The organism is Streptomyces sp. CCM_MD2014 (genome assembly GCF_000772045.1).
In the GTDB taxonomy this organism is placed as follows: domain Bacteria; phylum Actinomycetota; class Actinomycetes; order Streptomycetales; family Streptomycetaceae; genus Streptomyces; species Streptomyces salinarius.
In genome coordinates, this window is the sequence record NZ_CP009754.1 from 4506819 (window position 1) to 4617965 (window position 111147).

Consider the following 111147-nt stretch of genomic DNA (forward strand, 5'->3'; position numbering starts at 1 on the left):
CTGCTGGCTGGGCTGCGGGCCGCTGATGGCCGCGCGCCGGACCGAGGAGCTGCTGCGGGCCGCGCTGGGCGTGCCGGACCGCATCCCCTACGTCCACAAGCGCGCCGTGCGGGCCGCGTTGCCCGCCTCGGAGGCGGACCGGGCGGCCGAGATCGCCGGGTTGCACGCGAGGGCGGTCGCGCTGGGCGGCTGGCCGGAGGCGCTGACGCCGGAGCCGTTCCGGGCCGTGGACCACGCGCGGATCTTCGGGATCGACGGGGCGGAGCGCGGGCCGGCCGCCGTGGCGGAGGTGACCGAGCTGGTGGCGGGCGGCGCGATCGGGGGCGGGCTGGTGGCGGCCGCCGGGCCGGATCTGCATCTGGCGACGGAGCGCGGGGTCGTCGTCCTCGACACCCGGCTGATGACGGGGTGGGAGCTGGTGGCCGCCGGGGGCGAGCCCTGCTCGGTGCCCGTGCGGGAGCTGAAGGGGGCGGCGGGGGTGCAGGACGGCCTGTTCTGACCACCCCGCGTCCCCGGGCCGGATGCCTCGGCTCCCGCCGCCCTCGTCGGCCCCTTGTTCCCGGGAGCGCGGGGCGCGATCGTGGCCCCATGAGTGATCACGAAGCCGGGCGGGTCCGCCGGTTCTGGGAGGAGCTCGGTCTGCCCGGGCTGGTCGACGTGCACACGCACTTCATGCCCGAGCGCGTGCTGCGCAAGGTCTGGGCCTACTTCGACGCCCTCGGGCCGCTGACCGGCGGCGTCGAGTGGCCGATCACCTACCGGCAGGAGGAGGACGAACGCGCCGATCTCCTGCGCGCGTTCAGGGTGCGGGCCTTCACCGCCATGCTCTACCCGCACAAGCCGGGCATGGCCGAGTGGCTCAACGACTGGGCGGTGGACTTCGCCCGCCGCACCCCCGACTGCCTGCACACCTCCACCCTCTTCCCCGAGCCGGGCGTCGAGGCGTACGTCCGCCGGGCCGTCGAGGCGGGGGCGCGGATCTTCAAGGCGCACGTGCAGGTGGGGGCGTACGACCCGGCCGACCCGCTGCTCGACCCGGCGTGGGGCGTGCTCGCCGAGGCGGGCGTCCCGGTCGTCGTCCACTGCGGTTCGGGGCCGGCGCCCGGCAAGCACACCGGACCCGAGCCGATCGCCCGCGTCCTGGCCCGCCACCCCCGGCTGCGGCTGGTGGTCGCCCACATGGGCATGCCCGAGTACGAGGACTTCTTGGACCTCGCCGAGCGGTACGGCCAGGTGCGGCTGGACACGACCATGGCGTTCACCGACTTCAGCGAGCGGCTCGCGCCCTTCCCGCGCCGCGCGCTGCCCCGGCTGGCGGACCTCGGCGACCGCGTCCTGCTCGGCACCGACTTCCCCAACATCCCGTATCCCTATCTGCACCAGCTGCACGCCCTGGAGCGGCTGGGTCTGGGGGAGGCGTGGCTGCGCGGGGTGTGCCACGACAACGCGGCCCGGCTGTTCGGGCTGCCGGGCGATGGCTGAGGGGCCCGCGGGTTTCTCAGAGAAATCACAGCTTGGGGAAAGAACCCTCTCAGAGCGTCCCGACAGGCTGTCCGCCATGACCACGACCTCGCCCCAGGGGCGCACCGAACTGCTGAGGCCGGACGGGAGCCCCGTCCGGGTGCTTGTAGTGGACGACGAGCAGTCCATCACCGAGCTGCTGTCCATGGCCCTGCGCTACGAGGGCTGGCAGATCCGCAGCGCGGGCGACGGCCACGGCGCCGTCCGGGCCGCACGCGACTTCCGGCCCGACGCCGTCGTACTGGACATGATGCTGCCCGACATGGACGGCCTGAGCGTGCTGGGGCGGCTGCGCCGCGACCTGCCGGACGTGCCGGTGCTGTTCCTGACCGCCAAGGACGCCGTCGAGGACCGTATCGCCGGGCTGACCGCGGGCGGGGACGACTACGTCACCAAGCCGTTCAGCCTGGAGGAGGTCGTCGCCCGGCTGCGCGGACTGATCCGCCGCTCCGGCGCCGCCGACCGGCGTTCCGACTCCGTCCTCGTCGTCGGCGACCTCACCCTCGACGAGGACAGTCACGAGGTCACCCGGGGCGGCGACGGCATCCACCTCACCGCCACCGAGTTCGAGCTGCTGCGGTTCCTGATGCGCAACCCGCGGCGGGTGCTGAGCAAGGCGCAGATCCTGGACCGGGTGTGGTCGTACGACTTCGGCGGGCAGGCCAACGTCGTCGAGCTGTACATCTCCTACCTGCGCCGGAAGATCGACGCGGGGCGCGAGCCGATGATCCACACCCGGCGGGGTGCCGGATACCTGATCAAGCCCGCGGCATGACCCGGCGGCGACGACCGCGGCCGCGGACCCTGCGGACGCGGCTCGTCGTCGCGTCCGTGGCGCTGATCGCGGTGGTGTGCGCGGTGATCGGCACGGTGACGACCCTCGCGCTGCGCTCGCACCTGTACGAGCAGTTGGACGGGCAGGTGCGCGAGGTCGCGGCCCGGGTCTCCGGCTTCGGGCCGCCGGGTGAACCGGGGGGCGGGGGCGGGCTCAAGCAGCGGATGGACCTCGACGAGTTCGTCCGGCACGGCGGTCCGCAGCCGCGCGACACGATCGTCGCCGAGACGCGGGACGGTGCCGTCGTCGACGCCAAGTACGGCAAGAAGGACGACGAGAGCACGGACCCCAGCAGGACGACCCCGGTCTCCCTCGACGAGGACCAGCGCACCGCGCTCGCCTCCGTCCCCCGGGACGGCGAGGCGCACACCGTCGAGATCCCCGGCCTCGGTGACTACCGCGTCGAGTACCACGACGGCTACTACGCGGGCCTGCCCACCGACGAGGCCGACGGCACCGTCAGCACCCTGGTCCTCGTGGAGGCCAGCGTCACCGCCGCCGGTCTCGTCGCCGCCTCCCTCGCCGGGGCCGTCATCGTCGGCGTCGCCACCCGCCCCCTGCGCCGGGTCGCCGCCACCGCGGGCCGGGTCTCCGAACTGCCCCTGCACGCGGGCGAGGTGAACCTCGACGAACGGGTCCCGGAGTCCGAGTGCGACCCGCACACCGAGGTGGGGCGGGTCGGCTCCGCGCTCAACCGGATGCTGAACCACGTCCACGGAGCCCTGCACGCACGCCAGCAGAGCGAGACGCGGGTACGGCAGTTCGTCGCCGACGCCAGCCACGAACTGCGCACCCCCCTCGCCTCCATCCGCGGCTACGCCGAACTCACCCGCCGGGGAGGCGAACGGGTCGGCCCCGACACCCGGCACGCGCTGGGCCGCATCGAGTCCGAGGCCGGCCGCATGACCCTGCTCGTCGAGGACCTGCTGCTGCTCGCCCGCCTGGACGCCGGACGCCCGCTGGAGTTCGGCCGGACCGACCTCGTACCGCTCGTCGTGGACACCGTCAGCGACGCCCGCGCCGCCGGGCTCGACCACACCTGGCGGCTCGACCTGCCCGACGAACCGGCCCTCGTGTCGGCGGACCCCGCCCGGCTCCAGCAGGTGCTGGTCAACCTGCTGGGCAACGCCCGCAGCCACACCCCGCCGGGCACGACCGTCACCGCGCGCGTGCGGGGCGCCGGGGAGTGGCTGTGCGTGGACGTGGAGGACGACGGGCCGGGCATCCCGGCGGCCTTGCTGCCGCACGTCTTCGAGCGGTTCGCCCGCGGCGACTCGGCGCGCTCCCGCGCGACCGGTTCGACCGGCCTCGGGCTCGCCATCGTGCAGGCCGTGACGGCCGCGCACGGCGGCGGTGTGACGGTCGACAGCGCGCCGGGCCGGACGGTCTTCACCGTGTACCTGCCCGCGGTCGGGGACCGGGCGGACGCGTCCGCGCACTCACAGGCACGGCACAGTCTCACCACACGGGTACGACAGGGGAGTTGAGAAGTGTCGGTCCCATGCGAACCGACTCTTCTCCCGGCTCCCTGCCGGCGCGGGAGCACCTCCCGGCCGCAGGAGCCGGTACGCCTGTCCTGGACGTAGTGGTCCCCGTCTACAACGAGGAGAAGGACCTCGGGCCGTGCGTGCGCAGACTGCACGAGCACCTCACCCGGACGTTCCCCTACGCCTTCCGCATCACGGTCGCCGACAACGCCTCCACGGACGGCACCCCGCAGGTCGCGGCCGGTCTGGCGGCGGACCTCCCGGCGGTCAGGTCCGTCCGGCTGGAGCAGAAGGGGCGCGGCCGGGCGCTGCGGACCGTCTGGTCGGCGTCGGACGCCCCGGTCCTGGCCTACATGGACGTGGACCTCTCCACCGACCTGAACGCGCTGCTGCCGCTGGTCGCCCCGCTGATCTCCGGTCACTCGGACCTCGCGATCGGCTCCCGGCTCGCCCGCAGCTCCCGGGTGGTGCGCGGCGCCAAGCGGGAGTTCATCTCCCGCACCTACAACCTCATCCTGCGCGGCTCCCTCCAGGCCCGCTTCTCCGACGCCCAGTGCGGTTTCAAGGCGATCCGCCGGGACGTGGCCCAGGTGCTGCTGCCGCTGGTGGAGGACACCGGCTGGTTCTTCGACACCGAGATGCTGGTGCTCGCCGAGCGCGCCGGGTGCCGCATCCACGAGGTGCCGGTCGACTGGATCGACGACCCGGACTCCACCGTGCACATCGTGCGCACGGCGACCGAGGACCTCAAGGGCGTGTGGCGGGTCGGCAAGGCCCTGGCCACCGGTTCGCTGCCGCTGGACCGGCTGGGCCGCCCCTTCGGCGACGACCCGCGCGACCGCGAACTGAACGGCGTACCGCAGGGGCTGGCCCGGCAGCTCGTGGGCTTCTGCGTCGTCGGCGCCCTGTCCACCCTCTTCTACCTCCTCCTCTACAGCGGTTTCCGCCACTTCGCCGGCTCCCAGTTCGCCAACGCGCTCGCTCTGCTGGTCTCGGCCGTCGCCAACACCGCCGCCAACCGGAGGCTGACCTTCGGGGTACGGGGCCGGGGAGGCGCCGTGCGGCACCAGGCGCAGGGGCTGGTGGTCTTCGGCATCGGCCTGGCGCTGACCAGCGGCTCGCTGGCCGCCCTGAGCGCGGCGAGCGCCGACCCGGACCACTCCACCGAGCTGGCGGTACTGATCGCCGCCAACCTCGCGGCCACCGTGCTGCGCTTCCTGCTCTTCCGCGCCTGGGTCTTCCCGGACGCGGAGCCAACGGCCCCGGCGGGGAAGCCGCTGCTGCCGGAGCCAGGCCCGCAGGAGTCCCGCCTGTCGGAGTCCCGCTCTCCGGAGTCCCGCATGCCGGAGTCACGCCTGCCTGAATCCCGGCTTCCGGAGACCCACCGCCCGGAACCTCACCTTCCGGACCCGTACCGGACCTGGAGCGACGCCACCGTGCGGCTCCAGCCGGTACGCCACGCCGACACCGACCACTCCAGGGACGCCCGATGACGACGCACTACGGCCCGGCCGTGCACACCCCCGCCGACAACGACGGGGGACCCCCCTCCGAGGCGCCGGCGCCGCCCGGCCACCACCGGCCCCGGCGGTCCCGCTTCGGCCGGCCGTGGCGCGGCCGCCCCGAGGACCCGCGCTGGGTGCGCCCCGCCTTCCTCGCCCTCCTGACGGCCACCGCCCTGCTCTACCTGTACAACCTCGACGCGTCCGGCTGGGCCAACTCCTTCTACTCGGCGGCCGTGCAGGCGGGCAGCCAGTCCTGGAAGGCGTTCTTCTTCGGCTCGCTCGACGCCGGCAACGCCATCACCGTCGACAAGCCCCCGGCCGCGCTGTGGCCGATGGCGCTGGCGGTACGGATCCTCGGGCTCTCCTCCTGGTCGATCCTCGTCCCCGAGGTGCTGATGGGGGTGGGCACGGTCGCCGTCGTCTACGCGGCCGTGCGCCGCCGGTTCAGCCCCGCGGCCGGACTGATCGCGGGCGCCGTGCTCGCGCTCACGCCCGTCGCCGCGCTGATGTTCCGCTTCAACAACCCGGACGCGCTCCTCGCCCTGCTGATGTCCCTCGCCTGCTACCTCGTCGTACGGGCGCTGGAGGACGGCCGGTCCAAGTGGCTGGTGTGGGCGGGTGTCGCGATCGGCTTCGCGTTCCTGGCGAAGACCCTCCAGGCCTTCCTGATCCTGCCCGCGCTCGCCCTCGTGTACGGCGTCTGTGCACCGGTGCGGCTGAGGAGGCGCCTCGGCCAACTCGCCCTGGCGACCGCCGCGATCGTCGTCTCCGGGGGCTGGTGGGTCGCGGTCGTGGAGCTGTGGCCGGCGTCGTCCCGGCCGTACGTCGGCGGCTCGCAGAACAACAGCTTCCTGGAGCTGACCTTCGGCTACAACGGCCTGGGCCGGCTCAACGGCGAGGAGACCGGCAGCGTCGGCGGCGGCGGTGGTCCCGGCGGCGGTGGCGGCGGGCAGTGGGGCGAGACCGGCTGGGACCGGATGTTCAACTCCGAGATCGGCGGCCAGATCTCCTGGCTGCTCCCGGCCGCGCTGATCCTGCTCGTCGCGGGGCTGCTCGCCACGCGCCGCGCCGCCCGCACGGACGCCGTACGCGCGTCCTTCCTGGTGTGGGGCGGCTCGCTGCTGACGACCGCGGCCGTCTTCAGCTACATGGCCGGCATCTTCCACCAGTACTACACGGTGGCCCTCGCGCCGTACCTGGCGGCGGTCGTCGGCATGGGCGCGGCGACGCTGTGGGAGCGACGGGGACGGATCTGGGCGTCGCTGGCGCTCGCCGCCGCCGTCACGGCGAGCGCGGCCTGGGGATACGTCCTGCTGGGCCGCACACCGGAGTACCTGCCCTGGCTGCGGATGCCCGTCCTGGCCGGCGGCCTGGTCGCCGCACTCGGGCTCGTCTTCGCCGGCCGGCTGGGGCGGCGGACGGCGCTCGCGGCGGCGGGCCTCGGCCTCGTGGCGTCGCTGGCCGCGCCCACCGCGTACACGCTGAGCACCGTCCGGGAGGGACACAGCGGCTCCATCGTCACGGCCGGCCCGTCCGGCGCGAGCATGCGGGGCGGCGGGCCCGGGGGCGGAGGCTTCCCGGGCGGCGGGAATGCGCCGGGCCGGGGGCAGGGCCAGGGGCAGAGCCAGGGTGGGCCCGGGGGCGGCGGCTTCCCCGGTGGCGGCACCGCCCCGGGCACCGGGGGGAACAACCAGAACGGCCAGGCACCGAACGGACAGATGCCGAACGGTCAGAGCAACCAGAACGGCCCGGCCGGCGAAGGCGGCCGGATGGGCGGCGCGGGCGGCGGCATGGGCGGACTGCTCAACGGCGCCGAAGTCGGCTCCGAGGCGAAGAAGCTGCTGGCGGCCGACGCCGACTCCTACACGTGGGTCGCCGCGGCGGTCGGCTCCCAGAACGCCGCGAGCTACCAGCTCGGCACCGGCGAGCCGGTGATGGCGATCGGCGGCTTCAACGGCACGGACCCGTCACCGACCCTGGCGCAGTTCAAGGAGTACGTGGCGGACGGCAGGATCCACTACTTCATCGCCGGCGGCGGGACGGGCGGCGGCATGGGCGGCGACTCCGGCTCCGCCTCGCGGATCACCTCGTGGGTCGAGGCCACCTTCAAGGAGGTCACGGTCGGCTCGGCCACCTTCTACGACCTCACCGCGCCGACGGACTGACCGCCCGGCGCCCGCCCGAGAAGGTGTTGTACAGCGTATAGTGAACGCTATACGCTGTACAACATGACGACGTCCCCGCAGGAATCCTCCAGGGCACGGGAGACCGCGCCCCCGGTCCGGGGCCACCCGCAGCGCTGGCTGATCCTCGGTGTCATCAGCCTCGCCCAGCTGACGGTGGTCCTGGACAACACCGTGCTGAACGTGGCCATCCCCTCGCTCACCGACGAGCTGGGGGCGGCCACGTCGGACATCCAGTGGATGATCAACGCCTACTCGCTCGTCCAGTCCGGGCTGCTGCTCACCGCGGGCAGCGCGGCCGACCGGTACGGCCGCAAGAAGATGCTCGCCGCCGGTCTCGCCCTGTTCGGGCTCGGCTCGCTGGCCGCCGGACTGGCCGACACCACCGGCCAGTTGATCGCGGCGCGGGCCGGCATGGGCGTCGGCGGGGCACTGCTGCTGACCACCACGCTCGCCGTGGTCATGCAGATCTTCGCGCCCGCCGAGCACGCGAAGGCGATCGGCATCTGGAGCGCGGTCAGCGCGCTCGGCTTCGCGTGCGGACCGCTGATCGGCGGCTTCGTCCTCGACCACTTCTGGTGGGGTGCGATCTTCCTGATCAACCTGCCGGTGGTGGCCCTCGGCCTGGTCGCGGTCGTGACCCTGGTCCCCGAGTCGAAGAACCGGCAGGGCGACCGCCCCGACCTGCCGGGCGCCGTCCTCTCCACGGTCGGCATGGCCGCGTTGGTCTACGCGATCATCTCCGGCCCCGAGCACGGCTGGGCGTCGGGCAGGGTCCTGGCCACGGCCGCCGTCGCCGTGGGGGTGCTCGCGCTCTTCGCCTGCTGGGAGAGCCGCGTTCCGTATCCGATGCTCGACCTCGGCTTCTTCCGCGACCAGCGGTTCACCGGCGCCGTGGCCGGTCTCGTGCTGATCACCTTCGGCATGGGCGGCGCGCTCTTCCTGCTCACCCAGCACCTGCAGTTCGTCCTCGGGTACGGCCCGCTGGAGGCCGGGCTGCGGACGGCGCCGCTGGCCCTGACGGTGGTCCTGCTGAACTTCTCCGGCGTGGCGGCGAAGTGGCTGGCCGGGCTGGGCACGCCGGTCGCGGTGCTGCTGAGCATGGTGCTGATGTCGGCGGGCCTGGTGGCCATCGCCACGCTGACCGGGCTGGGCTACGCCGGCACACTGCTGGGGCTGCTGCTGATCGGCGTGGGGTGCGCGCTCGGCAACCCGGCCATGGCCCACGCGCTGATGAGCGCGATCCCGCCGGCCAAGGCGGGGGTCGGCGCGGGCGTCAACGGCACGCTGGCGGAGTTCGGCAACGGGCTGGGCGTGGCCGTCCTCGGGGCGGTGCTGAACTCCCGGTTCGCGGCGCTGACGCCCGTCGCGGCGACGTCGCTTCCCGCGGCGCTGGCCTCGGCGGAGGGGGAGGGCGAGCGGGGGCGCGTCCTGGACGCGTTCTCCTCCGGGATGGAGAGCAGTCAGTCGGTGGGGGCGGTGGCGGTGTTGCTGGGCGGGGTGGTGGCGGCGGTGTTGCTGCGGAGGGCGGAGCGGGCCGGCGCCTAAGAGCCCGGGCGGTGGGGCAGGTGTGCGGCTGGGGCGCCGTTGTGGCCGGTGGCGCCCGCGCGGCGGAGCAGCAGGTTGTCACGCCCCGCGCCCCCTCAAGGGACGCCTAGCATGACCGGTGATGGTGAGAGCGAGGTAGGTGCGCATGGCGAAGGCAGGGCGGCAGGGGCCCCGGGCCAGTGTGTGGCTGAACGGGGAGGGCCGGCGCGGTGGGCGTCGCGGGGGGCAGCCCTCCGGGCTCGACCGGGACCGGATCACCCGGGTCACCGTCCGGCTGCTGGACGCCGAGGGCCTGACGGGGTTCTCCATGCGCCGCCTGGCCGCCGAGCTGAACGTCACCGCGATGTCCGTCTACTGGTACGTCGACACCAAGGACGAGCTGCTCGAACTCGCCCTGGACGCCGTCTTCGGCGAGCTGCGCCACCCGGACCCGGACGCCGGCCTCGACTGGCGCGAGGAACTGCGCGCCCTGGCCCGGGAGAACCGGGCCCTGCTGGTGCGCCACCCCTGGCTGTCCCGGCTGGTCGGCACCTACCTCAACATCGGGCCGCACTCGCTGGCCTTCTCCCGGTCGGTGCAGAACGTGGTGCGCCGCAGCGGGCTGCCCGCCCACCGTCTCACCGGCGCCATCTCCGCCGTCTTCCAGTTCGTCTACGGCTACGGCACCATCGAAAGCCGCTTCCTCGCCCGGGTGGCGGACACCGGGCTGAGCCCGGACGAGTACTTCCAGGACTCCATGCGCGCGGTGACCGAGGTGCCGGACAGCGCGGGCACCATCGAGGACGCCCGGGACATCATGGCGGCCCGGGGCGGCGACACCGTCGCGGAGATGCTGGACCGGGACTTCGAGTTCGCCCTCGACCTGCTCGTCGCGGGCATCGACGCGATGGTCGGACGGGACTGACCCGGAGCCGCCCGCACGTCGCGGCCGCACACCCCCGGCCGGCGGGGCCCTCAGCCGTCCGCCGCCAGCCGCGCCGGGAAGCCGCCCGTCGCCACCGGTCCCCACTTCTCCGGCCGCACCCGGATGATGGACTTGCCCTGCTTGACCATGGCCTGCCGGTACTCGTCCCAGTCGGGGTGCTCGCCGGAGATGTTGCGGAAGTACTCCACCAGCGGCTCCACGGAGTCCGGGGAGTCGATGACCTCCGCGGTGCCGTCGATCTGGACCCAGGGGCCGTTCCAGTCGTCGCTGAGCACGATGAGACTGACCCGCGGGTCACGGCGCGCGTTGCGGGTCTTGGCCCGTTCGGGGTACGTCGAGACGACGATCCGGCCCGCGTCGTCGACCCCGCAGGTCAGCGGGGACCCCTGCGGGCTGCCGTCGGCCCGCCGGGTCAGCAGGATCGCCCGGTGCCGGGGGCGTACGAAGTCCAGCAACTCGTCCAGGGAGACACGGGTGTTCGTCGCGATGTTCGGTGCCATGCCGTCAGCCTAGGCCGCACGGCCGCCACCCGCCGCCCCGCCGTCCCGTCACCCGCCCTCCCGTGCCCCGTGCTCCCGCCGCCCCTTCCCCGCCCTACCGCAGTCCGCTGCCCGCCGTTCCGCTCTCCGCGCGCAGCGCTTCCGCGAGGTTGTCGTGGACCGGCACGTCACGGCGCAGGCCGGAGAGTTCGAGGACGCGGCTCGCCACGCTTCCCGGGGCGGCCACCACGCGCAACGAGGCGTGGCCGGGCAGCCCGCGGCGTACGGCGGAGAGGAGGCGGACGCCCTGGGAGTCCATGAAACGGGTGCCGGACAGGTCCAGGACGAGCAGGCGCAGGCCGTCGGAGCGCTGCTCCACGACGGTCATGATCAGGGGCAGCAGCCCGGAGGCGTTGCAGAAGTCGATCTCGCTGGGCAGTGCGAGCACGGCGCAGCCGGGTGGATCGCACGGCTCGCACGGTTCACAGGGCTGGGGATGGAAGGTCACAGCACTCACCTGACAGACGTCCGTCGGGCTTCCGGCCGGGCCGCTTCCTGACCCGCCCCCCATTCCACCACGCGACGCGGCGGCGCGGAAGGCGCGGGAGGCCGTCCGGCCACTCGCCCGCCCCGTCCGTCGGCCGAGCGTCACCGGCACGCAACCAAGCAGCTAAAGTGCTGTTCGTCCTGTGCTCGCAGTCGGGAATGTGCTGCGGAGCTCTCCTGCGCACGGCCGTGAGGCCGCGCACGCTGAAGAGGTTCGTGGTGGCTGCGTCCGAATTTACTGATTTGCCGCGTTTTCCGGTCGGCTTCGAGCTGGCCGACGCCCTGACGGCGGCGGCCCGGGACCTGCACGGGACGAGCACCCCCGCGGACACCCTGCACACGGCCGTCGACCTGGCGGTGCGCCTGCTGCCCGACGCCGAGCACGCGGGCATCTCGGAGATCCAGCGCGGCGGCCGCCTGCGCACCCTCGCCTGGACGGACGAGACCGTACGGTTCGCCGCCGAGCCTCGGCAGGGCGGCCAGGGCGGCCAGGGCGGCCACACCCCGCACCCGGACTGGGAGCGCCTGTGGACGACGCCCGTGGTGCGCACGGACGACAGCGAGGCGGACGGCGGCGGCAACGCCCTGTCCGGGCTCGGCCTGCGCTCGGCACTGTCCCTGCGGTTGCGCGCGGACCGGCGCCGGCTGACCGTGCTGACGGCGTACGCCCGCAAGCCGCAGGCCTTCGACGAGGACGCCACCCGCATCGGGCGGCTGTTCACCGCGCACGTCTCCCTCGCCCTGGACTCGGCGACCGTGCGCGAGCAGCTCACCGAGGCGATGCGCACCCGGGACCTGATCGGCCAGGCCACCGGCATCCTGATGGAGCGTCTGAACATCGACGCGGCCGGTGCCTTCGAGTCGCTGGTGAAGGCGTCGCAGCGGGAGAACGTGAAACTGCGCGACCTGGCCCGCCGCATCGTCGACGCCCACTCCGCGCCGGGCGGCCGAGGCGTGACCGAGCGATGACGGGACATCCGTACGGTCATGACCTCGCAGACGACGGACCCGGACCCCCGCACGGGCTCCGGCTCGAGCCCGGACCCTGGCTCGAGCCCTCGCACGGAGACGCTTGAGCACGCCCTCGCGCGCACCCAGGGCCTGGACACGCTGCTGCGCGACCTGACCGACCGCGCGGTCCAGCGGGTGCCCGGCGCCGACGCCTGCTCCGTCACGGTGCGCCGCGCCGACCGGCTGATGACGCTGGCGGGCAGCACCGGCCTGCCCGGCGGCCTGGACCTGCGCCAGTACGAGAACGGCTCGGGCCCCTGCGTGGACGCCGCCGAGTCGGGCGAGGCCCAGTACTCCCCGGACCTGGCCGCAGAGACCCGCTGGCCCCCGTACACGCAGTACGCACTGGCCACCGGAGTGCGCTGTGTGCTGGCGCTGCCGCTGGCCGTCGAGGGCGAGACGGGCGCCGCGCTCAATCTCTACGGCGTCGAGCCCGGCTCCCTGGCCCCCGGACGGGACGCGGCCCGCGCCTTCGCGGAGCGGGCCGCGGACGCGGTGAACGAGGCCCTGCGCATCGAGCGGGAGCGGGCCTCGGCGTCGGACGTGCGCACCGCCCTGCTCTCCCGCAGCGTCATAGACCAGGCGGTCGGCATGCTCATGGCCCGGGAGCGCATCGACGCCCACCGGGCCATGGAGCGGCTGCGCCGGGTCTCACAGGACCGGAACGTCAAGCTCCGCGACCTGTGCGCCCAGGTGGTGGCCCGGGCGTCCGGCGGTGCCTCACACCGTCGGCAGTGACTCCCCCTGGACCGCCTGGATGTCCAGCTCGACCCTGAGGGTGGTGCCGATGGCGGCGATGCCGGCCTGCACGACCTGGTTGTAGTTCATGGCGAAGTCCTCGCGGTGCAGCTCGGTCGTCGCACGGAAGGCCGCCCGGGTGCCGCCCCAGGGGTCGGCGCCGGTGCCGAGGTAGGCCAGGTCCAGGTCGACCTCGCGGACGACCCCGTGCAGGCCCAGCTCGCCGTGGACGGTCCAGCGGTCGGGCCCGGCCTCGCTCACGCCCGTGGAGCGGTAGGTGATCTCCGGGAACCGCTCGACGTCCAGGAAGTCGGCCGAACGCAGATGGGTGTCGCGCATGCCGTTGCCCGTGTCGATGGAGGCCGCCTGGATCACCGCCTCCACCCGTGACTTGGTGACGTCGTCCGGCGCGATCTCGACGGTCGCGGCGAAGTCGGTGAACCGCCCGCGCACGCTGGAGATGCCCAGGTGCTGGGCGACGGCGGCCACGCCGGAGTGCGCCGGGTCGACCGTCCACGGTCCCGGCGGCGGCAGCTCGGTGCCGCCCTGGCGGGCCAGCGTGACCGTGCCGACCTCGGCCCGGCCGCTCGCGGTGACGATGGCGCTGGAGGCCGCGGGCGCGTAGCCGACCGCGGTGACGATCACGGTGTACGCCCCCGGCGCCAGCGGGGTGGTGTCCCGCACGGTGCCCTCGGTGTCCGCCTCGGCGCGCAGTACCTGGACGCCGGTCATGTCGGTCACCGTGACGACCGCGTGCGACACGGCCCATCCGTCCCGCGTTCGGATCCTCGCGGTCAGTCCCATCCCGTTTTCTCCCTGCAAAGGCTCAGAAAGTGGTCGTAAAGAAGCCGGCCCGTGGGGGCGGGCGCACCTCCGCTCGGAGCGCGCACGCCACCACGGGCCGGGGCCCTGCTACTCGCCGGGGTGGGCGAGCTCGATGTCGTGGCCGTCGGCACCGGGGCCGGCGACCGTCAGGGCGGTGGCCACCGGTGGGTAGCCGGTCGCGATGACGGTGTACTCACCGGCGTCCAGGTCGGTGAAGGCGTACGCCCCGTCCGCACCGGTGGTGGCCGTGCCGATCACGTTGCCCGCCGCGTCGACCAGGGTGACCCGGGCGTCGGCCAGCGGACCGTGCGGGGCCCGCACCACTCCCTGGACCTGGGCACCGGCCTGGAGGTCGACCTCGACCCGGGTGACTCCGGTGCCGCCGACCTCGAGGGGCAGCGCGCGCGGCCGGTAGCCCGCGGCGTTGACCGCGACGGTCACCGTGCCCGGTACCAGCTCGGTGAAGGCGAACTCGCCCGCCTCGCCGGTGGTGGCGCTGGCCAGCAGGTCGCCGCGCACGTCGGTGACGATCACCATGGCGTCCTTGACCGGCAGCCCGCTCTCCACGGCCCGCACCAGGCCGGTGAGCCCGCTGGTGCCGCTGAGCAGGATGTCGTAGGCGACCGGCTCGTCGTTGACGACGATGGTGGAGGCCTGCGGCTGGAACCCGTCGGCGGAGGCGATCAGCACGTACGACCCGGCGCCCGGCGCGTCGACGGCGTAGGAGCCGTCGGCCTGGGCGACGGACCGGCCGAGCTGGCGGCCGGCCAGCGAGATCAGCGTGACCGCGGCCTGCGGGACCGGCGCGGACTCGGCGCCGCGGACGAAACCGCGCACCGCGATGCCGCCGGAGACGGGGGCCTGGGGCTCACCGGAACCGGTCGCCGAGGCGACGGCGGCGAGCCGCTGGGTGGCCGCCGGTCCGGCTGCCGGGGAGACCGCGGTGTCCGAGACGGCCGAGGCGGCCGGGTCACCGGACTGCGTGGCCGACACGGCCGCCATCGCACCGGCGGGAACCGGCTCGTCGGCGACGCGGACGGCCTCCGCGGGGGCGCCCGCCACCGGCGGGGCCGACTCGGCCGAGGACTCCGCCGCCTGGGCGAGGGCGCCCTTGGTGCGCAACGGCACCTCCTTGATGAACAGCGTCACCAGGAAGCCGAGCAGGGCGATCGGCGCGACGTACAGGAAGATGTCGGCGATGCCGTGCCCGTAGGCGCTCTCCAGCCAGGTGCGGATGGGCGCGGGGAGCAGGTCCATGTCCGGGATCTGGCCCGAGCCCAGGGCCTTGCCGGCCGCCATCTGGTCCTCGGGCTTGAGCTGCCCGATGCTGTCGGTGGCGTAGTGGCTGATCCGGGTCGACATGATGGAGCCGAGGACCGAGACGCCCACCGCGCCGCCGAGGGACCGGAAGAAGGTGACCGTGGAGGACGCGGAGCCCAGGTCGCCCGGGTCCACCTGGTTCTGCGTGCAGAGCACCAGGTTCTGCATCATCATGCCGACGCCGAGGCCCATCAGCGCCATGAAGATGCCGATGTGCCAGTACGGGGTGTCGTAGCGCATGGTGCTGAGCAGGCCCAGGCCCGCGGTCAGCAGCACGCCGCCGGACAGCAGCCAGCGCTTCCACTTGCCGGTCTTGGTGATGATGATGCCGGAGACCGTGGACGAGACGAACAGGCCGCCGATCATCGGGATCGTCATGACGCCCGACATGGTCGGGGACTTGTCCCGGGCCAGCTGGAAGTACTGGCTGAAGTAGACGGTGCCGGCGAACATCGCGATACCGACGAACAGCGAGGCCAGCGAGGCCAGGGTGATGGTGCGGTTCCTGAACAGCCGCAGCGGGATGATCGGCTCGCTCGCCTTGCTCTCGACGAGCAGGAAGAGCAGCGTCAGCACGATCGCGCCGCCGACCATGACGCCGGTCTGCCAGGACATCCAGGAGTACTTGTCGTCGGCGAAGGTCACCCAGATGAGCAGCAGGCAGACGGCCGCGGTGACGAAGAAGGCGCCGGCCCAGTCGACCTTGACCTTCCGCTTGACCACGGGCAGGTGCAGCGTCTTCTGCAGCACGACCAGCGCGAGGATCGCGAAGGGCACGCCGACGTAGAGGCACCAGCGCCAGCCGAGCCAGCTGGTGTCGGTGATGACGCCGCCGAGCAGCGGGCCGCCGACGGTGGCGACGGCGAAGGTGGCGCCGAGGTAGCCGGAGTAGCGCCCGCGCTCACGCGGGGCGATCATCGCGGCCATGATGATCTGCGCCAGGGCGGACAGACCGCCGGCGCCCAGGCCCTGGATGGCCCGCGCGGTGATCAGCATCGCGGGGTTCTGCGCCAGACCGGCCACGACGGAGCCGATGACGAAGACGATCAGGGCTATCTGGACCAGGGCCTTCTTGCTGAACAGGTCCGCGAGCTTGCCCCACAGGGGGGTGGACGCCGTCATCGTCAGCAGTGAGGCGGTGACGACCCAGGTGTAGGCGCTCTGGCCGCCACCGAGGTCCCCGATGATCTCGGGCAGGGCGTTGGTGACGATGGTCGAGGACAGGATCGCGCAGAACATGCCGAGCAGCAGCCCGGACAGTGCCTCCATGATCTGCCGGTGCGTCATCGGAGCGTCTCCGTCGGAGCCTCCCCCGTGCTTGGCATGAGCCCGCACACCGGCCGGTGTGGTCGTTGCCATGGACTTCCTTTACTTGATGGTGATCGCGGGTGTACGGGTGGACGTTTCGTCCCCGGACAGTGCGGGAGGCCGGGCCGCGGGGGCCCGGCAGTCGTCGAAGCTGGCCCTGAGGCGGGCCATGAGCCGGGAGAGCTGACCGACCTCGTCGTCGGACCAGTCGCTCAGCCGGTGGGAGAGCAGCTGGGTGGTCCGCTCGGCGATCTCGTCGAGCTGGTCCTGCCCCGCGGGCGTCAGGCGCAGAATGCGCGAGCGCTTGTCCGCGGGGTCGGGGAAGCGCTCGATCCAGCCCCGCTCGGCGACGTGGGCGACGTGGCGGCTGGTCACCGACATGTCCACGGCGAGCAGCTCCGCGAGCTTGCTCATGCGCATGTCCCCGTGACGGCCGAGCAGTGTCAGTACGGCGACGGACCCGCCGGGACAGTCGGACGGCAGCAGCCGTCCCATCTCCCGCTTCACGGCGCCGAAGGCGCTGAACTGGCGGATCAGCTCCTCGTACTGCGCCTTCCCGGCCATGCGCACCTCCCGATTCGTTGCTTAGGGCAACCATAAGTTCCGTTAGTTGCTACAGGCAAACAAAAACGGGGGGTGCGGCATAAAAAGTTGGCAAAGGCAAGTATTGCGATAGTAAACGCGCAGGTGATAAGGGGTGGGCCGGGTCAAGAGGGCTCGGCGGCCCCGCACTTGGGCCGCACCCGCGGATTCGCTAGTGTCTCGGCCCATGGCTAACACCCAGGGCCCCCAGGGCACCAACGACCCCGCAGGCAGCACCCAGATGTTCCGCGCGTTCGTCGACGACGCCCCGCAGAGCCGGCAGGCTGCCCCCGCCACTTCGTCCGGGCCCCGCGTCGGCCTGATCGTCGGCATCCTGGCCGCCGTGGTCGTCGTCGCGGCCGTGGCCTGGCTGGCGCTCGGCTAGGACGGGCACCGGGCCGCAGCGCGCGGTACCGGCACATACGAAGGCGACCGCCGCGGCACCCCCGAGGTGCCACGGCGGTCGCCGTGCTGTCGATACGGGTTCTCCCGCGGCGCGGGCTCAGTCGGAGATGAGGCCCTCGCGCAGCTGCGACAGGGTCCGGGTGAGCAGCCGGGAGACGTGCATCTGCGAGATGCCGACCTCCTCGCCGATCTGCGACTGGGTCATGTTGGCGAAGAAGCGCAGCATGATGATCCGCCGCTCCCGGGGCGGCAGCTTGGCCAGCAGCGGCTTGAGGGACTCGCGGTACTCCACGCCCTCCAGCGCCGTGTCCTCGTAGCCCAGGCGGTCCGCCAGCGAGCCCTCGCCGCCGTCGTCCTCCGGGGCCGGGGAGTCCAGCGAGGAGGCGGTGTAGGCGTTGCCCACGGCCAGTCCGTCGACGACGTCCTCCTCGGACACGCCGAGGACGGCGGCCAGCTCGCCCACGGTCGGGGAGCGGTCCAGCTTCTGGGACAGCTCGTCGCTGGCCTTGGTCAGGGCCAGGCGCAGCTCCTGGAGGCGGCGCGGGACGCGCACCGACCACGAGGTGTCGCGGAAGAACCGCTTGATCTCGCCGACGACGGTCGGCATGGCGAACGTCGGGAACTCGACCCCCCGCTCGCAGTCGAAGCGGTCGATCGCCTTGATCAGGCCGATGGTGCCGACCTGGACGATGTCCTCCATCGGCTCGTTGCGGGAGCGGAAGCGCGCGGCGGCGTAGCGCACCAGCGGGAGGTTGAGCTCGATCAGGGTGTCCCGGACGTAGGCACGCTCGGGGCTGTCCTCGTCGAGGGCGGCGAGCCGCAGGAACAGGGAGCGGGACAGGGTGCGGGTGTCGATGGCCTCCGTGGCCGGAAGCGCCTGGGCCGGCACGGCGTCGAGGTCCGGCACGGCTTCACCGGCCCGGTCGCCGTCGACGGAGTCGATCGTGCCGACGGAGTCGATGGGGCCGACGGGCTCGACGGGGCCGAGCGCCTCGATCGAGTCGGGCGCGGTCTCGCTCTCCGCGAGCGCGAGCACCTTCGAGCTGCCCTGTTCTGCGGACATGCCACCCCCTTTGGGTCGCGGGACGGTCGCGGCACGCGCTCCCACGCCGGGAACGCAGCCTTCACCTGAATACCGGAGCCGGAGCTCCGGCAAACGCGTCTCCGGCAGAATGTCACATGTCGGCAACGCGCTGTAGTGACATGTCGACATCCGAGACGCGAATACCCCCTGGAAACAGGGGGTCTGATGGGCTTTCAGCCCGATTCCGTCCGCAACGGCCCTGGTGAGTGATTCGCTCTCGCCGGTGACCCCTCGCTCGCGCTTTCGACTCCGCCGGAGTCTTGGCCGAGCTTACGCGTCGATCCGGTTCGCCGACCTCAACCGCTGGAAACTACGCGCCAGTAGCCGCGAGACGTGCATCTGGGAGACGCCGAGTTCCGCGCTGATCTGGGACTGGGTGAGGTTGCTGTAGTAGCGCAGCAGCAGGATCCGCTGCTCGCGCTCGGGGAGTTGGACGAGCAGGTGACGCACCAGGTCACGGTGCTCCACCCCGTCCAGCGCCGGGTCCTCGTAGCCGAGCCGGTCGAGGAGTCCGGGCAGCCCGTCGCCCTCCTGGGCGGCCTCCAGCGAGGTGGCGTGGTACGACCGTCCCGCCTCGATGCAGGACAGCACCTCCTCCTCGGTGATGCGCAGCCGTTCGGCGATCTCGGCGGTGGTCGGGGAGCGCCCGAACGCGGTGGTCAGGTCCTCGGTGGCGCTGTTGACCTGCACCCACAACTCGTGCAGCCGGCGCGGTACGTGCACCGTGCGGACGTTGTCGCGGAAGTACCGCTTGATCTCGCCGACGACGGTCGGCATGGCGAAGGTCGGGAACTGCACGCCCCGCTCCGGGTCGAAGCGGTCGATGGCGTTGATGAGGCCGATGGTGCCGACCTGGACGACGTCCTCCATCGGCTCGTTGCGGGAGCGGAAGCGGGCGGCGGCGTAGCGCACCAGCGGGAGGTTGGCCTCGATGAGCGCCGCGCGTACCCGGTGGTGCTCCGGCGTGCCCGGGGTGAGGTCCTTCAGCTCGCCGAAGAGCACCTGGGTCAGCGCCCGGGTGTCGGCGCCCCGGCTGCGCTGCGGCGCGGGTGCCTCCTGGGCCTGGGCGGGCGGTGCGGGCGGTGCTTGAGGCGCAGTACTGGCCGGCACGGTCAACTCCACCTCGTGATCTGTCAACTCTTCCGTAACTCATCCGTCAAAAGCGGTCATAGCATCACAAGACATGTCCACTGTGTGCAAGCACCGCATAACGTCGTGTTGAGTGAACGCAGAACGGCCCCGCACCGGGCTGGTGCGGGGCCGGAGAGGCCGAGGGGCCCGAGGCCGTCCTAGAACTCGTAGTCGGCGATCACCCAGGTGGCGAACTCCCGCCACAGTGCGACGCCCGCCTGGTGCGCCGGGTGTTCGAGGTAACGCTTCAGCGCGTCGGCGTCGTCCACGGCCGAGTTGATGGCGAAGTCGTAGGCGATGGGCCGGTCGCTGATGTTCCAGGCGCACTCCCAGAAGCGGAGCTCCTCGATCTGGCCGCCGAGCGCCCGGAAGGCCTCGACGCCCTCCACGACGCGCGGGTCGTCGCGCTCGACGCCGTCGTTCAGCTTGAACAGCACAAGGTGGCGGATCATCACTTTCCTCCGTTGGCGGCCCAGGTCATGAAGTCGCCCACGGCGCCCGCCGCGTCCGAGATGCCCTGGAAACCTATCTGCACGTAGTCGGCTGCCTTGGCCGGATCAGTGATGATCACGTACAGCACGAAGACCACGACCACATAGACGGCGATCTTCTTCGAGTTCACCGCCACCGCGGCCTCCCCTGTCCCTTCGACCCACGCCTTTCGGTCGCTCATGATCGCACGAAGGGTCCCGTCTTTCGACGGGACCCTTCAGAAGCGGTAGCGGAGGGATTTGAACCCTCGGTGACTTGCGCCACACTCGCTTTCGAGGCGAGCTCCTTCGGCCGCTCGGACACGCTACCGAGACAGACCTTACAGCACGGAGCGGCATGCTCTGAAATCGGTATTGCGGCCGACGAACGGCCGTACACACGGCCGTACGGGTGGCCGTCCCGGACGCGGTCCCGGACCCCGTCCCGGACCGCGTCCGGACCGGGTCAGGGGTCGCGGAAGAAGTCCGTGAGGAGCCGGGAGCAGTCGTCCGCGAGCACGCCCCCGATCACCTCGGGACGGTGGTTGAGCCGCCGGTCGCGCACCAGGTCCCACAGGGATCCGGCGGCGCCCGCCTTGTCGTCGCGGGCGCCGTAGACCACGCGGTCCACGCGGGACTGCACGAGGGCGCCCGCGCACATCGTGCACGGCTCCAGGGTGACGACGAGCGTGCAGCCGACCAGCCGCCACTCGCCGAGTTCCACCGCTGCCCGCCGGATCGCGAGTACCTCGGCGTGGGCCGTGGGATCCCCGGTGGCCTCGCGTTCGTTGTGCCCGGCGGAGAGCACGGTGCGGCCGTCCGGCGCCAGTACGACGGCGCCCACGGGCACGTCCCCGTCCTCCGCGGCCCGCCCGGCCTCGGCCAGGGCGAGCCGCATCGCGGCCCGCCACCGGTCGCGCACCGGATCGTGCGGCACCGCCCCGGGGCCTTCCTCGGCCGGCGCGGTCAGCGGACGGTCTCCAGGACGTCGGAGGCACCCAGGGCCTCGGCGATCTCCCCGACCGCGTCCCCGGACATCGAGCGCAGTTCCTTCTCGCTCATGCCGAGGTCGTCGAGGATCTCGGCGTCGCCGACCGGCCCGTGCGGCACGGCCTCGCCCGAGCCGACGGCCCCGTCGGAGCCGTCGCCGCCGTCCTCGTCGTCGTCGGACTCGCCGTCCTCCGTGCCGTCGAGGTCGAGGGCGTCGAGGTCGTCGGCGCCGTCACCCGGTTCGCGGCCGAGCAGTTCGTCGGTGAGGAGGATCTCGCCGTAGCTGCTGCGGGCGGCTGCGGCGGCGTCCGAGACGTAGATACGGGGATCCTCCTCGCCGTCCACCCGGACGACTCCGAACCACGCGTCCTCCTGCTCGATCAGCACGAGCACCGTGTCCTCGTCGGGAGAGGCCTCCCGGGCCAGGTCGGCAAGATCCGACAGGGTTTCCACATCGTCGAGCTCTGTGTCGCTCGCTTCCCACCCGTCTTCGGTGCGCGCGAGCAGTGCGGCGAAGTACACCGTGACTCTCCCACTGGTCCTAGGGGTGCCGGTTGGGGATCCCCCCGGCGGAGGCTGCGGGCGGGGGAGCGGTTCTCCGAGCCCCACCCACTCGGAATCGTGGCAGAAACAAGGCACTCAGGGGACGTCTTCGGCGCCCTGTGTCCGGCTGTTTTGACCTGCGTTCCGGAAGTGCGTACCCGGGCAGCCGGCCAGCAGCGCTCTCGTCGCCGCCACGTGCGGATCGTACGCGGATTCTCGCGGTCCCCGCGTCCGTCCGTCACGACCAACGTCGGCGCGGCGCACGATCTTCCCCGGCCGGCTCAGGAAGTTCGCCGTGCGGCGAAGGGGGCCCGGGGGCTACCAGCGGAAGGTGCGCATGCGCATCGCGTGCCGCAGCCGGGCGGTCTTGGCGCGGCGCGGCTGCACGCGGTCCCGCAACTGGCGGGCCTCCGCCAGATCGCGCAGGAACTGGGCCCGGCGCCGACGCCGTTCGGCCTCCCGCTCCGCCTCGGTTTCCCGCGGCGGCCCGCCGTCCGGCTGCCGCCCCGGCGCCGCACCCGGCTCCGTCCCGTGCCCCGTCCCCCGGTCCGCTCCGGGGGACGGCGTGTCGTGGAAGTCCCGGTCAGGCACAGTCTCACCACCCAGCGTCCGTCCCTCCCACCTTCCCCCGGTCGGGCGGTTTGACGCCCGCGAACGAGTGGAGCCGCGTCGCGGGCCTTGCTCCCGCCCGCGGGGACGCCGCCCCCACGGAGCCCGGTTACTGTGGTGGACATGCGTCTCCACGTCGTCGACCACCCCCTGGTCGCCCACAAGCTCACCACGCTGCGCGACCAGCGCACCGACTCCGCGACCTTCCGCCGTCTCGCCGACGAGCTGGTCACCCTGCTCGCCTACGAGGCCACGCGCGACGTGCGCACCGAACAGGTCGACATCCACACGCCGGTGGAGAAGACCACCGGCGTCAAGCTCTCCCACCCGCGCCCGCTGGTCGTGCCGATCCTGCGGGCCGGTCTCGGCATGCTCGACGGCATGGTCCGGCTGCTGCCGACCGCCGAGGTGGGCTTCCTGGGCATGGTGCGCAACGAGGAGACGCTCCAGGCCTCCACCTACGCCACGCGCATGCCGGACGACCTGTCCGGCCGCCAGGTGTACGTCCTGGACCCGATGCTGGCCACCGGCGGCACCCTGGTCGCGTCCATCCGGGAGCTGATCAAGCGCGGCGCCGACGACGTGACGGCGGTGGTGCTGCTGGCCGCCCCCGAGGGCGTCGAACTCATGGAGCGCGAGCTGGCCGGCACTCCGGTGACGGTCGTGACGGCCTCGGTCGACGAGCGCCTGAACGAGCAGGGGTACATCGTCCCGGGCCTCGGCGACGCGGGCGACCGCATGTACGGAGCGGCCGAGTAGTACCTCGTACCGCCGCTCAGCAGCTCTTCTTCTCCGCGGCGGGCGTCGGCCGCGGCGCGGTCAGCTCGGCCAGCGCCGCGTCGGCGTCCGCGGGCTTCGCCAGCCCCTTGAAACCGTTGCCGATGATCAGGTCGACGGCGGCGCCCTTGCGGGCCGCGTCGGTGCGGCGCTCGGCGCCGGGGAGCTGGGTCCCGAGCACGGGCAGCACGGTCTTCGCCGAGGCGGCCGGGCCGAGCAGGACGCCCGTGCCGGCGACCTTCTTGTCGTACTCCTTGGGCGCGTTGCTGACGTCGCCCACACGGAAGCCGCGCTTCTTCAGCTCGTCGGCGGTCTTCTGCGCCAGGCCGCTGCGGGTCGTCGCGTTGAGCACGTTGACGGTGACCTGACCGGGCTTCGGCAGCACCACGGCGGCGGGCGAGGCGCTCGCCTTCGCGGGGGTGGCACAGCCCGCGGCACCGGCCGCCGAGGCCTTGTCGCCGCCGGTGAAGACGTCGATGAGCTGGAGCGTGCCCCAGCCGAGCACGCCGAGAACGGTGACGCAGGCGACGGCGGCGACCGCGATCCGGCCGCGTCGCCGGGCCGGGCGCATCCGCGGGTACCTGTCCCCCGTGATCTTGTACTGGCCACCCATGCCGGGAGGAGTCAGCATGCTCATGGGCGCAGCGTAGTGCGCGGGAGCGACGATGCCTATTAGATGATCAGTCGACGTTCCGCAGTCGGGTGGCAAGGCAACCCGAAAGGGTCAAGCGCGGGGCCCGCCGGGCCCGGTCAGTCGAGTTCGAGAACGCGGGCGTGCAGCACCTGTCGCTGCTGCAGCGCGGCCCGCACCGCGCGGTGCAGTCCGTCCTCCAGATACAGATCGCCCTGCCACTTCACGACGTGCGCGAAGAGGTCGCCGTAGAAGGTGGAGTCCTCGGCCAGGAGCGTTTCCAGGTCGAGTTGCCCCTTGGTCGTCACGAGCTGATCGAGGCGGACCGGGCGCGGAGCGACGTCCGCCCACTGCCGGGTGCTTTCCCGGCCGTGGTCGGGGTACGGCCGGCCGTTTCCGATGCGCTTGAAGATCACACGGAAAGCCTACCGGCCCGGGCGTTGCGGGCGCAGCCATGGCGCCGGAGTGCGGAGCCGGAAAAGACGCCGCAAAGGGGACCAAACACCGACGGGGCCGCGAGATCGGCGGCGCGGTGTCTCCCCCGGGGCGGCGGAGACGGGACGGGACCCGCCTCCGCCGCCCCGCGCGGTGCGTCAGCCGCGCCCGCTTTCCGGCGAGGGGAGCCGCTGCTCGCCGGCTGTCTGCGGCTCGGTTCCGGGCTCGGGGGTGCGGCGGGCGGCCTCGGCGCGCAGGACGGCGTAGGGGTCGTCGGGCATGGCGGATTCCTCGTTCCTGGTGCTTCGCGTGCTCGTTCCGGTGCTCGGAGGACCGGCGGCCGGGCCGGTCCGGCGCGGTCAGCAGCGCAGAACCACGGAACGCGGGCCGCGGGAAGGGGCGGCGGCGCTGTCGGTACGAGCGTCGATGCGCAGGGGAGTACGACGCCGGCCCGCCGTGCGGAACGGTGGGACCGGCCGGACCACGACAGCACGCCGGCCGCTCCGGCCCGGAGTGCGCAGGGCGGTGTCGAGGTGGTCGTACTCCGCCGCGGTGCCGCCCGCGCCGGACACCGGCGCGACCGGCACCGCCTGGGCCGTCACGTGGGTGCCGGGCACGACGAGGACGAGCAGCAGGACCAGGACCCGCAGACAGGCGCCGAGGCGTCCGGAGCGGACGGTGGTGCCGGCGTGCGGTGCGGGTCTCACTCCACTCGTGTCCCCGCCCGGCGTACGCCGTCCATCGCGCCGGGGGCGAGATCCGCCCGCTCGGCGTACGGGACGCCGCTCACAGGCTGTGCGGGACCCGCCCCGCCCGCCCGCGCAGCCGCAGGGACGTGACGATCTCGACGACGCCGACGGCGACCAGCCACCAGCCGCCGACCAGCATGAGGACGGTGGCCGACTCGACCGGCGAGTCGATCAGGACGATGCCGGCCACGACGGTGACGACGCCGAGGAAGACGTGCCAGCCGCGCGCGGGCATCGCGGGGTCGTGCACGGCGGCCACGGTCTGCGTGACGCCGCGGAAGAGCCAGCCGATGCCGATCCACAGCGCGAGCAGCAGCACCGACTGCAGCGGGCCGCGGAAGCAGAACAGACCCAGCAGGATCGACACGGCGCCGCTGATGAAGGCCAGCACCCGCAGCGAGGTCCTGCGGTGCGTGCCGAAGGCGGCGGCGAGTTGCAGCACGCCGCTGATGACGAGGTAGAGGCCGAAGAGCACGCCGGCCGCGAGCAGCGAGGCACCGGGCCAGACCAGGACCAGCACGCCCAGGACGAGCGAGGCGACCCCGGTGAGCAGCACGGTCTGCCAGGCGGCACGGGACAGCTGGTGCAGGGGCCCCTCGAAGGGCGGCTCGGGCTCGTGCTCCTGCCGCACGGCGCCCGGGGCGTGGGTCCCGTGGCGGCTGTGCACCCCCCGGTCGTCGTACGGAGTCCCGCCGGGGGTGCCGGTAGGTGGTTCGGTCATGCCCCATGTTGGGAGCCACGCGGGCGTGCCCGCCACCGGGGAGGGGCCGCGGGGCTGATGTCACCCGGCGCGGGTGCGGGCGGGTGGCCCACCGGCCCGGGGTTTTGCCTGGTCACCCCGCGCGGGTGCTGTCGCGCGGCCCGGCGCCCGCAGGGTGCCCGGCGTGGGTGCGGGCGCGGGGTGGGTGACGCGGCCCGGCGTTGCCGGGGTGCCGCTGCGCCCACCCGTGCCGCCCCAGCGGCACGACTGCCCGCAGCTGGGGCGGCAAGCCGCGTACGGCGAGGAGGGGGCGGGTCGGGGGGTGTCCGCCCGCAGCGGTTGGCGCGTCCGCGCCGTACAGATCTGTGGCCGACCGATTCCGCGCCGTTCCGAGGACGGACACCCCCCGGCCCGACCCCGACCCACCCACCGAACCCAAGGCGCTACGCGCACCCCCACCGAACCCGCACAGGCGCCGCAGGCACCCCGCACCCCCACCGAACCCGTACCGGCGCCGCAGGCACCCCGCACCACCGCCGGAGGCAAACGCGCCGCAGGCATCCCGCACCCCCACCGAACCCGCACCGGCGCCGCAGGCACCCCGCACCACCGCCGGAGGCATCCGCCCCCTACTTGCCGGAGGCCTTCGCCGCCTTTGCCGCCGCCTTCATCTCCTGTTTGTGCGCCCGCACCTTGGTCAGCGACTCCGGCCCCCTGATGTCCGCGACGGACCGGAAGGAGTCGGGCTCCCCGTACGCGCCCGCGGCCTCGCGCCACCCCTCGGGGCGGACGCCGAGCTGCTTGCCGAGCAGCGCGAGGAAGATCTGGGCCTTCTGCTTGCCGAAGCCCGGAAGGGCCTGGAGCCGCTTCAGCAGCTCCCCGCCGGTGGACACGCCCCGCCAGACGCCCTCGGCGTCACCGTCGTACGTCTCGACGAGGTACCGGCACAGCTGCTGCACCCGCCCCGCCATCGACCCGGGGTAGCGGTGCACGGCCGGCTTCTCGGAGAGCAGCGCGGCGAAGGCCTCGGGGTCGTAGGCCGCGATGTCGTGCGCGTCCAGGTCCTCCGCGCCCATCCGCCGGGCGATGGTCGACGGCCCCTTGAACGCCCACTCCATCGGCACTTGCTGGTCGAGCAGCATGCCGATCAGCGCGGCGAGCGGACTGCGCCCGAGGAGTTCGTCGGCCTCGGGGTCCTGGGCGAGGTGAAGTGTGACGTCCATGGTCCCGATGATCGCGCGTGCGGGCTCAGGTCGCGCGCCAGTACCCCAGCGCGTTCACCCGCTGCTTCGGCATCCCCAGCTCCTTGCGGACGTACGAACCCAGCGCCCGCGTGGTCGCCGTGTCGCAGGCGATCCAGACGAACGGCTCCGAGGCGGCCCCCAGCAGCTCCGGCAGCTCCTCCTTCACCCGCGCCACCAGGTGCGCCCCCGCGTCCCGACGCGGCACCGCGCGGACCTCGTGCCGCCCGGGGACGGTCCGGAACGGCAGCCCGTCGTCCGTGCCGCCCTCGAACCAGACGGTCGCCGGCACCGGCCCCAGTGCGTCGAGGAGGGAGTTGAGGGCGGGCAGGGACGCCGGGTCCGCGACCGCGAAGACCCGCGACGGGAGGGGCCGCGGCACCTCGAACCCGGTGCCCTGGACCGTCGCCTCGATCGTGTCACCCGGCTTGGCCGCCCGCGCCCAGTCGCTCGCGCACCCCTCGTGCAGGGCGAACTCCATGGCGAAGGTGCCGGCCTCCGGGTCCGGGTCGACCAGCGTGTACGCCCGCTGGTGCGGCCGGCCCGCGTTCTCGAACCACAGTCGCACCCACATCGTCGGGTGCACCCCGGTCGCCGCCAGCATCCCCCCGTCGGTCAGGCGCAGCCGCCGGAAGTCCGCGGTCACGTCCTCCGCGTCCGTCACCGTGAACTCGAAGTCCTTCGCGCGCATCAGCTTGAGGACCGCGCCCTCCCAGCCCCGCCCCTGCCCCATGTTTCCTTCACCTTTCACGTACTATTCGGCCACGACCAGAAGACTTAGGTGAGCCTAACCTAAAGGAAAGTGGGGGCACAGGGGTGAGCGCCGAGACCTACCGCGACGCCTGGGGAATCCCGCACCTGCGCGCGGACTCCGCGGCCGAACTGGCCCGCGCCCAGGGCCGGGTGACCGCCCGCGACCGCGCCTGGCAGCTCGAGGTCGAACGGCACCGCGCCCAGGGCACCTCCGCGTCCTTCCTGGGCCCCGAGGCCCTGTCCTGGGACCGCCTCGCCCGCCGCGCCCGCCTCGCGGACACCGCACGCCGCTGCTTCACGGCCCTGGAGCAGAAGGACCCGGAGACGGCCGCCTGGGTACGGGCGTACGTCGACGGAGTCAACGACGGGCTGGCGCAGCACGACCCCGCCCCGGAGTTCGCCCGCACCGGCCTCGCCCCCGGCCGCTGGCAGCCCTGGACCCCGCTCGGCGTCTGGCTCGGCACGCACCTCCTCTTCGCGGGCTTCCCCGCCAAGCTCTGGCGCGAGCACATCACCGGACACCTGGGCGCGGACGCCGTCGCCCTGTTCGCCGCCGACGGCCCCGGCACCGCCGGCAGCAACGGCTGGCTGGTGAGCGGCGAGCGGACCACCACCGGACACGCCCTGATCGCGGGTGACCCGCACCGCTTCATCGAGGACCCCGGCGTCTACCAGCAGATCCACCTGTCCTGCCCGGAGTTCGACGTCGTCGGCCTCGCCGTGCCCGGGGTCCCCGGCGTCGCGCACTTCGGCCACACCGGCACGGTCGCCTGGGCCATCACCAACGCCATGGCCGACTACCAGGACCTGTACCGGGAGCGCCTGCGCCGCACCGGCGCCGGCGTCGAGGCGCTCGGCCCCGACGGCACCTGGCACCGCGCCGCCCGCCACACGGAACGCGTCGACGTCGCCGGGGAGGAGACCGTGGAGGTCGAGATCGTCGAGACCGACCGGGGCCCGGTCATCGCCGGCGGACCCGAGGGCCTGGACGACGGCACCCCGGCCGCCCTCAGCCTGCGCCACCCGCCCCGCGTCACCGCCGACCTCGGCTTCGGCGCCCTGCTGCCGCTGCTGCGGGCCCGCACGGTCGCCGACGTGGACCGCGCCCTGGACGCGTGGACCGAGCCGGTCAACGTGGTGCAGGCCGCCGACACGGAGGGCGGCCTGCTGCACCGGATCGCCGGCCGCGTGCCGGTACGGCCCAAGGAGAACGGCCTGCGCCCCGTACCGGCCTGGGAGCCCGGTCACGAGTGGACGGGCTGGCACACCCCGCCCCGCGCCGGGCTCACCGACGGCGTCGCCGTGATGGCCAACCAGCGCGGCCCGTCCACTCCCCTCGGCGTCGAGTTCGCCCCACCGCACCGCGCCGACCGCATCGCCGCCCTGCTCGCGGGCAGGGAGCGCTGGTCGGCGTCGGACATGCCCACGATCCACACGGACACCCACCTGGCCTCGGCGACCCCTCTCCTGAACCATCTCGCAGCCCTGACCGCTCCCACCACCTCAAGCACCTCAGCGACCTCAACCACCTTCACCACAACAACCACCTCCACCCCCCTCACCCCCGAGGCCGCCGCCCTGGGCGCCCGCCTCCTCGCCTGGAACCGCCGCATGGACGCCGACAGCACCGACGCGGCGGCGTACGCGGCCCTGCGTGCCGCGGTCGTGCGCAGACTGGCGGCGCACCCGGCCCTCGCTCCCGCGTCCGTGCCGCCCGCGTACCCCGAGGTGTTGCAGCCGTGGCTCGCGCTGGTGCCGCGCGTCGCGTACGCCCTCGAACACCTCCTGCGCGCGGACGACCTGTACGGCATCGACCGCGCCGCGACCGTCCGCGCCGCGCTGGAGGAGGTCGCCGCCGCGCCGCCGCCCGGCACCTGGGGCGACACCCACCGCCTGGCTCCCTGGCGGGCGCTGCCGGAGGCCACCGGCCCCGCGGACGAGCCGGGCCTCTCCGGCGACCACGACTGCGTGCTGTGCACCTCCCCCGTGCCCGGAGTCACCGACCGCGCCGCACGCGGCCCGGCCGCCCGGTACGTCTGGGACCTGGCCGACCGGGAGAACAGCCGCTGGGTGGTGCCGCACGGAGCCTCGGGCATACCGGGCTCGCCCCACCACCGCGACCAGCAGCCCCTGTGGCTCGCCGGTGAACTCGCACCGGTGGTCACCGACTTCACCCGGCTCACGAAGGAAACCGATGACTGACGCCCAACCGACCCCGTACGCCGACCGGGCCGCCGTCCACGAGCAGCACCTCGACGGCTTCGGCACCGTCCGCATCCTCCCCCTGGACCCCACCGAGGACGCCACGCGGGTCCACGGCTGGGTGAGCGAGGAACGGGCCGCCTTCTGGGGCATGAACGGCCTGACGAGGGACCAGGTCGCCGACGTGTACGCGCACATGGCCACCCTCGACACCCACCACGCCTTCCTGGTCGTCAAGGACGGCGAGCCGGTCGCCCTGCTCCAGACCTACGACCCCGCGGCCGACCGGGTGAGCGAGTGTTACGACGCCGAGCCGGGCGACGTAGGGGTCCACCTGCTTCTCGCCCCCGCCGGAGCCGAGGGCGCGCGCCCCGGCTGGACCGCCGCCCTGTCGGGCGCCCTCATGACGTACGTCCTGCTGGGCCTGGACCGGACCCGGATCGTGGTCGACCCGGACGTGGCCAACGACAAGGCCATCGCCCGCTTCCTCAAGCAGGGCTTCACCGCCGGCCCCGCGGTGGTCCTGCCCGAGGTGGACCTGCCGGACGTGTACCTGCCCGAGAAGAAGGCGCAACTCGCCTTCCTCCGCCGCGAGGTAGCGTTCGCGGGGTGACCGACGCGCCGACCGCCGACGACCTGATCGCGCACTACGCGCTGGAGCCCATCCCCCGCGAGGGAGGCCTCTTCCGGCGCACCTGGGCAGGACCCGAGCGCGCGGACGGCCGCCCCGCCGGGTCCGCCATCGTCGCCCTGCTCACCGCCCGCCCGGGAGACTTCTCCGCCCTGCACCGCCTGCCCGCCGACGAGGTCTGGCACTTCTACCTCGGCGATCCGCTCGAACTCCTTCTCCTCGACCCGGACGGCAGCGCGCGTACGGCCGTGCTGGGACCGGACGTCCTGGGCGGGCAGCACGTGCAGTTCACCGTCCCGGCCGGGACCTGGATGGGCGGCCGGGTGGCCGCGGGCGGCGCGTGGTCGCTGTTCGGCTGCACGATGGCGCCAGGCTTCACCTACGGGGACTACGAGCACGGCGACGCCGCCGGCCTCACGGCGCGCTACCCGGCCGCAGCCGAGCGGATCGTGGCACTGTGCCGCCCATGACCCCCTCGCCCGCGCCCTCTCCCTCTCCCTCTCCCTCTCCTTCTCCCCGTCTCCTCGACGGTCAGGTCGCCCTGGTCACCGGCGCGGGCGGCGGCATCGGCCGGGGGATCGCGCTGCGTTTCGCCGAGGAGGGCGCGGCGGTGGCGGTGCACTGCCGTACGGCGGTGGAGGCGGCCCGGGAGGTGGCGGAACGGATCCGGGACCGGGGCGGACGCGCCACCGTCCTGCGTGCCGACCTCACCGACGAGGACGCCTGCCGGCGTCTGATCGAGGAGGCCGCCGACTGGGGCGGCGGACGGCTCACGGCGCTGGTCAACAACGCGGGCGTGCAGCCGCTGCGGGAACTGCCCGGCATGACGGCGGCCGAGTGGCGGGAGGTGGTGGACACCAACCTCACCGGCGTCTTCGCGTGCACGCAGGCCGCGGCCCGGATCATGCGGGACCAGGACGGCGGCGGCACGGTCACGCACATCGCCTCCATCGAGGCGGGCGCCCCCGCTCCGGCGCACGCGCACTACGGCGCCTCCAAGGCGGCGGTGGTGATGCACGCCCGGTCGGCGGCGCTGGAGTACGGCCCGTGGGGGATCAGGGTCAACTCCGTGTCACCCGGCCTCATCGACCGCGAGGGCCTGGCCGAGGCCTGGCCGGAGGGCGTACGGCGGTGGCGGCGGGCGGCGCCGACGGGACGGCTCGGGCGCCCGGAGGACGTGGGCGACGCGTGCGTGTTCCTCGCCTCGCGGCTGGCGTCCTGGGTGGCCGGCCACGACCTCGTGGTGGACGGCGGGGTGACGGCACGCCCGTCGTGGTGAGGAGCCGCCGGCCGCGCGGCTGAGCGGGACTGCCTCCCCGTCCGTACGTATCGGCGAGGCAGTGGGTCCCGACGACGGAGATGCGACGTGAGGTGTGGCGGCGGTGCGTGTGCGTGCGCGGGAGACCGGGGACCAGGAGGCGGCCGGACGGAACCGGGGAACCGGGAGCGGCGAACGGTCCCACGCGGGGCCCCGCGGCGAGGTACCCCGCCCAGGACCCGGTGCCGACCGGCCCGCCGGGGATTCCGGCGGCTGGTGCTGCTGGGCTCCGTGCTGGTCCTGCTCGTCCTCGCCGGCGCCGGACCGGCGTCCGCCCACGCCGCCCTCACCTCCACCGACCCCGGGGACGGAACCGTCCTCGAGCGGGCCCCGGCCCACGTCACCCTGACCTTCAGCGAGTCCGTCGGCCTGCGCGACGACTCCTTCCGCGTCCTGGACCCGGGCGGCCACCGGCTGCACACGGGGGAGGCCGGACGCGCGGACGGGCGTTCCGACACGGCCCGGGTCGCGCTGCCGGGCAAGCTGGGGGAGGGGACGTACACCGTGGCCTGGCGGGTGGTCTCCGCCGACAGTCACCCCGTCTCCGGCGCCTTCACCTTCTCGGTCGGCGCACCCTCGCGGTCGGCCGCGCCCGTGGCCACCGGCCCCGCCGAGGACCCGCTGACCGCGACCCTCCACAAGATCGCCCGCTACCTCTCCTACCTGGCCGCGGCCCTGCTCATCGGCGCCGCCGCCTTCGTCGCCCTGTGCCGCCCGCCGGACCCGGCGCCGCTGCGCCGCCCCATGGCGGCGGCCTGGTGGACCCTGCTGGCGGCCACCCTCGCCCTGCTGGTGCTGCGCGCCCCGTACGAGGCGGGCACGGGCCCGTCGGCGGCCCTGGACCCGGCCGCGCTGCGCGACACCCTCACGACCCGCCCCGGGGCCCTGCTTCTGACCAGGCTGGGGTTGCTGGTGCCGGTCGGGCTGTACCTCGTCCGCGCGGCCCGCCTGGTACGCCCGGTTCGCGTGGACCGCCGCGACCGGCGCCGGGGCGGCCGCCCGCTCGCCGCCGCGGTGGGCGCCGTACTGGCCGTCGGCCTCGCCCTGACCTGGGCCGCCGCGGAGCACGCCGCCGCCGGAATACAGGTGCCGGTGGCGATGACGTCCTCCGTGCTGCACCTGCTGGCCACCGCGGTCTGGCTCGGCGGCCTCGTCGCCCTGCTCGTCACCCTGCGCGCCCCGCGTTTCTCCCCGGACACGGCCGGGGTCGTCGCCCGCTTCTCCCGGACCGCTTTCGCCGCCGTGACCGTCCTGGTCGTCACCGGCGTCTACCAGTCCTGGCGCGGCCTCGGCTCCTGGCAGGCGCTCACCGGGTCGGCGTACGGCAGGCTGCTCCTCGCGAAGGTGGTCCTGGTGGCCGTCCTGCTGGCCGCGGCGGCGGTGTCCCGGCGGTGGACGGCGGCGCTGGTGACGGCCCCGGTCGCCGTACATGAGCCCGAGCGCGTGCCCGAGCGGATACCGCAGCCGGCGGGCGGCCCGCCACCGGAGGCACCGAAGTCACCGCCCCCACCGGGCCCCGACGCCGACCCGGGCACCGACCCAGACCCGTGCACCGATGCCGACCCGGGCACCGACCCAGACCCGTGCACCGACCCAGACCCGTGCACCGATGCCGACCCGGGCACCGGCACCGGCACCGACGCCGGAGACGCCGGGGCAGGGCCCGCCCTCCGACGCGGTCTGTACCGTTCCGTCCTCGTCGAGGCCGTCGTCGCCGCCGTGGTGCTGGGGGTCACCACCGTGCTCACCGCCACCCCGCCCGGCCGCTCCGCGGAGGAGGCGGCACGGGCGGCCGTACCGGCGGGCGGGGTGCTGCCCGCGTCCGTCACCACGATCCCGTTCCAGGTCGGCGCCTCGGGCCGGGGCACGGTCCAGATCACCCTGGACCCGGGCCGTACCGGCGACAACGCGGTGCAGGCCGTGGTCTTCGGCCCCGACGGCAGCCTGGCCGCCGTACCCGAACTGCGCCTCTCCTTCACCCTGCCCGACAAGGACGTGGGCCCCATCGAGGCGGACCTGGCCGACCGCGGCGGCTACTGGAGCGCCAACACCGTCACCCTGCCCCTCCCGGGCACCTGGACGATGAAGGCGACCGTCCGGGTCTCGGAGACCGACCAGGTGAGCGAGACCCGGCGGATACGGGTGGAGCGGTAGAGCGGGGGCAGCCGGTTCCGCGGGGGCTGGAAGCCCCGGCTCCTGCCCGCACCCCGGAGAGACGAAGGCACCGGCCGCTAGGGGTGCAGGATCACCTTCGTGTAGCCCTCGACCCGCTTGTCGAACTTGTCGTAGCCGGACGGCGCCTGGTCCAGCGGCAGCTCGTGGGAGACGACGAAGCCGGGCGCGGCCCGGCCCTCGATGATCAGGTCCCGCAGCCGGCGGTTGTACCGCTTGACGTTGCACTGCCCCGTGCCTACCCGCAGCCCCTTCTCGAAGAGCCGGCCGATCGCGACGAGGAGCATGCCCTGCTTGGCCTGCTCGTCCGGGCCGCCCGGGTCGGCCGGGACGTAGAGCCCGGGTACGCCCAGCGCCCCGGTGGGCCTGACCGTGTTGACCAGCGCGTTCAGCACGGTCGCCGGTTCCTCCTGGCCGGTCCCGCCCGCCGTCGCCTGGTAGCCGACGGCGTCCACGCCCTTGTCGGTGCCGGCGCCCCCGGTCTGCTCCTTGATCTGCTCGACCGGGTCGCCCGCGGAGAAGTCGACGGGCACCGCGCCGATCTCCTCGGCCTTCCGCAGCCGCTCCGGGACGCGGTCGACGACGAACACCTTCTTGGCGCCGCGCAGCAGTGCCGAGTAGGCGGCCATGAGCCCGACGGGACCCGCCCCGTACACCGCGACGCTCTCGCCGGGACGGACGTCGGCGAGTTCGCAGCCGTGGTAGCCGGTGGGGAAGATGTCGGCGAGCAGGATGAAGTCGGTCTCGTGGGCGTCGCCCTCGGGCAGCTTCAGGCAGTTGAAGTCGGCGTACGGCACGCGCAGATACTCGGCCTGGCCGCCCTGCCACGGGCCCATGGACACATAGCCGTACGCGCCGCCCGCGAAGCCGGGATTGACGGTCGTGCAGTAACCCGTGTATCCGGCGGCGCAGTTGGTGCAGAAGCCGCACGCGACGTTGAAGGGCATGACCACGCGGTCGCCCGCCTTCAGCCCGGTGACGCCCTCACCGACCTCGTCGACGATCCCCATGTTCTCGTGGCCGAAGACGATGCCCGGCTCGGCGGCGGTTCGCCCCTCGTACATGTGCAGGTCGGACCCGCAGATCGCGGTCGAGGTGACGCGCACGATCACGTCGTTCGGATGCCGGAGGCCCGGCTTCTCCACGTCCTCGACCGCTACGGAGAACGGTCCCTTGTAGACGACGGCCTTCATGGTCGCGACCTCCCGTCCGCGCGCCGGTTCCCCCGTGACCCACCTTTCATGGTTCTCCGGCAACGGGGGCGGGGCAAATCGGTCGGATCGGTGCGACCGGGGCGTTTCCTAGGGCTCCTCGGTGGCCGGGCCTTCCTCGCGCTCGCTCAGCCTGGCCTTGATCACCGGGCTGATGAGCAGGTCGTACACCAGGACCCCGACGACCCCGCCGATGAGCGGGCCGACGATGGGAATCCACCAGTAGCCGCTGAACCACTGGAAGGTGCCGGGCAGGGCGATGTCGCCCCAGCCCTCGAAGAAGGTGAACAGGCGGGGGCCGAAGTCGCGGGCCGGATTGATCGCGTACCCGGCGTTGGTCCCGAAGGCGAAACCGATCGCGACGACGACGAGCCCGATGATGAACGGGTGGAGATTGGCCGCCGGAGCCGTGTTGCGGGTGTCGATCAGCGCGCAGATCAGCAGCAGCAGGATCCCGGTGCCCACGATCTGGTCGAGCAGGGGACCCCACCAGGAGTCGCCGAAGTACTCGGCGGGGAACGTGGCGAAGATCGAGTACGTCGACAGTGACGTCTCCCGGGTCTCGCCCGCCTTGGCGATGGCCGCGTCGATCGCCCACCGGTAGCAGGCGTACACGAGCGCTGCGGCGACGAAGGCGCCCACGACCTGCGCGAGCCAGTAGGGCAGGACCTTCCGCCACGGGAAGTCCCGCCGCACCGCGAATCCCAGGGTCACCGCGGGGTTGAGGTGCGCCCCGCTGATGCCGCCGGCCACGTACACGCCGAACACGACGGCGAGGCCCCATCCCCACGCGATGATGAGCCAGTTGGCGGCCCCGAACTCCACGCTCTGCCGGCCCGAGCCCGGCAGCCCGGCGACCGCGACGGCCACCGAACCGACGCCGAAGAGGATCAGGACGAACGTCCCGAGGAACTCGGCGCACATCTCACCGCCGAGTCCCTTTCGATAACCGCGTCGATGAACCACCCGTTCGGCCACCGGCCCTCCTTCGCTGGATCGGAACAGACCAATCCGGTCCATACCCGCGAAAAACGCCGCCCGGTCGCTCGGCCGGGAGAGTGCACCGGTTGGCGCGTGAGGATTCCCCTCGACGGAGCAACGCCTGGCCCGGCGAGGAAGGAGGCCCGGCGGGGAAGGAGGCACGGCGGGGAAGGAGGCCCGGCGAGGACGGAGGCACGGCGAGGAGGGGGGCCGGGGTCAAGACGGTGCCGGGCACACACGGTCATGCGTGTGCCCGGCACCGGTGGTGCGGATGGTCAGACGAACGCCACCGCGGCGGCCCCGCCGAGCGCGGCCAGCACGTAGGCCAGCGTCTCCTGCCGCCCCTTGAGCGGCTTCCGGTCGCCGTGCGTGCTGAGCAGCATGACGGAATGGGCGGCGTAGCCCGGGACCAGGACACCGAGAACACCGAGCAGGCCGAGCGTGCCGATGTCCCAGTCGAAGTCGATACCGCGGAACACGGCTACGGCGACCAGGGCCAGTGCGGCGACGGAGTACACCAGGCCGGGTCCGAGCCTGATGTCGTCACGCTTCCCAGGCGCCACTCCGCCGTTCCTGTGATGGCGCCAGTGCCGCCGCTCGGTGCCCAGGCGGGCGAGCAGCACGAGGACGACTTCCGCAGCCAGAACGGCAACAGAGACATGCTCGAAAGTCACTTGTCCACCTCCGCCGGGATCACGTGCAGGCCTTCTGAATGGCGCTGATACCGATGAACGCCTTGACGGCTTCCCGTTCCTTCGAACCCACGTGCTTGCCCTTCATGAAGCGCCAGAGGATCGTGGCCGTCTTCTTGGCGCCGTAACTCTTGAACAGTTTGACGGCGCGGGCCACCCTGACGCCCGAACCGGCGGGGACGAAGGAGATCAGCACGCCTGCCACGGCCGCGGAGCAACCGACGACGAACTTGGTCTCGTCCCACCAGCCGAAGGCGACGACGGGGGCCTTCTCACCGCTCTCGGCGGCAAGGTTCCGGAGAGTGGCGTTGCGGACCTTCTCGTTGGCCAGGACAGGCAGCAAGGCGGCTTGAGCGTCGGCGTCGCCCGGGTAGGCGGCCTCGGCAGTCTGCTGGGCGGTGGGCGACGCGGGCAGCGCCGCGAGGCGGTCGCGCAGGCCCTGAGCGTCGACGGTGCGGGTGAGCGAGACCTCCAAGGCGTTGGCGAACTGGCTCTCGCTGATGCCGAGTTCGGCTATGCCCTCGGCAAGGATCCTGCCCTGCTCCAGTTCATCGGCGGTGAAGTCGCCGGCGACGGTGGTGGTGACAGGAGTGACAGAAGTGCCGGAAGCGGCCTCGGCCGCCTGCGCTCCGGTGCTGGTGGCGAAGACCGCACCGGCCGTGAGCGCGGAGACGAGTACGGCGGCGCGCGTGAACATGGTGCGGTTGATCGTTCTGTTGGACATGTGCCCGAAGTTCCCCATTCTGGGCTGGTTCGGGTACGGCGCAGCACGCCCGGTTCTCATATGAGCGGAAGAGGTGCGCGTACCCGGATGGTCGACGATCACCCCACCACGGCAAGATCATCATGACTATGACGAAAGCCACGATTCCACCTCAGGTCTTCCTCAACAGTGCATGCGGCCACAACATCGCGAAAGCCCGCGGAACTGGGACCAAAAGTGAGGCCACGCACGTCGAAGGGCCCCACCGCGAACGGTGGGGCCCTTCGACATCGTGCCCGGTGAGGCACTGGCGGAGGATACGAGATTCGAACTCGTGAGGGGTTGCCCCCAACACGCTTTCCAACTGTGCACATCGCTGTACGCAACTGTTCGCAGACGCTCGCGTGGCAGGTCAGATGGCTTGCGCGAACGTCGGTGGCCAGTGGCGTCCGTCGGCGGACTGGACAACGATCAGGACAACGAGGTCAAGATCAGACCCGTGCGACAGCGCAGTGATGCGTCGGTCCCGCCTGCATCGATGGCGGCGGTCGAGGTCAGGCTCCCGGTCGCGAGAAGCACTGAAGCCCTGGTGAGTCAGCCTGCGGGGCGGTAGGTTCTCCTCCGTAATAGCTCACATGTTCGGTTTATCCAAGCGCGCGATCATCGATGCGTGGTTCAGTTTCACACGCTACTTACTGGGATGGGGTAGAGTCATGCGGCATGAGCGAACAGCAGGATGCGCTTGAGGACCTTGAGTCCAGTGGTGTTCTCGCGGCCCTGGCGTGGGCCAACGCGTCGGCATACCGGCGCACCATGGAGGACTACGACCCCGACACGGGGCATGATCAGGGCTGGGTCGGCTCTACCGCCCATAAGCTCTTCGTTGACCGGCTGCACCGGGCGTTCTCCACAGGCAGGCACAGCGTGGATTCACCTGAGTCCGCCTCTGCCGGCTTGGACCTCGTGGCCGCCGGACTGGCCCCCGGCGAGCACCGCAAGATGCCGCTCATCACCCCGGGCGTGGTCGTCTGGTCTCACCTCAACCAGTCGCCGGGCTGGCGGTGTGGGGATTGGCGTTTCCTGCTCACATCGTTCCCCTACGGAGAGAGCAACCGCATCCCCTGGCCGCAGAAGAGCCCGACCAAGCAGCGCGTTGCGTCGCAGGGGCAGCCGGCCGGTTGGCTGGACCCTTACCCCACCTTGTTCGACGCGGAGCCCGATTCTCTTGTTGCTGCCATCGAGGCGCTCAGGGAAGAGGACGCGGAACTCAACGCGACAACGCTCATCGTCGCCCACAGTATTGAACGAGAGCTGGGCATCCGAGAACTCTACTTGGGGCGCTCTCGTTTGAATCGTGGGGGTGGGGATTCCTGGTACTGGAAGCATGATCTACTTGCCACCAATCCGGGAACTCCCACTATCGAGCCGATTCCCAGTTCGCCCGGTCCTCTTCCTGGGGCTCCCGGCGTCCAGGATGCACCCGTTCGCCTTCGCCGTCAGCCGTCGGAAGGGAGCGGAGAGCGTCACCAGGCGTCGGGAAAGAACGACAAGTAATGAAACGAGTGGATGGTCATGAATTCCTCACGCCGCACAGATGTGCGGGTTGGTGACGTCTCTCGCCTTTTCGATGGACGACGTTTGACGCTCGCGCGACAACTTATCGGCTTGAGGAAGAATGCCCTTGCGGCAAAGATCGACAAGAGCCCAACTGCTGTCGCGGCGTATGAAAACAACACGAAACGTCCAGCGCCCGCGACGGTTGCCCAGCTGTGTCTGACGCTTGGAGTGGATCCGGGTTTCTTCCTCCCCGGCCCCCACCAATCAACAGGCAGTGACTCTGTACCTCACTTCCGGTCCTTGCGTTCAACAACACAGTTGGCACGCGATCAAGCATTCGCTTACGGGGTGATTTCTGGAGACGTAGGCGCAGCCCTCGAACGGCACGTCGAGTTTCCGGAACCCAATTTGCCGCGTCTAAGTGTCGATGTGGAAGATGAGTCGAGCAGTCTTCCGGAGGAGGCGGCTCGACTCCTCCGGAAGCACTGGGACATTGCGTCTGGGCCAGTTGGTCATCTGGTCCGTCTGGCGGAGAACCACGGCGTCGTGGTGGTTTTCAGTCCTACACAGACCGCTGCCGTGGACGCCTACTCCTTTGACGATGGTTATAGGCCGACAGTGGTGCTGAATCCGGCCAAGGAGGACTACTATCGTCAGCGCTTCGATGTCGCCCATGAAATTGGCCACCTCGTAATGCACGTGGACGCCGAACCGGGAAGCAAGGTAGTCGAGAACCAAGCTCACCGTTTCGCGGCCGAACTCCTGCTGCCGGAAGAAGAGTTGCGCGATCTCCTGCCCAGCAAGGCGGACTGGAGAATCCTGGCTAGACTAAAGGAGACTTACGGGGTGAGTCTTCAGGCTCTGCTGTATCGATCCAGAGCCCTGGGTGTCATGAGCGACGTTACGTATCGTAATGCAGTCGCTTATCTGTCATCGAAGGGATGGCGTCGCCGAGAACCAGGCGAGATGCCTGCTGTGGAGCAGCCGTCACTTTACCCAAAGGCCGTAGAGATTCTCTCGGGTGTAGGAATGGATGAACTCTCACTGGCCAAAGAATCACGGGTGACTCCAGGCATATTCCGCACAGTGACGGCTAGGTCGCCCGTTCGCGAGGAACTATTTCTAGCGACGCAAGAAATTGAGGGCGCAGACGAAGTAATTCCTCTATTTCGAAGCAAGGATAGTGAGCCCGGGACTTAAGCCCCGGGCTTGATCAATTGCTGGATGTTTGCGTGCAGACTCAGGCCGTCCAGGACCGGCCTGAGTCTGTACCTGGGACCGCTTTTGGCGATTCAGGAACTAAGACTGAGTCGTCTACGCTGCTAAGACCTGGGTGGCTACGATTTCTCACACGATCGAGGAACGGCGATGTGTAGCTGCTGGAGGCCGTGCAGCGCAGAGTGAAACGCAGCCGCGATTTCACGGGCCCTCTCCTCGGTCCTGATCGGCCACATCGAGATGTACTCGGCTCCGATGTTGGCCTGCGCTACGGTGCCATCCAGTACCAATGCTTCAGCTGCGGACTTCAGGACCGTCATTGCCTGCTCCGGAAGATGAGGCTTGCGGCTGGCCATCGCGTCAAGCTCCACCTTCCAGCCCTTCCCGTGGCGAGCGATGCACACAAAGACCGCGTCCTCGGTCTTGGCTCTCTTGTAGGCAGCGCGGTGGGCTTCCAGCTCTGTGCAGTTGGGGATGAGGGCAGCTTGGAGAGGCATTCCAGGCGTCGTCATGACTCCATCGTCGCAGGCGTTCATGCCGTTGATCAGGGAAATGCCCATTATGCCGTCGTCGGCAGGGAGCGATGTCAGCTCAGACGGAGTTCAGCAGGTGGCGGCCGTCGTGCGAGCGGACGTGGGGGGCGCTCGCGACGTCCAGAGCGTCGAGAACACGCACGGCGTAGACCTCCCCCATTGCCTTCTCGACTTCCTCGGCGGTCAGCCACTCCACAGCGGTCGACTCGCTTGACGTCCGCTCTGCGCCATCGATCGGCCGGCACAGGAAGACGAGGGCCACCACACCCCGACTGACGTTCTTGTAGACCCCGGTCAACCGCTCGACCGAGACGCGGATACCAGTCTCTTCGAGTACTTCCCGAACCGCCCCGTCTTCGGGGCGTTCGTCCAGTTCGAGGACACCACCGGGCGGCTCCCATGTGCCGTTGTCTGCGCGTCGGATGACCAGGACGCGCCCGTCATCGCGCACTACTACGCCAGCGACCGAGACCGAGTGAAGCGGCATTGACGCACCCTCCGGGTAACGTTGCTTATGTACATGAGCCTAGGAGGAACAGTAGGACATGCCCACGCCTTCCCGAGACTCAGGAAAGCCGAAGTACCTACAGATCGCAGACGACCTGGTCAAACAGATCAAGGAGCAGATCCTCGCTCCGGGTGAGCAGGTGCCCAGCGAGTCTGACCTCATGAAGAAGTACGGGGCGTCCCAAGGGACGGTCCGCAAGGCGTTCGCTGAGCTGCGGGCTACTGGTCTCATCGAGACGCGGCACGGCAAGGGCTCGTATGTGAAGCGGCGCCCTCCTGTGCGACGAAAGTCCTCGGATCGCTTCCGCCGGTCCCATCGGACGGCGGGCAAAGCGGCCTACCTGGCGGAGGCAGAGCAGGCGGGCAGCACGCCCAGCGTGAGCGTCCTCTATGTCGGACCGGTCGAGGCCCCGGACGAGATCGCGGAGCGGCTGTCCGTTCCAGTCGGCGCGAAGGTGCTTTCACGGCGCCGCCTGTACTTCAGCGATGGCATCCCCACCGAGGAAGCCACTTCCTACCTTCCGTGGGACATCGCCAAGGACATCCCTGAGCTGTTCGAGGAGAACCCTGGCGGCGGTGGAATCTACGCCCGGCTTGAGGAGCACGGACACACCCTCAAGGAGCTGTCCGAGACGGTCCGCGTTCGCCTCGCGACCAAGCAGGAGATCGGTGCGCTGAGTCTGAGCCCGGGATCGCCCATCATTCATCTGACGCGGAACGCCGAATCTGAAGCAGGTCGGGTCATCGAGGTCTGCGACACGTTCATGGCCGCTGACCAGTTCGTTTTGGAGTACCGCATCCCTGCGGGCGACTGAGCGCTCACCTCCTAGGTCCTCAACCCGTCGCAGAAAATCCGCGCGGCGGGTTGACTCATGTAGAGGAGTTGGGCACTCTCTTACATGTCACTCATGCACATGAGTACATGAGTGCACGACATGCGTGTGCATCGTCGTTTGACCTGCATAAACGGGCGTCGAATCTTCCGATGCGACGCCAAGGGGCCCGGGATAGAGCGGGCCGAGGGCGCACCCGACCCTTGTCATTCGGGAGGGCTTAGACCGAAAGGTCACGTCTCCATACGCCTACAACGGGGTCATGCCGCGCTACCTGGTACGGGCGCTGGCACCCCCGAAGGAGACACGCACATCGTCCCGGCATTCAGCCGTGAAGGGCGCGGGATCGAATCTCGCCCGGGGCACTCCGGCCGCGTTCACGTGGCCGTGCCGCGCGTCTGGCGTGGCTGATCACTCACAACGGCGTGCACCCCCGGAGAGGCAACTCCGGGGGTGCTGTTCGGGCCGTTTCACCTGCTAGGGAGACCACGACCCATGGACCACATCGTCACTGTTCAGGAAGCTGTTACCGCGTTCGCTCCGTGGATGGAGCCGACGGACGCGGAGCTGGCTGCGATCGAGCTGGAGATGCCCGCGATCCTCGCGGATGTCGACCTGGTCGACGCGGAGATTGCCGCTCTGGAGACCCGGCCGGCCGAGCTGGACGCCCGCCGTACCCGCCGGGCCCGTCGCAAGGCCCTGGCCACGCGCGCCGTGCTGGCCAACCGTGCCGCCTGCGGGGAGGCGGCGTGATCCGCATCGTCACCGCCGGGCGCCTCGCCCGGCTGGAGCAGGAAGCCGACCAGGCCCGCGACCGTGCGCGGGACGTACAGGCGCAGGCGGACGCTGCGTGGGGAAGCCAGGTGCGGGAGCTGTACGCCGTCACCGACCGCGCGGAGCGGGCAGAGGCCACCACCAATGAAGTGGGCGTCCTGCTGTCCGGCGCACTGGCGGAGCTGTCCGACGCGCAGCAAGAGCTGCTGCGCAAGGACATCGAGATCCGCCGACTGCGTGAGGTGCTGGACTCGGGGGTGTTGGTGGGGCGGTCGCTGACGGTGCTGATGCACTACGGCGAGCCGCACACCGTCTACGCCACCCGCGAGGACGCGTTGGCGGACACGGCCACGCACGGCGTGCCCGCCGGCACCGCGTGGGTGCCCTGCGGTGAACGCCCGGCGTCCGCGTCCACGTGGTGCGTCGCAGCGTTCATCTACGACGCCGGCTGCAAGGGCTACCGCCGCTCGTTCATGCCCGCTCCGGAGCCGGTCGGGGGTGCGGCGTGAACAGTGTTCAGACCCGTTCAGCAGAGCGCGCCCTGTCCGGCGGCACCTGGCTCATCGTGTGCGGCGCGATGCTCTACTCCATCCTCACCGTCACACCGCTCATGGCGAAGCACACGGCCGAGCAGTGGGACTGGACAGCGCCGATCCTGCCCCTCGTGGTGGACGCCGCCGTCGTCATCGTGGTCAAGCTCGATGACGTCCTGGCCCGCCTGGGCGGGCACGGCGGCCGCTGGCCGGTCGTGCTGCGGTGGATGACCGGGCTGATGACCCTCGCCCTCAACACCGCCGACTCTGCACTGAAGAAAGACCTGGTCGGCGTAGCAGTCCACGCCGTCGCGCCACTGCTGCTGATCGTCACCGCAGAGACTTCCCTGGCCTACCGGCGGGCTATCGCCCGCGCGGTGGCCGCGCTGGAAGCCGAGCAGCAGGCCGAGCGGGAGCGGCGCGAGCAGGCGGCCCGCGAGCGTGCCGCACAGGCCCGCGCGGAGGCCCGCGAGGAGCGCGAGCACGCCGCGCAGTTGGCCCGTGAACAACGTGAACACGAAGCCTCACTCGCCCGCGAGCAGGCCGAGCGGGAAGAGCGGCAGCGCCGCGAGGAGCGGGAAGCCCGGGAGCGGGCGGAGGCTGCCGAGCGGGCCGAGCGTGAACGCCGTGAACGCGAGCGTGAACAGCGTGAACAGGAGCGTGAACGGGCCGAGCGGGAAGCCACCGCACGCCTGGCCCGCGAGCGCGCCGAACGCGAGGCGCGTGAACGCCGTGAACACCAGGAGCGCGAGGAGCGGGCCGAGCGTGAACGCGCCGCCCTGCTGGCCCGCGGCCCGGCCAACGGCAAGCTCCCCGAGGACGACGCCCGCCAGATCGTGGCCGCCGCGTTCGGCGCCGGACTGTCCGTGCGCTCCGCCGCGGAGCTGTGCGGCTGGTCGGTCGGATGGGTGTCCACCCGCTACGCCGAACACCGCGACCCGAGCACGGCCGGTGCGTCGCTGGCCATCGCCAGCCAGTGATGGGCACCGTCCCCGTCTACCCGTGGCGGCTCGCCCCGGACGGATTGGCCACGAAGCGCCAGCTGCGCGCGCTCGGGCTGCGTCCCGGCGGGCAGGACGTGGCCGCGCAGGTCGAGCGCCCGCGCCGTCGTCGTGAACCGCTGGTCGCCTACCTCTACCGCGTCGAGCAGGCCAAGCCCGTCCGGCCGATGACGCCCGCGAAGTGGGCAGCGCTGGCCAAGGCCAATGCCGCCCGCCGGGTCTGCCCCGAGTGCCGGCGGGATGCCGGATACGTGATCCCGCCCTCGCTCGGCATATGCACCCCGTGTGCCTTCCCCGAGGAACAGCGCGCCGCCTGAACATCACTCCTGACCACGGGAGTTCGAGTGAAAGACACACGTCACCGCGCCCTGATGACGGGCGCCGTCGCCGTCAGTACGGCCCTGGCCGTTGTGATCGGCGTGCGACTGTCCGGCTACGGCGTGCCCGTCACGCTGCTGCTGGCCTGCTGCCTGTCCTGCGTGGCCACCTTCTCCAGCCTGCTGTTCCGCCTGGTCAGTGCCTGGTCGACGACCACGCACCGCTGCACACGGCCCGACTGCGACTTCCGCGTCAGCCTCACCCACGCCGACGCCACCGAAAACAGGCGCTGGCAGGAGATCGCCGCGCGTCACCCGCACCGCAGCCACTGAGCTGCGCCTTTCCCTGATTCGGCAGGCCCGGCCAACCGCCTCCTACAGCCCTGGCCGGGCCCTACTCCCATGAAGGAGTGCTCTCAGCATGACGGAAGTCAGCACCGAGCCGGTAGCCATCCGGGTCCCCGCACCGCCCCCGCCGCCCGCACCCGCCCCGGTCGAGCAGGCGCCGACCGATCCGGGGCCCGAGCACACGCCCGGCGGCTGGCCGGTCGTCCCGCTCGCCCTGGCCGGGGCGAACAGCACCGTGAGCATGGTCGCCACCGCCGCCCTGGTCGGCGGCCCGATCGCCGCCGCGGTGGCCGCGACCGGTGCCGTCGTCCTCGGCGCCGTGGCCGGCACGCGCAGCAGCAACACCAGCCCCCGCAAGGAAGCCCGCCGCACCGCCGCCCGCACCGCCGGACGATCCGCCGCACGCCGCGCGAGCCTGCGCCACGGCGGAGCAGGCACCGCTGGCACCCGTTCGGGCGGCGCGGGGGCCGGTCGATCCGGTGGCAAGTCGGGCAGCGGGCCCGGTCAGCACCGCCGCGGGGCGGGCCCGTCCGCCCGTCGCGGCAGCACCGCAACCGGCACGGCCAGCAAGCCCGGCAGCAGCACCGGCAAGGGCACGACCGCCAAGCACACGGCCGGTCCCGTCGGGAAGGCTGCGGGCAAGGCGGGGCAGGTCAAGGCCCTGCGCCGGTCCGCACAGCAGGCCGCTCCCGGTTCCCGGGCCGGGCAGCGGGCGCAGATCACGGCGGCCCGCCGCGCGGTCGCGGACGCCCGCCGCAACGCCAAGGCCCGCACCACCGCCGGCGGCGCCGGGCTCACCTCCCGCGCCGGTCGCCGTGGCGGTCTGGGTGGTCGGATGCTCGGCGGTGCTGCACGTAAGGCCCGCGCTGCGCGGGATGCGGCGGTCGCCAAGAACCGTGCGAAGCGCGACGCGAAGACCGCCGGCACGGTCGCAGCGAAGCGCGCCGCGGTCCGCAAGGCGCCGGCCCGGCGGGCGGCGCGACAGGCGCTGCGCCGGTCCGCGGCCCGTTTCCACGGCCGGCGCCTGCTCGCCGCCCTGCTCGCCCTCCCGCTCGGGTTGCTCGGGCTGGTCACCAGCCCGATCGGCCGCAAGCTCGGACTGCCCTGGCTCATCCACCCCGGACGCCGCCTCTACCGGCGTCTGGCCAGCGTCGCGGCCGAGCAGCGGGCCGGACGGGATGAGGCGATCCGCAAGGAGCAGGCCGAGCAGGAAGCCGCCGCCGACGCGGAAGCCACCAAGGACGGCGCCGACGGCATCACCGACAGCGTCGAGCGTCCCGAGTCCACCGTTCCCATCAGCACGAACACCGAGTCGAGTGAGGGAGAGCACGTGTCCGGTTTCCGGTTCGAAGAGGCCGCCGCCGAGATGGAGCAGGCCGCCAACACCTACGACCCCGAGAACGCCATGGAGATCCTCGCCATGGTCGAGGGACTGCCCGCCGCCCTCACGTCGGTGGCGAACGTGATGAAGATCCTGGCCGAGCGCTCCGACTCCGAGTTCCCGCTGGAGAAGGAGGTCGCGGACGGCTTCAACGACATCTTCGGCGCCCTGATGAGCGCGGTCGCGGTCGCCGAGGACATGGGACCGCTGTTCCGCCAGGCCCACGAGCAGGACATCGCCCGGCACGAGGACCCCCGCAACGGCACCGAGGCCGAGAAGGGCTGGAACGTCTGACATGAGCAGCACCGCCACCGCCAAGAAGCAGGCGAGCAGTGGCCCGGTGCTGGACTGGGCGGCCGGTCACGGACCCGTGACCGGCGCCCTGTCCGCCACCACCGGAGCCTTCGCCGTCGCCACCACCGGCGCCGCCACCCACATGCCGCCCGGCTGGGCCCTGGCCGTGGGGGCGGCCGGCGCCCTCGGCCACACCATCGTCGGCCTGCGCATCCGCAACGCTGGCCGCACCCTGGCCACCCGCGCCGCCTCCTGGCTGGTCGGCGCCGGATGGACCACCTGGGCCATGACCCATGGTCCCCTCACCTGGGCCGCCCTCGGCTCCCTGGCCACCATGGGCGTCGGCATCGGCGCCGCCGCCCGATCGGCCGCCCTCTTCGAAGAGGCCCGCGAGGAGGAAGCCCTCGCAGCCGAGCGGCGGCAGGTCGCCGCTGAGCTGTCCGCGGACCGGCGGGCGATCGCCGCGGAATGGGTCGACCGCATCCAGCGGGTGTGCTCGATCACCGTGCGCGTGGTCGGCGTCGAGCAGTGGGAGACCGGCGCCGGCTACTCCATCGACGCCGAACTCCCCGCCGGCGGCGCCACCTGGAACAAGATCGCCGCCGAGTCCGCGCGACTGTCGGCGGACGCACGCCTGCCGCACGGCTGCACCGCCACCGCGTCCCCCGGCGTCCACCAGGGTCGCGTCATCATCGACGTGACCACGGTCAACGTGCTGGAACAGGAGCGCACCTACCCGTCCGACTACGGGCCGCTCTCCGTCCACACCGGCATCCCCTGGGGCTACCGCACGAACGCGGAACAGATCCTCGCCTACCTGCGCGAGCAGTGCGCGCTCATCGTCGGACCGACCGGATCGGGCAAGACCAACATGGTCCACTCGATCCTCGCCGGGTTCGCCCGCGCCGACGACATCCTCACCTGGGTCATCGACCTCAACGCCGGATCCGCGGGCCTGCCCTGGGTGCTTCCCGCCCTCAACGGCGAGATCAGTGCCCCGGACGGGATGGCGGTGCGGCCCGGTATCGACTGGCTCGCCGGAACGTACGACGAGGCCATGACCATGCTCGATGTGGCGGTGCGCGTGGCCAAGCAGCGCAAGATGGGCTACCAGGACGTACTGGCCCGTGCGAACACGGATCTGCTGCCGATCAGCGCGAAGGTTCCCCAGATCATGCTGGTCATCGACGAGGGTGCGGAGATCCTGGCCAGCCCGGACCGGCAGGTCCGCAAGCTCGGGGAAAAGATCCTGGAGGTGATCCGGATCGCCCGCGCCATGGGCATCCGCACCGTCCTCACGGCCCTCGGAGCGACCGGCAGTGTGCTGAGCAATCTCATGATCCGTCGGGAAGCCAAGGTCCGCGTCGCCCTGACCGGAGGCGAGAAGGAGGGCATGGACCTGTCGAAGATGTTCCCCGGCTCCCGCGGGCTGCGCGTCGAGCAGGCCCCGCACAAGGGCGCCGGGTTCATGGGCACCCCCGAGTCCCCGGCCGCGCTGTTCAAGGCGTGGCGGATCCTGCCCAACCAGATCCGGGAGATCATCGCCGCCACCTCCGAGCGGCACCCCACCCTGGACACGGTGTCCGCCAAGGCGGCCGGGCCCGCCTACGCCCGCCGCTGGGACTCCGACCGCACCGCGTGGATGCGCGACCAGGCCACCACCGACGACGCCGGCACCATCGGCACGGGCGACTCGGGCCTGAAGCTGTCCGCGTTCAACCGTCCGGAGCAGGCGCCCGTTTCGCCGGAAGACGAGATGCTGCGCCAGTTCCGGGAGCAGATCGACGCCAAGTTCGGGACCGCTCCGGAACCGCAGACCCCCACGGGGAATGACGGGCCGCCGGCCGGGGGCGGGTTGAACCTGTCGGCGCTGCGGGGCGAGCAGGACAGCCCCGCACAGCAGGCGGCGCTGGCGCTGCTGCTCGCCGCCGGCCGCGAGGGCACCGGGGCATCCGCGATCGCCCGCGCGCTCTCCGAGGAGCACGGCACGTCACGTCAGACGGTCGTCGGCTGGCTGCGGGACTGGGTCAAGGACGGCACCGCCGTCCGCGTCGGGGAAGGCACCAAGGCCCGCTACGTCCACCGCCAGCACGCCCCCGAGCAGCCGCCGGAAGGCTGACCACGGCCCGGGAAGCTGCTACTCCCAGCCCATGTCCCGGGCGACGATCTCCCGGGCCCGTTCCAGATCGCTCTCCGTCGTTCCGAGTGCCCACTCGTCGAGCTGTGCCAACAGATCGGTCAGGGCCTGCTTCTCCGCTTTATGGTTGACCGGCAGCCGGTCAAAGTCCAGCTCCATCAGCCAGTGAAAGAGCACCACCACATCGGGCGCCCAGAGGCTGATGTCGACATGAGAGTCAAGGTCCAGCGGGCCGGTTGCATCGTCGGTCATGAGCGAACCATACGGCCGACCGTTCGAACCACGATCTTGCACTTCCACCCCGACTTGCTGCTTGTCGCCCCCGCTCCGGGAAGGGCTCTTGGCGGCCTGCTGAAGGCCTGAAACGGCTTGTGACCTGCAAGGCGACAAGCGACAAGACAAGACAAGCGACAAGCCACACGACAAGCACGCGACAAGGAAGACGACAAGCCACGCGACAAGCACACCCACCCATCCGAGCGGGCCCGCACCAGTCCCTGGTGCGGGCCCGCGGCTCATCCGAGGAGCCCCGCAATGGACCACCGCACCCCGCCGGGGAACATCGCCCCGCACATACCCACCGCCGACTGGCAGCGCGCACAGGCCACCGGACAGCCCGTCGTCATCGTCGTCAACGACACGCACCCGGCCGGCATCCCCTGGCGCCGGGCGCTGATCCCGTTCGCGATCGCCGGGGCGGTCGTGGCCGGCGGCTGGGGACTGGTCGCCTGCCTGTGCCTGCTGCTCGACGCCGCGGCCCACACCGCCACCGTCGTCGCCGGCGCCGCCGGACCCATCGGCATCGGCGGCATCACCCTCAAGCTCGCCCGCAGCAAGACCACCTAGATACGCCCGGGGCGACCGCCCCTCTCGCCAAAGATTCGCGGTCGCCCCGGCCAACCGGCCCACAACAGACCTGTTGGAGGTCTCCCAGCATGACTCAACCGACCGACATCCGGCGAGACGGCGAGCGACCGTTACTCCTGGACCTCTTCTCGTGCGCCGGCGGCGCCGCGATGGGCTACCTGCGCGCCGGCTTCCGTGTGCACGGCTGCGACATCGCCCACCGGCCCAACTACCCCTTCCCGTACCACCGGGGCGACGCACTCGCCCACCTCGCCCACCTGATCACCACGGGCGAGATCCGCCGGTACACGTTCGTCCACGCCTCCCCGCCCTGCCAGGCCAAGTGCTCCCTGACCATCGGCACCAACCAGTCCAAGGGATGGGGCGGCACGCACGAGGACCTCGTGGCACCCACCCGCGAACTGCTCGACCAGACCGGCCTGCCGTACGTCATCGAGCAGCCCAATGGACGTGCCGAGATCCGCAAAGACCTCCGGTTGTGCGGCGAGATGTACGGGCTCGGGGTCATCCGGCACCGCAACTTCGAGTTGGGCGGCTGGAGTGCCCCGCAACCGGACCACGTCCCGCACCGGGGCCGCGTGCGTGGCTACCGGCACGGTGAGTTCCACGAGGGCCCCTACGTCGCCCCGTACGGCAACGGTGGCGGCAAGCCCACCGTTGCGGAGCTGCAAGCGGCGATGGGCATCACGTGGACCGACGTGCGCGAGGAGCTGACCGAGGCCATCCCGCCCGCCTACAGCGAGTACATCGGTCGCGCCTTCCGGGCCTCCCGCGTCGCGCTGGGGGTGGCGGCATGAGCCGTATCCCGACCGCCGATCTGGCCTGCCTCCCCCTGCTCGCCTCCGCCCTCACCAGCGCGGAACGCGGCTGGCCCGTCATCCCCCTGCACCCTCGCGCGAAGCGGCCGGCCGGGCACGCCGAACGCGACTGCCCCGGCACGGGGCGGTGTGCGGGCGGGCACCGCAAGCCCGAGCAGCGCGCCACGACCGACCCCGATCTGATCCACACGACGTGGGCGACGCGCCCGTACAACGTGGGGATCGCGACCGGCCCGGCCGGGCTGCTGGTCGTTGACCTGGACGTGTGCAAGCCCGAAGAGCCAGAAGGAGCGCCTGACGGCGCCACTTCCTTGCAAGCGCTCTGCGAGCGCGCCGGCCAGGTACTCCCAACCACCTACCGGGTGCGGACCGCGCGAGGCGGGGAGCACCTGTACTTCACCGCCCCGGACGGGATGCGGTTGAAGTGCAGCGCGAACCGTCTCGGGCCGCACATCGATACTCGGGCGTGGGGCGGCTACGTCGTCGCCCCCGGCAGCACCACCCCCGACGGCGCCTACGAGGTGACCGATGACGCCCCCGTGGCACCGCTGCCCGGGTGGCTGGCCGAACGGCTCACCGAGCCGGACCGGCCCGCAGTCGTCCCCCTGGCGCCGGTGCGGGATGGCACCCGGGCCGCCCGTACGGCGCTGGAGCGGGAGTGCGCGGTCATCGCCGCCACGACCGACGGCGGACGCAACAACACCCTGCACCGCAGCGCCTGCAAGATCGCCCGGTTCGTCGCGTGGGGCGACCTCCCCCGGGACGTGGCGGAGCAGGCAATCCAGGGGGCGGGGGAGTCCACGGGTCTGCCGCCGGCCGAGTGCCGCACCACCATCCGCAGCGCCATGGACTGGGTCATCACCCACGCCACCCCACGGCAGGCAGCCTCATGACCGGCCCCGACTCCCCCCGCCTGGATTGCCCCACCAGCCGGACCACCGGTCCGCAAGCCGCTCCACAGCCTGTGGATGCTGCGGGCGTGGGCGAGCCGAAAGGCGCCGCCCGCAAGGGCGTCGTAAGTGTCCTTTTCTCGAACCGATCCCAGATCCGGCCGGGCGTCGAGCCGACTTCGGACGCGCCCGGTATCCGGATCTTTGCTCCGCCGGTCTACCGGCACCACTACGACGGCGCCCGCTGGTCCACGCGGCCCGGCGCCCTGCCCACCGCCGCCTACGCCTGCCGTTGTGGGCAGACCGGCACCGCCGCCGGCCCGGAGAAGGTGGCCGCGCTGGTCGCCGAGTACGACGCCCACCAGTCCGCCTGCCCCGGGGCGCCCGCCGCGCCCGCCGAAGGGAGGGATGCCGCATGACCGCCCCGCACACCATCGACGGCGCCGCGCTGCTCGATGAGGTGGAAGCCTTCCACCGCCGCTTCAACGTCTTCCCCACCGAAGCCGCCTACGTCGCCGTCGCCCTGTGGGACGCACACGCCCACCTCATCGACTGCTTCGAGACCACCCCGCGGATCGCGTTCCTCTCCCCGGAGCCCGGATCGGGCAAGTCCCGCGCGCTGGAGATCGTGGAACTCCTCACCCCCCGCCCGGTCGCCACCGTGTCCGCATCCGCCAACGCCCTCTACCGGCTGGTCGACTCCGCCGAGGGCCTGCCCACGGTGCTGTTCGACGAGGTAGACACCATCTTCGGCCCCAAGGCCGGCGCCGACGAGGCACTGCGCGGCTTCCTGAACGCCGGATACCGGCGCATCGGCGGCGCCCTGCGCTGCGTCGGAGAAGGCTCCAACCAGAACGCGCAGGTCTTCAACTCCTACTGCGCGGTCGCCATGGCCGGACTCGGCTCACTGCCCGACACCGTCCTGACCCGCTCGGTCATCGTCCGCATGCGCAAGCGCGCCCCGAACGAGAAGGTCGAGCCCTACCGCCAACGCATCCACGAGAAGCAGGGCCACGCCCTGCGTGACCGGCTCGCCAAATGGGCCGACACCGTCCGCGACCAGGTCTCCCAAGCCTGGCCGGCCATGCCCGACGGAGTCTCCGACCGGCCCGCCGACGTGTGGGAACCCCTGCTCGCCGTCGCGGACGCGATCGGCGGCGACTGGCCCGGCCGGGCCCGCGCCGCCTGCCTGGAACTGATCAGCGCCGCCCACGACAACGACGAAGCCTCCCTCGGAGTACGGCTGCTGACCGACCTGCGCGACAAGGTATTCGGCGGCGCCGACCGGATGCCGACAGCCGCCATCATCGAATGCCTGCTGCGCATGGACGACGCCCCCTGGGGCGACCTGGACGACAAGCCGATCAACTCCCGCACCCTCGCCCGCCTCCTCGGCCAGTACGTCACCCCGGCCAACAAGCCGATCAAACCGCGCGGCATCCGCACCCCCTCGGGCTTCCCCAAGGGCTACTACGCGGAAGACCTCACGGACGCCTGGACGCGGTACTGCCCTCCCTCCCCCGAGGAATCCGCCACGTCCGCCACGTCCGCCACACCGCAGGTCAACAGGGGTGAATCCGTGGCGGATACCGCCACACCCATCCGCCACATGTCTGCGGAAGCCGCCACACAGCCCACCCTCGCCCACTGACCGGAGCAGACGCCCCAGTGCCGCCCCACCCTGCGGGGTGTGGCGGCACCTATCCGCCACAACACCGCTATCCGCCACACGATCAAGTCTCTGACCTGCGATGTGGCGGCGTGGCGGACGTGGCGGATCTCCCGGAAGAGACAGCGAGGCATCCCCCAATCCATCCGGCATCACAGTCAGACAAGGAGTGCCCCATCCATGGACACGTCCCAGCTCCCTGAAGCCGCGGACTCCACCCTCGTTCTTCTGACCGTTGAGGAGGCGGCTCGACGCCTCTGCATCGGCCGCACCACCTGCTATCAGCTCATCCGCTCCGGAGAGCTGGAATCCATCCCGGTCGGCAGCTTGCGCCGCGTCCCTGCCGACGCCCCCGCCGCGTACGTGGCCCGCCGGCGTGCTGAGCAGCGCGCCGCCTGATCCCCACTCGGAGCGCCGCCCAGACATTGGGCGGCGCTCCGATCCGTCTACCTCGCACCGACCGGAGGAACTGCCAGTGGCAGAGGAGAAAAAGCGCACCCGCCGTGCCAACGGTGAATCGGCCATCTACCTGGGCAAGGACGGACGCTGGCACGCCCGTGTGCCCATGGGTTACAAGGACGACGGATCGCCCTACCGCCGACACCTGACGCGCCCCACGCGCAAGGAGCTGGTGGACGAGGTCCGACGACTGGAGAAGCAGCGCGACGAGGGGTCCGCTCGGCAGCCCGGCAAGCCGTGGATGGTCGCGAAGTGGCTTGAGCACTGGGTCGAGAACATCGCCAAGCCCGTCGTGAGCGAGAACACGTACGCCGGATACGAGGTGGCAGTCCGGGTGCACCTGGTGCCGGGCATCGGCCGGCACCGCATCGACCGCCTGGAGCCAGAGCACCTGGAGAGCCTGTACCGCCGGATGCAGAGCGCCGGCAGCAAGGCGGGCACCGCGCACCAGGCTCACCGGACCGCGCGTACGGCCCTGGGGGAAGCTGTGCGGCGCGGTCACGCGGCGAAGAACGCTGCTGCGCTCGCGAAGCCTCCCCGGATGGAAGAGGACGAGAACGAGGTAGAGCCCTACTCAGTCGACGAGGTGCAGAGTCTCCTGCTCGAAGTGAACAAGCGCCGGAACAGTGCCCGCTGGATGCTGGCACTGGCGCTGGGGTTGCGGCAGGGGGAGACGCTCGGCCTGCGGTGGTCAGACGTGGACCTGGACAACGAGTACCTGAAGCTTCGCCGGAACCGGTTGCGGCCGAAGTACGAGCACGGGTGTGGCGAGGCGGCCCCGTGCGGCCGGAAGGCGGGCTACTGCCCGGCCCGGGTGCAGGTGCGGCGCGAGACGAAGAACACTAAGTCACGCGCCGGGCGCCGCGCTGTGCCCCTTCCCGGCCCGCTGGTCGTGATGCTCCGCTCCCACCGGGAGGCACAGGCCCGGGAGCGTGCGGCGGCCGGGAACCTGTGGACCGAGTCCGAGTACGTGTTCACCAAGCCGTTGGGCGGGCCGCTCAGTCCGAACACGGACTACCACGACTGGAAGCGGCTGCTGGAAGACGCCGGCGTCCGGGACGGGCGTCTGCACGACGCAAGGCACACGGCGGGGACCGTGCTGATGCTGCTCGGGGTCCCGGACCGGGTCATTGACCAGATCATGGGTTGGGAGCCGGGCGGCGCCGCTCGGATGCGAGCGCGGTACCTGCACGTGACCGATCCCATGCTCAAGGAAGCGGCGCGGAAGATCTCGCACGCCATCTGGGGACCACCGGGAAACCTCGCTGTGGACAAAGACCAGGACAACGAGGCGTAGGGACAACGACGAAGGGCCCCCTGTTTCCAGGGGGCCCTTCGACATCGTGCCCGGTGAGGCACTGGCGGAGGATACGAGATTCGAACTCGTGAGGGGTTGCCCCCAACACGCTTTCCAAGCGTGCGCCCTAGGCCTCTAGGCGAATCCTCCGCCGAGAACATTACATGACGTCGGGGAGTGCTTGCGAACTCGTTCCGAGGGCCCCGCATCGGGTAACGTGTGGCCCAGCCCCTCACGCGGCGCTATCTGACTGAACTCCCCCAGGGCCGGAAGGCAGCAAGGGTAGGTCGGCTCTGGCGGGTGCGTGGGGGGCGTCTCGTTTGCGGGCGGTCCGGTTGTCGGTGGGCGCCTATAACCTCGTATGCGTGTCGTCTCTCGCGCTCTACCGCCGTTACCGCCCGGAGTCCTTCGCCGAGGTCATCGGGCAGGGGCATGTCACCGACCCGCTGCAGCAGGCGCTGCGGAACAACCGGGTCAATCACGCGTACCTGTTCAGCGGTCCGCGCGGCTGTGGCAAGACGACCAGCGCCCGGATCCTGGCGCGCTGTCTGAACTGCGAGCAGGGCCCGACGCCGACGCCGTGCGGCGAGTGCCAGTCCTGCCGCGACCTCGCGCGCAACGGGCCGGGCTCCATCGACGTCATCGAGATCGACGCCGCCTCGCACGGAGGTGTGGACGACGCCCGCGACCTGCGGGAGAAGGCCTTCTTCGGTCCCGCCTCGAGCCGGTACAAGATCTACATCATCGACGAGGCCCACATGGTCTCCCCGCAGGGCTTCAACGCCCTGCTGAAGGTCGTCGAGGAGCCGCCGGAGCACCTCAAGTTCATCTTCGCGACCACCGAGCCCGAGAAGGTCATCGGGACCATCCGGTCGCGGACCCATCACTACCCCTTCCGGCTCGTGCCGCCCGGCACCCTGCGCGACTACCTCGCCGAGGTGTGCGGCAGGGAGGGCATCGCGGTGGAGGAGGGTGTGCTGCCGCTCGTGGTGCGGGCCGGCGCGGGGTCCGTGCGTGACTCCATGTCCGTCATGGACCAGCTGCTCGCGGGCGCCGGTGCCGACGGTGTGACGTACGACATGACGACCGCCCTGCTCGGCTACACGGACGGTTCGCTGCTCGACTCGGTCGTCGAGGCCTTCGTCTCGGGGGACGGCTCCGCCGCCTTCGGGGTCGTGGACCGGGTGATCGAGGGAGGCAACGACCCGCGGCGGTTCGTCACCGACCTGCTGGAGCGCCTGCGTGACCTGGTGATCCTCGCCGCCGTGCCCGACGCCGCGGAGAAGGGGCTCATCGACGCCCCCGCCGACGTCGTCGAGCGGATGCAGGCCCAGGCCCGGTCCTTCGGCGCGGCCGAGCTGAGCCGTGCGGCCGACATCGTGAACGAGGGGCTCACCGAGATGCGCGGCGCCCATTCGCCGCGCCTCCAGCTGGAGCTGATCTGTGCCCGCGTGATGCTGCCCGCCGCGTACGGCGACGAGCGGTCCGTGATGGCCCGCCTGGACCGGATCGAGCGCGGGGTGCAGTTCTCGGCCGGTGCGGGTGCACCCGCCATGGGGTACACGCCCGGGCCCGAGGCGCATGCCGGTGCGGGGGGCGTGGCGCCCGCCGGGGCTCCGCTGCCGCCGGGCGGCGGACCCGCCGCGGCCCGTGCGGCGGTACGGGGGCAGGGCGCCGGCGCGCCAAGCGGTGGCCCGGGCGGCGGCTCGTCCTCCGGTGCTGCTCCCAGCGTTGCTCCCGGTGCCGGTGCCGGTGCCGGTGCCGGTGCCGGTGCCGGGGCCGGGTCCTCGGCCGACGCGGGTGGCCGTTCCGCCGAGGGCGGGCCCGCGCAGGCCGCGCCTTCTTCCGCCGCCGGCGGTCCCGCGGCTTCCCCCGCGCCTGCCGCCGCTCCTGCTCCCGCTCCCGCTTCCGCTTCCGGTTCGGCGCCGGCTCCCGGTGCCTGGCCGACCGCGGCTCCCGCCGGTGGTGGGCGCCGCCCCGGCGGATGGCCCACGGCGGCCCCCGCGGGGGGCGGGCAGTCCCGGACACCGGCCGCTCCCAGCCCCTCGGCCGGCCCCTCCGCGACTCCGGCCCCGGCTGCCGCTCCGGCCGGTCCCGCGCCCGCCTCTCCGCCGCCGGGCGCTCCCGGGATCGACCCCCGCACGATCTGGCCCAACATCCTGGAGGCGGTCAAGAACCGCCGCCGGTTCACCTGGATCCTGCTCAGCCAGAACGCTCAGGTGACCGGCTTCGACGGCACCTCCCTCCAGCTCGGCTTCGTCAACGCCGGCGCCCGGGACAACTTCGTCAGCAGCGGCAGCGAGGACGTGCTGCGGCAGGCCCTGGCCGAGCAGTTCAACGTGCAGTGGAAGATCGACGCGGTCGTCGATCCCTCCGGCGGCTCGGCGCCTCCCTCCGGTGTGGGCCCGTCCGGCCCCTCGGGACCCTCCGGTGGCTACGGCGGCGGAGGCGGCTTCGGCGGCGGTGGCGGTTTCGGCGGGGGCGCGCCCGCACAGCGGCCGTCGGCGCCCGCGTCCCCGTCCGCGCCCGCCGCCCCGTCCGCGACCCCCGCTCCGGCTCCGGCGTCCGCTCCGGCCGCCGCCCCCGCGCCCCGGCCCTCGGCACCCGAGCCGCCCCCGGTCTCCCCCGAGGACGACATCCCCGAGGACGACGACCCGGACCTCGACGAGTCGGCGCTCTCCGGCAAGGAACTGCTGGTCCGCGAACTGGGCGCGACGGTGGTCGAGGAGATCGCCAACGAGTGACCGCCCGAGCCGTGCGCTCGGCCTGGAGGAAGCCACAAGCATGCGCGGCCGGTCCCTTCGGAAGCCCGCACAAACCGCGGCGGCCCGTTCCCATTAGGCTTCACCCCGTGAAGGTCCTTGTCATCGGCGGCGGCGCCCGCGAACACGCCCTGTGCCGTTCCCTGTCCCTCGACCCCGACGTCACCGCGCTGCACTGCGCACCCGGCAACGCCGGTATCGCCGAGGTCGCCGAACTGCACCAGGTCGACGCCCTCGACGGCGCGGCCGTCACCGCGCTCGCCACCCGGCTCGGCGCCGAGCTGGTCGTCGTGGGACCCGAGGCGCCGCTGGTCGCCGGGGTCGCCGACGCCGTCCGCGAGGCGGGCATCCCGGTCTTCGGGCCGTCGGGGGAGGCGGCGCGGCTGGAGGGCTCCAAGGCCTTCGCCAAGGACGTGATGGCCGCCGCGGGCGTGCCCACGGCCCGTTCCTACGTCTGCACGACCCCCGACGAGGTCGACGCGGCCCTCGCCGCCTTCGGCGCGCCCTACGTCGTCAAGGACGACGGGCTGGCCGCGGGCAAGGGCGTCGTCGTCACCGACGACGTCGAGGCGGCCCGCGCCCACGCGAACGCCTGCGACCGCGTCGTCGTCGAGGAGTACCTGGACGGCCCCGAGGTCTCCCTCTTCGCGATCACCGACGGCGAGAACGTACGCCCGCTCCAGCCCGCCCAGGACTTCAAGCGCGCCCTCGACGGCGACGAGGGCCCGAACACCGGCGGCATGGGCGCGTACTCGCCGCTGCCCTGGGCCGACCCGAAGCTGGTCGACGAGGTCGTGCAGAGCGTGCTCCAGCCGACCGTCGACGAGCTGCGCCGGCGCGGCACACCGTTCTCGGGTCTTCTCTACGCGGGGCTCGCGATCACCTCGCGCGGCGTGCGCGTGATCGAGTTCAACGCCCGTTTCGGCGACCCCGAGACCCAGGTCGTGCTGGCCCGTCTGAAGACCCCGCTCGCCGGTCTGCTGATGGCCGCCGCCACCGGCAACCTCGCCGACCTGGAGCCGCTGCGCTGGAGCGACGAGGCGGCCGTCACCGTGGTCGTCGCCTCCCACAACTACCCCGGCACCCCGCGCACCGGCGACCCGATCACCGGCCTCGACGAGGTGGCCGCCCAGGACGCCCCGCACGCCTACGTCCTGCACGCCGGCACTCGCGCCGAGGGCGACGCCGTCGTCAGCGCCGGGGGCCGCGTCCTGTCCGTCACGGCCACCGGCGCCGACCTCACGGAGGCCCGCGACCGTGCCTACCGGGCCGTCGCCCGCATCGGCCTCGACGGCTCGCAGCACCGCACCGACATCGCGGCGAAGGCGGCGGGCGCGTAACCCTCGCCTTCCCGGTCACCGGATCCGACGGGCCCCGGCTCCCTCCCAGGAGCCGGGGCCTGACCTTTGCTGTCCGTCTCCACCTTTCCCCAAAGCCATTCCATCGGGTGACCGATGGGCCATACGGCTGACGGGCGCGGGACCCCCAACTATGGTGCCGCGCAAGCGTTCCGGCACTTGGCCCACCGGCATTGCGATGTCAGTGCCGGGTGCCACAGTGGGTGAAGTGAGCAGAACCCGAAGAGCATGAAGTCCGGGAACAGCAGGAACGGCAGGAAGAGCAGCAGTGCAGCACGACGGTCCAGCAGGTACAGGGCAGACAGGACAGCGATGAGGGGGTGAGGTCCGGCCGTGACCGCTCTCGGTGGTGTGGAGATGGGCGCGCTCGCCGCGCGTACCCGGGCGCTTGCGGTGCTGCGGGTCCGCAGCCGCGCGCTGGCCGTGGCCCTGCTGCCCGCCGCCGCGGCCGTGATCCTCCTCGTCGGCGGATCCACCGGGCGCCTCGCGGGCGCAGGCTGGGACGTCCTGCGCTGGGTGGTGTCCGTCCTGGCCCTGCTCGTCCTGCTGGCCGCCGCCGGAGTCGCCCTGGTCGTGGCCCGCGCCAAGCCCGCCGTGACCCCCACGGTCACGGTCCCCGAGGAGTCGGCGCCCGAGCTCTACCGGATGGTGCGCGACCTGGCCGACCGGCTCGACGTCCCCGCCCCCTCGGCGATAGCGCTCACGCCGGACTGCGACAGCTGGCTGGAGGACCGCACCCATCCGCTCCACGGCCCGCCGCCCGCGGACAGGGACGACGACGGCCTGCCCGGCCTCGGCGACCCCGCCCGCCGCCGGAGTGCCGTCGCGGCGCCCGTCCTGGTCATCGGCTCGCCGTTCCTGTGGTGGATGCGGGTGGGCGAGCTGCGTGCCGTCCTCGCCCCGGTGGTCGCCGGTACGGAGCCTTCGGCACACCCCGACATAGCCGCGGCCCGGCGCTTCATACGGGGCCTGGACGCCGCCGTGGCGGTGGCCTCGGCGGGCCGGCGCGACCCGCTGTCCCGGGTGGCGTGCGCGGGCCTCGGCTGGGTGTCCCGGCTCCTGCTGCGCGGCTGCCGACGGCACGCGACCGAGATGGAGCGCGGGGTCGCCGCCGCGGCCGCGGAGCGTGCACAGGCTGTGGACTACGGTCTGCGGATCGTCGCGCAGGAGCAGGTGGGGCTCGCCTACGCGGGCTGGGACCGGCTGCTGACCCGGGTGGCGCTGCCCGCCTGGCGGATGGGCCGCTGGCCCTCCCGGCTGGACGTGGGCGTCGTCGCCGCCCTCACGGAGCTGTCGCGCCGGGACCGCCTGGCCGAGGGCTTCGCCTCCCGCCTGGGCGAGCGTCCCGCCTGTGACCTGCTGGAGGAGCCCGGGGTGGTGGACGAGGCGGTCTCGCTCCTCGCCGCGCGCCTCTTCCACGGAGGGCCGGCCGAGACCGGTCCGGACTGGTCGCCGGTCGGCTGGGAGGAGTATCCCGAGGAGGTCGTCGACCGGTCCTGGCGCACGGACGCGGCCCGTCTGCACCGGGTGCTCGACACGCTGGGCGTCCGTCGCACCGGCGGGGGCACCGCACCGGGCACGGACGGCCCGACCCTGGCCCGCGTCCTGGACCACCTCACCACCCAGGACCCCGCGCTCACCCTCGCCTCTCCCACAGACGCCGACGCGGCCCCGGCCCCCGGGACACCTCCCGCGGCCGACACCACTGCCCGGCCCGCCGCCGCGGACCCGGCCCCCGCCGACGCGCATGCGCCGTACGGCGGCCGAGGCGCCCCGTCTCCGCAGTACGCCGACGGCGCCGCCCCGCCTCCGGCCCACACCGACCACCAGGCCGTCCCCGCCGACGACGAGGACGACCTCGCCGGCACCACGGCACGGGGGGCCGCCCTGGCCGCCGGGCTCAGTGCGCAGCTGGCCCGTGAGGAGGCCCGGGAGCGGCCCGTCGGAGCCGGGGTTCCCTCCCCGCCCCCGGGTCCGGGCACCGGGGCGGGTCCGGAGGCCGCCCTCTGGGACGACCGTGCGCTTCCCCTCCTGCCGTTGCAGCCCCCGCGCACCGGGCGCGAGATCCTCGCCGCGCACATCACGGCGATGGTGTGCTGCGCGGCGATGGACACCGTCGGTGCGGCCCCCGGCCTCGACTGGCTCGACGGGCCGGCGCTCCTGCTCGACGGCGCCCGCACCGCGGACCCGGCGCCCAGCGTGCTCAGCCTCGTCGAGACGGGTGACCCGGGCCCGCTGCGCGCCTGGATGACCGAGCTCGGCATACGCCCGGAGAAGCCGGTACGACTGGTCTGACGCCCGTACCGCCCCCACCGCCCCCCGCCGCACCCGTCCGGGCGTGCCGCAGGCGGGCGCGGAGGAATCGGACGGTCTCATTCCACTTTCGGCCACTTCGCGACGAACAGTGACAGCCCGCGTGCGAAATGTGATGTGCTGGGACCGATCGCGCACATGGCAAAGGCGTTCGTCATACGCACGACCACGGGGGCACGAGGGAGGGGACTGTCCCATGGGGCCCGAGCAGATTCGCCGCTGGGAGTCGGGAGCACTCGCGCACGCCGTGACGGACCCCTTCGGACAGGGGCCGGTCCCCTGGCTGCGCGGCGGCGAGACGTACTTCGGCGACACCGGGCAGGTGGTCGCCTGGTACGCGGACCAGGACCGCACCGGCACCGACTCCGGCGGCGGCCCCCGTGCCGCCGACGACGTCCGCCGCCAGATCAAGGGCTTCACCGCGACGGGAGCCGTCGCCCCCGGCGAGGCCATCGACTTCCACGTCACCGTCGACCCGCCCCAGGAGTTCGGCGTCGACATCTACCGGATCGGCCACTACGGCGGTGACGGCGCCGCAAAGATCACCACCAGCCCCCGCCTGTCCGGCATCGTCCAGCCTCCGCCGCTCACCGCCGACCGCACGGTCTCCTGCCACCACTGGTGGCTGTCCTGGCGGTTGCAGATCCCCACGTACTGGAACGTCGGCGCGTACGTGGCCGTCCTCACCACCGCCGACGGCTACCGCTCCCACGTCCCCTTCACGGTCCGCGACGACCACCCGGCCGACCTGCTGCTCCTCCTGCCGGACGTCACCTGGCAGGCGTACAACCTCTACCCGGAGGACGGCCGTACCGGTGCCAGCCTCTACCACGCCTGGGACGAGGAGGGCCGCCTGCTCGGCGAGGCGGACGCCGCGACGACCGTCTCCTTCGACCGCCCGTACGCGGGAGCGGGCCTCCCCCTCCACGTGGGCCACGCCTACGACTTCATCCGCTTCGCCGAGCGCTACGGCTACGACGTCGCCTACGCCGACGCCCGCGACCTGCACTCCGGCCGCGTCGACCCGGCCCGCTACCGGGGCCTGGTCTTCCCGGGCCACGACGAGTACTGGTCCGGCCCCATGCGCCGCACCGCGGAACTGGCCCGCGACCGGGGGACCTCCCTGGTCTTCCTCTCCGCCAACACCATGTACTGGCAGGTGGAGCTGGCACCCTCCCCGTCCGGTGTCCCCGACCGCCTGCTGACCTGCCGCAAACGCAAAGGACCGGGCCGCCCCGCGCTGTGGCGGGAGATCGACCGCCCCGAGCAGCAGCTGCTCGGCATCCAGTACGCCGGCCGCGTCCCCGAACCGCACCCGATGATCGTCCGCAACGCCGGTCACTGGCTCTGGGAGGCCACCGGAGCCCACGAGGGCGACGAGATCGAAGACCTGGTGGCGGGCGAGGCCGACCGCTACTTCCCGCGCACGGCCCTCCCCGAGCACGACGAGCGGGTCCTGCTCGCCCACTCCCCGTACACCGACGTGGACGGCGTCCGGCGCCACCAGGAGACGTCGCTGTACCGGGCCCCGTCGGGCGCCTGGGTCTTCGCGTCCGGCACGTTCGCCTGGTCCCCGGCCCTGGACCGCCCCGGCCACGTCGACCCGCGGATCCAGCGCGCCACCGCCAACCTCCTGGACCGCATCTGCAAACGGGACTGAGCCGCGCGCCCCCGCCGCCCCGCCCCCTGCCCCGCCGGTCACCCTCCCCCCGACGTACGGGACAATCGACGTATTGTTCAGAACCACGGGGAGGAACCGTGTCCGGATTCGTTGAAAAGCCCGAGCCGATCCAGGTTCCGGGCCTGGTGCATCTGCACACCGGCAAGGTGCGCGAGCTGTACCGGAACGAGGCGGGCGACCTCGTGATGGTCGCCAGCGACCGCATCTCCGCCTACGACTGGGTGCTGCCGACCGAGATCCCCGACAAGGGCCGGGTCCTGACCCAGCTCTCGCTGTGGTGGTTCGAGCAGCTCGCCGACCTGGCGCCCAACCACGTCCTGAGCACCGAGCTGCCCCCCGGCGCCCCGGCCGACTGGGAGGGCCGCGCCCTGGTCTGCAAGTCGCTGCGGATGGTGCCCGTGGAGTGCGTGGCCCGCGGCTACCTCACCGGCTCGGGCCTGGCGGAGTACGACGAGTCCCGCACCGTCTGCGGCCTCGCCCTCCCCGAGGGCCTCGTCGACGGCTCCGAGCTGCCCGCCCCGATCTTCACCCCGGCCACCAAGGCCGAGGTCGGCGAGCACGACGAGAACGTCTCCTACGAGGAGGTCGCCCGCCAGGTCGGCGCGGACACCGCCGCCGCCCTGCGCCAGGCCACCCTCGCCGTCTACTCCCGTGCCCGGGACATCGCCCGCGAGCGCGGCATCGTCCTCGCGGACACCAAGTTCGAGTTCGGCTTCGACGGCGACGACCTGGTCCTCGCCGACGAAGTCCTCACCCCGGACTCCTCCCGCTTCTGGCCGGCCGACCAGTGGCAGCCGGGCCGCGCGCAGCCGTCGTACGACAAGCAGTTCGTGCGGGACTGGCTGACCTCCGCGGAGTCCGGCTGGGACCGCAGGAGCGAGCAGCCCCCGCCGCCGCTGCCGCAGCAGGTCGTGGACGCCACCCGCGCCAAGTACGTGGAGGCCTACGAGCTGCTGACCGGCCAGAGCTGGTCGTAGCGGCAGAGGCCGCAGAAGGCCGCACACGAAGAAGCCCCCGGCCGGAACCGGGGGCTTCTCGTCTGGAGCGAACGACGAGGTTCGAACTCGCGACCTCAACCTTGGCAAGGTTGCGCTCTACCAACTGAGCTACGTTCGCACTGCGTGCCGGGGATTTCTCCCTGGCGCGACAGCCACTATACCCAACCCCGCTCCCTCGCGATCCGCACCGCCGTGTGCCGGTTCTCCGCGCCGAGCTTGCTCGCGGCCGACGACAGGTAGTTCCGCACGGTCCCCTCGGCGAGCGCGGCGCGCTCGGCGATCTCCGAGACGGGCGCCCCGTCGGCGGCGTGCTCCAGTACTTCGGCCTCGCGGGCGGTCAGCGGCGAGTCCCCGGCGGAGATCGCGTCGGCGGCCAACTCCGGGTCGACGTAACGGTTTCCGGCGTGCACCGTGCGGATCAGTTCGGCGAGCCGCTGGGCGCTGACCGTCTTCGGGACGAACCCGCGCACGCCCGCCGCGAGAGCCCGCTTCAGATGCCCGGGCCGCCCGTGACTGGTCACGATCAGCACCTTGCAGGCGGGCAGCTCGGCCCGCAGGGATGTGGCGACCTTCACACCGTCGGCGCCGGGCATCTGGAGATCCAGTACGGCGACGTCCGGCGCGTGCGCCCGCGCCATCGCCAGCGCCTCGGGACCGGTGGCCGCCTCGGCGACGACGACGAGGTCGTCCTCCAGGGACAGCAGGGCCGCCAGGGCCCCGCGGATGAGGTGTTCGTCGTCGGCGAGCAGGACGCGCACGGTCGTCGTCGTCACGAGGCGACCTCCAGTGCGGCGCCCGCCGTGGCGTCCGGCAGCGGAACCGCGGCCGTCAGCCGGAAGACCCCGCGGCCGGCGGGTCCCGCCTCCAGCGTCCCGTCCACCGCGGAGAGCCGCTCCCGCAATCCTGTGAGCCCGGAGCCGCCCGAGCCGCCGGAGCCGGTCGTCCGGGTCGCGTCGGCCGAGGGGCCGCCCCCCGTCGTCTCCGCCGCGCCGTCGTTCTCCACCGTCAGCACTACCCGCCCTTCCGACATCCGCACCGTCACGGCGACCTTCTTCGCGTCCCCGTGCCGCAGCACGTTCGTGGTCGCCTCCCGCACCACCCAGCCGAGCGCCGACTGCACCTCGGCGGGCAGGCCGGCCGTCTCGCCGGTGACCTTCGCCGTGATGCCGGCTGCCGCCAGGACGCCCCGGGCGCCGGCCAGTTCGACCTCCAGGGCGGCCTCCCGGTAGCCGCGCACGACGTCCCGGACCTCGCGCTGCGACTCCTGGGCGATGCGCTGCACCTCGATCATCTGCTCCACCGCCTCGGGCCTGCCCCGCCGGGACAGCTGGACGGCCAGCTCGCTCTTGAGCGCGATCACCGCCAGGTTCCGTCCCATCACGTCGTGCAGGTCCCGGCCGAAGCGCAGCCGCTCCTCGGCGACCGCGAGCCTGGCCCGGGTCTCCTTGGCGTCGTCGAGCGCGTAGACGGCGTTGAGCAGCCAGAGGGAGAAGATCGAGGTGACGGCGAGGAACCCGCCGGTCACCATCACCAGGCCGGCCAGCACGACCGATGCGAGGGCGGGCATCTCCAGCGGGAACGTCAGGAGCCCCGCGCCCACCGCGAAGCCGCCGACGACGGCGACCATGCGCCGCCTGCCGCTGACCCCGAGCGTGATGACACCGGCGGCGTAGCACAGGACCCCGCCGTAGACCGAGCCCGCCGCGGTCTCCACCTCACCGGCCGGTCCGCGCTCCGCGATCACGACCGCGGTGACCGAGACCGCGGCGGAGACGACGACGAGCGCCCACATCAGGCGCACCGGCTGCGGACGCCGCCCGCGCGTCCAGTCCAGCGCCCGGGAGGAGACCAGCATGCAGACCGCGGCGTGCACGGTGACCAGCAGGGACAGCACGGTGGCGAGTCCGGCGCCGGTCCGGCCGTACGCGCTCACCCCCAGCGCGAGGATCTCGATGACCCCGAAGAAGTGGAACGACCCCCGTGTGTACGTCTCCACCTTCTCCGGCGTGCTCTTGGTCCGCCACCATCCGCCCGGCCTGCGCATCCGTCCGCCGCTCCCGCTCACCTCGTACGCCCTCGCACGTCCCTGTACGTCAGTGCCGCGGCTCCCACCGGAACCGCCGCCGTACAGCAAACACCGCGACCGCGGTCCAGGCCACCGCCGTCGCCACGGCGCCCAGCGCCTCACCGGCCGACAGGGCGCCGGTCCAGCCGCCGCGGACCAGGGTGATCACGGGCGTCAGCGGCAGCAGTTCGCACACGGAGGCGAGCCGGTCGGGCAGCAGGTCGAGCGGGATGAACAGGCCCGAGCCGAACATCGAGACGAACGTGAACGGCAGCGGGGTGACCTGCGCGCTCTCACCGGTCCTGGTGAAGCTCGCGGTGACCGCGGCGAGCGCGGCGCACATCACCAGGCCCAGCAGCAGCCCGAGGACGGCCAGGTGCGGGGCCGACGGCGCGGACAGGTCGAGCAGCGCCATGCAGCCCGCCGCGAGCAGCAGCGACTGCACGAGCCCGCTGAGGACGGCCGGCAGCGCGGACCCGCCGAGGATCTCCACGTCCCGCAGTTCGCCGGTGCGCAGCCGCTTGAGGACGAGTTCCTCGCGCCGGACGACGAAGACGCCGACGAGGGCCGAGTAGACCGCGAACAGCAGGGAGAAGCCGACGGCGGCGGGCAGCACGAGCGTGCCGACGGTCAGCCCGGCCTTGCCCAGGTCCATCTCCTCGGCGCCCGCCCGCACGCTGAACGGCATCACGAACGGGATGAACAGCGCGGCGAAGACGGTGCCCTTGTTCCGCCCGAGCAGAGTCATCTCGGCGCGGGCGAGGGCGGTCATGCGGCTCGCCGGCGTGGTGGCCGCCGCGCGGGCGGGACCCTTCGCGCGGGCCGGTGCGTCGGTGGCGCTCATGCCGCGTACTCCTTCTCCGTCGTGGGGCCGCCCGCCCTCGCGGACACCTCCTTGGCGATGCTGAGGAAGGCCTCCTCCAGGGACGCCGAGCGCACGTCCAGGCGGCGCAGTTCCACTCGGGCCTCCGCGGCCCACACCAGCAGTCCGGTGGCCGCGCGCTGCAGTTCCCGGGTGCGCAGCTTCACCGTGCGGCCGTCGGCCTCGTGGTCGCTCACGCCCAGTTCGGCGAGCGGCGGCAGGTCGCCCACGAAGTACCCGTCGGGCAGTTCGAAGGAGATGCGGGACGGCTGCGCTGCGGTCACCTCGGCCGGGGTGCCGGTGGCGGCGATCCGGCCCTCGTGCATGATCGCGAGCCGGTCGGCGAGGTTCTCGGCCTCCTCCAGATAGTGCGTGGTCAGCAGCACCGTCGTACCGGCGTCGCGCAGCCCGCTCACCAACTCCCAGGTGTCCCGGCGGCCTTCGGCGTCCAGGCCGGTGCTGGGCTCGTCGAGGAAGAGCACCTCGGGGTCGCCGAGCAGCGCGAGCGCCAGGTCCAGGCGGCGGCGCTGGCCCCCGGACAGCTGCTTCACGCGGGTGCCCGCCTTCGCCTCCAGGCCGACCAGCGCCAGCACCTCCGCGGGTGGCCGGGCGCCGCTCACGCATCCCGCCCACATCCGCGCCGTCTCGGCGACCGTCAGCTCGGAGGGGAAGCCGCCCTCCTGCAGCATGACCCCGGTGCGGGGGCGTACGGCGGCCCGCTCGGTGTACGGGTCGTGCCCGAGGACGCGCACCCGCCCGCCGGCCGGAGCGGCGAGCCCTTCCAGCAGTTCGACCGTCGACGTCTTGCCGGCGCCGTTGGTGCCCAGCAGGGCGAAGACCTCGCCGCGACGCACGGAGAAGTCGATCCCGCGCACGGCCTCGAACCCGCCCCCGTACACACGTCGCAGGTCGGTGACCTCAATCACGTGCTCGTGTCCGTTGGTTTGCATGCCTCAAGGATTCCGGCGCCCCGGGCGGGACGACAGTGCGAGCCGTCATCGCCGAACATGACAAATGTCAGAACCGGCCCGCGGGACTCCGGATCCGGACGCACGAAAAGACCCCGGTCCTGGAGGACCGGGGTCTGATTCCCGAGCGGACGACGAGGCTCGAACTCGCGACCTCAACCTTGGCAAGGTTGCGCTCTACCAACTGAGCTACGTCCGCATTGCTCCCGAACGGCCTTCACCGGTCGGTGCGAGCACCAGCCTACCTGATCCAATCGAGTGGTCGGTACGGCGATGCAGAGCGGGTGACAGGAATTGCACACTGCGCCTTCCCCCTGGAAGGGGGATGTTCTACTACTGAACTACACCCGCGTGTTCCGTGAGCCGGGCCTTTCGGCCTCGCCCCTCGGCGTGCTCCAGACTTTAGCTGATCACCCGGGGTGCCGCGCAAGTCGGTTGCCGCGAGGGGCGGCTGAGCGGCCGTCGGCCGCTCCCGGCCCGGGGCGGCTCACTGCGCCGCGGCGAACGCCTCGTACACCCTCTTCGGGATCCGGCCCCGCGCGGGCACGTCCATCTTGTTCGCCTGGGCCCAGGCGCGGACCGCCGCCGGGTCGGGGGCGACCTCCGTCTGCCGGTAGGCCTTGCCGGACCGGGAGCGCTTGCGGCCGGCCGAGACGTACGGCTCGAGCGCCTTGCGCAGTTTCCGGGCATTGGCTTCGTTCAGGTCGATCTCGTACATCCGGCCGTCGACTCCGAAGGCGATCGTCTCCGCCGCTTCCGAGCCGTCGATGTCGTCAAAGAGAGTGACCACGACACGCTGCGCCACGAATATCGGTCCCTTCGTGCGGCATCTCCGCGATGACGTGCCCGAACGTGCCAAGACGCCGCGATGATGCCGACTGTTCGCCTGTAATTGGGCAAAGTATCGGCTAATGACATTTCATTTGTACAGTGCCCGGCATTGCAATGGGAAGCCCGACTAAATCTGCCCGCGTGTCTGCCGGGCAATAGGTGTCCGCGCTCGATCCCGGATCTTTCCCGAAGCTTTTCGAGACCGCCGCCTCCCGATGCCGGATCGTGACTGGGCTCACGTAGTTTCCTCCAAGGCTACGCGCGTAGAAATTTTGTACGGGTAGTCTGAAGGAACCTGCTCAGCACCACACACCGGGAGTGCCAGTGGCACGCGTCGTAGTCGACGTCATGCTCAAGCCGGAGATCCTCGACCCCCAGGGCCAGGCGGTGCAGCGCGCACTGCCGCGACTGGGTTTCGAAGGGATCTCGGACGTCCGTCAGGGAAAGCGATTCGAACTGGAAGTGGACGGGCCGGTCGACGACGCCGCCCTCGCCCGCATCCATGATCTTGCGGAATCCTTCCTCGCCAACACCGTGATCGAGGACTTCACCGTCAAGGTCGAGTCCGAAGACGTAGTCGCGGGGGCCGCGAAGTGACCGCTCGTATTGGCGTCGTCACTTTCCCCGGCAGCCTCGACGACCGGGACACGCAGCGCGCGATCCGCGTCGCCGGCGCCGAACCCGTCGCCCTCTGGCACAAGGACAAGGACCTCAAGCAGGTCGACGCCGTGGTGCTGTGCGGCGGATTCTCGTACGGCGATTATCTGCGGGCCGGCGCCATCGCGCGCTTCTCGCCGGTGATGGACACCGTCATCGACCAGGCGAAGGCCGGCCTGCCGGTGCTGGGCATCTGCAACGGCTTCCAGATCCTCACGGAGGCCCACCTGCTGCCCGGCGGCATGCTGGGCAACGACCACCTGCACTTCATCTGCCGCGACCAGAAGCTGCGGGTGGAGAACGCGGGCACCGCCTGGACCAGCGACTACACCGCCGGCCAGGAGATCCACATCCCGCTGAAGAACATGGACGGCCGCTACGTCGCCGACCGGCGCACGCTGGACGAGCTGGAGGCCGAGGGCCGGGTCGCCTTCCGGTACGTGGACTTCAACCCCAACGGTTCGCTCAACGACATCGCCGGCATCACCAATGCCGCCGGGAACGTCGTCGGCCTGATGCCGCACCCCGAGCACGCCGTCGAGCCGCTGATCGGCACCGGCCGCACCGACGGCCTCCCGTTCTTCACCTCGATCCTCAAGAAGCTGGTCAACGCATGAGCCGGACGCCTCTGGACACGGTCGAGCACGCGGCCGCGACCCCCGACGTCGAGCTGCCCTGGGCCGAGCTGGGCCTGAAGAAGGACGAGTACGAGAGGGTCGTGGAGATCCTCGGCCGCCGCCCCACCGGCGCGGAGCTGGCCATGTACTCGGTGATGTGGTCCGAGCACTGCTCGTACAAGAGCAGCAAGGTGCACCTGCGCCAGTTCGGCGAGAAGGCCCCCGAGTCCGACGCGATGCTCGTCGGCATCGGCGAGAACGCCGGTGTCGTCGACGTCGGCCAGGGCTACGCGGTCACCTTCAAGGTCGAGTCGCACAACCACCCGTCGTACGTGGAGCCCTACCAGGGCGCCGCGACCGGCGTCGGCGGCATCGTGCGCGACATCATCGCGATGGGCGCCCGCCCGGTCGCCGTCGTGGACCCCCTGCGCTTCGGCGCGGCCGACCACCCCGACACCAAGCGCGTCCTCCCGGGCGTCGTCGCCGGCATCGGCGGCTACGGCAACTGCCTGGGCCTGCCCAACATCGGCGGCGAGGTCGTCTTCGACGCCTGCTACCAGGGCAACCCGCTGGTCAACGCCGGTGCCATCGGCGTCATGCGGCACGAGGACATCCACCTCGCCAAGGCGTCCGGCGCGGGCAACAAGGTCATCCTGTACGGGGCCCGCACCGGCGGTGACGGCATCGGCGGCGCGTCGATCCTGGCATCCGAGACCTTCGACGACGCCAAGCCGTCCAAGCGCCCCGCCGTCCAGGTCGGCGACCCCTTCCAGGAGAAGCTCCTCATCGAGTGCACCCTGGAGGCCTTCGCCGAGAAGCTGGTCGTCGGCATCCAGGACCTGGGCGCGGCGGGCCTGTCCTGCGCGACCAGCGAGCTGGCGTCGAACGGCTCCGGCGGCATGCGCGTCACCCTGGACGACGTGCCCCTGCGCGACTCGACTCTGTCTCCCGAGGAAATCCTCATGAGCGAGTCGCAGGAACGCATGTGCGCGGTGGTCGAGCCGGGCAAGGTCGACCGCTTCCTGGAGATCTGCGAGAAGTGGGACGTCATCGCCACCGTCATCGGTGAGGTGACCGACGGCGACCGCCTGGAGATCTACTGGCACGGCGGCAAGATCGTCGACGTCGACCCGCGCACGGTCGCGCACGAGGGCCCGGTCTACGAGCGCCCCTACGCCCGTCCCGACTGGCAGGACGCCCTCCAGGCCGACGACGCGAACAAGCTGCCCCGGCCGCGGACGTCCGACGAGCTGAAGGACCAGGTCCTCAAGCTGGTCGGCTCGCCCAACCAGGCGTCCAAGCAGTGGATCACCCAGCAGTACGACCACTTCGTGCAGGGCAACACCGTCCTCGCCCAGCCCGAGGACTCGGGCATGATCCGCGTGGACGAGGAGTCCGGCCTCGGCGTCGCCATCGCCACCGACGGCAACGGCCGCTACGCCAAGCTCGACCCGTACACGGGCGCGCAGCTGGCGCTGGCGGAGGCCTACCGCAACGTGGCCACGACCGGCGCGAAGCCCCTCGCGGTCTCCGACTGCCTGAACTTCGGCTCGCCGGAGGACCCGGCGGTCATGTGGCAGTTCGCGGAGGCCGTGCGCGGCCTGGCCGACGGCTGCCGGCAGCTCGGCACCCCGGTGACGGGCGGCAACGTCTCGCTCTACAACCAGACGGGCGAGGCGGCCATCCACCCGACCCCGGTGGTCGCGGTCCTCGGCGTCATCGACGACGTGGCCCGCCGCACGCCGGTCGCCTTCCAGGAGGACGGCCAGCTGCTGTACCTGCTGGGCGACACGCGTGAGGAGTTCGGCGGCTCGGCCTGGTCCCAGGTGATCCACGACCACCTCGGCGGCCTGCCCCCGAAGGTCGACCTGGAGCGCGAGCGCCTGCTGGGCGAGATCCTGATCTCCGCCTCCCGCGACGGCATGATCGACTCCGCGCACGACCTGTCCGACGGCGGTCTGGTCCAGGCGGTCGTCGAGTCGGCGCTGCTCGGCGGCAAGGGCGCGCGTCTGGTCGTACCCGACGGGCTCGACGCCTTCACCTTCCTCTTCTCGGAGTCGGCGGGCCGCGCGGTCGTCGCCGTCCCGCGCTCGGAGGAGGTCCGCTTCAACGACATGTGCGGCGCCCGCGGCCTGCCCGTCACCCGCATCGGCGTGGTCGACGGCGACGCGGTCGAGGTCCAGGGCGAGTTCACCCTCCCCCTGGCCGACCTGCGCGAGGCCCACGAGGGGACGATCCCGGGGCTGCTGGCGTAACGGCGGTACGACGTGGAAGGGCCGTCCGGAGCAATCCGGGCGGCCCTTTCCGCGTGCTCCGGCGGCACCAGTCTTGCGCGCTATTACGTACTTACGTAATCTCAAGGGTGTGGAGCGACTGGAACAGCGAGTGGCGGACCTCGAACGGCGCCTCGCCGCCCTGGAGGCCGCCGAGCGGCCCGCCCCCCGCCCCGAGGAGGGCGACTTCTGGGCCCTCGAAGGGCTGAAGGAGCAGCTCGGCGAGCTGGGGGCGGAGGCCGGCGGCGTCCTGTTCACCGGCACCGTGCGCCTGCCGGCCGGGGAGCGGTACGAGTGGCAGCACGGCACGCTCACCGAAGGGCTGCTGGACGCCGACTGGGCCGAATCCGCCGAGGTGTTCGCGGCCCTCGGACATCCCGTGCGGATGCGGATCCTGCGCGAGGTCCTCGACGGCCGGCGCACCGCCGCCGAGCTGGCGGAGCTGGACGGGATGGGCACGACCGGCCAGATCTACCACCACCTGCGTCAGCTCACCGGCGCCGGCTGGCTGCACGCCACCGGCCGGGGCCGTCACGAGGTGCCGCCGGGGCGGGTCGTACCGCTGCTGGTGGCGCTGTCGACCGCACGGAACTGACCGGGACCCTCGGGTTCCACACCGGCAAGGGGGAACGAACGATGTCCGCACGCAAGCTCGCCATGATCACCTTCCGGGTGCTGCAGCTCGCCTTCCTGGCCCTGGTGGTCACCGGCGTCCTCTTCGACCCGGGGTATCCGTGGTGGAGCGTCTTCCTGCCGCTGGTCCTCGCCTACGCCCTGATCACCGTGGTCAACCGCTGGAACGGCGGCGCCCCCGACGCGCCCGGCAGGTCCCGCGTGCCCGTCGAGGTCGCCCCGCCCGTCACCGGCCGCTGGTCCGCGCTGAACAGCCCGGCCGACCGCACTCCGAGCCACGGCGTCCACGCCTACGGCCAGACCTTCGCCATCGACCTCGTCGGCGAGCCGGAGCCCGGGGCCCGGCCGGGCTTCCGCGCCCTGTGGCCGCTCGCCCGGAGCCCCCGCGCCTTCCCGGCGTTCGGCGCCCCGCTCCTCGCGGTCGCCGACGGCACGGTCGTACGGACCGACGACGGCCAGCGCGACCACCTGAGCCGCACCTCGCTGCCCGCGCTGCTGTACCTGATGCTCGTCGAGGGCTCGGTGCGCGAGCTGGCCGGTGTCCGCCGCATCGTCGGCAACCACCTGGTCCTCGACCTCGGCGACGGCACCCACGCCCTGTACGCCCACGTGCGGCGAGGTTCCTTCACCGTCCGCGAGGGCGACCACGTCCGCGCCGGTCAGGTCCTCGCCGGGTGCGGCAACACCGGCAACTCCAGCGAGCCGCACGTCCATTTCCAGCTCATGGACGGCCCCGACCCGGACACCGCACGGGGTGTCCCCTTCACCTGGACCGGCATCGGCGTCCCGCGCAACGGCGAGGTGTTCGACGCGGCCGGGGACCCGCACACCGGGCTTGACCTCAAGCGCGGTTGAGTTCCTAAGGTCGGCGGCGCCGGTCTCGACGTAACCGGAGACGTACCCAGACGTAAGGGAGAGGAGCGCTCATGAGGACGCTGGTGCTGGGCAGGACCGCCGTCAGGGTGACGGCGGTGGTGGACACGCTGCGCGCCGACGGGTTCAGTGTGGAGGGAGTGACCACCGACGAGGAGGCCCGCAAGCTCCTGGAGACGCGCGAGTTCGGCGTCATGGTCATCGGCGGGGGCGTGGGACCGGACTCCCGCGCCGCCCTCAAGGAACTCGCGGCCGAGTGCGGGGTGCGGCGGGTGATCGACGGGGCGTTGACCGAGCCGTTCGACGCCTATGTGCGCCGGGTGTTCGAGCCGCTGATCCGGGAGACCGCCGCCGAGGGGTGACTCGGCCACTCCCGCTCCTCGCCTAGGCTCACCGCCATGCCGCCCGCCAGGAAACGCCCCCGCGCCTACGATCCCGCCCGCACCCGCGCCGCCGTGCTCGCCCAGTTCGGCAGCGTACGGGCGGCCGTCCGCACCCTGACCCCGGAGCAGCTCGCGCTGCCCACCCGGCTGGGGGACTGGACCGTGCGGGAGCTGGTCGCGCACGTCGGGACGGCGCTGGCCGCCGTGGACCGGCTGCTGGGTGAGGCGGAGCCCCGGCGGCAGGACGGGCGGCTGCTCGACTGGCCGTTCGCCATCGCCGCCGACGCGGACGCCATCGCCGCGACCGCCCGCCGGCTCGCCGGCGAGCACCCCGACCTCGACGCCCACCTCGCCGGGGTCGAGCGGCGCTTCACCGAGCTGCTCGACACCCAGCCCGGCAGCAGGCTGCTCCCGACCAGCGCGGGCGCCCTGCCGCTGGCCGACTACGTCGTCACCCGCACCGTCGAGCTGGTCGTGCACACCGACGACCTGAACGCCGCGGTCCCCGGCCTCGACGTCCCGTACGACCGGCAGGCGCTGGCCGCCGCGACCCGGCTGCTGGCCGACGCGCTCGCCGTGAAGGCGCCCGGCGGTTCGACGGAGGTGCGGATCCCGCCGTACGCGGTCGTGCAGTGCGTGGAAGGTCCCCGGCACACCCGGGGCACACCGCCCAACGTCGTCGAGACCGACCCGCTGACCTGGGTCCGGCTGGCCACCGGACGGCTGGACTGGAGGGACGCCCTGGACGGGGCGAAGGTCAGCGCGAGCGGGGAGCGGGCCGACCTCGGCGCCCTGCTGCCGCTGCTGAGCTGAGGGAGATTCCGTGCCGAGCGCGGGCCGGACGGAACCGGATCTTCCCCCGCTCCGTCGAATCGGCATGTACAGGCAGAACAGGAAGCACGAGGACAGGAAGAAGCCGCAGCGCGGCACGACCCTCACCGTGGCCGCCGTCGCCGCGCTCGTCCCGCTCGCCGCGGCCTGCGGCAGCGAGAAGGCGGCCGACGGCACCGGCAGCGGTTCCGCGGGCACCGGCGGGCAGCGCGTCACCGGCGTGCGGTGGAGCATCGACAGCGTCACCGTCGACGGCACCACCCACCGGGCGCCGGACGCCGCACACGTACGCATCGACGACTCCGGCCGGGCCGAGGGCAGCACCGGCTGCAACGGCTTCAGCGCCCGCGCCGACGTCGAGGAGCGGGACGAGGGCGGGCGCGTCCGGCTCAGCGACGCCATGTTCACCGAGATGGGCTGCGACAAGGTCCCCGCCGACTTCGAGAAGTCCCTCGGCCGCGCCCTCACCACCGGCCCGCTCACCACGGAGGGCGAGGGCGAGCGGCTCACCCTCACCACCGCCGACGGCGACACCGTCCGCCTCAGCCGCTCCGAGGACGTGTCCCTGTACGGGACCGGGTGGGTGGTCGACGCCCCGGGGCAGCAGGGCGACCGGGGGCGCGCCCGCCTCACCTTCGACCGGGACGCGCAGACCGTCTCCGGACGCCTCCCCTGCAACCGCGTCAGCGCGGGGGCCACCGTCGGCGACGGGCGGATCGTGCTCGGCGCCCCGTCCACGACCCGAATGATGTGCGAAGGCTCACTCATGGACGCCGAGAAGCGGCTCCTCGGCCTCTTCGACGGCAAGGTCGACTACCGGATCGATCATGAAACCCTCACGCTGACCAGCGAAGACGGCACCACGGTCCGGGCCGTCGCCGAGCAGTGATCCACCGCTGACACTCTGTCCCCAATTCGGACCAGTGGTCGACCTCGCCTACACTCGGAGGCGTGCCACGTGGTGACGGTCGACTCAATCACGATCTGCTTCCCGGCGAGAAGGGCCCCCAGGACGCTTGCGGCGTCTTCGGTGTCTGGGCTCCGGGCGAAGAGGTCGCAAAGCTCACGTACTTCGGGCTCTACGCCCTCCAGCATCGGGGCCAGGAATCCGCGGGAATCGCGGTCAGCAACGGCTCCCAGATCCTCGTCTTCAAGGACATGGGCCTGGTGTCCCAGGTCTTCGACGAAACCTCGCTCGGTTCGCTCCAGGGTCACATCGCGGTCGGTCACGCCCGCTACTCGACCACCGGCGCCTCCGTGTGGGAGAACGCCCAGCCGACGTTCCGTGCCACCGCGCAGGGCTCCATCGCGCTCGGGCACAACGGCAACCTCGTCAACACCGCCCAGCTCGCCGGGATGGTCGCCGACCTGCCCAAGCAGGACGGGCGCTCCACGCGGGTCGCGGCGACCAACGACACGGACCTGATCACCGCGCTGCTCGCGGGCCAGGTCGACGAGGACGGCAAGCCGCTGACCGTCGAGGAGGCGGCCGGCAAGGTGCTGCCCCAGGTGCGCGGCGCCTTCTCCCTCGTCTTCATGGACGAGCACACCCTCTACGCCGCCCGCGACCCGCAGGGCATCCGCCCGCTGGTCCTGGGCCGGCTCGAGCGCGGCTGGGTGGTCGCCTCCGAGTCCGCCGCCCTCGACATCTGCGGCGCCAGCTTCGTCCGGGAGATCGAGCCGGGCGAGTTCGTCGCCATCGACGAGAACGGCCTGCGAACGACGCGATTCGCGGAAGCGAAGCCCAAGGGCTGTGTCTTCGAGTACGTGTACCTGGCCCGTCCGGACACCGACATCGCCGGCCGCAACGTCTACCTCTCGCGCGTCGAGATGGGCCGCAGGCTGGCGAAGGAGGCGCCCGTCGAGGCCGACCTCGTCATAGCGACCCCGGAATCCGGCACCCCCGCCGCGATCGGGTACGCCGAGGCCTCCGGCATCCCCTTCGGCAACGGCCTGGTGAAGAACGCCTACGTCGGCCGCACCTTCATCCAGCCCTCGCAGACCATCCGCCAGCTCGGCATCCGCCTCAAGCTGAACCCGCTGAAGGAAGTCATCAAGGGCAAGCGGCTGGTCGTCGTCGACGACTCCATCGTCCGCGGCAACACCCAGCGGGCCCTGGTCCGCATGCTCCGCGAGGCGGGCGCCGCCGAGATCCACATCCGGATCTCGTCCCCGCCCGTGAAGTGGCCCTGCTTCTTCGGCATCGACTTCGCCACCCGCGCCGAGCTCATCGCCAACGGCATGAGCGTCGAGGAGATCGGCACCTCCATGGGCGCCGACTCCCTGGCCTACATCTCCATCGACGGCATGATCGAGGCGACCACCATCGCCAAGCCGAACCTGTGCCGCGCCTGCTTCGACGGCGAGTACCCGATGGAGCTCCCCGACCCCGAGCTGCTCGGCAAGCAGCTTCTGGAGACCGAGCTGGCCGCCGGGCCCGCCGGTACGGCCGCCGCCGACGCCATCCGTCGCCCGTAGCCGTCCGCCTCCCTGGCCCCATTGCCGTACGACACGAAGGTTCTCATCGTCATGCCTGACACAACTGGTGCCAGCTACGCAGCCGCCGGCGTCGACATCGAGGCGGGCGACCGCGCCGTCGAGCTCATGAAGGAATGGGTGAAGAAGACGCGCCGCCCGGAGGTCCTCGGCGGCCTCGGCGGCTTCGCCGGCCTCTTCGACGCCTCCGCCCTCAAGAACTACGAGCGTCCCCTGCTCGCCTCCGCCACGGACGGCGTCGGCACCAAGGTCGACATCGCCCGGCAGCTCGGCGTCTACGACACCATCGGCCACGACCTGGTCGCCATGGTCATGGACGACATCGTGGTCTGCGGTGCCGAGCCGCTCTTCATGACCGACTACATCTGCGTCGGCAAGGTCCACCCCGAGCGGGTCGCCGCCATCGTCAAGGGCATCGCAGAAGGCTGCGTGCTGGCGGGATGCGCCCTGGTGGGCGGTGAGACGGCCGAACACCCCGGCCTGCTGGGGGCGGACGACTTCGACGTCGCCGGCGCCGGTACGGGCGTGGTGGAGGCCGACCGGCTGCTCGGCCCCGATCGCATCCGTACGGGTGACGCGGTGATCGCCATGGCGTCCTCCGGGCTTCACTCGAACGGGTACTCGCTGGTCCGCCACGTCCTCCTGAACGAGGGCGGCCTGGCGCTCGATGCCCACGTGGACGCTCTCGGCCGCACCCTCGGCGAGGAGCTGCTGGAGCCGACCAAGATCTACTCCCTGGACTGCCTGGCCCTCATGCGCACCGCCGAGGTCCACGCCTTCAGTCACGTCACCGGCGGCGGGCTCGCGGCCAACCTGGCCCGCGTGATCCCCGACGGCCTGCACGCCGTGGTCGACCGGTCCACCTGGACCCCGGGCGCGATCTTCGACCTCGTCGGCCGGACCGGCAAGGTGGAGCGCCTGGAGCTGGAGAAGACCCTCAACATGGGCGTGGGCATGATCGCGATCGTGCCCGAGGAGTCGGCGGACGTGGCCCTGACGGCCCTCGCCGACCGCGGCGTGGACGCCTGGGTGGCCGGAGAGATCACCGACCGCGGCGAGCACACGACGGGCGCCGAGCTCGTGGGCGACTACGCCGCCTGAGGCACCGCGGATGCCGTGGGTGATGCGGGTAGCACAGAACCCGGTCGGTGACAGAGGTCACCGACCGGGAAGGTGTTCAGTGCAAGGTCAAGCGCCGCGTCGCTGTTGGGTCGGGGACTGGCCGTCCTCGTCCTCGTCGTCGTCCTCATAGAGGTCGGCGTAACGTGCGTACACGTCGTCGTCCTGCTCATCGTCGTCGAATTTCTCGCCGTTCGGCGGTTGTGAATTCGACGGCGATGCGCCCAGCTCCTCGGCCAGGCGGGAGAGATCAGTCCCACCGCTGTTGTACTTCAGCTGGCGGGCGACCTTCGTCTGCTTGGCCTTGGCCCGGCCGCGCCCCATGGCTCGACCCCCTCAACGACGGGGCTCGACGGCCCCAGAGTCTTGACACGCGTTCATGGTCCGGAACGGGCTCTCCGCAGAGAGACCGGTCCGTAGGGCTTCCACGGTACCTGAGCCCACGCCCATACGGTACGTCGCCCGCAGCACGTGGCCCTGCCCAGGACCGTCGAGGCGCCCCGTCCTCGCTGGTCAACCGCGATTTTAACCACCTTTCGGCGGTCGACCCGCCGGGATAAGTGAGAGTTCTCTCGAACTGCCCCCCGACGGGTACCCGTCAAACCTGCGAGGACCCCGCCGGGCCGACGCCGTACGACGGCCGGATCAGCGCCGTGCGCGCGCCTCCGCCATCCGCTGCTCGGCGATCCGGTCGGCCGCGGCGGCCGGCGGAATACCGTCCTCCTTCGCACGTGCGAATATGGCCAGCGTGGTGTCGTAGATCTTCGACGCCTTCGCCTTGCACCGGTCGAAATCGAAGCCGTGCAGCTCGTCGGCGACCTGGATGACGCCGCCGGCGTTCACCACGTAGTCCGGCGCGTAGAGGATCCCGCGGTCGGCGAGGTCCTTCTCCACGCCCGGGTGGGCGAGCTGGTTGTTGGCCGCGCCGCACACCACCTTGGCCGTCAGTACCGGCACGGTCTCGTCGTTCAGCGCGCCGCCGAGCGCGCAGGGCGCGTAGATGTCCAGGTTCTCCACCCGGATCAGCGCGTCGGTGTCGGCGACGGCGACCACCGAGGGGTGCCGCTCGGTCAGGGCCCGTACGACGTCCTTGCGCACGTCGGTCACGACCACGTGCGCGCCCTCGGCGAGCAGGTGTTCGACCAGGTGGTGGCCGACCTTGCCGACGCCCGCGATGCCGACGGTGCGGTCGCGCAGCGTCGGGTCGCCCCACAGGTGCTGGGCGGCGGCCCGCATGCCCTGGTAGACGCCGAAGGAGGTGAGGACGGAGGAGTCGCCCGCGCCGCCGTTCTCGGGGGAACGCCCGGTCGTCCACCGGCACTCGCGTGCCACGACGTCCATGTCGGCCACGTAGGTGCCGACGTCGCAGGCGGTGACGTAGCGGCCGCCGAGCGAGGCGACGAACCGGCCGTAGGCGAGGAGCAGCTCCTCGCTCTTGATCTGCTCCGGATCACCGATGATCACGGCCTTGCCGCCGCCGTGGTCGAGACCGGCCATGGCGTTCTTGTACGACATCCCGCGGGCGAGGTTCAGCGCGTCGGCGACGGCCTCCGCCTCGTTCGCGTACGGGTAGAAGCGGGTACCGCCGAGCGCGGGGCCCAGGTCGGTGGAGTGGATGGCGATGACGGCCTTGAGACCGCTGGCACGGTCCTGGCAGAGCACGACTTGCTCATGACCCCCCTGGTCCGAGTGGAACAGGGTGTGCAGTACATCAGCAGGTGCGCCGGTTACGTCGGTCACGGTGGTGACTCCTGTGTAGGTACGGCGATGGACGGCAGGCCCCGTGCGGGTGGCGGGGACTGTGGCACGAGATTAGAGCCTGGCGGTGCCCGCCCGCCGCACAGTGCTCAGGATCACCTCCGCACGGAGTACGGGCGTGCGACGATTTGCAGAGATTCCCGCGCGTTTGTGATCCGTTTCCACGGCTTTCCGCAGGTTTTCGCGCCGGTGCGCGGGGGAGGGAGCAGGCGTGCCCAAGGTGTCCTCGGTGATCGTCCCCTACGCGGCGTACCTGCGCGTGTACGAGCCGCTGGCGGCCTTCCCTGACGAGGAACGCGCCCACTGGACCCGCTACGCCCGCCGCTCCGACCGGCCCTCCTACCAGGACGAGCTGCGCCGCTCCCTGGCCGACCTGCTGCCCACGCCGCCCGTGGCGGTGCCGGTGCACGAGAGCGCGGACGCCTTCGTGGCGGAGGTGGACGGCGTGGTCTGCGTCTGCCCCTGGCGGACCCGGCTGCGCGGCTGGCAGGCCCTGGGCGAGCTGGCCGAGGACTTCCCGGAGCCGGTCCTGGACGCCCTGATCCCCCCGGTCGTGCGCCGCCAGAGCGCGCAGGACTACGAGCGCTGGCTGCGGCGCAACCCGGACGCCCGGCCCTGGATCCGCACGGCCACCTGGCAGGTGCCGATCAACTGGTTCGTGCTGGTCTCCGACGCGGAGCGGGAGTACGACGTGGGCGGTGACGGCGAGGGGGCGACCGCGCCGGTCCTGCGTTACCGCACTCCGATGGTGCAGGCCCGCCGGCGGGTGGCCCGGGGGCTGCGCGCCCTGCGGGAGGCCGTGGACGAGGGGCCGCTCATCGACGGGCTGGTGGACGTGGGGCGCTGGCTGGAGGAGTTCCACCCGCGTTCCCTGGTCGAGTTGGACTACGGCGGGCTGGTGCACGCCCTGCCCGCGGGCGAGTTGGAGGCGGACCACTCCGCGGCGGACGTGGCCGAGGGGATCGAGGCGCTGCGGCACGGCGACGGGGCCGCCGCGGGGGCGGCCTACGGCCGGCTGGTGGAGCGCTGGCGGGCGGTCCGGGACCGGCGGTCCGCGAACTGACGTTTGACGTACCGCCCGATGTGGGGTTTCGTCTTCCGCCCCGACACCTGTTCGGTGTGGGCTGATTCCTTGCCGACAAAGGACGTAGGTCCCGATCCGGGCGTATGCGTCAAGCGTGACGGACCGCACGTACATCACTCTTGCGCCGCTTCCCCCTCCTCATGCCAAAATAGGACAAGGAGCCCGGGGAGGGCTCCTTCCGTCCTGCTGTGGTGCACTGTGGGCGGAATCTCAGCATTGCACGCTTTGGGGGGTCTGGTGTCAGGTCTGGCGACCCCTGATCGTCCTGTGACTGATCGTCACAGAGGCGTGACTGTCCGCTATGGCATGGTCCATCGGCTTCCGTCGCTGATGAACACCTGGGAGGGCAATTCCATCGGTTTGGCCGACGCGGCTGGACAGATGGTGTAGTTGTAGTGCCGAGGACAAGCCGTTCGTCCTATAACCGACTCGACTCGCGTCCGCCATTTCGGGCAACGCGGGTCAAGGTGCAGAATTTAGAGGAATGAACCGAGAAGGTTCGGTTCTCCCGAGGAGGCCGCTCATGACCGCTCGCACCCCTGATGCCGAGCCGCTGCTGACCCCGGCTGAGGTCGCCACCATGTTCCGCGTCGACCCGAAGACGGTCACGCGCTGGGCGAAGGCCGGCAAGCTCACGTCGATCCGCACGCTCGGCGGGCATCGCCGCTACCGCGAAGCCGAGGTCCGCGCCCTGCTCGCGGGCATTCCGCAGCAGCGCAGCGAGGCCTGAACAACTGAATAACCGGGCAGAACGAGGGGTCCCCCAACCCGTCGAAGAGCCTGGAACCACAGCTCCAAGCGACGCCGTCCCTGCCCCAACAGAGGTGCGTCGTTGATCGCGCTGGACTCCGCCGGGTCCAGCGCGATTTTTTTGTGCCCGGGTGCGGGTGCGGGTGCGGGTGCGGGTGCGGGTGCGGGTGCGAGGCGGACCGGTGCGTGTGCGGTCCTGTGCCGGGCGGCGGGCCGGTGGCCGGTTCTGTGAGCGGGCTTGTCGGAGTCTGGGGAGGGGTGTCGGTTCGACTGTGCGAGCACTGCGGACGCAGTGCAATTGCACATATTAAATTGACCAGTTGTAGGGGAGTCGTAAGTGCCGCCGTTTCAAAAACTCATGCGGTGACACCCGTCACACGGCACGGTGGTTGTTGGGTCCGGCACCCGTGCGCTATTGGGGGCGCCGCCTCCAGGAACTCTGCGGGGCAAGGGTGTTGGGGCCCGCGGGGTTCACGCCGTGGACGCGCTCCCGTCCTCGACGCCCTCTTGACGGGCCGTAGGAGACTGTGGCGCCGGCGAGTCCAGCGCCAGCCGCAACAGCCGGTGGCAGATCGGACAGTGGCGCGTCACGTGACCGTACGACGACGCGGCCGACAGATGCGCGCGGAGCAGGGCCCGCGTCTCGTGCCTGACCGATGTCGCCATACGCCACCTCCAAGGGGCCACACGGGGGATGTGCCCTGTCTTTGGAGTACCGAGCGAATGTGACGCCGTCAAGGCCGCGAGAGGGCCTCTGAGGGCCGCTGAGGGCGTTCGCCGGTTCCGGGTGGGTCCGGACGACGAAGAAGCCCCGCACCGATTGCTCGGTGCGGGGCTTTACTGCGGTCCTGACGGGATTTGAACCCGCGGCCTCCACCTTGACAGGGTGGCGAGCACTCCAAACTGCTCCACAGGACCAGGTTTCGCGGCGCTTCTTGTGCGTTGCGCTGCGAGAAGAGACTGTACAGGAGGGCGGGCTCCCGGTCGAACTCACCCTCCGTGCGGGCTCCGTCACGGCCGCGTCAGGGTGCGAGCGCGTCGATCGCCTTCACGATCCGCTTGTCGGAGACGGGGTACGCCGTGCCCAGCGCGTGCGCGAAGTAGCTGACCCGCAGCTCCTCGATCATCCAGCGGACGTCCAGCACCTGCTGCGGGACCGGCCGACCCTGCGGCATCTGCTCGAGCAGCCACGCGTACTCGTCCCGCATCTCGTGGACCTTCTCCATGCGGGACGTGTCCCGCTGGGCGCCCGTCGGCATCTGCTGAAGCCGGCGGTCCGCCGCGACCAGGTAGCGCATCAGGTCCGGGAGCCGTTTGATGCCCGCCTCCGTGACGAAACCGGGCTTCACCAGCGCGTCCAGCTGCGTCCGCACGTCCTGGAGGTTCGCCAGCAGCGCCGGGCTGCGCACGGTCTTCAGGCGCCGCTCGCACGCCTGCCAGGCCGCCAGCACCTGCTGCACCTGGCCCACCGTACGGACGGTGGTGTCGACGATCTCCGCGCGGACCTTGTCGTAGAGCTTGCGGTACGACTCCTCGTCCCATGCCGGGCCGCCGAAGTCCGCGATCAGCTTGTCCGCCGCCGCCATGGCACAGTCGTCGAACAGCGCCTGGATCGAACCGTGCGGGTTCGCGGACAGGCCCAGCTTCTGCTGGTTGGTCAGCTTCTCGGACGCGAACTTCGCCGGGTTGACCGGGATGTTGCGCAGGATGAGCCGGCGCGTGCCCTTCCACATCGCCTGCGCCTGCTCGGCCTCGGTGTCGAAGAGGCGGACGGAGACGGTGTTCGCCTCGGGGCCGTCGTCCACCAGCGCCGGGTACGCCTTCACCGGCTGGCCGGCCCGACGGGTCTCGAAGACCCGGGTCAGCGTGCCGATCGTCCAGTCCGTCAGGCCGGAACGCTCCAGCGACTCGCCGCCGCTGCGCTGTGCGGTGGCCGCCGCGGCCTGCGAGAGCGCCTTGCGCGCCTTCGGGCGGAGCCGGAGTTTCAGCGCCTCCAGGTCCTTGTCCTCGGCCAGTTTGCGGCGGCGCTCGTCGACGATCCGGAACGTGATCTTCAGATGGTCGGGGACCTTCGCCCAGTCGAAGTCCTCCGCGTCGAACGGCACCCCCACCATGCGCTTCAGCTCTCGCGCCATGGTCACCGTCAGCGGCTCCTGAAGGGGCACCGCACGGTCCAGGAAGGCCTGGGCGTAGTTCGGCGCGGGCACGTAGTGGCGGCGGACCGGCTTGGGGAGGGAGCGGATCAGCTCCGTGACGACCTGCTCGCGCAGACCCGGGATCTGCCAGTCGAAGCCCTCGTCCGTGACCTGGTTGAGCACCTGGAGCGGCACGTGGACGGTGACACCGTCGGCGTCCGCGCCCGGTTCGAACTGGTAGGTCACCCGGAACTTCAGCGGTCCCTGCCGCCAGGAGTCCGGGTAGTCGTCCTTGGTGACCGCCCCCGCCTTCTCGTTGATGAGCATCTCGCGCTCGAAGTCGAGGAAGTCGGGCTGCTCGTGCCGCTTGTGCTTCCACCAGGAGTCGAAGTGCGCGCCGGAGACGACGTGTTCGGGCACCCGCTGGTCGTAGAAGTCGTACAGCGTCTCGTCGTCGACCAGGATGTCCCGGCGCCGGGCCCGGTGTTCGAGCTCCTCGACCTCGGTCAGGAGCTTGCGGTTGTCGGCGAAGAACTTGTGGTGCGTGCGCCAGTCGCCCTCCACCAGGGCGTTGCGGATGAACAGCTCGCGGCTGACCTCGGGGTCGATGCGTCCGTAGTTCACCTTGCGCTGCGCCACGATCGGCACGCCGTACAGCGTGACCTTCTCGTACGCCATCACGGCCGCCTGGTCCTTCTCCCAGTGCGGTTCGCTGTAGGTGCGCTTGAGGAGGTGCCCGGCGAGCGGCTCCACCCACTCGGGCTCGATCTTCGCGTTGACGCGGGCCCAGAGGCGGGAGGTCTCCACCAGCTCGGCCGACATGACGAAGCGCGGGGGTTTCTTGAAGAGCGCCGAGCCCGGGAAGATCGCGAACTTGGCGTTCCGGGCGCCCAGGTACTCGTTCTTCGCGCCTTCTTTCACGTCCTTCATGCCGACGTGGGACAGGAGGCCCGCCAGCAGCGACACGTGCACCCGGTCGTCGGGCGCCGCGTCGTCGGCGTCGTTGAGGTGGATGCCCATCTGCTTGGCGACCGTGCGCAGCTGGGTGTAGATGTCCTGCCACTCGCGGATGCGCAGGAAGTTGAGGTACTCCTGCTTGCACATCCGGCGGAAGGACGACGAGCCGCGCTCCTTCTGCTGCTCGCGGACGTAGCGCCAGAGGTTCAGGAAGGCGAGGAAGTCGCTGGTCTCGTCCTTGAAGCGGGCGTGCAGCTGGTCGGCCTGGGCCTGTTTCTCCGCCGGACGCTCGCGCGGGTCCTGGATGGACAGCGCGGCGGCTATGACCATGACCTCGCGGACACAGCCGTTCTTGTCCGCCTCCAGCACCATCCGGGCGAGCCGCGGGTCGACCGGCAGCTGGGCGAGCTTGCGGCCGGTGTCGGTGAGCCGCTTGCGCACGTCCTTCTGCGCCGGGTCGAGCGCCCCCAGCTCCTGGAGCAGCTGCACACCGTCGCGGATGTTGCGGTGGTCCGGGGGGTCGATGAAGGGGAACTTCTCGATGTCACCGAGGCCGGCCGCGGTCATCTGCAGGATGACGGAGGCGAGGTTGGTGCGCAGGATCTCCGCGTCCGTGAACTCCGGGCGGGCGTTGAAGTCGTCCTCGGAGTACAGGCGGATGCAGATGCCGTCGGACGTACGGCCGCAGCGCCCCTTGCGCTGGTTGGCGCTGGCCTGCGAGACCGGCTCGATCGGTAGCCGCTGGACCTTGGTTCGGTGGCTGTAGCGGGAGATGCGGGCGAACCCGGGGTCGATGACGTACTTGATGCCCGGGACGGTGAGGGAGGTCTCGGCGACGTTGGTCGCGAGGACGATCCGGCGCCCGGTGTGCTGCTGGAAGACGCGGTGCTGCTCGGCGTGCGAGAGCCGCGCGTACAGCGGCAGGATCTCGGTGAATCTGTACTTCTTCTTCTCCAGCGCGTCCGCCGTGTCGCGGATCTCCCGCTCGCCGGAGAGGAAGACGAGGATGTCGCCCTTGCCCTCGCCCATCAGCTCCTCGACGGCGTCGGTGATCGCCGTGATCTGGTCGCGGTCGGCGTCGTCGCCGTCCTCCTCGAGGAGGGGCCGGTACCGGACCTCCACCGGGTACGTCCGCCCGCTGACCTCGATGATCGGGGCGTCGCCGAAGTGCCGGGAGAAGCGCTCGGGGTCGATGGTCGCCGAGGTGATGACGACCTTGAGGTCGGGCCGCTTGGGCAGCAGCTGGGCGAGGTAGCCCAGCAGGAAGTCGATGTTGAGGGACCGCTCGTGGGCCTCGTCGATGATGATCGTGTCGTAGGCGCGCAGCTCGCGGTCGGTCTGGATCTCGGCGAGCAGGATGCCGTCCGTCATCAGCTTGATGAAGGTGGACTGCGGGTTCACCTGGTCGGTGAAGCGGACCTTCCAGCCGACGGTCTCCCCGAGCGGCGTGTCCAGCTCGTCCGCGACCCGCTCGGCGACGGTACGCGCGGCGATCCGGCGGGGCTGGGTGTGCCCGATCATGCCCCGGACACCACGGCCCAGCTCCACACAGATCTTCGGGATCTGCGTGGTCTTTCCGGAGCCGGTCTCACCGGCGACGATCACGACCTGGTGATCACGGATGGCCGCCGCGATCTCGTCCTTCTTCTGGCTGACCGGGAGCTGCTCGGGGTAGCTGACGGCCGGCACCCGCGCCCGGCGCTCACCGATGCGCTGCTCGGCCTTGGCCACCTCCGTCTCGATCTCGGCGAGAACGGCGGCGCGGGCCTCCGGCTTACGGATCTTCCGCGCACCCTCCAGCCTGCGGCCGAGCCGGTGCGCGTCGCGCAGCGACAGCTCGGTCAGCCGGGGGGCGAGGGTGCCGAGGGAGGGGGCAGGGTGCGTAGACATACGGGTTCCAGGATCTCATCCCGGGGAAATTCCTGGCGAACGCTTTTGCCGCGGCCTTCACGGAGGCGGGGCCGGCCCACGCACCGGTCCCACGCACCGGCCCGGTGCACAGGCCCGGTGCGTCGGCCCGGTACACAACAAGGCCCCGATCGGAAGATCGGGGCCTTTGCTGTGGCTGGGGCCGGGGTCGAACCGGCGACCTATCGCTTTTCAGGCGATCGCTCGTACCAACTGAGCTACCCAGCCGCGAGGTTTCACGTGAAACCTCAGCGGTCCTGACGGGATTTGAACCCGCGGCCTCCACCTTGACAGGGTGGCGAGCACTCCAAACTGCTCCACAGGACCAAGCTTCGTACGACAGTGTCGCACATGTACCGCGTGCCCCCAACGGGATTCGAACCCGTGCTACCGCCTTGAAAGGGCGGCGTCCTAGGCCGCTAGACGATGAGGGCTATCGGCCCGCCTGGGCGCTTCGCAGCGCGTCGGGGACGTGAGAAGCATATGGGATGGCGGGAGGTATCGCCAAAACGGTTTACGGAGCGCTGGCGGCGGGGCTGCCCTGGGCGGAGGGAGAGGCACCGGTGGCGGAGGGGGAGGCCCCGGTGTCCGGCGGGGACGGACTGGTGCCGGACGGGGACGGGCTGGTGGGAGAGGGCGACGGAGTGGCGCCCGGCTGGTTCTCCTTCGGCAGATGGCGGCTGACCTCGGCCGTCGTCAGGCCCAGGCCGCCCAGCCTGATCTCGTCCCACGCCTGGAGGCGCCGGGAGTCCCGGTCGAAGTAGAGGATGGACGCCTGGATGGGGTCGGGGTACTCGCCCTCGACCGCGCGCAGGCCGCTGCCGCCGGTGGAGCCCTCGACGCGCAGCCGGGTGCCGTACTTCATGACCTCCATGTCCTCGTGGTGCAGGTGCCCGGCGAGCACCAGCGGAACGTCGCCGTCCACCTCACGGGCGGCCGACGGCTCGTGGGTGACGGCGATGTCCACGGGGGTGCCGGCCGCGCGCTGGTCGCGCAGGGCGGAGGCGAGGCGGGCCCCGGCCAGTTCCTGGGAGGCCTCGGCGCCGTCCGCCTTGGAGCGGTCGGGGGTGTACTGCGGGTCGCCCATCCCGGCGAAGCGGAGGCCGGCGACGGTCCGGGCGTGGCCGTCGTCCAGGACGTGCACGTTCTTCAGGTGCTTCAGGTACTCCTGGGTGCCGCGGGAGTCGTGGTTGCCGCGGACCCAGACGTAGGGGGCGCCGAGGTCCTCGACGGGGTCCAGGAACCCGTTCTCGGCGGCGGTGCCGTGGTCCATCGTGTCGCCGGAGTCGACGATCACGTTCACCTTGTACTGCTCCACCAGCGAGGCGATGATCTTCCAGCTCGCCGGGTTCAGGTGGATGTCCGACACGTGCAGGACGCGGATCGTGGTCGGGTCGGGCTGGTAGGCGGGGAGCGTCGAGGTGACGTCGTAGAGCTTGGTCACGTTGGTCACCAGGCGGGCCAGTTCCTTCTGGTAGACGTCGAACTCGGTCACGATGCTGCGCGCGTTGCCGACCAGCGAGGGCGCCGAGGAGAGCAGGCCGGAGAACTTGGGCTCCAGGACGGAGTCGGGGTTCCAGGTCGCGTACGCGGTGCCGCCGGAGGCGACCAGGAGGGTGAGCGCGAGTCCGCCCGAGGCGAGGGCGCGCCGGGGGCGGCGGTAGACGGCGAGGCCGAGGGCGGTGGCGCCGGTGACGACGGCGACGCAGGAGCGGACGGCGAGGTCGAGGGTGCCGTGCTCGACGTCCTGGGCGACCTCGTCCTGGAGGCCGGAGAGGCGTTCGGGGTGGTCGACGAGGGCCTGGGCGCGGGCGGGGTCGAGCTGGTCGACGTTGACGTCGAGGCGGACCGGGGCGACATGGCTGTCGAGCTGGAGCGCGCCCAGCGGCGAGACGTTGATCTTCGTGCCGCCGGTGAGGGAGGGGCGCAGCGTCATCGTCGTGTCCATGGGGCCGACCGGGACCCGGACGTTGCCGACGACCAGCAGTCCCAGCCAGGCGCCGAGCAGGACGACGGCGACGAGGCCGGCGGCGCGGGTCCAGGGGCGGGGACGGGCGGTGAGTTCCGGGGTCGCGGACGTGCGGCGACCGCGGTGGGCGTGGCGGTCGCGCCGGTCGCGGAGGCGGCGGGTGAGGGCGCGCGGGGCGTTGCGGATGGGGTTCATCACCTCGGCCAGGACGTGCGGGGCTGCGGCGGGAACGCGGGCCATTGGTCCCGTATGCCCGTGGCCCGGGGCGGATATGCGGGTCGTACTCCACGGTCGTACCCGACAATGGGCCTGTGCTGGAGATGACGCGCGAGGAGTTCGAGGAACTGGTCGCCGAGGCCCTGGACCGGATCCCGCCGGAGCTGACGCGGCTGATGGACAACGTCGCGGTGTTCGTGGAGGACGAACCGCCCGCGGACGATCCCGAGCTGCTCGGACTGTACGAGGGGACGCCGCTGACGGAACGCGGGGAGTGGTACGCGGGGGTGCTGCCGGACCGGATCACCGTCTACCGGGGGCCGACCCTGCGGTACTGCGAGACGCGTGAAGACGTCGTCGCCGAGACCGAGGTGACGGTCGTTCACGAGATCGCCCACCACTTCGGGATCGACGACGCGCGGCTGCACTCCCTCGGGTACGGGTGACGCGGGCCGGATGCGCAAGGCGTGCCTCGGGTACGGGTGACGCGCTCGGGTCAAGTCCGCCTCGCCGGACGCGTGTCCTCTTGTGGGTGACGGGAGTTGGGCACGGCGACTCCTTGACCCCCGGAGGTGGCCGCCCGTGCGCCCCTTGTACGTACCCGTCCGTCTGGCTGCCACCGCCCTGGCCGTCGCCGCTGCCGCCGGCTGCATGAGCGTCGGCGACGACGCACCCGGCGGGGGCGGCAGGCCGTCGCACTCCGCCGGGGAGCGGGGCGGCGAGGTGCCGGACGGCGGCCCCGAGGTCTCCGGCGGGAACGCCGGGTACGGCGCGGCGGCCGCCGACGGGAAGCACGGCAAGGGGAAGAAGGGCAAGGGCAAGGGCGGGGACGAGGCCGAGCGCGACGGCAAGGGGAAGGACGGCGAGGACGGCACCGGAAAGGGCGCGTCCGCCCCGGCGCCCCCGGCCGCCCGCCCGACCGGGGACCGGCCGCCGGGCGGCGGGGACCACGACCCCGACCCCACCCGGACGCCCCCGGCGGAGCCCACCCGGCCGGCCGAGCCGGAGCCGACGCACCCCGAGGAGCCGCCCGCCTCCCCGACGCCGGAGCCGACGGTGGCCGAGCCGTCCTCGTCGGCGCACGAGCCGCCGGGGACCCAGCTCGAGCAGCGGGAGCCGGCGCCGGCGGCCGGGACGCCGGCATAGGGCAGCCCGCTGAGCTGGGCGTGTGCTGCCGGGCGGACCGCGGCTGTGCTGCCGGTTTGCCTTCGGGGGTGGGAGGTGCGTATGGTGGTAGATCGTTTGATCCCATTTGCCCGGCGCCACCGCAGAGCGCGCCGTGTGGCGCGTACTCTCCCCTTGCCGTGGTGGACCGCATCGAGGCGGTCGTATTGCGAATCGCGATTCACGGAGTTGACGGGCGCGTGCCGACGAGAGACTCCGGAAGGTTTCGCATTCGCATGTCCATGACCAGTACTGACCACGTCGTCGTGCCCGGAAACGCCGAAGGCGTTCAGGGCGAGCCGGAGGCCGTCGAGGCCGCTGCCGCCTCCGCGGCCACGGAGGCCCCCGAGGCCCCCGAGGCTCCCGAGCCGACCTTCGCCGACCTCGGTCTGCCCGAGGGCGTCGTGCGCAAGCTCGCGCAGAACGGCGTGACCACCCCCTTCCCGATCCAGGCCGCGACCATCCCGGACGCCCTGGCCGGCAAGGACATCCTCGGCCGGGGCCGCACCGGCTCGGGCAAGACCCTCTCCTTCGGTCTGCCGACCCTGGCCACGCTGGCCGGCGGCCGTACCGAGAAGCACAAGCCCCGCGCCGTCATCCTCACCCCGACCCGCGAGCTGGCCATGCAGGTCGCCGACGCGCTCCAGCCGTACGGCGACGTCGTGGGCCTCAGGATGAAGGTCGTCTGCGGCGGCACCTCGATGGGCAACCAGATCTACGCCCTGGAGAAGGGCGTCGACATCCTGGTCGCCACCCCGGGCCGGCTGCGCGACATCATCAACCGCGGCGCCTGCTCCCTGGAGAACGTGGAGATCGCGGTCCTCGACGAGGCCGACCAGATGTCCGACCTGGGCTTCCTGCCCGAGGTCACCGAGCTGCTCGACCAGGTCCCGGCCGGCGGCCAGCGGATGCTGTTCTCCGCCACCATGGAGAACGAGATCAAGACCCTCGTCGACCGGTACCTGAAGAACCCGGTCAGCCACGAGGTCGACGCGGCCCAGGGCGCGGTGACGACCATGTCGCACCACATCCTGGTCGTGAAGCCCAAGGACAAGGCGCCGGTCACCGCGGCCATCGCGTCCCGCAAGGGCCGCACCATCATCTTCGTCCGCACCCAGCTTGGCGCCGACCGCGTCGCCGAGCAGCTGCGCGACGCCGGTGCCAAGGCGGACGCGCTGCACGGCGGCATGACCCAGGGCGCGCGCACCCGCACGCTGGCCGACTTCAAGGACGGCTACGTCAACGTCCTGGTCGCCACCGACGTCGCCGCCCGCGGCATCCACGTCGACGGCATCGACCTGGTGCTGAACGTGGACCCGGCCGGCGACCACAAGGACTACCTGCACCGCGCCGGCCGTACGGCCCGCGCCGGCCGCACCGGCACCGTCGTCTCCCTCTCCCTGCCGCACCAGCGCCGCCAGATCTTCCGGCTGATGGAGGACGCGGGCGTCGACGCCACGCGCCACATCATCCAGGGCGGCGCGGCCTTCGACCCGGAGGTCGCCGAGATCACCGGCGCCCGGTCGATGACCGAGGTCCAGGCCGAGTCGGCGGGCAACGCGGCGCAGCAGGCCGAGCGCGAGGTCACCCAGCTCACCAAGGAGCTGGAGCGGGCCCAGCGCCGCGCCACCGAGCTGCGCGAGGAGGCGGACCGCCTGGTCGCCAGGGTCGCGCGGGAGCGCGGCGAGGACCCGGAGACGGTCCTGGCCGAGGTGGCCGCCGCCGCGTCCGAGGCCGAGGTCTCGCTGCCCGAGCAGCCCGGCGCCCGGGACGTGGAGAAGACGGAGCGTACGGAGCGCACGGGCGGCCGCGACCGCTACGCCGACCGTGGCGAGCGCGCTGAGCGTTCCTACGACCGGGGCGACCGCGGCGGGCGTTCGTTCGACCGCCGTGACCGTGACGACCGGGGCGACCGCGGTGGCCGTTCCTTCGACCGCCGCGACGACCGGGGCGGCCGTTCGTTCGACCGCCGTGACGACCGCGGTGGCTTCCGCCGTGACGACCGGGGCGACCGCGGTGGCCGTTCCTTCGACCGCCGCGACGACCGGGGTGGGCGTTCCTTCGACCGCCGTGACGACCGCGGTGGCTTCCGCCGTGACGACCGGGGCGACCGCGGCGGGCGTTCGTTCGACCGCCGTGACCGTGACGACCGCGGTGACCGCGGTGGCCGTTCCTTCGAGCGCCGCGACGACCGTGGCGACCGCGGTGGCCGTTCGTTCGACCGCCGTGACGACCGCGGCGGGCACCGTGGCAGCGACCGTCCGTTCAACCGCGACCGCCAGGGCGACCGCCCCGGCTTCCGTTCCGGCGGCCACGACCGTCCGTACGGCCGCCGCGACGACCACCGCGGCGACCACCGTGGCTCGTCCTTCGGCCGCCGTGACGACAAGCCGCGCTGGAAGCGCAACGGCTGACGCCTGAACGTCTGAGAAGCGCCGTGGCCTCCGCCCCACCGGGTGGAGGCCACGGCGCTTCGCGTCGCGTCCCGGTTCCGGCCACCAAGTCCACGGAGTGACGCATGTCACGCTCGGCGCGAGGGAATTGCTGGGGGCATGACAGATGACGCCAAGGCGAGTGGGCTGTCGGACGAGGAACGGCTGGCCCAGCTCGGCTACACCCAGGTTCTGGCCCGCCGCATGTCGGCGTTCTCCAACTACGCGGTCTCCTTCACGATCATCTCGGTCCTGTCGGGGTGCCTGACCCTCTACCTCTTCGGCATGAACACGGGCGGCCCCGCCGTCATCACCTGGGGCTGGGTCGCCGTCGGCCTGATGACGCTCTTCGTCGGCCTGGCGATGGCCGAAATCTGCTCGGCCTACCCGACCTCGGCGGGCCTGTACTTCTGGGCGCACCGGCTGGCGCCCCCGCGCACGGCGGCCGCCTGGGCGTGGTTCACGGGCTGGTTCAACGTGCTGGGCCAGGTCGCGGTCACCGCCGGCATCGACTTCGGCGCCGCGTCCTTCCTGGGCGCCTACCTGAACCTGCAGTTCGACTTCGAGGTGACGCCGGGCCGCACGATCCTGCTCTTCGCCGCGATCCTGATCCTGCACGGCCTGCTCAACACCTTCGGCGTCCGCATCGTCGGCCTGCTGAACAGCGTGAGCGTGTGGTGGCACGTCCTCGGCGTCGCCGTGATCGTCGGCGCGCTGACCTTCGCGCCCGACCACCACCAGTCGGCGTCCTTCGTCTTCGGCGAGTTCGTGAACAACACGGGCTGGGGCAGCGGGGTGTACGTCGTCCTCATCGGCCTCCTGATGGCCCAGTACACCTTCACCGGCTACGACGCCTCCGCCCACATGACCGAGGAGACGCGCGACGCGTCCACGGCCGGCCCGAAGGGCATCGTCCGCTCCATCTGGACCTCCTGGATCGCCGGTTTCGTCCTCCTCCTCGGCTTCACCTTCGCCATCCAGTCCTACGACGGCGCCCTGACGTCCCCGACGGGCGCGCCGCCCGCACAGATCCTGCTCGACGCCCTGGGCGCGACGGCGGGCAAGCTGCTGCTTCTCGTGGTCATCGGCGCCCAGCTCTTCTGCGGGATGGCGTCGGTGACGGCCAACAGCCGCATGATCTACGCCTTCTCCCGGGATGGCGCGCTCCCGTACTCCCACGTCTGGCACTCGGTGAACCCGCGCACCCGCACGCCCGTCGCGGCGGTCTGGCTGGCGGCCCTGGCCGCGCTGGTCCTGGGCCTCCCGTACCTCATCAACGTGACGGCATACGCCGCCGTGACCTCCATCGCGGTCATCGGCCTCTACATCGCGTACGTCATCCCGACGCTCCTGCGGGTCCGCAAGGGCGCCGCCTTCGAACGCGGGCCCTGGCACCTGGGCCGCTGGTCGCAGGTGATCGGCGTGATCGCGGTGACGTGGGTCGGCGTCATCACGGTCCTGTTCATGCTGCCCCAGGTGTCCCCGGTCACCTGGGAGACCTTCAACTACGCGCCGATCGCCGTGCTGGTCGTCCTGGGCTTCGCCGCCACCTGGTGGCTGACCTCGGCCCGGCACTGGTTCCTCAACCCCGACCACGAACGCACCCGCGCCCGCGCCGCCGCCCACGCGAACGCCCCCGAGCCGGTGGACCCGTAGCCCCGGCTCCCCGGCCCTCCGACGCGGCCGGGACCCCGATACCCGATCGGCGTCCCGGCCGCGGCGGGCTATGCTCGGTGTGGCAACATCACGCAGCACCGCACGACACCCCGCCCGGGCCCTTAGCTCAATTGGCAGAGCAGTGGACTTTTAATCCATTGGTTGTGGGTTCGAGTCCCACAGGGCCTACCGCTCGACCCCTGGTCAGAGGCTTATTGGCCGGGGGTCGCCGCCATTTCAAGATCACTAGCTCCACCGTTGCTCCACCGAAGGGCTCACGCTGCCCGGGCTGGAAGGCTGTCACGGCTTGGGCAGAGCAAAGGGCCCCGGCGATGCCGAAGGGCCCTCTTGCTGTTCGATGGTCAACGCCCGGCGGCGGGCGGTGAGTCGGTATGTCCGGTTCCTTCACGGTCGGCCCCTGGGGCGCGTTGATGCGCTGTCAGGACCCGGTGAGGAGACAGAGGTCCACGAGCGGCGGAAGGTCCACGCAGAGGCCGGAGTCGTCGTCCTGGTCGGTCGGCGCCTCAGGGCTCTCCGGCGTCGGAGGCAGCGTGGTCGGCTTCGGGTCGCGCGGAGGCTGGCTGGATTCGGGCCCCGGCTGGGTTCCCGGCGGGCTGGCGGAGGGGGCGCCCCCACGGGGCTGCTCCTCGTCGGGCTCGGCCTCGGCCGCGGTGGTGCTGGCGGCGGGCTCCGGCGTCTTTTCGTCCTCGGCGTCGCCGCGGGTGGACTCGACCAGGGTGAGGTTCGGTGCTCCAACCCACAACTCCTCCTCGTTGCCGGGGTCGTCAGGGTCCGTGTCGCCGGTGCTCATGACCGGGTCGGGCTGGAGGAGCGCCCCGGCTTCTGGCTGGTCAGTCGTGGCGGTGGACGGCGCGGGGCCGTCGGAGTCGGCGGAGCCTCCGGGGGCCAGGACGAGGGCGGCGGCGGTGCTCACGGAGGCGACAGTGGCGACTGTGGCGGCAGTGATGGCCGGGCGGGTGCGGATGAAGTTCCGGATGCTGTCCCGGCACGTGGTGTAGACGACGGCGACACCGCCGCCGAGGTAGAGCGTCAGGTGGCGGCGCCTGCGGACGGGCTCGGCGGCCGGTTCCTCATCCCCCGGGGCCCGGGCGCTGACTCCCCCGGTGAGTGCGGCGATCTGCTGCGCGGCAACCTGTGCTTTCAGATCGGTGATCAGGGCCCGGTTGGTTTTCCACCCGCGGTAGAGCAGGACGATTGCCAGGGACGCGGCTCCGAGCAGTACGGCCATAAAGACCAGGACTGCGGCCAGCGCGAGGTCGGTCACGGGGTCCCCCTAGACGTGGAGTGACGTACCGTGCATCCTCGGTTGCCGAGGGCGACCTTCTACAGTTTTGTACAACTTTGTGACCTTACCGTGACATGCGTCACCCGGCCTGACGCTGATGACCCCCAGAAGGTTGTACGACCGAGGGATTTTCCCTGGCCAGGCGTCGGACGACCTCCGCCTGCTCCTCCGGTGAGAGGGACGCAAGGATCGCGTACACGGCGTCCGCAGGCGGGGAGAACGCGTTTGCTGCGGCGGCGGGCTGTGGTAGTGGGGTGATCTCCTCCAGGGCGTCCGCCGCGTCCTGTCGGCCTACGCGGGCCAGCTCGTCCGCAGTGACGCCGACGACCTGTGCCATTCGCGCCAGGGTCTCGGCCGGCGCATGTACGGGGATGGATTCCCCGCTGACCGACTGGTAGCCGCTGGTGATCTGTCGCCAGCGGGCGTCACTCAGGTGTGCCCTCTTCGCTGCCTCGCGGGCGGACAGCCGGGATCGCCGGCGGGCCGCATCGATGAGGGCGGCCTCGCGCGGGGGCTCCGGTCGCGTGCCTTTGCTCATGACGGCAGCTTCGCAGACTACGCGCTAGTTGGCCACTACTGCCGGACGCGTTCAGGGCGCAGGGGCGCGTAAACGCGTAACTTCGCGCCAGTACGCCACTAGCGCGTAGTAGTTGCTCTACGCGCTACTACGCGCTAGTTTTCAATCATGAACGACCCGCGCAAGCCGAAGCGGCGGCGTCGTCCTCGCGGTTCTCCGCTGGACCACGCGCCGGAAGGCATCACGTACGCCCGTGAGAAGGCTGGCCTGACGAAGCGGGCCCTGGCTGACGCGCTCCACATCAGCGAGCAGCTGATGTGCGACATCGAGGCCGGCCGACGCAACGCGGCGCCGGAGCTCCTGGAGCGGATGGCGGAGCGGCTGGGCTGTCCGCTGGTGGTCCTCCAGGCGAAGTCAGCCGAGGAGGCGCGGTCCGGTCAACGGCCGGAAAGCGCGGCGCCGTCGGGGCCTTGAGCGGGTGCCGCCGGGGTGGAGATTGCCCTCTCCGTTCCCCGGCCTGGCACCGCCCCCGCGCTGCGGATCTCGGGACGTCCGGACCTGGCCCGGTCCTGGACTCCCTTCACACCTGACACCTCACCCGTGAACGAGAGGTATCGATGGCAGCCAACTCTAGCGACCAGGCGGACGTGATCGCGCCCGCTGTCGCCCTCACCGAGTTGTTCACCACCCACCCGGCCCTCACCCCCGAGGCCTCCGGACTGGCGTGGACCCTGACCCCCGCCGGTGTCCTGCACGCCGAGGCCCGCGACGCCACGGACGGCGGACTGGCCCTCCTGCTGTGCGCGGACGTCCTGGGCGGCACGCCCGTGATCTCCGGCAACGGCCGCGAGTCCGTGGGGGAGGTCGTGGCCGTCTGGCGCGGCGTGCCCGTGGAGGTCTGGGAGAGCTGGACCACCCCGGAGCCCCGTCTCCCCCTCGGCGCCGTGGCCGTCCTCCCCGCCGGGGGAGGTGCCCGGTGAACCCGTGGCTTGACCTCGTCTTCCGGGTCGCCATGGTCGTGGCCTTCCTCGGCCTGGTGCTCTCCGTGTGCCTCGGCCGGCGGATGACCTCCCGACCGGAGCACATCCCGGCGGAGTGCGCCACGTGCTCCTCCTTCCGGCACCCCTCACGGTGGGCGGCCCGCCGGGCCCTGTCCGTCATCCCCCGGCAGACGCGTGGGGGTGAGCGATGAGGACCGCTGTCGGATCCCGTCACCGCACCCGCGTGAACCACGCCGTTGTGGTGGAGGCCGCTCGCGCCGTCCCCGGTACGTGGGTCCAGGCCGCCGCGTACGCCTCCCTGGCGAGCGCGGAGAGCGCGGCCCGCCGGGTCCCGCTCGCCGAGCGCATCCCGGCGTACGAGCCCGCCGGATCGTTCGAGGCGTATGCGGCCTCCACCGGCTCCGGCCCGTTCCTGTGGGTGCGGTCCACCGAGGGCGGCCCGTACCCGGCGCTCCCGGCGCGGATGAGCGTCCGTATCCCGGCCATGACCGGGGCCGCCCCGGGGGAGGTCGGCGTCCTCACGGTCTCCGTCCGCCCGTTCTGCCAGGTCTGCGGCGGCCCGCGTGGCTGGGACGTTGTAGGCCCCGTGGAGATGCATGTCCGCAACGTGCTGGTGACGGTGGACCGTTGGTCTAACCCGTGCGGTCATGACGACGTGTACGCGGACGTCCTGGAGGAGTCCCGCCGTACGCCGGCCGCCGTGGACCCGGCCATCTCGCGCGGTCGCGGCCACCGCCCCGGGGACCCCGCCCGCGCCGGTGTCTTCCGTCCGGCCGTGGAGCTGGTCCTCCAGGCCGCCGCCGAGCACCGCGCCATGCACGCGAAGCAGGCCGCCGCGCTCCTCCGCATCAACGGCCACGTCGAGGCCGCCGGCCTGGTGGAGGTCAAGATCCGCGCCGAGCGCGGCCACCTGTCCGCGAAGGCCGCCGCCCACTTCCTCACCGTGGAGGGCGCCGCGCGTCGCTCCACCAGCACCACCCGCCAGGAGAGCAACGCATGAGCACCACCACCCTGCCCCTCCCGCCGGTCCCGGGTGACCTGGTCGCCCCCACGGCGCGGCTGGTCCTCCCGTCCGGGGACCTCAACTCCTCCGCCTACCGGACGGAGTGGGAGGCCGTCCGGCGCCTCGGGATTGGCGGCTCCGACGTCGCCGCCATCGTCGGCCTCGACAAGTACCGCGGGCAGCGGCACGTGTTCGAGGAGAAGCACGGCCGGGAGGTCGTCCGGGACAACGAGGCAATGGAGATCGGCCGGGAGATCGAGGACTTCATTGCCCGCCTGTTCTCCAAGCGGACCGGCGTCCCCATCGCCACGCCGCCCGGCACGATCGGGCACGTGGACCACCCGTGGGCGCTGGTCAACATCGACCGCGACACGTTGGACCCGGACACGGGTGAGGTGGTCGGCCCGCTGGAGTGCAAGAACCGGTCGGAATACCAGTTGGAGGAGTGGGAGTCCGAGGACGGCCCGCCGGACGCCCCCGCGCTCCAGTGCCATTGGGGCATGGCCGTGGGCGGCTATCAGCGCGGCTACGTGGCCGCCCTGGTCGGCGGCAACAAGTTGCGCTGGCACGTCGTGGAGCGGGACCAGGAGATGGTGGAACACCTCCTGGACTACTGCGGGACCTGGTACCAGCGGCACGTGGTGGAGGGATTCCCGCCGCCGGTGGACGGCCTGGAGACCACGAAGGACCTCCTGGGCCGCCTCTGGGAGGTCAAGCCGGAGGCCATCGCGGAGGTGGACCTCCGCAAGGCGAAGGACCTCCGCTCCCGTAAGGCCTCGTTGGACGCGCAGATCAAGGACCTGGCGTACCAGAAGACGACCGTAGAGAACGAGATGCGGGACCTCGCCGGTAACGCGGACATCGTCCGCGTCGGCGCCGCCACGGCCTGGACCTGGAAGGCCAACGGCAACTTCAGCGAGACCGACTTCCGCGCGCAGTACCCGGACCTGGCCGCGAAGTACACGACCACCGTGGAGGTCCTGGACCTCGCCCGGCTCAAGAAGGAGCAGGAGGCCGCATACTCCGCATGCCGCGGTCGCCGTCTCTACGTCCCGAAGAAGGAGCTGTGACCGTGGCTCTCTCCACGTTGAAGGACCGCGTACGCGCGGCCACTCAGCAGGCGCCCGCCCTCGGCGGGCGCCCCGCCCCGGCCTCCACCGAGGAGGCCCCCCACGGAGCGCCGGCCACCCTGGAAGAGGCCGCCGCCACGGTGGAGGACCCGGTCCAGGACTCGGCGGACGCCGTCCTGGACTGGCTCCGCCGGTACGAGGGCCACGTCACGGACGCCCTCCCGTCGCACATGGCGGCCGGGCCGTTCCTGGCCGCCGTGCGCAACGTGCTGCCGGAGCTCCGCTCCTGCAACCCCGCCTCCGTGCTCCAGGCGACCATGACGGCCGCCCGGTTCGGTCTGGTGCCGGACGGCCGGGAGGCCGTCATCACCGCCGAGTACGGCCGGGCCGTGTTCATCCCGACCTACCGCGGCTACATCGCGCTCATGCACCGCTCCGGGCTGGTGGCGTCCGTCCGGGTCGGCATGGTCTACGAGCGGGACGAGTACACCTACGAGCCGTCCGCGCCCTCGCCGTTGGACTTCACCCACCGGCAGGACCCGGCCCTCACGGACGACCAGCGCGGCGCCCCGTTGTTCTCGTACGCGTTCGCCTGGTTCACGAACGGCTCCCGCTCGCAGGTGGTCACCGTCAACCGCGAGGAGGCGGAGGCCATCCGGGACGAGCACTCCCGGGCGTACCAGGAGGCGGAGGCCAACGGTAAGCGGGACTCGTTCTGGCACACGGACTTCCCCGCCATGTGGTGGAAGACGGCCGCCCGGCAGCTGGAGAAGGTGGTCCCCGTCTCGGCGGAAGTCCGCGCCCTGGTGGAGGCGGACCGGGCCGGGGAGGACGGCCGGGTCCAGGTCCTCCACGCCCCGGACCCGGAGGCCGCCTCCGTGGACCAGGAGGACGCCGTCCTGGAGGCGGGGGCCGACCGGGCCACCGAGGCCGCGGAGGCCTCGCAGGACCAGGCGCCGGCCGACCTCCCGCGCAAGCGCGGCGGGTTGAAGCGGACGCAGCCGCGCCGCACCACCCGGAAGGGCCGTAAGGCGGCCCGGGCGGGGAGGCGGGCGTGAAGCGTTACACGGCGCCCCGGCTCGACTGGACGTATGGGCGGATGACCGGGTTCGACCTGGAGACCACCAGCACGGACCCGCACACGGCCCGGATCGTCACCGGCTCCGCCGTCCAGTACGGCGGCGGCCGGCCGACCACGGCCCGGACGTGGCTCTCCGACGTCGGCGGGGCGGAGATCCCCGCCGACGCCACCCGGATTCACGGATACACGACTGAGGCGGCCCGCACTGCGGGCCGCCCGGCCTCCGCGGTGGTCGAGGAGATCACCGCGGACCTCGCGGCCGCCGTGGAGGAGGACCGCCCGCTGGTCATCATGAACGCCACTTACGACCTCACGGTGTTGGACCGGGAGGCCCGCCGGTACGGCGTCACCCCGCTGTTCGACCGGGTCTCTCCGAACGTCCTGGACCCCTACGTCCTGGACAAGCGTGTGAGGCAGTACCGGCGGGGCGGGCGGACGTTGACGGACCTCTGCCGCCACTACGTGGTGCCGCTGGAGGGCGCGCACTCCTCTGAGGTGGACGCCACCGCGGCGTGCGAACTGGTGCGGAAGATGGGCCGCCGCTACCGGGTGCTCTCCCGGCTCCCGCTGGACCAGCTCCACCGGGAACAAGTGGCGTGGGCGCGGGAGCAGAACGAAGGCCTCCGGGAGCACTTCGCGAACACCCCCGGTAAGGAGGCGTGGGCGCGGGACGTGTCCCTGGAGTGGCCCCTCCTGCCGTTCCGGATGGCGGTGAGGCCGTGACTCCCACCGTGTTCGGCGCGGCCGTCCTGGCCGCGTCCGTGAGCGGCGCCATTTCTCTGCTCTGGTGGTGGCTCGGCGGCCAGGGCCGCCACCGCCGCCAGGCCCGCGCGGTGCTCCTGGCGCCGCGCGCCGCCGCGTCCGTGGACGTTCCGCCAGCGTCCGCCGTCCTCCCGCTGGACCAGGAGGACGGCGGCGGTGAGGCGGACCCGGAAACGGTGGCCCTCCTGGCCGTCGACACCGCCGACTTCGCCCACTGCCCGAGCGAGGGGCGCCGTACGCCCCACTTCCTCCACCGTGACGGCTCCCGTACGTGCTGCCGCTGCGAAACCAAGACGGCAGGTGACCAGACATGACGACCCACCTGGAGCCCTTCGGCGCCGACTACCTGCAGCCCGTACAGGAGGCGTGCGCCTACTGCCTGTGCTGCTCCGCGGCCCTGTGCCGGCGCGGCCGGGCGTCCGTGCTGGAGTGCGTCGGCTCCACCCACGCAGACCGCAAGTCGACCGTGACCGGCTGCCCGTGCTCGGCGTCCACCACGGAGGGCACCGCCTCATGGCGGGCCGGGCTGGTGACCGCCACCCTCCAGGCCGTGGAGCTCCCGCTCCCGGAGCCCATGGAGGACGTCCTCCGGGCCCTGGCCGCCGGGGAGACGACCGTCCCCGACCCCTTCGGGTTCCTCCTCGCGCTCCGCATCCGCCAGTTCGTCCAGACCCGGGACGACGTGTGCGCCGTGACCGACCTCGGCCGGGCGTACCTGGCCGCGCGGGACGGCCAGCGCCTCGCGGTGCGGGCGCGCGTGCTGGACGTGGACGCCGAGGAGAACGCGGCCCGCGTCGTGCTGGACGTGTGCCGGCCGGACCAGCGGGTGACCGTGCTCCTGGACCAGCTCGTCCACGCCACCGGCGTGGACCCGCTGGAGCTGCCCGGGCTGGAGCTGGACGTGGTCGCGAACGTGGACGCGGAGCGTCAGGAGGAGATCGTCCTCACCCGCATCCAGGCCCGGCCCGCGCCGCTCCCGGAGACATGGCGGAAGACGCCGGCCGTCGAGGCCGCGCCGGACGGCGAGGAGGCCCCCGGTGATTGACGTCCCGCTGTGGGAGGACGAGGAGGACCAGGCCGCCGTGGAGACGGCGGCCCTGGACGATGCCTCCGCGCTCCTGGACGAGGTCCAGGAGGAGCCGGAGGAGGAAACCCACCTCGAGGTCCCGCTGTTCGAGGTGACCGTGTACGGGGCGCCGGCGCCGCAGGGCAGCAAGAGCCCGAAGCGGAACAAGCACACCAACCGGATCCACCTCGTGGAGTCGTCCAAGTACGTCAAGCCCTGGCGGGATGACGTGGTGGGCGCCTCGCTCAAGGCACGCGGGCGCGGCTGGTCGCCGCTCACGGTCCCTCTGGCCGCAGAGATGATCTTCACTCTCGCCCGGCCGAAGACACATTTCGGGACCGGCCGCAACGCCGGCCGCGTCCGGCCGTCGGCGCCGCTCCTCCCGGCCGGCGTCCCGGACTTGAGCAAGTTGGCCAGGAGTACGGAGGACGCCCTCACAACTGCCGGCGTGTACCGGGATGACGCCCTGGTGGTCGAGTACCGGCGGCTGGTGAAGCGGTACCACACCGACCACGGGGCGGTGCCGGACGTCATGGAGGTGTCCGGCTGCGTCATCCGTCTGTGGCCCGCGCTGGCCCCGGCGGCGGAGCAGTGAGCGCTGTGGACTTCACGTGCCTCGGCGGCGCCGCCATAACGCTCCTGGAGACCTTCCCCCTGTGGGGGCCGGTCCTGGCGCTGGTGACCGGCTGCCTGCTCTGGCAGGCCCTGTGCCTGACGTGGCTCGACCGTGCGGAGGACCCGGAGGACACCGGGGGACACGCCGTCCTCACGGTGTCCCCGGCCGTCCCCGCCGTAGAGGACAAGACGGAGGACACCCTCACCCTCCGCCGTCTGACCTGCGGGGACACCGTCCCCGCCGTGTCCCCGGAGCGGGAGACGGGAGGTGCCTGATGACACGAGGCCCACGGATCCGGTACGCGCCCGACACCCTCCCGCGGCCGGCGCACTGGTCGAAGGACTCCGCGTGCCAGCACGCCCCGCCGGAGATCTTCCACCCGGAAGGGGAGGCCGCGGTCGTCATGGCCGACACCCGGGAGGCGAAGGCCTGGTGCGCGCGGTGCGCCGTGCAGCCGCAGTGCCTCGCGGACTCCCTGGCCCGGGGCGAGCGGTGGGGCGTGTGGGGCGGCATGGACGAGAAGGAGCGCCGGGCGTTCCTCCGGCGGCGCCGGGAGCGGGAGCGCGCCGCCCGCCGTCGCGCCGAGCGCAAACGGGAGGAGGCGGCCAGTGCCACCACCACCGCGGCGGAGGCCGACGACGCCGAAGCGCCGGCCGCCTGAGCTCCCGACCGGGCCGGGCGGGCTCCTGGACTGGCGGCATGGCCACTGGTCCGACGTGCGGGCGCAGTGCCGCTACTGCCCGCAGGTGACCAACCTCCGCGACATCTACGGACGGCCCGCGCACAAGGTGTGCGCCGAGGAGGCCGCCCGCCGGTGGGTGGAGGAGCAGAACGAGCGATACGAGAACGAGAGGCTGAGTCAGCAATGAGCAGCGAGGTACAGCACCGGTCACCCCGGCTCGGGTCGACGTACCGGCCGCGCGTGAAGGGGGCGGAGCGGGCACGCCTGGCCAAGAGCCTCGGCGAGGACTACGACCTCGGCGGAACGATCCGGTCCCTGGCCGCGGACCGGTCCATGTCGTACGGCACGGTGCGGAAGCTCCTCCTGGAGGCGGAGGTCACCCTTCGCGGCCGCGGTGGACGGGTGGCACGGGGATGAGGAGGCAACCACGTTCCGGCATCGCGCCGTTCGCTCTCCTGACCGCCGGCCTCTTCCTCTTCACGGCCTGCTACGTCGTGGACGACGACGAGGACGGGCACCGGCGGTGCCGGTCTGCCGGGACGTCTGTGGTCCTGGTGGCCGCGGTCGAGGGGAGCGGTAACGGCGGAGGCACCGGGCGGAGTTCCGGGTCCGGGACGGGCGGCGGGGTGAACCTCCGCAAGCCGGAGTCGGCGCCCGCACGGCCGGCCCCCGGCGGGGCGGTGCGGAAGGAGCCTCCGCGGGCTCCGGCCACGGCCGCGCCGAGCACGCCCACCCCGACGCCCACCCCGACCCCGACGCCGAGCCGCACGGGCCGCTGCAAGGGGGCCAGGTGATGCGCCGGTTCCTCTACGGCCTGGCGGCCGGTGCCCTCACCGGCGGCGCCATGTACGCCGTACCCCCGCCCGTCCAGGCGTGGTGGTACGTGCTCGGCCTGGCCGTGGCGTTCGTCGTCTGGTTCGGGCAGCTCCCCGACCTGTTCTGACTCTTCCCGCGCCCGGCCGCGCGCCGGGCGCCCTCCCTCTCCTCCTCTCCCTGCTCCCTGGAGACCGGTGTGTCCAGCTCCTCACGCCCTTCGGTGCCCGTGCGGTACTTCCACGGCGGCGTCCCCGGCTTGCGCCGCGGTGACCTCCTCCTCCCGCCGGCGGTGACCGGCATCGGGCGGACGCTCACCGCGGACGTGATCGACATGGGAGGGGCCGCCCGGCGGGACCGGGTGTACGTGACCACCGCGCGGGAGGCGGCCCGTGTGTACGCCGCGCTCTTCGTGGACGGTGCGCTCTACGAGGTGGAGCCGCTGGGGGAGCTGGTGGCCGACCCGGACTGTGCGGTGGCCGGCGTCTCGTGGGAGTGCCTGGGGGCCCGGGTGCTGCATGTGGTGGACCCGGTGGTCCTGGCCCGGGCGCGGCCGTTCGAGGCGTGGCTGCGCAAGCTCGACCGCGTGACGGACGAGGCGGGGGCGGCGTGACCCGTTCGTGTACGTCTTCTAACTGCGTGACAGTGCGTCTTGACTTTGCAAACTCACTCAGTCAAAGTCATGATCGCGAAGGGGGCGCCCCGGCAAACGGCGGCCCATCCGCACCCGCACTGAACAGCACTGATGGAAGGTGGACCGCCGCATGAGCCACGAAGCGGTCACGTGGGCCATGGACGACGCCCCCATGCTGCGCACGGAGAAGGGCAAGCCGGACTCCACCGCGCGGAACGTCCTCCAGGTCCTCGCCGAGCACGCCAACAAGCGGGGCCACAACGCCCGCCCCTCCGTCCCCAAGATCCGGTACCGCACCGGCTACGAGCGCCGCACGGTCCAGCGGGCGCTTCGCCGCCTGGAGGACGCCGGGCTCATCAAGGCCACCGGCGTGCACAACGACGTCACGATCTACGCCCTGGCCCTCCACGTGAAGCGTCCGGCCACGGACTGGACGGAGCTCCTGGAGGAGGAGGAGCAGGACAAGGCGGCGGCGAAGGAACGGCAGCGAAAGGCCCGCGCGAAGCGTGCCGCCGCCACGGCCGTCACGCACTCGGACGCCGTGACCGTCACGGACTCCGACGACGTGACGGAGGGCGGTGTCACGGACTCTGACGACGCACGTCACGCAGTCGAAGAGCGTGACGTCACGCACTCAGAGTCCGGATGTCACGCACTCAAAGCCGCCCTAACCGTCAGTGAACCGTCCTCTCAACCGTCCGGAACCTCTGGTGACGGCCGTAGGCCTACTACCGGTAGTGGGGGCGACCTCGAGGGCGGCTCCGCCGCGGTACCAACAGCACAGGCGGCGGCGGACGAGGACGAGGAGATCCGGGCGGCGGCCACGGGCGTGGTCATCGGGCTCCTCCCGAGCCACCTCCGCGACCAGCTCCCCAACCCGGTGCCGCGCGCCGTCCAGGACGCCATCCGCAAGGAGCTCTCCCGGGGCCTGACGCCGGACCAACTCGTGGAGCGCGCCGCCCGCCGCTGGTGGAACCACGGCTATGAGGCGGACGCCGAGACCGGCGGCCCGGGCATCCTCCGCCCGGTGGGCGTGGCCGTGGCCCTGGTACGCCGCGGGAACTGCCCCTCCAGCCGGTGTGACGACGGCCGGGACCTGGACACCGGGAACCGCTGCCGGAGCTGTGAGCGGGAGGCCGAGGACCGCAAGCAGCGCCGGGAAGCAGCTCAGAAGCCTGTCCAGGCGACGTTCCTCGTCCCGGTGCCCACCGCCCCCGCCGAGGACGCGCCGCAGCCTCAGACGGCCGCTCCGCGATCTTCGGAGCGTCTGGAGATCCGGGACTGCGACGGCCCCACCTGCGAGCGGGTGTTCCGCACCGTGCCCGCCCCCGCCCCCGCCGGGCTCTGTTTCCACTGCCGCCAGGACGCCGAGACCACCACGGACAACCGCCAGGCGGTGACCGCGTGAACCTCACCGTGCTCCAGGACCTCCGCGCCGCGCTCGCCGAGCTCCACGCCTACGAGGCCCGGCTCACCGCCCGGGACGCCACCCCGCAACTCCTCCGCGAGCTGGACCAGGGCCTCACCCTGGCCCGGCGCCTGGTGGCCGCCGTCGGCAACCTCCCCGTGACCGGATGCCGGGCTCACCCGGACGGCCCGGTGGACCACGAGGCCGGCGGATGCCTCCTGTGCAACACCCGCCGCCGCGCCACCACGGCCCTCCCCCCGGCGGACATCGCCGTGGAGACCGTCCTCGCCGCCATCGAGGAGCACGGCCACGAGGCCGCCGTCCACCGCTACGGCCCCCGCCCCGTCACCCGCGCCCTCGCGGCCGCCGGCCGACACACCACCAGCAACCTCCCGCCCGAGTACCGCCAGGAGGCCACCGGTGACTGACCACCCGCCCGCCCCGCTCGACCACGGCCGCGTGGCCGAGATCCGGGACCTCCTCGCCCGCCTGGTCACCGGCCCCGCCGACGACACCGAGACCCGGGAGCTCCTGGCCGAGTGCCGTACGGCCCTGGCCGAGCTCCTCACCGACCGGGACGACCTGGTCCGCGCCAACCACGAGGCCGGCGAAGCGCTGGCCGCGTGGACCGGCTCCGTCTGACCGCACCTCACGAAAGGGAACCCCTCATGAAACCGACCCTCCTGGACGCCGCCGAGGCCGCCGGCCGCGCCGCCGAGGCGCACGCCGCCGCCTGCGGAACATGCAGCGCCGGTGACCGTCTCGCCGAGCTCTGCCCGGACGGCCAGCGCATCGTCTCCGAGGCCGCCCACCAGGCCGCCCCCAACGTCGTGGACCCGCCGTGCCCCCACACCTCGTGGGAGGTCACCAGCGAGTACCCGGCCCGGGACGGCTCCGGGTGGGTGAAGTCCCGCCGGTGCGCCGACTGCGGAGACTCGCTGGACCCGGTGACGGAGCCGGAGCCGCACTGGCCCGCCGCCGCGGCGCCCGCCGAGGTCGTCCACGCGTGCCCGCCCGTCGGCTCCGGCTTCACCCCGTGCTGTGGGCGCACGCCTTTCGAGCTGCCGCGCACGGACCGGATCACCGTCGACGAGCCCACGACGTGCCCCGCTGGCAAAGCACCGGCGGAGGAGACCGCCGTCCCGGCCGCGCCCGGCCCGGCCCGGCTGGCCGCGCTCATGCGCTCCCGGCAGCACTGGCGGGACGGCCGCGTGGTCTCGGAGGCCACGATCAGTCAGGCCGAGATCCGGGACGCCCTCGGCTGGACGGAGCCGACCGACGCCCCCGCCGTCCAGTGGGACCGCGCCCGCCAGGCGAAGGTCCGTCAACTCGTCCGCGTCATCACCGCCGGCCGCACGGCCTTCCCGGACCTCACGGACGAGTGGCTGGTCCGCAAGTCCCGCGAGGTCCTGCCGGAGCTCCTGGACGTCGTGGACGGCCTGGCCGCCCGCGTGGAGGAGCTGGAGGCCACCGGGTGCCGCTGCTACGACCCCACCAGCCACGCCGCCGGGTGCGTCAAGGCCGCCGTTCGCTGGCAGGGCCGCACCTACCCAGCCGCCGTCTGGTACCGCGACGGAGAGGGCGAGTGGTGGGCACCGGTGAGCACCGACACCCGCGGCTGCCTGGTCCTCCTCCTCGATGGCGACCACTCCAACGAGCCCGTCCCGCTGGACCGCGTCCAACACGAGTACGGCGTGTCCTCCACGTCGTACGGCGCGCACGTCCAGCGCGGAGACCTCCCCGACGCGGCCGGCGGCCAGCCGTGACGCTCCTGGGGGACATCCTCATCGGCGTCGCCGGCGCGCTCGCCGCCCTCGACCTGGTCCTGTTCTTCACCGGCCGGAACTCCTACCAGTGCTACGGAATCGGCGCGCTCGCGTGCGGGCTCGCCGTGATCGCCGCGGTGCTCCTCGACCTCCCCGGCCACTGGACGGCACTCAACAGCGCGGCCTGCGCGTGGGCCACCTGGCACTGGTGGAACGGCGGCGGTGGCAACAACACCCGCCGCAGACTCCGCCGCCTGGCCGCCCGCTTCACCGGCGTACGCCGCACCGCCCCAATGACCGCCTGACTCCGCACCACAACAGCCGCCCCCGCGGGTATCGGGGGCGGCCTCCACCCACCCAAGCACAGGAAGACACAACCCCTGATGAGCACACCCACCAGCAACTCCCCGGCCGCTCCCGTCCCCGTCACGATCGCGGAGAACGTGGTCCGCGCCTCCGCCTGCCAGGAGGCCGCCGGCCGCATCGCCAACCTCCCGCAGGACTACGAGCTGGACCCCGGCCGCGGTGACGCCGTCCAGCTCCTCAACCGCATGGCCGCCGACGCCCACCAGCCCGGCACCTACCCGCCCGCCCTCCCGTGGGCCCGCCTCCTGGACGCCGAGGACCTGGCCGAGTTCTTCCGGAACCTCGACGCCGCCATGAGGGGCGCCGCGCGGGACGCCCACCTGGCCGCGAAGCCGCAGTCTCCGGCCGTCCTGGAGGCCTTCGAGAAGACGTGCGCCTCCTGGCGCGCGACCGCCGAGGCACAGCACGCCCACAACTACGCGCCCGGCCCGGGCACAGACGAGGACCGCACCGTCGCCTACAGCGCGCCCGGTACCGGCTACCTCTACTGCCTCGGCTGCTGCCACGGCGGCGGCCTCTTCGCCGCGCTCACCTCCGACGACCTCCCCGAAGGAGGCCTATGTGACGGCTGCGGCGGAGACGTCCTGATCCCGCAGACCCCGGCCGACACACCGGCTCACACGCCCGTGCACTACTACCCGAAGGACGCGGAGCCCGGCGTGAACACCCCCGCCGAAGTCTGTGCCGCCTGCTCCGACTTCAATGCCGGCCGCCTGGTCCCGGCCTCCTTCTGCTCCATGGCCGCCTCCCGCATGCCCTGACCTGACCGCCCGGCCGCCCCGCCCACCGCGGGGCGGCCCCCTCGGAGAGGACTCACCTCATGAGCGCCCGTACCTGGCGCCCGGACGGCCCGGGTTCCTTCCAGGCCCCGGCCGGCGTCCGCGCCGTCCGCGACAACCGCGGCCGACTCTGGACCCGCAACACCACCCGCTGGACCTGCAACGGCTCCCACTGGATCCGGTGGCGCGTCCTCGTGGCCGACCACGGCCCCGTCACCGAGGCCCCCGTCCACCCCGCGCAGCGGGCCACCTCGAGCACCCTCCCCACCAGCGGGAGGCCCCGGTGAGCGCCCGCATCACGCTGCACTGCAACACCCTCTGGCGAGACGGCTCGTGCACGAGCCAGGTCATGACGGACGCCCGGACCGTGGAGGAGGCCCGCACGGCCGCCGGCCGCCGCGGGTGGCGCTCCCACCCGGACGGCACGGACTACTGCCCGCCCTGCTCCGGCGGCGGCCCGGCCCGCCCCGTCACCGTCCTCCACCTCCACGGAGGCACACCGTGACACACCCGGTCTCCCCGCCCGTCATGGACCCCGGACACGGGCAGTGGGTACACGACCACGTCCTCCCCACCCGGGTCCTGGCCCGCGCCGGGGAGGCCCGCACCCTCGGGGACCTCTTCCTCACCCGCTGCGCCTGCCAGTACGGGCCGTCCGGCCGCTGCCACGCCGGCCAGCACGACCGCTGCGCGCACCGCTCCCAACCCGACTTCTACGACGCCGGGTTCCCGGAGTCCTACCTCCTGAGCCGACGCACGGACGGCGGCCACGCCCCCGTCCTCGCCGAGGTCTGGCCCGCCGGCCACGCGTGCCGGTGGCGCTGCTCCTGCCCCTGCCACAACCCCGACCCGGAGGCCGCGCAGGACCGCGGGCTCCTCTTCGACATCCACGGAGCCACCGCATGAACCAGCCCACCCCCGCCGACTTCCACCGGATCACAGGGGAAGCCCTCTCCCACGGCATCGCCGGTGACCGGATGCGCGGCGTGGCCCTCCTCCAGCCCCTCGTGGACGCCGGCCCCCTCTCCACGTTCGCCCTCCTCGGCGGACTGGCCGAAGTCGCCGCCCACACCGCGCTGCAGAACCAGCTCCCGGGCGAGACGTTCGGCCTCCCCGTGAACAACGTCCTCACCGGAGAGCCCGCCTCCGCGGACGTCCTCCCGCCACCTCTCCGGTTCGCCGCGCAGTTCGTCACGACGTGGGCCAACCGGGACCGGGACACCGCCCGCGCCCTCTTCGAGACCTTCGCCTTCGAGAGCGACCGCACCGGCTCCCCGGACCTCGCAGAGGCCATCGGCCTGGTCTACGACATGGCCGTCACCACCGGCGCCGAAGTCGTCCGCCAGGCCCGCCAGGAACGGAGGAAGGCGTGAGGCCGTCCGGATGCGCGACCACGCTCCTGGCCGCCGCGTACCTCTCCGCCGGCGCGTTCCTTGCCCACGCCGCCACGGTGACCGTCAACAACGGAGGCTCCACCCGCTACGCCGTGACCCTCTACGCCTCGGCCGGCCTCGCGGCCGCCGCCGCGGTCGGCACCGTCACCGCTACCCGCCGCCCACCGCACCCCCGCACGGCCACGGCCGCCGACGACCGGCGCGCCCTGGCGGCCACGGACCCGGACGAACTCCACCGCACCGCCGTCGTGATCTGCCCACAGGACCGCGGAGAGGACCCGTTCGCCTGGAGCGAGCCGGACAACCTCCCGCCAGTCCCCACCCGAACCACGGAGAACCCCATGACCACCAGCAACCAACCGCCCTGTGAGGTCCCGCACGAGACCCCGGAGGAAGAGGAGAGCTGCGAGCGGCGCCGCCTCACCGGAGCCGGGGACCAGGAGGAGCCGCAACTCCGCGC

Annotated in this window: 120 protein-coding genes, 10 tRNA genes and 1 other RNA gene (2 of these 131 running past the window's edge); 84 read left to right on the plus strand and 47 right to left on the minus strand. The window is 72.0% G+C overall.

Translation table 11 applies throughout. The features are described 5' to 3' along the window. The 8 genes from NI25_RS19840 to NI25_RS19875 all read left to right on the plus strand — a co-directional run. Positions 1 to 499: the 3' portion of a DUF2797 domain-containing protein gene (locus NI25_RS19840; RefSeq protein WP_061443726.1), read on the plus strand. It extends 383 nt beyond the left edge of the window; only the last 499 of its 882 coding nucleotides appear in the window; its start codon lies beyond the left edge, outside the window; its stop codon occupies positions 497 to 499. A gap of 89 nt (positions 500 to 588) precedes the next feature. Further along, complete coding sequence (locus tag NI25_RS19845) at positions 589 to 1482, plus strand: amidohydrolase family protein (protein WP_061443727.1); 894 nt, start codon at positions 589 to 591, stop codon at positions 1480 to 1482. A 76-nt stretch (positions 1483 to 1558) separates the two neighbouring features. Beyond that, positions 1559 to 2296 carry a response regulator transcription factor gene (locus NI25_RS19850; protein ID WP_199560977.1) on the plus strand — a complete coding sequence of 246 codons (738 nt, stop codon included), beginning with the start codon at positions 1559 to 1561 and terminating at the stop codon, positions 2294 to 2296. Beyond that, a complete protein-coding gene (locus tag NI25_RS19855; protein WP_061443729.1) occupies positions 2293 to 3843 on the plus strand; it encodes a sensor histidine kinase in 1551 nt (516 codons plus the stop codon). Before NI25_RS19850 ends, NI25_RS19855 begins: the two co-directional genes overlap by 4 nt. A gap of 14 nt (positions 3844 to 3857) precedes the next feature. After that, positions 3858 to 5336, plus strand: a complete 1479-nt coding sequence (locus tag NI25_RS19860; protein ID WP_061443730.1) for a bifunctional glycosyltransferase family 2/GtrA family protein — start codon at positions 3858 to 3860, stop codon at positions 5334 to 5336. Beyond that, on the plus strand, positions 5333 to 7513 hold the full coding sequence (locus tag NI25_RS19865) for an ArnT family glycosyltransferase (protein ID WP_061443731.1): 2181 nt from the start codon (positions 5333 to 5335) through the stop codon (positions 7511 to 7513). The genes NI25_RS19860 and NI25_RS19865 overlap by 4 nt, the downstream gene beginning before the upstream one ends. Before the next feature lie 63 nt (positions 7514 to 7576). Further along, a complete protein-coding gene (locus NI25_RS19870; protein ID WP_061443732.1) occupies positions 7577 to 9079 on the plus strand; it encodes an MFS transporter in 1503 nt (500 codons plus the stop codon). Positions 9080 to 9224: 145 nt separating this feature from the next. Further along, positions 9225 to 9983 (plus strand): TetR/AcrR family transcriptional regulator, encoded by a 759-nt coding sequence (locus NI25_RS19875; protein ID WP_061443733.1) that lies wholly within the window; start codon positions 9225 to 9227, stop codon positions 9981 to 9983. 50 nt (positions 9984 to 10033) lie between these two features. On the opposite strand, the gene NI25_RS19880 is transcribed toward NI25_RS19875, so the two are convergent. Continuing rightward, entirely contained in the window at positions 10034 to 10504 is a 471-nt protein-coding gene (locus NI25_RS19880) for a PPOX class F420-dependent oxidoreductase (protein ID WP_061443734.1), read from the minus strand. 94 nt (positions 10505 to 10598) lie between these two features. Beyond that, positions 10599 to 10991 (minus strand): STAS domain-containing protein, encoded by a 393-nt coding sequence (locus tag NI25_RS19885; RefSeq protein WP_061443735.1) that lies wholly within the window; start codon positions 10989 to 10991, stop codon positions 10599 to 10601. Between the two features lie 281 nt (positions 10992 to 11272). Here NI25_RS19885 and NI25_RS19890 point away from each other — a divergent pair, with 281 nt between their 5' ends. After that, entirely contained in the window at positions 11273 to 11998 is a 726-nt protein-coding gene (locus NI25_RS19890; protein WP_061443736.1) for an ANTAR domain-containing protein, read from the plus strand. Positions 11999 to 12016: 18 nt separating this feature from the next. Beyond that, on the plus strand, positions 12017 to 12778 hold the full coding sequence (locus NI25_RS19895; protein ID WP_061443737.1) for a GAF and ANTAR domain-containing protein: 762 nt from the start codon (positions 12017 to 12019) through the stop codon (positions 12776 to 12778). On the opposite strand, the gene NI25_RS19900 is transcribed toward NI25_RS19895, so the two are convergent. From NI25_RS19900 to NI25_RS19910, 3 genes are all read right to left on the minus strand, one after another. Then, the gene (locus tag NI25_RS19900; RefSeq protein WP_061443738.1) at positions 12761 to 13582 is read right to left on the minus strand and encodes a YceI family protein; all 822 of its coding nucleotides are present in this window, start codon (positions 13580 to 13582) and stop codon (positions 12761 to 12763) included. The genes NI25_RS19895 and NI25_RS19900 overlap by 18 nt on opposite strands. A gap of 108 nt (positions 13583 to 13690) precedes the next feature. Further along, positions 13691 to 16282: an MFS transporter gene (locus tag NI25_RS19905; protein ID WP_078884671.1), complete on the minus strand. Its 2592-nt coding sequence runs from the start codon at positions 16280 to 16282 to the stop codon at positions 13691 to 13693. Positions 16283 to 16291: 9 nt separating this feature from the next. After that, positions 16292 to 16795, minus strand: coding sequence for a MarR family winged helix-turn-helix transcriptional regulator (locus NI25_RS19910; RefSeq protein ID WP_061443740.1), 504 nt, complete (start codon positions 16793 to 16795; stop codon positions 16292 to 16294). A gap of 205 nt (positions 16796 to 17000) precedes the next feature. On the opposite strand from NI25_RS19910, the gene NI25_RS19915 reads away from it, so the two are divergent. Continuing rightward, positions 17001 to 17198, plus strand: a complete 198-nt coding sequence (locus tag NI25_RS19915) for a hypothetical protein (protein WP_061443741.1) — start codon at positions 17001 to 17003, stop codon at positions 17196 to 17198. Positions 17199 to 17315: 117 nt separating this feature from the next. Here NI25_RS19915 and NI25_RS19920 read toward each other — a convergent pair whose 3' ends face one another. The 8 genes from NI25_RS19920 to NI25_RS39730 form a co-directional block, all read right to left on the minus strand. Next, a complete protein-coding gene (locus NI25_RS19920; RefSeq protein ID WP_061443742.1) occupies positions 17316 to 18281 on the minus strand; it encodes an RNA polymerase sigma factor SigF in 966 nt (321 codons plus the stop codon). Positions 18282 to 18572: 291 nt separating this feature from the next. Then, positions 18573 to 19412, minus strand: a complete 840-nt coding sequence (locus NI25_RS19925; protein ID WP_061446996.1) for an RNA polymerase sigma factor SigF — start codon at positions 19410 to 19412, stop codon at positions 18573 to 18575. A 179-nt stretch (positions 19413 to 19591) separates the two neighbouring features. Beyond that, on the minus strand, positions 19592 to 19885 hold the full coding sequence (locus tag NI25_RS19930) for a Dabb family protein (RefSeq protein WP_061443743.1): 294 nt from the start codon (positions 19883 to 19885) through the stop codon (positions 19592 to 19594). Then, complete coding sequence (locus NI25_RS38665; RefSeq protein WP_164418939.1) at positions 19885 to 20106, minus strand: hypothetical protein; 222 nt, start codon at positions 20104 to 20106, stop codon at positions 19885 to 19887. Before NI25_RS38665 ends, NI25_RS19930 begins: the two co-directional genes overlap by 1 nt. Before the next feature lie 43 nt (positions 20107 to 20149). Continuing rightward, positions 20150 to 20234 (minus strand) — tRNA-Ser (locus tag NI25_RS19940). Between the two features lie 135 nt (positions 20235 to 20369). Next, on the minus strand, positions 20370 to 20801 hold the full coding sequence (gene tadA / locus NI25_RS19945; RefSeq protein WP_061446997.1) for a tRNA adenosine(34) deaminase TadA: 432 nt from the start codon (positions 20799 to 20801) through the stop codon (positions 20370 to 20372). 68 nt (positions 20802 to 20869) lie between these two features. Next, positions 20870 to 21415, minus strand: a complete 546-nt coding sequence (locus NI25_RS19950; protein ID WP_061443744.1) for a hypothetical protein — start codon at positions 21413 to 21415, stop codon at positions 20870 to 20872. Between the two features lie 339 nt (positions 21416 to 21754). Further along, entirely contained in the window at positions 21755 to 22027 is a 273-nt protein-coding gene (locus NI25_RS39730; RefSeq protein ID WP_061443745.1) for a hypothetical protein, read from the minus strand. Positions 22028 to 22168: 141 nt separating this feature from the next. Here NI25_RS39730 and upp point away from each other — a divergent pair, with 141 nt between their 5' ends. Then, entirely contained in the window at positions 22169 to 22804 is a 636-nt protein-coding gene (upp, locus tag NI25_RS19960; protein ID WP_061446998.1) for a uracil phosphoribosyltransferase, read from the plus strand. A 16-nt stretch (positions 22805 to 22820) separates the two neighbouring features. On the opposite strand, the gene NI25_RS19965 is transcribed toward upp, so the two are convergent. The 7 genes from NI25_RS19965 to NI25_RS19990 all read right to left on the minus strand — a co-directional run bounded on the left by NI25_RS19965 (position 22821) and on the right by NI25_RS19990 (position 27311). Beyond that, the gene (locus NI25_RS19965) at positions 22821 to 23435 is read right to left on the minus strand and encodes a LytR C-terminal domain-containing protein (protein WP_061443746.1); all 615 of its coding nucleotides are present in this window, start codon (positions 23433 to 23435) and stop codon (positions 22821 to 22823) included. 137 nt (positions 23436 to 23572) lie between these two features. Beyond that, complete coding sequence (locus tag NI25_RS19970; RefSeq protein WP_003999914.1) at positions 23573 to 23869, minus strand: type II toxin-antitoxin system VapB family antitoxin; 297 nt, start codon at positions 23867 to 23869, stop codon at positions 23573 to 23575. Between the two features lie 177 nt (positions 23870 to 24046). Beyond that, a complete protein-coding gene (locus NI25_RS40505) occupies positions 24047 to 24169 on the minus strand; it encodes a hypothetical protein (protein ID WP_267886337.1) in 123 nt (40 codons plus the stop codon). 78 nt (positions 24170 to 24247) lie between these two features. Then, positions 24248 to 24595 (minus strand): hypothetical protein, encoded by a 348-nt coding sequence (locus NI25_RS19975; RefSeq protein WP_061443747.1) that lies wholly within the window; start codon positions 24593 to 24595, stop codon positions 24248 to 24250. A 79-nt stretch (positions 24596 to 24674) separates the two neighbouring features. Beyond that, positions 24675 to 25358: an HdeD family acid-resistance protein gene (locus NI25_RS19980; protein WP_061443748.1), complete on the minus strand. Its 684-nt coding sequence runs from the start codon at positions 25356 to 25358 to the stop codon at positions 24675 to 24677. 608 nt (positions 25359 to 25966) lie between these two features. Further along, entirely contained in the window at positions 25967 to 26560 is a 594-nt protein-coding gene (locus NI25_RS19985) for an HhH-GPD-type base excision DNA repair protein (RefSeq protein WP_061443749.1), read from the minus strand. 25 nt (positions 26561 to 26585) lie between these two features. Further along, complete coding sequence (locus NI25_RS19990; RefSeq protein WP_061443750.1) at positions 26586 to 27311, minus strand: siderophore-interacting protein; 726 nt, start codon at positions 27309 to 27311, stop codon at positions 26586 to 26588. 83 nt (positions 27312 to 27394) lie between these two features. Between NI25_RS19990 and NI25_RS19995 the strand changes: the two genes are divergently transcribed. From NI25_RS19995 to NI25_RS20015, 5 genes are all read left to right on the plus strand, one after another. Then, positions 27395 to 29533, plus strand: a complete 2139-nt coding sequence (locus tag NI25_RS19995; protein ID WP_061443751.1) for a penicillin acylase family protein — start codon at positions 27395 to 27397, stop codon at positions 29531 to 29533. Further along, on the plus strand, positions 29526 to 30146 hold the full coding sequence (locus tag NI25_RS20000; protein ID WP_061443752.1) for a GNAT family N-acetyltransferase: 621 nt from the start codon (positions 29526 to 29528) through the stop codon (positions 30144 to 30146). Before NI25_RS19995 ends, NI25_RS20000 begins: the two co-directional genes overlap by 8 nt. Then, positions 30143 to 30634: a cupin domain-containing protein gene (locus tag NI25_RS20005; RefSeq protein WP_061443753.1), complete on the plus strand. Its 492-nt coding sequence runs from the start codon at positions 30143 to 30145 to the stop codon at positions 30632 to 30634. Before NI25_RS20000 ends, NI25_RS20005 begins: the two co-directional genes overlap by 4 nt. Beyond that, on the plus strand, positions 30631 to 31443 hold the full coding sequence (locus NI25_RS20010; RefSeq protein WP_061446999.1) for an SDR family NAD(P)-dependent oxidoreductase: 813 nt from the start codon (positions 30631 to 30633) through the stop codon (positions 31441 to 31443). Before NI25_RS20005 ends, NI25_RS20010 begins: the two co-directional genes overlap by 4 nt. Positions 31444 to 31698: 255 nt before the next feature. After that, complete coding sequence (locus tag NI25_RS20015; protein ID WP_061443754.1) at positions 31699 to 33636, plus strand: copper resistance protein CopC; 1938 nt, start codon at positions 31699 to 31701, stop codon at positions 33634 to 33636. Between the two features lie 77 nt (positions 33637 to 33713). Here NI25_RS20015 and NI25_RS20020 read toward each other — a convergent pair whose 3' ends face one another. The 4 genes from NI25_RS20020 to NI25_RS20035 form a co-directional block, all read right to left on the minus strand. Next, positions 33714 to 34847, minus strand: coding sequence for a glutathione-independent formaldehyde dehydrogenase (locus NI25_RS20020; RefSeq protein WP_061443755.1), 1134 nt, complete (start codon positions 34845 to 34847; stop codon positions 33714 to 33716). A gap of 108 nt (positions 34848 to 34955) precedes the next feature. Next, the gene (locus NI25_RS20025; RefSeq protein WP_199561114.1) at positions 34956 to 35789 is read right to left on the minus strand and encodes an MIP/aquaporin family protein; all 834 of its coding nucleotides are present in this window, start codon (positions 35787 to 35789) and stop codon (positions 34956 to 34958) included. 332 nt (positions 35790 to 36121) lie between these two features. After that, on the minus strand, positions 36122 to 36520 hold the full coding sequence (locus NI25_RS20030; protein ID WP_061443757.1) for a hypothetical protein: 399 nt from the start codon (positions 36518 to 36520) through the stop codon (positions 36122 to 36124). A gap of 19 nt (positions 36521 to 36539) precedes the next feature. After that, complete coding sequence (locus NI25_RS20035; protein WP_061447000.1) at positions 36540 to 37262, minus strand: hypothetical protein; 723 nt, start codon at positions 37260 to 37262, stop codon at positions 36540 to 36542. Between the two features lie 699 nt (positions 37263 to 37961). Between NI25_RS20035 and NI25_RS20040 the strand changes: the two genes are divergently transcribed. Together NI25_RS20040 and NI25_RS37755 are read left to right on the plus strand one after the other, a co-directional pair. Then, positions 37962 to 38795, plus strand: coding sequence for a hypothetical protein (locus NI25_RS20040; protein ID WP_061443758.1), 834 nt, complete (start codon positions 37962 to 37964; stop codon positions 38793 to 38795). Between the two features lie 12 nt (positions 38796 to 38807). After that, entirely contained in the window at positions 38808 to 39998 is a 1191-nt protein-coding gene (locus NI25_RS37755) for a helix-turn-helix domain-containing protein (RefSeq protein ID WP_233520754.1), read from the plus strand. A 137-nt stretch (positions 39999 to 40135) separates the two neighbouring features. Here NI25_RS37755 and NI25_RS20050 read toward each other — a convergent pair whose 3' ends face one another. After that, the gene (locus NI25_RS20050) at positions 40136 to 40576 is read right to left on the minus strand and encodes a hypothetical protein (RefSeq protein WP_061443760.1); all 441 of its coding nucleotides are present in this window, start codon (positions 40574 to 40576) and stop codon (positions 40136 to 40138) included. Between the two features lie 31 nt (positions 40577 to 40607). Then, the gene (locus tag NI25_RS20055; RefSeq protein ID WP_061443761.1) at positions 40608 to 41036 is read right to left on the minus strand and encodes an NUDIX hydrolase; all 429 of its coding nucleotides are present in this window, start codon (positions 41034 to 41036) and stop codon (positions 40608 to 40610) included. A gap of 58 nt (positions 41037 to 41094) precedes the next feature. Here NI25_RS20055 and NI25_RS20060 point away from each other — a divergent pair, with 58 nt between their 5' ends. The 8 genes from NI25_RS20060 (at position 41095) to NI25_RS20095 (ending at position 48656) form a co-directional block, all read left to right on the plus strand. Next, complete coding sequence (locus NI25_RS20060) at positions 41095 to 41871, plus strand: GntR family transcriptional regulator (RefSeq protein ID WP_061443762.1); 777 nt, start codon at positions 41095 to 41097, stop codon at positions 41869 to 41871. 513 nt (positions 41872 to 42384) lie between these two features. Next, a complete protein-coding gene (locus NI25_RS20065; RefSeq protein ID WP_061443763.1) occupies positions 42385 to 42642 on the plus strand; it encodes a DUF6284 family protein in 258 nt (85 codons plus the stop codon). Beyond that, entirely contained in the window at positions 42639 to 43172 is a 534-nt protein-coding gene (locus NI25_RS20070; protein ID WP_061443764.1) for a hypothetical protein, read from the plus strand. The genes NI25_RS20065 and NI25_RS20070 overlap by 4 nt, the downstream gene beginning before the upstream one ends. Then, positions 43169 to 44176, plus strand: a complete 1008-nt coding sequence (locus NI25_RS20075) for a hypothetical protein (protein ID WP_061443765.1) — start codon at positions 43169 to 43171, stop codon at positions 44174 to 44176. Before NI25_RS20070 ends, NI25_RS20075 begins: the two co-directional genes overlap by 4 nt. Further along, positions 44176 to 44514 (plus strand): RRQRL motif-containing zinc-binding protein, encoded by a 339-nt coding sequence (locus NI25_RS20080; RefSeq protein ID WP_061443766.1) that lies wholly within the window; start codon positions 44176 to 44178, stop codon positions 44512 to 44514. The genes NI25_RS20075 and NI25_RS20080 overlap by 1 nt, the downstream gene beginning before the upstream one ends. 27 nt (positions 44515 to 44541) lie before the next feature. Beyond that, on the plus strand, positions 44542 to 44847 hold the full coding sequence (locus tag NI25_RS20085; RefSeq protein ID WP_148315137.1) for a hypothetical protein: 306 nt from the start codon (positions 44542 to 44544) through the stop codon (positions 44845 to 44847). Between the two features lie 88 nt (positions 44848 to 44935). Continuing rightward, entirely contained in the window at positions 44936 to 46537 is a 1602-nt protein-coding gene (locus NI25_RS20090; protein WP_061443768.1) for a hypothetical protein, read from the plus strand. Position 46538: 1 nt separating this feature from the next. Beyond that, positions 46539 to 48656, plus strand: a complete 2118-nt coding sequence (locus tag NI25_RS20095; RefSeq protein ID WP_061443769.1) for a hypothetical protein — start codon at positions 46539 to 46541, stop codon at positions 48654 to 48656. An 18-nt stretch (positions 48657 to 48674) separates the two neighbouring features. Here NI25_RS20095 and NI25_RS20100 read toward each other — a convergent pair whose 3' ends face one another. Next, complete coding sequence (locus tag NI25_RS20100) at positions 48675 to 48926, minus strand: hypothetical protein (RefSeq protein ID WP_061443770.1); 252 nt, start codon at positions 48924 to 48926, stop codon at positions 48675 to 48677. Between the two features lie 282 nt (positions 48927 to 49208). Between NI25_RS20100 and NI25_RS20105 the strand changes: the two genes are divergently transcribed. The 7 genes from NI25_RS20105 (at position 49209) to NI25_RS20135 (ending at position 54674) form a co-directional block, all read left to right on the plus strand. After that, on the plus strand, positions 49209 to 49520 hold the full coding sequence (locus NI25_RS20105; protein WP_061443771.1) for a hypothetical protein: 312 nt from the start codon (positions 49209 to 49211) through the stop codon (positions 49518 to 49520). A gap of 89 nt (positions 49521 to 49609) precedes the next feature. Beyond that, complete coding sequence (locus tag NI25_RS20110) at positions 49610 to 50338, plus strand: DNA cytosine methyltransferase (RefSeq protein ID WP_061443772.1); 729 nt, start codon at positions 49610 to 49612, stop codon at positions 50336 to 50338. Then, positions 50335 to 51252: a bifunctional DNA primase/polymerase gene (locus NI25_RS20115; protein ID WP_061443773.1), complete on the plus strand. Its 918-nt coding sequence runs from the start codon at positions 50335 to 50337 to the stop codon at positions 51250 to 51252. Before NI25_RS20110 ends, NI25_RS20115 begins: the two co-directional genes overlap by 4 nt. Positions 51253 to 51338: 86 nt before the next feature. Further along, a complete protein-coding gene (locus NI25_RS20120) occupies positions 51339 to 51668 on the plus strand; it encodes a hypothetical protein (protein ID WP_061443774.1) in 330 nt (109 codons plus the stop codon). Beyond that, a complete protein-coding gene (locus NI25_RS20125; RefSeq protein WP_061443775.1) occupies positions 51665 to 52900 on the plus strand; it encodes a DUF3631 domain-containing protein in 1236 nt (411 codons plus the stop codon). Before NI25_RS20120 ends, NI25_RS20125 begins: the two co-directional genes overlap by 4 nt. Before the next feature lie 198 nt (positions 52901 to 53098). Then, positions 53099 to 53317, plus strand: a complete 219-nt coding sequence (locus tag NI25_RS20130; protein ID WP_043382239.1) for an excisionase family DNA-binding protein — start codon at positions 53099 to 53101, stop codon at positions 53315 to 53317. Between the two features lie 76 nt (positions 53318 to 53393). Beyond that, positions 53394 to 54674 carry a tyrosine-type recombinase/integrase gene (locus NI25_RS20135; protein ID WP_061443776.1) on the plus strand — a complete coding sequence of 427 codons (1281 nt, stop codon included), beginning with the start codon at positions 53394 to 53396 and terminating at the stop codon, positions 54672 to 54674. 62 nt (positions 54675 to 54736) lie between these two features. Here NI25_RS20135 and NI25_RS20140 read toward each other — a convergent pair. Beyond that, positions 54737 to 54824 (minus strand) — tRNA-Ser (locus NI25_RS20140). A gap of 73 nt (positions 54825 to 54897) precedes the next feature. Between NI25_RS20140 and ffs the strand changes: the two genes are divergently transcribed. From ffs to NI25_RS20170, 6 genes are all read left to right on the plus strand, one after another. Beyond that, an RNA gene (ffs, locus tag NI25_RS20145) (signal recognition particle sRNA small type) lies at positions 54898 to 54994 on the plus strand. Between the two features lie 45 nt (positions 54995 to 55039). Further along, the gene (locus NI25_RS20150; RefSeq protein WP_061443777.1) at positions 55040 to 57418 is read left to right on the plus strand and encodes a DNA polymerase III subunit gamma and tau; all 2379 of its coding nucleotides are present in this window, start codon (positions 55040 to 55042) and stop codon (positions 57416 to 57418) included. Positions 57419 to 57525: 107 nt separating this feature from the next. Beyond that, the gene (gene purD, locus NI25_RS20155) at positions 57526 to 58776 is read left to right on the plus strand and encodes a phosphoribosylamine--glycine ligase (RefSeq protein ID WP_061443778.1); all 1251 of its coding nucleotides are present in this window, start codon (positions 57526 to 57528) and stop codon (positions 58774 to 58776) included. Between the two features lie 351 nt (positions 58777 to 59127). Further along, complete coding sequence (locus NI25_RS20160; protein WP_061443779.1) at positions 59128 to 61089, plus strand: hypothetical protein; 1962 nt, start codon at positions 59128 to 59130, stop codon at positions 61087 to 61089. Positions 61090 to 61303: 214 nt separating this feature from the next. Beyond that, entirely contained in the window at positions 61304 to 62767 is a 1464-nt protein-coding gene (locus NI25_RS20165; protein WP_061443780.1) for a N,N-dimethylformamidase beta subunit family domain-containing protein, read from the plus strand. Positions 62768 to 62865: 98 nt separating this feature from the next. After that, entirely contained in the window at positions 62866 to 63765 is a 900-nt protein-coding gene (locus tag NI25_RS20170; protein ID WP_061443781.1) for a phosphoribosylaminoimidazolesuccinocarboxamide synthase, read from the plus strand. A gap of 63 nt (positions 63766 to 63828) precedes the next feature. On the opposite strand, the gene NI25_RS20175 is transcribed toward NI25_RS20170, so the two are convergent. The 8 genes from NI25_RS20175 to NI25_RS20210 form a co-directional block, all read right to left on the minus strand. Further along, positions 63829 to 63904, minus strand: a tRNA-Gly gene (locus NI25_RS20175). A gap of 37 nt (positions 63905 to 63941) precedes the next feature. Continuing rightward, the gene (locus tag NI25_RS20180) at positions 63942 to 64544 is read right to left on the minus strand and encodes a response regulator (protein ID WP_061447001.1); all 603 of its coding nucleotides are present in this window, start codon (positions 64542 to 64544) and stop codon (positions 63942 to 63944) included. A gap of 11 nt (positions 64545 to 64555) precedes the next feature. Continuing rightward, a complete protein-coding gene (locus NI25_RS20185) occupies positions 64556 to 65830 on the minus strand; it encodes a sensor histidine kinase (protein WP_061443782.1) in 1275 nt (424 codons plus the stop codon). Positions 65831 to 65879: 49 nt separating this feature from the next. After that, a complete protein-coding gene (locus NI25_RS20190) occupies positions 65880 to 66695 on the minus strand; it encodes an ABC transporter permease (RefSeq protein WP_061443783.1) in 816 nt (271 codons plus the stop codon). Further along, positions 66692 to 67663, minus strand: coding sequence for an ABC transporter ATP-binding protein (locus NI25_RS20195; RefSeq protein WP_061443784.1), 972 nt, complete (start codon positions 67661 to 67663; stop codon positions 66692 to 66694). Before NI25_RS20195 ends, NI25_RS20190 begins: the two co-directional genes overlap by 4 nt. A gap of 144 nt (positions 67664 to 67807) precedes the next feature. Then, positions 67808 to 67880, minus strand: a tRNA-Gly gene (locus NI25_RS20200). Positions 67881 to 67960: 80 nt separating this feature from the next. After that, positions 67961 to 68032, minus strand: a tRNA-Gly gene (locus NI25_RS20205). Positions 68033 to 68168: 136 nt separating this feature from the next. Next, the gene (locus tag NI25_RS20210) at positions 68169 to 68486 is read right to left on the minus strand and encodes a histone-like nucleoid-structuring protein Lsr2 (protein ID WP_061443785.1); all 318 of its coding nucleotides are present in this window, start codon (positions 68484 to 68486) and stop codon (positions 68169 to 68171) included. Positions 68487 to 68836: 350 nt separating this feature from the next. Here NI25_RS20210 and purS point away from each other — a divergent pair, with 350 nt between their 5' ends. The 10 genes from purS to purM all read left to right on the plus strand — a co-directional run bounded on the left by purS (position 68837) and on the right by purM (position 78376). Further along, positions 68837 to 69109: a phosphoribosylformylglycinamidine synthase subunit PurS gene (gene purS, locus NI25_RS20215; protein ID WP_003974895.1), complete on the plus strand. Its 273-nt coding sequence runs from the start codon at positions 68837 to 68839 to the stop codon at positions 69107 to 69109. Then, positions 69106 to 69786 (plus strand): phosphoribosylformylglycinamidine synthase subunit PurQ, encoded by a 681-nt coding sequence (gene purQ, locus NI25_RS20220; protein ID WP_061443786.1) that lies wholly within the window; start codon positions 69106 to 69108, stop codon positions 69784 to 69786. The genes purS and purQ overlap by 4 nt, the downstream gene beginning before the upstream one ends. Beyond that, entirely contained in the window at positions 69783 to 72041 is a 2259-nt protein-coding gene (gene purL / locus NI25_RS20225) for a phosphoribosylformylglycinamidine synthase subunit PurL (protein WP_061443787.1), read from the plus strand. The genes purQ and purL overlap by 4 nt, the downstream gene beginning before the upstream one ends. Before the next feature lie 130 nt (positions 72042 to 72171). Beyond that, the gene (locus NI25_RS20230; RefSeq protein ID WP_061443788.1) at positions 72172 to 72654 is read left to right on the plus strand and encodes an ArsR/SmtB family transcription factor; all 483 of its coding nucleotides are present in this window, start codon (positions 72172 to 72174) and stop codon (positions 72652 to 72654) included. 41 nt (positions 72655 to 72695) lie between these two features. Continuing rightward, positions 72696 to 73547: a M23 family metallopeptidase gene (locus NI25_RS20235; RefSeq protein WP_061443789.1), complete on the plus strand. Its 852-nt coding sequence runs from the start codon at positions 72696 to 72698 to the stop codon at positions 73545 to 73547. 71 nt (positions 73548 to 73618) lie between these two features. Then, positions 73619 to 73927, plus strand: a complete 309-nt coding sequence (locus tag NI25_RS20240) for a hypothetical protein (protein ID WP_061443790.1) — start codon at positions 73619 to 73621, stop codon at positions 73925 to 73927. A 36-nt stretch (positions 73928 to 73963) separates the two neighbouring features. Continuing rightward, positions 73964 to 74761 carry a maleylpyruvate isomerase family mycothiol-dependent enzyme gene (locus NI25_RS20245; protein WP_061443791.1) on the plus strand — a complete coding sequence of 266 codons (798 nt, stop codon included), beginning with the start codon at positions 73964 to 73966 and terminating at the stop codon, positions 74759 to 74761. Positions 74762 to 74825: 64 nt separating this feature from the next. After that, positions 74826 to 75668 carry an META domain-containing protein gene (locus NI25_RS20250; protein ID WP_061443792.1) on the plus strand — a complete coding sequence of 281 codons (843 nt, stop codon included), beginning with the start codon at positions 74826 to 74828 and terminating at the stop codon, positions 75666 to 75668. A gap of 62 nt (positions 75669 to 75730) precedes the next feature. Next, positions 75731 to 77257, plus strand: a complete 1527-nt coding sequence (gene purF, locus NI25_RS20255) for an amidophosphoribosyltransferase (RefSeq protein WP_061443793.1) — start codon at positions 75731 to 75733, stop codon at positions 77255 to 77257. 51 nt (positions 77258 to 77308) lie between these two features. Then, complete coding sequence (purM, locus tag NI25_RS20260; protein ID WP_061443794.1) at positions 77309 to 78376, plus strand: phosphoribosylformylglycinamidine cyclo-ligase; 1068 nt, start codon at positions 77309 to 77311, stop codon at positions 78374 to 78376. A gap of 87 nt (positions 78377 to 78463) precedes the next feature. Here purM and NI25_RS20265 read toward each other — a convergent pair whose 3' ends face one another. Together NI25_RS20265 and NI25_RS20270 are read right to left on the minus strand one after the other, a co-directional pair. Next, positions 78464 to 78718, minus strand: a complete 255-nt coding sequence (locus tag NI25_RS20265; protein ID WP_061443795.1) for a DUF3073 domain-containing protein — start codon at positions 78716 to 78718, stop codon at positions 78464 to 78466. 321 nt (positions 78719 to 79039) lie between these two features. Further along, on the minus strand, positions 79040 to 80134 hold the full coding sequence (locus tag NI25_RS20270; protein WP_061443796.1) for a Leu/Phe/Val dehydrogenase: 1095 nt from the start codon (positions 80132 to 80134) through the stop codon (positions 79040 to 79042). A gap of 229 nt (positions 80135 to 80363) precedes the next feature. On the opposite strand from NI25_RS20270, the gene NI25_RS20275 reads away from it, so the two are divergent. Next, a complete protein-coding gene (locus tag NI25_RS20275) occupies positions 80364 to 81215 on the plus strand; it encodes a hypothetical protein (protein WP_061443797.1) in 852 nt (283 codons plus the stop codon). A 544-nt stretch (positions 81216 to 81759) separates the two neighbouring features. Then, positions 81760 to 81966, plus strand: coding sequence for a developmental transcriptional regulator BldC (bldC, locus tag NI25_RS20280; protein WP_003949541.1), 207 nt, complete (start codon positions 81760 to 81762; stop codon positions 81964 to 81966). A gap of 491 nt (positions 81967 to 82457) precedes the next feature. Here the strand turns inward: bldC and NI25_RS40265 are convergent, their stop codons facing one another. From NI25_RS40265 to NI25_RS20315, 7 genes are all read right to left on the minus strand, one after another. Then, the gene (locus NI25_RS40265) at positions 82458 to 82652 is read right to left on the minus strand and encodes a DUF6274 family protein (protein WP_061443798.1); all 195 of its coding nucleotides are present in this window, start codon (positions 82650 to 82652) and stop codon (positions 82458 to 82460) included. Positions 82653 to 82829: 177 nt separating this feature from the next. Beyond that, a tRNA-Asp gene (locus NI25_RS20290) sits at positions 82830 to 82904 on the minus strand. Between the two features lie 104 nt (positions 82905 to 83008). Continuing rightward, positions 83009 to 86968, minus strand: coding sequence for an ATP-dependent RNA helicase HrpA (hrpA, locus tag NI25_RS20295; protein ID WP_061443799.1), 3960 nt, complete (start codon positions 86966 to 86968; stop codon positions 83009 to 83011). Between the two features lie 172 nt (positions 86969 to 87140). Further along, positions 87141 to 87214 (minus strand) — tRNA-Phe (locus NI25_RS20300). A 24-nt stretch (positions 87215 to 87238) separates the two neighbouring features. Then, positions 87239 to 87313: transfer RNA gene (locus NI25_RS20305), tRNA-Asp, on the minus strand. A gap of 34 nt (positions 87314 to 87347) precedes the next feature. Further along, positions 87348 to 87420, minus strand: a tRNA-Glu gene (locus tag NI25_RS20310). Between the two features lie 80 nt (positions 87421 to 87500). Then, positions 87501 to 89195, minus strand: coding sequence for a metallophosphoesterase family protein (locus tag NI25_RS20315; protein ID WP_061443800.1), 1695 nt, complete (start codon positions 89193 to 89195; stop codon positions 87501 to 87503). Positions 89196 to 89266: 71 nt separating this feature from the next. Here NI25_RS20315 and NI25_RS20320 point away from each other — a divergent pair, with 71 nt between their 5' ends. From NI25_RS20320 to NI25_RS20340, 5 genes are all read left to right on the plus strand, one after another. Beyond that, on the plus strand, positions 89267 to 89617 hold the full coding sequence (locus tag NI25_RS20320; protein ID WP_061443801.1) for a metallopeptidase family protein: 351 nt from the start codon (positions 89267 to 89269) through the stop codon (positions 89615 to 89617). A 136-nt stretch (positions 89618 to 89753) separates the two neighbouring features. Next, positions 89754 to 90317, plus strand: a complete 564-nt coding sequence (locus NI25_RS20325) for a hypothetical protein (RefSeq protein ID WP_061443802.1) — start codon at positions 89754 to 89756, stop codon at positions 90315 to 90317. Between the two features lie 254 nt (positions 90318 to 90571). Continuing rightward, on the plus strand, positions 90572 to 92749 hold the full coding sequence (locus tag NI25_RS20330) for a DEAD/DEAH box helicase (protein WP_061443803.1): 2178 nt from the start codon (positions 90572 to 90574) through the stop codon (positions 92747 to 92749). 138 nt (positions 92750 to 92887) lie between these two features. Beyond that, the gene (locus NI25_RS20335; protein WP_061443804.1) at positions 92888 to 94423 is read left to right on the plus strand and encodes an amino acid permease; all 1536 of its coding nucleotides are present in this window, start codon (positions 92888 to 92890) and stop codon (positions 94421 to 94423) included. 116 nt (positions 94424 to 94539) lie between these two features. Continuing rightward, positions 94540 to 94612: transfer RNA gene (locus tag NI25_RS20340), tRNA-Lys, on the plus strand. A 250-nt stretch (positions 94613 to 94862) separates the two neighbouring features. Here the strand turns inward: NI25_RS20340 and NI25_RS20345 are convergent. Continuing rightward, the gene (locus NI25_RS20345; protein WP_061443805.1) at positions 94863 to 95708 is read right to left on the minus strand and encodes a hypothetical protein; all 846 of its coding nucleotides are present in this window, start codon (positions 95706 to 95708) and stop codon (positions 94863 to 94865) included. Between the two features lie 100 nt (positions 95709 to 95808). Beyond that, on the minus strand, positions 95809 to 96267 hold the full coding sequence (locus NI25_RS20350) for a helix-turn-helix domain-containing protein (protein WP_061443806.1): 459 nt from the start codon (positions 96265 to 96267) through the stop codon (positions 95809 to 95811). A gap of 147 nt (positions 96268 to 96414) precedes the next feature. Here NI25_RS20350 and NI25_RS20355 point away from each other — a divergent pair, with 147 nt between their 5' ends. The 27 genes from NI25_RS20355 to NI25_RS20485 all read left to right on the plus strand — a co-directional run. Continuing rightward, on the plus strand, positions 96415 to 96720 hold the full coding sequence (locus NI25_RS20355) for a helix-turn-helix transcriptional regulator (RefSeq protein ID WP_078884675.1): 306 nt from the start codon (positions 96415 to 96417) through the stop codon (positions 96718 to 96720). 143 nt (positions 96721 to 96863) lie between these two features. Then, positions 96864 to 97226: a hypothetical protein gene (locus tag NI25_RS20360; RefSeq protein WP_148315138.1), complete on the plus strand. Its 363-nt coding sequence runs from the start codon at positions 96864 to 96866 to the stop codon at positions 97224 to 97226. Then, on the plus strand, positions 97223 to 97438 hold the full coding sequence (locus tag NI25_RS20365; protein WP_061443808.1) for a hypothetical protein: 216 nt from the start codon (positions 97223 to 97225) through the stop codon (positions 97436 to 97438). The genes NI25_RS20360 and NI25_RS20365 overlap by 4 nt, the downstream gene beginning before the upstream one ends. 32 nt (positions 97439 to 97470) lie before the next feature. Next, the gene (locus NI25_RS20370; protein ID WP_061443809.1) at positions 97471 to 98247 is read left to right on the plus strand and encodes a hypothetical protein; all 777 of its coding nucleotides are present in this window, start codon (positions 97471 to 97473) and stop codon (positions 98245 to 98247) included. Next, the gene (locus NI25_RS20375) at positions 98244 to 99320 is read left to right on the plus strand and encodes a YqaJ viral recombinase family protein (protein WP_061443810.1); all 1077 of its coding nucleotides are present in this window, start codon (positions 98244 to 98246) and stop codon (positions 99318 to 99320) included. Before NI25_RS20370 ends, NI25_RS20375 begins: the two co-directional genes overlap by 4 nt. A gap of 2 nt (positions 99321 to 99322) precedes the next feature. After that, entirely contained in the window at positions 99323 to 100378 is a 1056-nt protein-coding gene (locus tag NI25_RS20380; RefSeq protein WP_061443811.1) for a recombinase RecT, read from the plus strand. Further along, positions 100375 to 101124 (plus strand): exonuclease domain-containing protein, encoded by a 750-nt coding sequence (locus NI25_RS20385; protein WP_233520755.1) that lies wholly within the window; start codon positions 100375 to 100377, stop codon positions 101122 to 101124. The genes NI25_RS20380 and NI25_RS20385 overlap by 4 nt, the downstream gene beginning before the upstream one ends. Beyond that, the gene (locus NI25_RS20390; protein WP_061443813.1) at positions 101121 to 101477 is read left to right on the plus strand and encodes a hypothetical protein; all 357 of its coding nucleotides are present in this window, start codon (positions 101121 to 101123) and stop codon (positions 101475 to 101477) included. Before NI25_RS20385 ends, NI25_RS20390 begins: the two co-directional genes overlap by 4 nt. Further along, entirely contained in the window at positions 101474 to 102208 is a 735-nt protein-coding gene (locus NI25_RS39735; RefSeq protein ID WP_061443814.1) for a hypothetical protein, read from the plus strand. The genes NI25_RS20390 and NI25_RS39735 overlap by 4 nt, the downstream gene beginning before the upstream one ends. After that, positions 102201 to 102824: a RusA family crossover junction endodeoxyribonuclease gene (locus NI25_RS20400; protein ID WP_061443815.1), complete on the plus strand. Its 624-nt coding sequence runs from the start codon at positions 102201 to 102203 to the stop codon at positions 102822 to 102824. The genes NI25_RS39735 and NI25_RS20400 overlap by 8 nt, the downstream gene beginning before the upstream one ends. Further along, entirely contained in the window at positions 102821 to 103120 is a 300-nt protein-coding gene (locus NI25_RS20405) for a hypothetical protein (RefSeq protein WP_148315139.1), read from the plus strand. The genes NI25_RS20400 and NI25_RS20405 overlap by 4 nt, the downstream gene beginning before the upstream one ends. Beyond that, positions 103120 to 103506, plus strand: a complete 387-nt coding sequence (locus tag NI25_RS20410) for a WhiB family transcriptional regulator (protein ID WP_078884676.1) — start codon at positions 103120 to 103122, stop codon at positions 103504 to 103506. Before NI25_RS20405 ends, NI25_RS20410 begins: the two co-directional genes overlap by 1 nt. 85 nt (positions 103507 to 103591) lie before the next feature. After that, positions 103592 to 103714 carry a hypothetical protein gene (locus tag NI25_RS40510; RefSeq protein WP_267886338.1) on the plus strand — a complete coding sequence of 41 codons (123 nt, stop codon included), beginning with the start codon at positions 103592 to 103594 and terminating at the stop codon, positions 103712 to 103714. Beyond that, positions 103711 to 103944, plus strand: a complete 234-nt coding sequence (locus NI25_RS20420) for a helix-turn-helix domain-containing protein (RefSeq protein ID WP_061443818.1) — start codon at positions 103711 to 103713, stop codon at positions 103942 to 103944. Before NI25_RS40510 ends, NI25_RS20420 begins: the two co-directional genes overlap by 4 nt. Positions 103945 to 104320: 376 nt before the next feature. Then, positions 104321 to 104470, plus strand: a complete 150-nt coding sequence (locus NI25_RS39420; protein ID WP_158508452.1) for a hypothetical protein — start codon at positions 104321 to 104323, stop codon at positions 104468 to 104470. A 69-nt stretch (positions 104471 to 104539) separates the two neighbouring features. Beyond that, entirely contained in the window at positions 104540 to 104953 is a 414-nt protein-coding gene (locus tag NI25_RS20430) for a hypothetical protein (RefSeq protein ID WP_148315140.1), read from the plus strand. A 151-nt stretch (positions 104954 to 105104) separates the two neighbouring features. After that, positions 105105 to 106382, plus strand: coding sequence for a helix-turn-helix domain-containing protein (locus NI25_RS20435; RefSeq protein WP_061443821.1), 1278 nt, complete (start codon positions 105105 to 105107; stop codon positions 106380 to 106382). After that, a complete protein-coding gene (locus tag NI25_RS20440; protein ID WP_061443822.1) occupies positions 106379 to 106810 on the plus strand; it encodes a hypothetical protein in 432 nt (143 codons plus the stop codon). The genes NI25_RS20435 and NI25_RS20440 overlap by 4 nt, the downstream gene beginning before the upstream one ends. Continuing rightward, positions 106803 to 107024 carry a hypothetical protein gene (locus tag NI25_RS20445; protein WP_061443823.1) on the plus strand — a complete coding sequence of 74 codons (222 nt, stop codon included), beginning with the start codon at positions 106803 to 106805 and terminating at the stop codon, positions 107022 to 107024. The genes NI25_RS20440 and NI25_RS20445 overlap by 8 nt, the downstream gene beginning before the upstream one ends. 26 nt (positions 107025 to 107050) lie before the next feature. Continuing rightward, positions 107051 to 108148, plus strand: a complete 1098-nt coding sequence (locus NI25_RS20450; protein WP_061443824.1) for a hypothetical protein — start codon at positions 107051 to 107053, stop codon at positions 108146 to 108148. Next, positions 108145 to 108453, plus strand: coding sequence for a hypothetical protein (locus NI25_RS38680; protein ID WP_061443825.1), 309 nt, complete (start codon positions 108145 to 108147; stop codon positions 108451 to 108453). Before NI25_RS20450 ends, NI25_RS38680 begins: the two co-directional genes overlap by 4 nt. A 78-nt stretch (positions 108454 to 108531) precedes the next feature. Beyond that, complete coding sequence (locus NI25_RS20460) at positions 108532 to 109275, plus strand: hypothetical protein (RefSeq protein ID WP_061443826.1); 744 nt, start codon at positions 108532 to 108534, stop codon at positions 109273 to 109275. A 59-nt stretch (positions 109276 to 109334) separates the two neighbouring features. Further along, the gene (locus tag NI25_RS20465; protein ID WP_061443827.1) at positions 109335 to 109580 is read left to right on the plus strand and encodes a hypothetical protein; all 246 of its coding nucleotides are present in this window, start codon (positions 109335 to 109337) and stop codon (positions 109578 to 109580) included. Then, positions 109577 to 109798 (plus strand): hypothetical protein, encoded by a 222-nt coding sequence (locus NI25_RS20470; protein WP_061443828.1) that lies wholly within the window; start codon positions 109577 to 109579, stop codon positions 109796 to 109798. Before NI25_RS20465 ends, NI25_RS20470 begins: the two co-directional genes overlap by 4 nt. After that, entirely contained in the window at positions 109795 to 110199 is a 405-nt protein-coding gene (locus NI25_RS39425) for a DUF6248 family natural product biosynthesis protein (RefSeq protein ID WP_061443829.1), read from the plus strand. The genes NI25_RS20470 and NI25_RS39425 overlap by 4 nt, the downstream gene beginning before the upstream one ends. Further along, a complete protein-coding gene (locus NI25_RS20480; RefSeq protein ID WP_061443830.1) occupies positions 110196 to 110666 on the plus strand; it encodes a hypothetical protein in 471 nt (156 codons plus the stop codon). The genes NI25_RS39425 and NI25_RS20480 overlap by 4 nt, the downstream gene beginning before the upstream one ends. Next, positions 110663 to 111147, plus strand: the 5' portion of a protein-coding gene (locus tag NI25_RS20485; protein ID WP_061443831.1) for a hypothetical protein. Its footprint extends 703 nt past the window's final position; 485 of the gene's 1188 nt are visible here — the first part of the coding sequence; its start codon is at positions 110663 to 110665; its stop codon lies beyond the right edge, outside the window. The genes NI25_RS20480 and NI25_RS20485 overlap by 4 nt, the downstream gene beginning before the upstream one ends.

Excerpts from the sequence above, each read along its gene's own strand:
- NI25_RS20355 (WP_078884675.1), top strand. The coding sequence starts at position 96,415 with ATGAACGACCCGCGCAAGCCGAAGCGGCGGCGTCGTCCTCGCGGTTCT.
- NI25_RS37755 (WP_233520754.1), top strand. The coding sequence starts at position 38,808 with ATGGTCATGAATTCCTCACGCCGCACAGATGTGCGGGTTGGTGACGTC.
- NI25_RS39735 (WP_061443814.1), top strand. The coding sequence starts at position 101,474 with ATGACGACCCACCTGGAGCCCTTCGGCGCCGACTACCTGCAGCCCGTA.
- NI25_RS20105 (WP_061443771.1), top strand. The coding sequence starts at position 49,209 with ATGGACCACCGCACCCCGCCGGGGAACATCGCCCCGCACATACCCACC.
- NI25_RS20040 (WP_061443758.1), top strand. The coding sequence starts at position 37,962 with ATGAGCGAACAGCAGGATGCGCTTGAGGACCTTGAGTCCAGTGGTGTT.
- NI25_RS19850 (WP_199560977.1), top strand. The coding sequence starts at position 1,559 with ATGACCACGACCTCGCCCCAGGGGCGCACCGAACTGCTGAGGCCGGAC.
- NI25_RS19915 (WP_061443741.1), top strand. The coding sequence starts at position 17,001 with ATGGCTAACACCCAGGGCCCCCAGGGCACCAACGACCCCGCAGGCAGC.
- NI25_RS20035 (WP_061447000.1), bottom strand. The coding sequence starts at position 37,262 with ATGTCCAACAGAACGATCAACCGCACCATGTTCACGCGCGCCGCCGTA.
- NI25_RS19855 (WP_061443729.1), top strand. The coding sequence starts at position 2,293 with ATGACCCGGCGGCGACGACCGCGGCCGCGGACCCTGCGGACGCGGCTC.
- NI25_RS19920 (WP_061443742.1), bottom strand. The coding sequence starts at position 18,281 with ATGTCCGCAGAACAGGGCAGCTCGAAGGTGCTCGCGCTCGCGGAGAGC.
- NI25_RS19910 (WP_061443740.1), bottom strand. The coding sequence starts at position 16,795 with ATGGCCGGGAAGGCGCAGTACGAGGAGCTGATCCGCCAGTTCAGCGCC.
- NI25_RS20250 (WP_061443792.1), top strand. The coding sequence starts at position 74,826 with ATGTACAGGCAGAACAGGAAGCACGAGGACAGGAAGAAGCCGCAGCGC.
- NI25_RS20110 (WP_061443772.1), top strand. The coding sequence starts at position 49,610 with ATGACTCAACCGACCGACATCCGGCGAGACGGCGAGCGACCGTTACTC.
- NI25_RS19870 (WP_061443732.1), top strand. The coding sequence starts at position 7,577 with ATGACGACGTCCCCGCAGGAATCCTCCAGGGCACGGGAGACCGCGCCC.
- NI25_RS20115 (WP_061443773.1), top strand. The coding sequence starts at position 50,335 with ATGAGCCGTATCCCGACCGCCGATCTGGCCTGCCTCCCCCTGCTCGCC.
- NI25_RS20480 (WP_061443830.1), top strand. The coding sequence starts at position 110,196 with ATGAACCAGCCCACCCCCGCCGACTTCCACCGGATCACAGGGGAAGCC.
- NI25_RS20065 (WP_061443763.1), top strand. The coding sequence starts at position 42,385 with ATGGACCACATCGTCACTGTTCAGGAAGCTGTTACCGCGTTCGCTCCG.
- bldC (WP_003949541.1), top strand. The coding sequence starts at position 81,760 with ATGACCGCTCGCACCCCTGATGCCGAGCCGCTGCTGACCCCGGCTGAG.
- NI25_RS20435 (WP_061443821.1), top strand. The coding sequence starts at position 105,105 with ATGAGCCACGAAGCGGTCACGTGGGCCATGGACGACGCCCCCATGCTG.
- NI25_RS19860 (WP_061443730.1), top strand. The coding sequence starts at position 3,858 with ATGCGAACCGACTCTTCTCCCGGCTCCCTGCCGGCGCGGGAGCACCTC.
- NI25_RS40265 (WP_061443798.1), bottom strand. The coding sequence starts at position 82,652 with ATGGCGACATCGGTCAGGCACGAGACGCGGGCCCTGCTCCGCGCGCAT.
- NI25_RS20335 (WP_061443804.1), top strand. The coding sequence starts at position 92,888 with ATGACAGATGACGCCAAGGCGAGTGGGCTGTCGGACGAGGAACGGCTG.
- NI25_RS20020 (WP_061443755.1), bottom strand. The coding sequence starts at position 34,847 with ATGAAGGCCGTCGTCTACAAGGGACCGTTCTCCGTAGCGGTCGAGGAC.
- NI25_RS19990 (WP_061443750.1), bottom strand. The coding sequence starts at position 27,311 with ATGGGGCAGGGGCGGGGCTGGGAGGGCGCGGTCCTCAAGCTGATGCGC.
- NI25_RS19905 (WP_078884671.1), bottom strand. The coding sequence starts at position 16,282 with ATGGCAACGACCACACCGGCCGGTGTGCGGGCTCATGCCAAGCACGGG.
- upp (WP_061446998.1), top strand. The coding sequence starts at position 22,169 with ATGCGTCTCCACGTCGTCGACCACCCCCTGGTCGCCCACAAGCTCACC.
- NI25_RS20195 (WP_061443784.1), bottom strand. The coding sequence starts at position 67,663 with ATGCAAACCAACGGACACGAGCACGTGATTGAGGTCACCGACCTGCGA.
- NI25_RS20410 (WP_078884676.1), top strand. The coding sequence starts at position 103,120 with ATGACACGAGGCCCACGGATCCGGTACGCGCCCGACACCCTCCCGCGG.
- NI25_RS19865 (WP_061443731.1), top strand. The coding sequence starts at position 5,333 with ATGACGACGCACTACGGCCCGGCCGTGCACACCCCCGCCGACAACGAC.
- tadA (WP_061446997.1), bottom strand. The coding sequence starts at position 20,801 with ATGCGGCTCGCCCTGGCCGAGGCCGGGCGGGCCGCGGAGGACGGGGAC.
- NI25_RS20130 (WP_043382239.1), top strand. The coding sequence starts at position 53,099 with ATGGACACGTCCCAGCTCCCTGAAGCCGCGGACTCCACCCTCGTTCTT.
- NI25_RS20095 (WP_061443769.1), top strand. The coding sequence starts at position 46,539 with ATGAGCAGCACCGCCACCGCCAAGAAGCAGGCGAGCAGTGGCCCGGTG.
- hrpA (WP_061443799.1), bottom strand. The coding sequence starts at position 86,968 with ATGTCTACGCACCCTGCCCCCTCCCTCGGCACCCTCGCCCCCCGGCTG.
- NI25_RS20360 (WP_148315138.1), top strand. The coding sequence starts at position 96,864 with ATGGCAGCCAACTCTAGCGACCAGGCGGACGTGATCGCGCCCGCTGTC.
- NI25_RS19930 (WP_061443743.1), bottom strand. The coding sequence starts at position 19,885 with ATGATCCGCCACCTTGTGCTGTTCAAGCTGAACGACGGCGTCGAGCGC.
- NI25_RS20315 (WP_061443800.1), bottom strand. The coding sequence starts at position 89,195 with ATGGCCCGCGTTCCCGCCGCAGCCCCGCACGTCCTGGCCGAGGTGATG.
- NI25_RS19875 (WP_061443733.1), top strand. The coding sequence starts at position 9,225 with ATGGCGAAGGCAGGGCGGCAGGGGCCCCGGGCCAGTGTGTGGCTGAAC.
- NI25_RS20465 (WP_061443827.1), top strand. The coding sequence starts at position 109,335 with ATGAGCGCCCGTACCTGGCGCCCGGACGGCCCGGGTTCCTTCCAGGCC.
- NI25_RS19900 (WP_061443738.1), bottom strand. The coding sequence starts at position 13,582 with ATGGGACTGACCGCGAGGATCCGAACGCGGGACGGATGGGCCGTGTCG.
- NI25_RS20185 (WP_061443782.1), bottom strand. The coding sequence starts at position 65,830 with ATGCGCAGGCCGGGCGGATGGTGGCGGACCAAGAGCACGCCGGAGAAG.
- NI25_RS19845 (WP_061443727.1), top strand. The coding sequence starts at position 589 with ATGAGTGATCACGAAGCCGGGCGGGTCCGCCGGTTCTGGGAGGAGCTC.
- NI25_RS20375 (WP_061443810.1), top strand. The coding sequence starts at position 98,244 with ATGAGCACCACCACCCTGCCCCTCCCGCCGGTCCCGGGTGACCTGGTC.
- NI25_RS20055 (WP_061443761.1), bottom strand. The coding sequence starts at position 41,036 with ATGCCGCTTCACTCGGTCTCGGTCGCTGGCGTAGTAGTGCGCGATGAC.
- NI25_RS20025 (WP_199561114.1), bottom strand. The coding sequence starts at position 35,789 with ATGTGCGCCGAGTTCCTCGGGACGTTCGTCCTGATCCTCTTCGGCGTC.
- NI25_RS20090 (WP_061443768.1), top strand. The coding sequence starts at position 44,936 with ATGACGGAAGTCAGCACCGAGCCGGTAGCCATCCGGGTCCCCGCACCG.
- NI25_RS20240 (WP_061443790.1), top strand. The coding sequence starts at position 73,619 with ATGAGGACGCTGGTGCTGGGCAGGACCGCCGTCAGGGTGACGGCGGTG.
- NI25_RS20125 (WP_061443775.1), top strand. The coding sequence starts at position 51,665 with ATGACCGCCCCGCACACCATCGACGGCGCCGCGCTGCTCGATGAGGTG.
- NI25_RS20100 (WP_061443770.1), bottom strand. The coding sequence starts at position 48,926 with ATGACCGACGATGCAACCGGCCCGCTGGACCTTGACTCTCATGTCGAC.
- NI25_RS20165 (WP_061443780.1), top strand. The coding sequence starts at position 61,304 with ATGGGGCCCGAGCAGATTCGCCGCTGGGAGTCGGGAGCACTCGCGCAC.
- NI25_RS20265 (WP_061443795.1), bottom strand. The coding sequence starts at position 78,718 with ATGGGGCGCGGCCGGGCCAAGGCCAAGCAGACGAAGGTCGCCCGCCAG.
- NI25_RS38665 (WP_164418939.1), bottom strand. The coding sequence starts at position 20,106 with ATGAGCGACCGAAAGGCGTGGGTCGAAGGGACAGGGGAGGCCGCGGTG.
- NI25_RS19880 (WP_061443734.1), bottom strand. The coding sequence starts at position 10,504 with ATGGCACCGAACATCGCGACGAACACCCGTGTCTCCCTGGACGAGTTG.
- NI25_RS19895 (WP_061443737.1), top strand. The coding sequence starts at position 12,017 with ATGACCTCGCAGACGACGGACCCGGACCCCCGCACGGGCTCCGGCTCG.
- NI25_RS20245 (WP_061443791.1), top strand. The coding sequence starts at position 73,964 with ATGCCGCCCGCCAGGAAACGCCCCCGCGCCTACGATCCCGCCCGCACC.
- NI25_RS39420 (WP_158508452.1), top strand. The coding sequence starts at position 104,321 with ATGCGCCGGTTCCTCTACGGCCTGGCGGCCGGTGCCCTCACCGGCGGC.
- NI25_RS20350 (WP_061443806.1), bottom strand. The coding sequence starts at position 96,267 with ATGAGCAAAGGCACGCGACCGGAGCCCCCGCGCGAGGCCGCCCTCATC.
- NI25_RS20050 (WP_061443760.1), bottom strand. The coding sequence starts at position 40,576 with ATGGGCATTTCCCTGATCAACGGCATGAACGCCTGCGACGATGGAGTC.
- NI25_RS19980 (WP_061443748.1), bottom strand. The coding sequence starts at position 25,358 with ATGACCGAACCACCTACCGGCACCCCCGGCGGGACTCCGTACGACGAC.
- purL (WP_061443787.1), top strand. The coding sequence starts at position 69,783 with ATGAGCCGGACGCCTCTGGACACGGTCGAGCACGCGGCCGCGACCCCC.
- NI25_RS20010 (WP_061446999.1), top strand. The coding sequence starts at position 30,631 with ATGACCCCCTCGCCCGCGCCCTCTCCCTCTCCCTCTCCCTCTCCTTCT.
- NI25_RS20235 (WP_061443789.1), top strand. The coding sequence starts at position 72,696 with ATGTCCGCACGCAAGCTCGCCATGATCACCTTCCGGGTGCTGCAGCTC.
- NI25_RS20420 (WP_061443818.1), top strand. The coding sequence starts at position 103,711 with ATGAGCAGCGAGGTACAGCACCGGTCACCCCGGCTCGGGTCGACGTAC.
- NI25_RS20450 (WP_061443824.1), top strand. The coding sequence starts at position 107,051 with ATGAAACCGACCCTCCTGGACGCCGCCGAGGCCGCCGGCCGCGCCGCC.
- NI25_RS20330 (WP_061443803.1), top strand. The coding sequence starts at position 90,572 with ATGTCCATGACCAGTACTGACCACGTCGTCGTGCCCGGAAACGCCGAA.
- NI25_RS40505 (WP_267886337.1), bottom strand. The coding sequence starts at position 24,169 with ATGCCCGACGACCCCTACGCCGTCCTGCGCGCCGAGGCCGCCCGCCGC.
- NI25_RS20190 (WP_061443783.1), bottom strand. The coding sequence starts at position 66,695 with ATGAGCGCCACCGACGCACCGGCCCGCGCGAAGGGTCCCGCCCGCGCG.
- purM (WP_061443794.1), top strand. The coding sequence starts at position 77,309 with ATGCCTGACACAACTGGTGCCAGCTACGCAGCCGCCGGCGTCGACATC.
- NI25_RS19965 (WP_061443746.1), bottom strand. The coding sequence starts at position 23,435 with ATGGGTGGCCAGTACAAGATCACGGGGGACAGGTACCCGCGGATGCGC.
- NI25_RS20000 (WP_061443752.1), top strand. The coding sequence starts at position 29,526 with ATGACTGACGCCCAACCGACCCCGTACGCCGACCGGGCCGCCGTCCAC.
- NI25_RS20080 (WP_061443766.1), top strand. The coding sequence starts at position 44,176 with ATGGGCACCGTCCCCGTCTACCCGTGGCGGCTCGCCCCGGACGGATTG.
- NI25_RS20460 (WP_061443826.1), top strand. The coding sequence starts at position 108,532 with ATGAGCACACCCACCAGCAACTCCCCGGCCGCTCCCGTCCCCGTCACG.
- NI25_RS20060 (WP_061443762.1), top strand. The coding sequence starts at position 41,095 with ATGCCCACGCCTTCCCGAGACTCAGGAAAGCCGAAGTACCTACAGATC.
- NI25_RS19985 (WP_061443749.1), bottom strand. The coding sequence starts at position 26,560 with ATGGACGTCACACTTCACCTCGCCCAGGACCCCGAGGCCGACGAACTC.